The 114,241-nt window shown below is 65.3% G+C and carries 99 protein-coding genes, 3 tRNA genes and 1 pseudogene (1 of these 103 cut by a window edge); 48 read left to right on the top strand and 55 right to left on the bottom strand.

The features are described from left to right. The 3 genes from aceE to lpdA form a co-directional block, all read left to right on the top strand. Positions 1-1,898, top strand: the 3' portion of a protein-coding gene (gene aceE, locus V7778_RS14030; RefSeq protein ID WP_335556191.1) for a pyruvate dehydrogenase (acetyl-transferring), homodimeric type. 799 nt of this gene lie to the left of the window's left edge; only the last 1,898 of its 2,697 coding nucleotides appear in the window; the start codon falls outside the window, past its left edge; it ends in the stop codon at positions 1,896-1,898. Positions 1,899-2,040: 142 nt separating this feature from the next. After that, on the top strand, positions 2,041-3,366 hold the full coding sequence (gene aceF / locus V7778_RS14025; RefSeq protein ID WP_335556189.1) for a dihydrolipoyllysine-residue acetyltransferase: 1,326 nt from the start codon (positions 2,041-2,043) through the stop codon (positions 3,364-3,366). Between the two features lie 13 nt (positions 3,367-3,379). Continuing rightward, positions 3,380-5,224 (top strand): dihydrolipoyl dehydrogenase, encoded by a 1,845-nt coding sequence (gene lpdA, locus V7778_RS14020; protein ID WP_335556188.1) that lies wholly within the window; start codon positions 3,380-3,382, stop codon positions 5,222-5,224. A 204-nt stretch (positions 5,225-5,428) separates the two neighbouring features. On the opposite strand, the gene V7778_RS14015 is transcribed toward lpdA, so the two are convergent. The 4 genes from V7778_RS14015 to V7778_RS14000 are packed head-to-tail and all read right to left on the bottom strand — an operon-like array spanning position 5,429 to position 9,249. Next, entirely contained in the window at positions 5,429-6,151 is a 723-nt protein-coding gene (locus V7778_RS14015) for a LytR/AlgR family response regulator transcription factor (RefSeq protein WP_335556221.1), read from the bottom strand. Positions 6,152-6,171: 20 nt separating this feature from the next. Continuing rightward, positions 6,172-7,335 (bottom strand): sensor histidine kinase, encoded by a 1,164-nt coding sequence (locus V7778_RS14010; RefSeq protein ID WP_335556186.1) that lies wholly within the window; start codon positions 7,333-7,335, stop codon positions 6,172-6,174. Then, entirely contained in the window at positions 7,332-8,825 is a 1,494-nt protein-coding gene (locus V7778_RS14005; protein WP_335556185.1) for a carotenoid oxygenase family protein, read from the bottom strand. The genes V7778_RS14010 and V7778_RS14005 overlap by 4 nt, the downstream gene beginning before the upstream one ends. A gap of 7 nt (positions 8,826-8,832) precedes the next feature. After that, on the bottom strand, positions 8,833-9,249 hold the full coding sequence (locus V7778_RS14000; RefSeq protein ID WP_335556183.1) for a DUF2141 domain-containing protein: 417 nt from the start codon (positions 9,247-9,249) through the stop codon (positions 8,833-8,835). A gap of 221 nt (positions 9,250-9,470) precedes the next feature. On the opposite strand from V7778_RS14000, the gene V7778_RS13995 reads away from it, so the two are divergent. Continuing rightward, positions 9,471-9,791, top strand: a complete 321-nt coding sequence (locus tag V7778_RS13995) for a hypothetical protein (RefSeq protein WP_335556182.1) — start codon at positions 9,471-9,473, stop codon at positions 9,789-9,791. Positions 9,792-9,885: 94 nt separating this feature from the next. On the opposite strand, the gene V7778_RS13990 is transcribed toward V7778_RS13995, so the two are convergent. Both V7778_RS13990 and V7778_RS13985 read right to left on the bottom strand, forming a co-directional pair. Then, a complete protein-coding gene (locus tag V7778_RS13990) occupies positions 9,886-10,071 on the bottom strand; it encodes a hypothetical protein (protein WP_335556180.1) in 186 nt (61 codons plus the stop codon). Positions 10,072-10,193: 122 nt separating this feature from the next. Then, positions 10,194-10,850, bottom strand: a complete 657-nt coding sequence (locus V7778_RS13985; RefSeq protein WP_335556178.1) for a TetR/AcrR family transcriptional regulator — start codon at positions 10,848-10,850, stop codon at positions 10,194-10,196. Between the two features lie 112 nt (positions 10,851-10,962). Here V7778_RS13985 and V7778_RS13980 point away from each other — a divergent pair, with 112 nt between their 5' ends. The 9 genes from V7778_RS13980 (at position 10,963) to V7778_RS13940 (ending at position 21,877) form a co-directional block, all read left to right on the top strand. Further along, entirely contained in the window at positions 10,963-12,126 is a 1,164-nt protein-coding gene (locus tag V7778_RS13980) for an HlyD family secretion protein (RefSeq protein WP_335556176.1), read from the top strand. A 10-nt stretch (positions 12,127-12,136) separates the two neighbouring features. Beyond that, positions 12,137-13,747 (top strand): DHA2 family efflux MFS transporter permease subunit, encoded by a 1,611-nt coding sequence (locus V7778_RS13975; protein WP_335556174.1) that lies wholly within the window; start codon positions 12,137-12,139, stop codon positions 13,745-13,747. 17 nt (positions 13,748-13,764) lie between these two features. Further along, the gene (locus V7778_RS13970; protein WP_335556173.1) at positions 13,765-15,198 is read left to right on the top strand and encodes an efflux transporter outer membrane subunit; all 1,434 of its coding nucleotides are present in this window, start codon (positions 13,765-13,767) and stop codon (positions 15,196-15,198) included. A gap of 170 nt (positions 15,199-15,368) precedes the next feature. Continuing rightward, complete coding sequence (locus tag V7778_RS13965; protein ID WP_335556171.1) at positions 15,369-17,090, top strand: dipeptidyl-peptidase 3 family protein; 1,722 nt, start codon at positions 15,369-15,371, stop codon at positions 17,088-17,090. Between the two features lie 222 nt (positions 17,091-17,312). Continuing rightward, positions 17,313-18,302 (top strand): methyl-accepting chemotaxis protein, encoded by a 990-nt coding sequence (locus tag V7778_RS13960; RefSeq protein WP_335556170.1) that lies wholly within the window; start codon positions 17,313-17,315, stop codon positions 18,300-18,302. A gap of 167 nt (positions 18,303-18,469) precedes the next feature. Continuing rightward, complete coding sequence (locus tag V7778_RS13955) at positions 18,470-19,162, top strand: NUDIX hydrolase (RefSeq protein ID WP_335556168.1); 693 nt, start codon at positions 18,470-18,472, stop codon at positions 19,160-19,162. 183 nt (positions 19,163-19,345) lie between these two features. After that, a complete protein-coding gene (locus V7778_RS13950; protein WP_335556166.1) occupies positions 19,346-19,735 on the top strand; it encodes a cell envelope biogenesis protein TolA in 390 nt (129 codons plus the stop codon). 144 nt (positions 19,736-19,879) lie between these two features. Beyond that, positions 19,880-20,773, top strand: a complete 894-nt coding sequence (locus tag V7778_RS13945) for a BON domain-containing protein (RefSeq protein WP_335556165.1) — start codon at positions 19,880-19,882, stop codon at positions 20,771-20,773. A gap of 264 nt (positions 20,774-21,037) precedes the next feature. After that, complete coding sequence (locus V7778_RS13940; RefSeq protein WP_335556163.1) at positions 21,038-21,877, top strand: HDOD domain-containing protein; 840 nt, start codon at positions 21,038-21,040, stop codon at positions 21,875-21,877. A 14-nt stretch (positions 21,878-21,891) separates the two neighbouring features. Here the strand turns inward: V7778_RS13940 and V7778_RS13935 are convergent, their stop codons facing one another. The 14 genes from V7778_RS13935 to V7778_RS13870 all read right to left on the bottom strand — a co-directional run bounded on the left by V7778_RS13935 (position 21,892) and on the right by V7778_RS13870 (position 38,217). Continuing rightward, positions 21,892-23,100, bottom strand: coding sequence for an MFS transporter (locus V7778_RS13935; RefSeq protein ID WP_335556161.1), 1,209 nt, complete (start codon positions 23,098-23,100; stop codon positions 21,892-21,894). A gap of 107 nt (positions 23,101-23,207) precedes the next feature. Continuing rightward, positions 23,208-23,825, bottom strand: coding sequence for an IMPACT family protein (locus V7778_RS13930; RefSeq protein ID WP_335556220.1), 618 nt, complete (start codon positions 23,823-23,825; stop codon positions 23,208-23,210). 58 nt (positions 23,826-23,883) lie between these two features. Next, a tRNA-Lys gene (locus tag V7778_RS13925) sits at positions 23,884-23,959 on the bottom strand. 92 nt (positions 23,960-24,051) lie between these two features. After that, entirely contained in the window at positions 24,052-24,567 is a 516-nt protein-coding gene (locus V7778_RS13920; protein WP_335556159.1) for a hypothetical protein, read from the bottom strand. A gap of 38 nt (positions 24,568-24,605) precedes the next feature. Next, complete coding sequence (locus V7778_RS13915) at positions 24,606-25,040, bottom strand: CHAP domain-containing protein (RefSeq protein ID WP_335556157.1); 435 nt, start codon at positions 25,038-25,040, stop codon at positions 24,606-24,608. A gap of 510 nt (positions 25,041-25,550) precedes the next feature. Next, on the bottom strand, positions 25,551-25,802 hold the full coding sequence (locus tag V7778_RS13910; RefSeq protein ID WP_335556155.1) for an Imm74 family immunity protein: 252 nt from the start codon (positions 25,800-25,802) through the stop codon (positions 25,551-25,553). A gap of 155 nt (positions 25,803-25,957) precedes the next feature. Continuing rightward, positions 25,958-26,236 (bottom strand): PAAR domain-containing protein, encoded by a 279-nt coding sequence (locus tag V7778_RS25165; RefSeq protein WP_442920725.1) that lies wholly within the window; start codon positions 26,234-26,236, stop codon positions 25,958-25,960. Between the two features lie 317 nt (positions 26,237-26,553). Further along, positions 26,554-28,758 (bottom strand): glycohydrolase toxin TNT-related protein, encoded by a 2,205-nt coding sequence (locus V7778_RS13905; RefSeq protein WP_335556153.1) that lies wholly within the window; start codon positions 28,756-28,758, stop codon positions 26,554-26,556. Positions 28,759-28,991: 233 nt separating this feature from the next. Further along, positions 28,992-31,478, bottom strand: coding sequence for a DUF6531 domain-containing protein (locus tag V7778_RS13895; protein WP_442920724.1), 2,487 nt, complete (start codon positions 31,476-31,478; stop codon positions 28,992-28,994). A 17-nt stretch (positions 31,479-31,495) separates the two neighbouring features. Further along, positions 31,496-34,447 carry a type VI secretion system Vgr family protein gene (locus tag V7778_RS13890; protein ID WP_335556151.1) on the bottom strand — a complete coding sequence of 984 codons (2,952 nt, stop codon included), beginning with the start codon at positions 34,445-34,447 and terminating at the stop codon, positions 31,496-31,498. Positions 34,448-34,844: 397 nt separating this feature from the next. Beyond that, positions 34,845-34,920, bottom strand: a tRNA-Lys gene (locus V7778_RS13885). 60 nt (positions 34,921-34,980) lie between these two features. Next, positions 34,981-36,774 (bottom strand): GspE/PulE family protein, encoded by a 1,794-nt coding sequence (locus V7778_RS13880; RefSeq protein WP_335556150.1) that lies wholly within the window; start codon positions 36,772-36,774, stop codon positions 34,981-34,983. An 18-nt stretch (positions 36,775-36,792) separates the two neighbouring features. Beyond that, entirely contained in the window at positions 36,793-37,575 is a 783-nt protein-coding gene (locus V7778_RS13875) for a spermidine synthase (RefSeq protein ID WP_335556148.1), read from the bottom strand. Positions 37,576-37,674: 99 nt separating this feature from the next. Further along, on the bottom strand, positions 37,675-38,217 hold the full coding sequence (locus V7778_RS13870; protein ID WP_335556146.1) for a glycine zipper 2TM domain-containing protein: 543 nt from the start codon (positions 38,215-38,217) through the stop codon (positions 37,675-37,677). 380 nt (positions 38,218-38,597) lie between these two features. Here V7778_RS13870 and V7778_RS13865 point away from each other — a divergent pair, with 380 nt between their 5' ends. From V7778_RS13865 to V7778_RS13845, 5 genes are all read left to right on the top strand, one after another. Next, the gene (locus V7778_RS13865) at positions 38,598-39,008 is read left to right on the top strand and encodes a barstar family protein (RefSeq protein ID WP_335556215.1); all 411 of its coding nucleotides are present in this window, start codon (positions 38,598-38,600) and stop codon (positions 39,006-39,008) included. A gap of 81 nt (positions 39,009-39,089) precedes the next feature. Next, on the top strand, positions 39,090-39,722 hold the full coding sequence (gene purN / locus V7778_RS13860; RefSeq protein ID WP_335556144.1) for a phosphoribosylglycinamide formyltransferase: 633 nt from the start codon (positions 39,090-39,092) through the stop codon (positions 39,720-39,722). Positions 39,723-39,735: 13 nt separating this feature from the next. Further along, the gene (locus V7778_RS13855) at positions 39,736-41,046 is read left to right on the top strand and encodes an RsmB/NOP family class I SAM-dependent RNA methyltransferase (protein ID WP_335556142.1); all 1,311 of its coding nucleotides are present in this window, start codon (positions 39,736-39,738) and stop codon (positions 41,044-41,046) included. Between the two features lie 8 nt (positions 41,047-41,054). Continuing rightward, entirely contained in the window at positions 41,055-42,377 is a 1,323-nt protein-coding gene (locus V7778_RS13850; protein ID WP_335556140.1) for a mechanosensitive ion channel family protein, read from the top strand. Between the two features lie 103 nt (positions 42,378-42,480). Continuing rightward, on the top strand, positions 42,481-43,692 hold the full coding sequence (locus V7778_RS13845) for a DesA family fatty acid desaturase (RefSeq protein ID WP_335556138.1): 1,212 nt from the start codon (positions 42,481-42,483) through the stop codon (positions 43,690-43,692). Positions 43,693-43,807: 115 nt separating this feature from the next. On the opposite strand, the gene V7778_RS13840 is transcribed toward V7778_RS13845, so the two are convergent. From V7778_RS13840 to radC, 5 genes are all read right to left on the bottom strand, one after another. Beyond that, a complete protein-coding gene (locus V7778_RS13840) occupies positions 43,808-44,533 on the bottom strand; it encodes a hypothetical protein (RefSeq protein WP_335556137.1) in 726 nt (241 codons plus the stop codon). Positions 44,534-44,606: 73 nt separating this feature from the next. Beyond that, the gene (locus tag V7778_RS13835; RefSeq protein ID WP_335556134.1) at positions 44,607-46,190 is read right to left on the bottom strand and encodes a DUF418 domain-containing protein; all 1,584 of its coding nucleotides are present in this window, start codon (positions 46,188-46,190) and stop codon (positions 44,607-44,609) included. Positions 46,191-46,268: 78 nt separating this feature from the next. Then, positions 46,269-46,436: a 50S ribosomal protein L33 gene (gene rpmG, locus V7778_RS13830; protein ID WP_005665735.1), complete on the bottom strand. Its 168-nt coding sequence runs from the start codon at positions 46,434-46,436 to the stop codon at positions 46,269-46,271. A 13-nt stretch (positions 46,437-46,449) separates the two neighbouring features. Next, on the bottom strand, positions 46,450-46,686 hold the full coding sequence (gene rpmB / locus V7778_RS13825) for a 50S ribosomal protein L28 (RefSeq protein WP_026354825.1): 237 nt from the start codon (positions 46,684-46,686) through the stop codon (positions 46,450-46,452). A gap of 613 nt (positions 46,687-47,299) precedes the next feature. Further along, positions 47,300-47,971 carry a RadC family protein gene (gene radC / locus V7778_RS13820; RefSeq protein WP_335556099.1) on the bottom strand — a complete coding sequence of 224 codons (672 nt, stop codon included), beginning with the start codon at positions 47,969-47,971 and terminating at the stop codon, positions 47,300-47,302. 114 nt (positions 47,972-48,085) lie between these two features. Here radC and V7778_RS13815 point away from each other — a divergent pair, with 114 nt between their 5' ends. The 6 genes from V7778_RS13815 (at position 48,086) to V7778_RS13790 (ending at position 53,315) form a co-directional block, all read left to right on the top strand. Beyond that, entirely contained in the window at positions 48,086-48,538 is a 453-nt protein-coding gene (locus V7778_RS13815) for an FKBP-type peptidyl-prolyl cis-trans isomerase (RefSeq protein WP_335556097.1), read from the top strand. 3 nt (positions 48,539-48,541) lie between these two features. Further along, positions 48,542-49,489: a 4-hydroxy-3-methylbut-2-enyl diphosphate reductase gene (gene ispH / locus V7778_RS13810; RefSeq protein WP_335556096.1), complete on the top strand. Its 948-nt coding sequence runs from the start codon at positions 48,542-48,544 to the stop codon at positions 49,487-49,489. A gap of 165 nt (positions 49,490-49,654) precedes the next feature. Then, positions 49,655-50,584, top strand: a complete 930-nt coding sequence (locus tag V7778_RS13805) for a branched-chain amino acid ABC transporter permease (protein WP_335556094.1) — start codon at positions 49,655-49,657, stop codon at positions 50,582-50,584. A gap of 15 nt (positions 50,585-50,599) precedes the next feature. After that, positions 50,600-51,811 (top strand): ABC transporter permease subunit, encoded by a 1,212-nt coding sequence (locus V7778_RS13800; protein ID WP_335556092.1) that lies wholly within the window; start codon positions 50,600-50,602, stop codon positions 51,809-51,811. A gap of 11 nt (positions 51,812-51,822) precedes the next feature. Beyond that, entirely contained in the window at positions 51,823-52,596 is a 774-nt protein-coding gene (locus V7778_RS13795) for an ABC transporter ATP-binding protein (protein WP_335556090.1), read from the top strand. Next, positions 52,593-53,315 carry an ABC transporter ATP-binding protein gene (locus V7778_RS13790; protein WP_335556088.1) on the top strand — a complete coding sequence of 241 codons (723 nt, stop codon included), beginning with the start codon at positions 52,593-52,595 and terminating at the stop codon, positions 53,313-53,315. Before V7778_RS13795 ends, V7778_RS13790 begins: the two co-directional genes overlap by 4 nt. A gap of 270 nt (positions 53,316-53,585) precedes the next feature. Here the strand turns inward: V7778_RS13790 and phaP are convergent, their stop codons facing one another. Next, the gene (phaP, locus tag V7778_RS13785; protein ID WP_335556086.1) at positions 53,586-54,161 is read right to left on the bottom strand and encodes a TIGR01841 family phasin; all 576 of its coding nucleotides are present in this window, start codon (positions 54,159-54,161) and stop codon (positions 53,586-53,588) included. A gap of 375 nt (positions 54,162-54,536) precedes the next feature. Here phaP and V7778_RS13780 point away from each other — a divergent pair, with 375 nt between their 5' ends. The 3 genes from V7778_RS13780 to V7778_RS13770 all read left to right on the top strand — a co-directional run bounded on the left by V7778_RS13780 (position 54,537) and on the right by V7778_RS13770 (position 57,443). Further along, on the top strand, positions 54,537-55,427 hold the full coding sequence (locus V7778_RS13780) for a DMT family transporter (RefSeq protein WP_335556085.1): 891 nt from the start codon (positions 54,537-54,539) through the stop codon (positions 55,425-55,427). Between the two features lie 29 nt (positions 55,428-55,456). After that, positions 55,457-56,152: a nitroreductase gene (locus tag V7778_RS13775; RefSeq protein ID WP_335556083.1), complete on the top strand. Its 696-nt coding sequence runs from the start codon at positions 55,457-55,459 to the stop codon at positions 56,150-56,152. Positions 56,153-56,294: 142 nt separating this feature from the next. After that, positions 56,295-57,443: a serine hydrolase gene (locus V7778_RS13770; protein WP_335556081.1), complete on the top strand. Its 1,149-nt coding sequence runs from the start codon at positions 56,295-56,297 to the stop codon at positions 57,441-57,443. Between the two features lie 7 nt (positions 57,444-57,450). Here V7778_RS13770 and V7778_RS13765 read toward each other — a convergent pair whose 3' ends face one another. Beyond that, positions 57,451-58,236: an IclR family transcriptional regulator gene (locus tag V7778_RS13765; protein WP_335556079.1), complete on the bottom strand. Its 786-nt coding sequence runs from the start codon at positions 58,234-58,236 to the stop codon at positions 57,451-57,453. Between the two features lie 152 nt (positions 58,237-58,388). Between V7778_RS13765 and V7778_RS13760 the strand changes: the two genes are divergently transcribed. The 7 genes from V7778_RS13760 (at position 58,389) to V7778_RS13730 (ending at position 64,328) form a co-directional block, all read left to right on the top strand. Beyond that, positions 58,389-58,775: a diacylglycerol kinase gene (locus tag V7778_RS13760; protein ID WP_335556077.1), complete on the top strand. Its 387-nt coding sequence runs from the start codon at positions 58,389-58,391 to the stop codon at positions 58,773-58,775. Between the two features lie 52 nt (positions 58,776-58,827). After that, the gene (locus tag V7778_RS13755) at positions 58,828-59,466 is read left to right on the top strand and encodes a peroxiredoxin (RefSeq protein ID WP_211519470.1); all 639 of its coding nucleotides are present in this window, start codon (positions 58,828-58,830) and stop codon (positions 59,464-59,466) included. Positions 59,467-59,657: 191 nt separating this feature from the next. Then, the gene (locus tag V7778_RS13750) at positions 59,658-60,431 is read left to right on the top strand and encodes a sulfite exporter TauE/SafE family protein (RefSeq protein WP_335556073.1); all 774 of its coding nucleotides are present in this window, start codon (positions 59,658-59,660) and stop codon (positions 60,429-60,431) included. Between the two features lie 111 nt (positions 60,432-60,542). Further along, the gene (gene cysT, locus V7778_RS13745) at positions 60,543-61,415 is read left to right on the top strand and encodes a sulfate ABC transporter permease subunit CysT (protein WP_335556071.1); all 873 of its coding nucleotides are present in this window, start codon (positions 60,543-60,545) and stop codon (positions 61,413-61,415) included. Beyond that, positions 61,412-62,332, top strand: coding sequence for a sulfate ABC transporter permease subunit CysW (gene cysW, locus V7778_RS13740; RefSeq protein WP_335556068.1), 921 nt, complete (start codon positions 61,412-61,414; stop codon positions 62,330-62,332). The genes cysT and cysW overlap by 4 nt, the downstream gene beginning before the upstream one ends. After that, the gene (locus V7778_RS13735) at positions 62,329-63,402 is read left to right on the top strand and encodes a sulfate/molybdate ABC transporter ATP-binding protein (protein WP_335556067.1); all 1,074 of its coding nucleotides are present in this window, start codon (positions 62,329-62,331) and stop codon (positions 63,400-63,402) included. Before cysW ends, V7778_RS13735 begins: the two co-directional genes overlap by 4 nt. Then, entirely contained in the window at positions 63,399-64,328 is a 930-nt protein-coding gene (locus V7778_RS13730; protein ID WP_335556064.1) for a CysB family HTH-type transcriptional regulator, read from the top strand. The genes V7778_RS13735 and V7778_RS13730 overlap by 4 nt, the downstream gene beginning before the upstream one ends. Before the next feature lie 156 nt (positions 64,329-64,484). Here V7778_RS13730 and V7778_RS13725 read toward each other — a convergent pair whose 3' ends face one another. The 5 genes from V7778_RS13725 to V7778_RS13705 form a co-directional block, all read right to left on the bottom strand. Beyond that, complete coding sequence (locus V7778_RS13725; protein WP_335556062.1) at positions 64,485-65,531, bottom strand: aldo/keto reductase; 1,047 nt, start codon at positions 65,529-65,531, stop codon at positions 64,485-64,487. Between the two features lie 2 nt (positions 65,532-65,533). Further along, positions 65,534-66,580, bottom strand: a complete 1,047-nt coding sequence (locus V7778_RS13720; protein ID WP_335556061.1) for a quinone-dependent dihydroorotate dehydrogenase — start codon at positions 66,578-66,580, stop codon at positions 65,534-65,536. A gap of 83 nt (positions 66,581-66,663) precedes the next feature. After that, a complete protein-coding gene (locus V7778_RS13715; protein WP_335556059.1) occupies positions 66,664-67,392 on the bottom strand; it encodes an arginyltransferase in 729 nt (242 codons plus the stop codon). 61 nt (positions 67,393-67,453) lie between these two features. Continuing rightward, on the bottom strand, positions 67,454-68,176 hold the full coding sequence (gene aat, locus V7778_RS13710; RefSeq protein ID WP_335556057.1) for a leucyl/phenylalanyl-tRNA--protein transferase: 723 nt from the start codon (positions 68,174-68,176) through the stop codon (positions 67,454-67,456). A gap of 15 nt (positions 68,177-68,191) precedes the next feature. Next, the gene (locus V7778_RS13705) at positions 68,192-68,773 is read right to left on the bottom strand and encodes an NUDIX hydrolase (RefSeq protein WP_335556055.1); all 582 of its coding nucleotides are present in this window, start codon (positions 68,771-68,773) and stop codon (positions 68,192-68,194) included. 184 nt (positions 68,774-68,957) lie between these two features. Here V7778_RS13705 and V7778_RS13700 point away from each other — a divergent pair. Continuing rightward, positions 68,958-69,034 (top strand) — tRNA-Met (locus V7778_RS13700). Positions 69,035-69,261: 227 nt separating this feature from the next. Next, positions 69,262-69,675, top strand: coding sequence for a T6SS immunity protein Tdi1 domain-containing protein (locus tag V7778_RS13695; RefSeq protein ID WP_335556054.1), 414 nt, complete (start codon positions 69,262-69,264; stop codon positions 69,673-69,675). A 3-nt stretch (positions 69,676-69,678) separates the two neighbouring features. On the opposite strand, the gene V7778_RS13690 is transcribed toward V7778_RS13695, so the two are convergent. The 17 genes from V7778_RS13690 to V7778_RS13610 form a co-directional block, all read right to left on the bottom strand. Then, entirely contained in the window at positions 69,679-70,566 is an 888-nt protein-coding gene (locus tag V7778_RS13690) for a DNA-3-methyladenine glycosylase family protein (protein ID WP_335556052.1), read from the bottom strand. Then, on the bottom strand, positions 70,563-71,471 hold the full coding sequence (locus V7778_RS13685; protein WP_335556051.1) for a DMT family transporter: 909 nt from the start codon (positions 71,469-71,471) through the stop codon (positions 70,563-70,565). Before V7778_RS13685 ends, V7778_RS13690 begins: the two co-directional genes overlap by 4 nt. Positions 71,472-71,556: 85 nt before the next feature. Beyond that, a complete protein-coding gene (locus tag V7778_RS13680; RefSeq protein WP_335556050.1) occupies positions 71,557-72,570 on the bottom strand; it encodes an XdhC family protein in 1,014 nt (337 codons plus the stop codon). Positions 72,571-72,793: 223 nt separating this feature from the next. Next, on the bottom strand, positions 72,794-73,891 hold the full coding sequence (locus V7778_RS13675; RefSeq protein ID WP_335556048.1) for a M48 family metallopeptidase: 1,098 nt from the start codon (positions 73,889-73,891) through the stop codon (positions 72,794-72,796). A gap of 21 nt (positions 73,892-73,912) precedes the next feature. Next, positions 73,913-74,362 (bottom strand): dUTP diphosphatase, encoded by a 450-nt coding sequence (gene dut, locus V7778_RS13670; RefSeq protein WP_335556046.1) that lies wholly within the window; start codon positions 74,360-74,362, stop codon positions 73,913-73,915. Between the two features lie 24 nt (positions 74,363-74,386). Continuing rightward, entirely contained in the window at positions 74,387-75,607 is a 1,221-nt protein-coding gene (gene coaBC, locus V7778_RS13665) for a bifunctional phosphopantothenoylcysteine decarboxylase/phosphopantothenate--cysteine ligase CoaBC (protein WP_335556213.1), read from the bottom strand. Between the two features lie 22 nt (positions 75,608-75,629). Further along, positions 75,630-76,172: a signal peptidase II gene (gene lspA, locus V7778_RS13660; protein ID WP_335556044.1), complete on the bottom strand. Its 543-nt coding sequence runs from the start codon at positions 76,170-76,172 to the stop codon at positions 75,630-75,632. Between the two features lie 61 nt (positions 76,173-76,233). Continuing rightward, a complete protein-coding gene (gene ileS / locus V7778_RS13655) occupies positions 76,234-79,125 on the bottom strand; it encodes an isoleucine--tRNA ligase (RefSeq protein WP_335556042.1) in 2,892 nt (963 codons plus the stop codon). Between the two features lie 85 nt (positions 79,126-79,210). After that, positions 79,211-80,182 (bottom strand): bifunctional riboflavin kinase/FAD synthetase, encoded by a 972-nt coding sequence (locus tag V7778_RS13650; protein ID WP_335556040.1) that lies wholly within the window; start codon positions 80,180-80,182, stop codon positions 79,211-79,213. Between the two features lie 276 nt (positions 80,183-80,458). Next, the gene (locus V7778_RS13645; RefSeq protein WP_335556038.1) at positions 80,459-81,685 is read right to left on the bottom strand and encodes a tetratricopeptide repeat protein; all 1,227 of its coding nucleotides are present in this window, start codon (positions 81,683-81,685) and stop codon (positions 80,459-80,461) included. A 68-nt stretch (positions 81,686-81,753) separates the two neighbouring features. Further along, positions 81,754-82,185, bottom strand: coding sequence for an ExbD/TolR family protein (locus V7778_RS13640; protein WP_335556036.1), 432 nt, complete (start codon positions 82,183-82,185; stop codon positions 81,754-81,756). 96 nt (positions 82,186-82,281) lie between these two features. Beyond that, the gene (locus V7778_RS13635; protein WP_335556034.1) at positions 82,282-82,710 is read right to left on the bottom strand and encodes an ExbD/TolR family protein; all 429 of its coding nucleotides are present in this window, start codon (positions 82,708-82,710) and stop codon (positions 82,282-82,284) included. A gap of 3 nt (positions 82,711-82,713) precedes the next feature. Beyond that, positions 82,714-83,652, bottom strand: coding sequence for a MotA/TolQ/ExbB proton channel family protein (locus tag V7778_RS13630; protein ID WP_335556032.1), 939 nt, complete (start codon positions 83,650-83,652; stop codon positions 82,714-82,716). A gap of 83 nt (positions 83,653-83,735) precedes the next feature. Continuing rightward, positions 83,736-84,395 (bottom strand): energy transducer TonB, encoded by a 660-nt coding sequence (locus V7778_RS13625; protein WP_335556030.1) that lies wholly within the window; start codon positions 84,393-84,395, stop codon positions 83,736-83,738. Positions 84,396-85,662: 1,267 nt separating this feature from the next. After that, the gene (locus V7778_RS13620) at positions 85,663-87,186 is read right to left on the bottom strand and encodes a SpoVR family protein (RefSeq protein ID WP_335556028.1); all 1,524 of its coding nucleotides are present in this window, start codon (positions 87,184-87,186) and stop codon (positions 85,663-85,665) included. A 12-nt stretch (positions 87,187-87,198) separates the two neighbouring features. Then, positions 87,199-88,470, bottom strand: a complete 1,272-nt coding sequence (locus V7778_RS13615) for a YeaH/YhbH family protein (protein ID WP_335556026.1) — start codon at positions 88,468-88,470, stop codon at positions 87,199-87,201. A gap of 219 nt (positions 88,471-88,689) precedes the next feature. Next, on the bottom strand, positions 88,690-90,612 hold the full coding sequence (locus V7778_RS13610) for a PrkA family serine protein kinase (RefSeq protein ID WP_335556024.1): 1,923 nt from the start codon (positions 90,610-90,612) through the stop codon (positions 88,690-88,692). A 621-nt stretch (positions 90,613-91,233) separates the two neighbouring features. Here V7778_RS13610 and V7778_RS13605 point away from each other — a divergent pair. The 5 genes from V7778_RS13605 (at position 91,234) to V7778_RS13585 (ending at position 97,485) form a co-directional block, all read left to right on the top strand. Then, entirely contained in the window at positions 91,234-92,241 is a 1,008-nt protein-coding gene (locus V7778_RS13605; RefSeq protein WP_335556022.1) for an adenosine deaminase, read from the top strand. 9 nt (positions 92,242-92,250) lie between these two features. Beyond that, on the top strand, positions 92,251-94,791 hold the full coding sequence (locus tag V7778_RS13600; protein WP_335556021.1) for an ABC transporter permease: 2,541 nt from the start codon (positions 92,251-92,253) through the stop codon (positions 94,789-94,791). Between the two features lie 60 nt (positions 94,792-94,851). Beyond that, positions 94,852-95,241: a group II truncated hemoglobin gene (locus V7778_RS13595; RefSeq protein ID WP_335556019.1), complete on the top strand. Its 390-nt coding sequence runs from the start codon at positions 94,852-94,854 to the stop codon at positions 95,239-95,241. A 5-nt stretch (positions 95,242-95,246) separates the two neighbouring features. Beyond that, on the top strand, positions 95,247-96,563 hold the full coding sequence (locus V7778_RS13590) for a DNA recombination protein RmuC (RefSeq protein WP_335556017.1): 1,317 nt from the start codon (positions 95,247-95,249) through the stop codon (positions 96,561-96,563). Positions 96,564-96,825: 262 nt separating this feature from the next. Beyond that, entirely contained in the window at positions 96,826-97,485 is a 660-nt protein-coding gene (locus tag V7778_RS13585) for a PEP-CTERM sorting domain-containing protein (RefSeq protein ID WP_335556016.1), read from the top strand. Between the two features lie 11 nt (positions 97,486-97,496). Here the strand turns inward: V7778_RS13585 and moeA are convergent, their stop codons facing one another. From moeA to V7778_RS13565, 4 genes are all read right to left on the bottom strand, one after another. Continuing rightward, the gene (gene moeA / locus V7778_RS13580; protein WP_335556014.1) at positions 97,497-99,371 is read right to left on the bottom strand and encodes a molybdopterin molybdotransferase MoeA; all 1,875 of its coding nucleotides are present in this window, start codon (positions 99,369-99,371) and stop codon (positions 97,497-97,499) included. 13 nt (positions 99,372-99,384) lie between these two features. Then, positions 99,385-100,494: a GTP 3',8-cyclase MoaA gene (gene moaA / locus V7778_RS13575; protein WP_335556011.1), complete on the bottom strand. Its 1,110-nt coding sequence runs from the start codon at positions 100,492-100,494 to the stop codon at positions 99,385-99,387. Continuing rightward, positions 100,487-101,800 carry a chromate efflux transporter gene (gene chrA / locus V7778_RS13570; protein ID WP_335556009.1) on the bottom strand — a complete coding sequence of 438 codons (1,314 nt, stop codon included), beginning with the start codon at positions 101,798-101,800 and terminating at the stop codon, positions 100,487-100,489. The genes moaA and chrA overlap by 8 nt, the downstream gene beginning before the upstream one ends. Positions 101,801-102,029: 229 nt before the next feature. Further along, positions 102,030-105,125, bottom strand: coding sequence for an Rne/Rng family ribonuclease (locus V7778_RS13565; protein WP_335556007.1), 3,096 nt, complete (start codon positions 105,123-105,125; stop codon positions 102,030-102,032). A gap of 939 nt (positions 105,126-106,064) precedes the next feature. Between V7778_RS13565 and V7778_RS13560 the strand changes: the two genes are divergently transcribed. The 4 genes from V7778_RS13560 to V7778_RS13545 all read left to right on the top strand — a co-directional run bounded on the left by V7778_RS13560 (position 106,065) and on the right by V7778_RS13545 (position 109,192). Next, the gene (locus tag V7778_RS13560; protein ID WP_335556006.1) at positions 106,065-107,048 is read left to right on the top strand and encodes an RluA family pseudouridine synthase; all 984 of its coding nucleotides are present in this window, start codon (positions 106,065-106,067) and stop codon (positions 107,046-107,048) included. Between the two features lie 67 nt (positions 107,049-107,115). Further along, the gene (locus tag V7778_RS13555) at positions 107,116-107,775 is read left to right on the top strand and encodes an HAD-IIIA family hydrolase (RefSeq protein ID WP_335556004.1); all 660 of its coding nucleotides are present in this window, start codon (positions 107,116-107,118) and stop codon (positions 107,773-107,775) included. Positions 107,776-107,777: 2 nt separating this feature from the next. After that, entirely contained in the window at positions 107,778-108,149 is a 372-nt protein-coding gene (locus tag V7778_RS13550) for a Rieske (2Fe-2S) protein (RefSeq protein WP_335556211.1), read from the top strand. A 41-nt stretch (positions 108,150-108,190) separates the two neighbouring features. Then, positions 108,191-109,192, top strand: coding sequence for a S49 family peptidase (locus V7778_RS13545; protein ID WP_335556002.1), 1,002 nt, complete (start codon positions 108,191-108,193; stop codon positions 109,190-109,192). A gap of 421 nt (positions 109,193-109,613) precedes the next feature. Here V7778_RS13545 and V7778_RS13540 read toward each other — a convergent pair whose 3' ends face one another. After that, positions 109,614-109,952, bottom strand: coding sequence for a hypothetical protein (locus V7778_RS13540; protein WP_335556000.1), 339 nt, complete (start codon positions 109,950-109,952; stop codon positions 109,614-109,616). A 238-nt stretch (positions 109,953-110,190) separates the two neighbouring features. Here V7778_RS13540 and V7778_RS13535 point away from each other — a divergent pair, with 238 nt between their 5' ends. The 3 genes from V7778_RS13535 (at position 110,191) to V7778_RS13525 (ending at position 113,189) form a co-directional block, all read left to right on the top strand. Further along, entirely contained in the window at positions 110,191-110,907 is a 717-nt protein-coding gene (locus V7778_RS13535) for a pseudouridine synthase (protein WP_335555998.1), read from the top strand. A gap of 139 nt (positions 110,908-111,046) precedes the next feature. Further along, the gene (locus V7778_RS13530) at positions 111,047-112,162 is read left to right on the top strand and encodes a phospholipase A (protein ID WP_335555996.1); all 1,116 of its coding nucleotides are present in this window, start codon (positions 111,047-111,049) and stop codon (positions 112,160-112,162) included. A 40-nt stretch (positions 112,163-112,202) separates the two neighbouring features. Then, positions 112,203-113,189 carry a fumarylacetoacetate hydrolase family protein gene (locus V7778_RS13525; protein WP_335555994.1) on the top strand — a complete coding sequence of 329 codons (987 nt, stop codon included), beginning with the start codon at positions 112,203-112,205 and terminating at the stop codon, positions 113,187-113,189. A gap of 443 nt (positions 113,190-113,632) precedes the next feature. On the opposite strand, the pseudogene V7778_RS13520 reads toward V7778_RS13525, so the two are convergent. Continuing rightward, positions 113,633-114,241, bottom strand: a pseudogene (locus V7778_RS13520) (hypothetical protein); the annotation flags it as partial.

The raw sequence follows: 114,241 nt of genomic DNA, 5'->3' as shown, positions 1-114,241 counted from the left end.
ACCTGCAGCGTCTGGACGGCCCGGTGCGCGGCAACGGCAAGATCATCCAGGAACTCGAAGCCGACTTCCGCGGCGCCGGCTGGAACGTGGTCAAGGTCATCTGGGGCTCGCAATGGGACGCCCTGCTGTCGCAGGACAAGGACGGCATCCTGCAGCGCGTGATGATGGAAACCGTCGACGGCGAATACCAGAACTACAAGGCCAAGGATGGCGCCTACGTGCGCAAGCACTTCTTCGGCAAGCATCCGAAGCTGCTCGAGATGGTCGCCAACATGAGCGACGACGACATCTGGCGCCTGACCCGCGGCGGCCACGACCCGCACAAGATCTATGCCGCGTTCAAGAACGCGCAGGAGAACAAGGGTTCGCCGACCGTGCTGCTGGTGAAGACCGTCAAGGGCTTCGGCATGGGCAAGTCGGGCGAGGCGCGCAACACCGCGCACCAGACCAAGAAGCTGGACGACGAGGCGATCCGCGAAATGCGCGACCGCTTCAACATTCCTATCCCGGACGACAAGCTGGCCGAGATCCCCTTCTTCAAGCCGTCCGACGACGCGCCTGAAATGAAATACCTGCACGAGCGCCGCAAGGCCCTCGGCGGCTACCTGCCGCAGCGCCGCGCCAAGGCCGACGAAGCCCTGGTGGTGCCGAAGCTGGAAACCTTCAAGTCCGTGCTCGAGCCGACCGCGGAAGGCCGCGAGATCTCGACCACCCAGTCCTACGTGCGCGTCATCACCAGCCTGCTGAAGGACCCGAGCATCGGCCAGCGCATCGTGCCGATCCTGGTCGACGAATCGCGTACCTTCGGCATGGAAGGCCTGTTCCGCCAGATCGGCATCTTCAACCAGCAGGGCCAGCTCTACGAGCCGGTCGACCGCGACCAGGTGATGTACTACCGCGAAGACAAGGCCGGCCAGATCCTGCAAGAGGGTATCAACGAAGCGGGCGGCATGAGCTCGTGGATCGCCGCGGCGACCTCGTACTCGTCGAACAACCGCACCATGATCCCGTTCTACACCTTCTATTCGATGTTCGGCATGCAGCGCGTCGGCGACCTGGTGTGGCTGGCGGGCGACATCCGCGCCCGCGGCTTCCTGATGGGCGGCACCGCCGGCCGCACCACCCTGAACGGCGAAGGCCTGCAGCACGAGGATGGCCACAGCCACATCATCGCGGCCACGGTCCCGAACTGCCTGCCCTACGATCCGACCTTCGGTCACGAAGTCGCGGTGATCATCCAGGACGGCCTGCGCCGCATGGTGGAAGAACAGGAAGACGTGTTCTACTACATCACCATCATGAACGAGAACTACCAGCATCCGGGCCTGAAAGCCGGCCAGGAAGAGGGCATCCTGAAGGGCATGTACCTGCTCCAGGAAGGCGAACAGCAGGCGCAGAACCGCGTGCAGCTGATCGGCTGCGGCACCATCCTGCGCGAGTCGATCTTCGCGGCCGAGCTGCTGAAGAACGACTGGGGCGTGGCTGCGGACGTGTGGTCGGCGCCGTCGCTCACCCTGCTGGCCCGCGATGGCCAGGACGCCGAGCGCTGGAACATGGTCAACCCCGATGCCGAGCAGCGCGTGCCTTACGTGACCTCGCTGATGCAGAACACCACCGGCCCGATCGTCGCGACCACCGACTACATGCGCATGTTCGCCGAGCAGATCCGCGCCTTCATGCCGAAGGACCGCAGCTACAAGGTGCTGGGCACCGACGGCTTCGGCCGCTCGGATTCGCGCGTCAAGCTGCGCGAGTTCTTCGAGGTGAACCGCTACTACATCACCGTGGCGTCGCTGCGCGCGCTGGCCGATGAGGGCAAGATCGAGCGCTCGCTCGTGGCGCAGGCGATTGCCAAGTACGGTATCGATCCGAACAAGCCGAATCCTGTGACCCAGTAAATGCTCCGTCGTCCCCGCGCAGGCGGGGACCCAAGTTTGCGTGCGTAGCTACAGCTTACGTTCTGGCTATGCTAAGAAACTTGGGTCCCCGCCTTCGCGGGGATGACGTGTGGCGCACTCAAATAAGAACGGAGCTAACACTATGAGCATTGTGGAAGTCAAAGTCCCCGACATCGGCGACTTCAAGGAAGTCGAAGTGATCGAGCTGATGGTCAAGCCGGGCGACACCATCAAGGTCGACCAGTCGCTGGTCACCGTCGAATCGGACAAGGCCAGCATGGAGATCCCGTCCAGCCATGCCGGCGTGGTCAAGGAAATCAAGGTCAAGGTCGGCGACAAGGTGGCCGAAGGTTCGCTCGTGCTGATGCTGGAAGCCAGCGGCGGCGCGCCTGCCGTCGCCGCACCTGCCGCCGCACCTGCCACAGCATCTGCGCCGGCCGCGGCGCCTGCCGCCCAGGCTCCGGCCGCTGCGGCGCCTGCAGCCGCTCCCGCTCCTGCCGCGGCGCAGGCCATAGCACCTTCGCAAGGCGTCACCGGCAACAAGGCGCACGCCTCGCCGTCGATCCGCAAGTTCGCCCGCGAACTGGGCGTGGACCTGGCGCGCGTGCCGGGCAGCGGTCCGAAAGGCCGCATCACCCAGCAGGACGTGCAGAACTTCGTCAAGGGCGTGATGGCTGCCGGCCCGACCGCCGCGGCCCCGGCCAAGACCGGTGGCGGCGGAGGCATGGACGTGCTGCCGTGGCCGTCGCTCGACTTCTCGAAGTTCGGCCCGACCGAGACCGTGGCCCTGCCGCGCATCAAGAAAATCTCGGGTCCGAACCTGCACCGCAACTGGGTCATGATCCCGCACGTCACCCACTTCGACGAAGCGGACGTGACCGACCTGGAACAGTTCCGCGTCGACTCCAACGCCGCGCTGGCCAAGCAGAAGTCCGCCGTCAAGCTGACCATGCTGGCCTTCGTGATCAAGGCGTCGGTCGCCGCGCTGAAGAAGTTCCCGCAATTTAATTCGTCGCTGTCGGAAGACGGCGCCAGCCTGATCGTCAAGCAGTACTTCAACATCGGCTTCGCGGCCGACACCCCGAACGGCCTGGTGGTCCCGGTCGTGAAGGATGCCGACAAGAAGACGATCTCGCAGATCGCCGTCGAGATGGGCGAGCTGTCCGCGCAGGCGCGCGACGGCAAGCTTTCGCCGGCCGCGATGCAGGGTGCGACCTTCACCATCTCGTCGCTGGGTGGTATCGGCGGCACCGCGTTCACGCCGATCATCAACGCGCCGGAAGTGGCCATCCTGGGCCTGTCCAAGTCGGCGATGAAGCCGGTATGGGACGGCTCGAGCTTCCAGCCACGCCTGATGCTGCCGCTGTCGCTGTCCTACGACCACCGCGTGATCGACGGCGCCGGCGCCGCACGCTTCGCCGCGTACCTGGCCGAGGTGCTGGCCGACCTGCGCAAGACCCTTCTGTGATTGGAGCGCGTTCATGAGCACTGTTGAAGTAAAAGTCCCGAACATCGGCGACTTCAAGGATGTGGAAGTGATCGAGCTGCTGGTCAAGGCGGGCGACACCATCAAGGTCGACCAGTCGCTGATCACCGTCGAGTCCGACAAGGCCAGCATGGAGATCCCGTCGACCCATGCGGGCGTGGTGAAGGAACTCAAGGTCAAGGTCGGCGACAAGGTCAACGAAGGCTCGATGCTGCTGGTGCTGGATGAATCCGGCGCCGGCGCCGGCGCTGGTGCACCTGCACCTGCGCCGGCCGCTGCCGCGCCTGCGGCCGCTCCGGCCCAGGCATCGGCACAAACCCCGGCCAACAAGCCGGCCGATTCGTACGCCCCGGCCCACCCGACGCCGTCCGCACCCGCGGCCCCGGTGCCGGGCGCCGCCAGCTACAGCGGCCCGGTCGATATCGAGTGCGAGATGATGGTGCTGGGCGCCGGCCCGGGCGGCTATTCGGCCGCCTTCCGCGCCGCCGACCTCGGCATGAACACCGTGCTGATCGAGCGCTACGCGACCCTGGGCGGCGTCTGCCTGAACGTGGGCTGCATCCCCTCGAAGGCGCTGCTGCATGTGGCCCACGTGATCGACGAGACCGCCCACATGGGCGACGTCGGCGTCACCTTCGCCAAGCCGGAAGTCGACATCGACAAGCTGCGCGGCTTCAAGGACGGCGTGGTCAAGAAGATGACGGGCGGCCTGAATTTCATGGCCAAGTCGCGCAAGGTCAATGTGGTGCAGGGCGTGGGCCAGTTCCTGAGCCCGAACCACGTCGAAGTGAGCACGCCCGACGGCGGGAAGAAGGTCATCAAGTTCCAGAAGGGCATCATCGCCGCCGGTTCGGCCGTGGTGAAGCTGCCTTTCGTGCCGGAAGACCCGCGCATCGTCGATTCGACCGGCGCGCTGGAGCTGCGCCAGGTGCCCAAGCGCATGCTGGTCATCGGCGGCGGCATCATCGGCCTGGAGATGGCGACCGTGTACTCCACGCTCGGCGCGCGCATCGACGTGGTCGAGATGATGGACGGCCTGATGCAGGGCGCGGACCGCGACGCGGTGCGTGTCTGGCAGAAGCACAACGCCCACCGCTTCGACAACATCATGCTGAAGACCAAGACCGTCGGCGTGGAAGCGCTGCCGGAAGGGATCAAGGTCACGTTTGAAGCGGCGGAAGCCGGCGCCACCGCGCCCGAGCCGCAGCTCTACGACCTGGTGCTGGTGGCCGTGGGCCGCAGCCCGAACGGCAAGAAGGTCGGCGCCGACAAGGCCGGCGTGGCGGTGAGCGACCGCGGCTTCATCCCGGTCGACAGCCAGATGCGCACCAACGTGCCGCACATCTTCGCGATCGGCGACCTGGTCGGCCAGCCGATGCTGGCCCACAAGGCGGTGCACGAGGCGCACGTGGCGGCGGAAGCGGCCCACGGCGAGAAGGCGCACTTCGATGTCAAGGTGATCCCGTCGGTGGCCTACACCGATCCGGAAGTGGCCTGGGTCGGCATCACCGAGGAAGAAGCCAAGGCCAAGGGCATCAAGGTCGAGAAGGGCCACTTCCCGTGGTCCGCCAGCGGCCGCGCCGTGGCCAACGGCCGCGACGAAGGCTTCACCAAGCTGCTGTTCGACGCCGACACCCACCGCATCATCGGCGGCACCATCGTCGGCACCAGCGCGGGCGACATGATCGGCGAAGTGGCGCTGGCGATCGAGATGGGCGCGGATGGCGTGGATATCGGCAAGACCATCCACCCGCACCCGACCCTGGGCGAGTCGATCGGCATGGCGGCGGAGGCGTACGAAGGTACGTGTACGGATCTGCCGCCGCCGCGCAAGCGTTGATGGTTTTCTGAGCGTGTAGAAACGGGACCTCTTGGGTCCCGTTTTTTTATGTGTTGTTGGCTGCGTGCCAACTTGGGTCCCCGCCTTCGCGGGGATGACGGGCGTAAGTAGGTGGTGCAATCAAGCCTTACCCTTGGCGCTTGAACGTCATCCCCGCGAAGGCGGGGACCCAATTCCGCAGCGCAGTGAGAACACCAACGCCAGCTACATCTGCCTGAACAACTCCACATAATTCCTGCTCACCACCAGCTCCTCCTTCCGCCCCTTGAGCCTGACCAGCATCCTCCCGCGAAAATCCGTCCTGGTCCCCGCCACATGCTTGGCCGCCACGATCACCCCGCGGTGGATCTGCCAGAACTGCTGCGCATCCAGCTGCTCCCTCAGCTTGCTGAGCGGCGTACGGATCAGGCTTTCTCCATCCGCCAGGAACACGCTGGTGTACTTGTCGTTGCTCTGGAAGTAGATCACCTCGTCGATGGCGATGAGGCGCGTTTCCTGCCCCTGCGCCGCGCGGATCCACTGCAAGGGCGCCGGCGCGGGCGCCGCCACCCCGAGCTGCCGCAGCAGCGCCTGCAGCGCGTCCGCCGCCAGGGCGGGCGCCGGCAAGGTCTGCTTGAGCCGCTCGACGGTGCGCGCCAGGCGTTCCAGCCCGATCGGCTTGAGCAGGTAGTCGAAGGCGGCATGCTCGAAGGCCTGCAAGGTGTAGTGATCGTAGGCCGTGGTGAACACCACGCGCGGCGGCTTCGCTCCCTCGCACAGCCGCGCCGCCAGTTCGATCCCGGTCAAGCCCGGCATCTGGATGTCGAGGAACACCACGTCCGGCGCCAGTTCGTCGATCAGCGCCAGCGCCTGTACGCCGTTGGCGGCGCGCGTGACGCGCAGTTCCGGCCAGGCGATGGCCAGCTGGGAGGCGAGATAGTCGAGCAGATGCGGTTCGTCGTCTGCAATCAGGGCGCGGGGATGGTCGATGGCGGCACCGTGGAAAGAGGAAGCAGCAGGCGCGCGGTGACGCCGCCGGCCGGGTTTTCGAGAAGCTGGAGCTGGCCGGCCAGCTGGCGCAGCCGTTCGCGCAGGTTGGCCAGGCCGACCCCGCCGCCGGGACGCGGTGTGGCCGTGCGCAAGCCCTGGCCGCTGTCGCAGACTTCGACGCACAGCATGGCGCCGTCCAGGCGCGCCCGCAGCACGATCTCGCCACCCTCCAGCTTGGGCTCGATGCCGTGCATGATCGCGTTCTCCACCAGGGGCTGCAGCAGCATCGGCGTCATCGGCAGGGCGCGCAGCCCGGCATCGAGCTCGATGCGCCAGCGCAGGCGCCCGCCCAGGCGCACGCCCAGCACGTCGAGGTAGGCGCCCGCCAGGTCGAGCTCGCTGCCCAGGGTCGCGTGCTCGGCGCGGCTGGCGGCCAGGCCGGCGCGCAGGTAGTCGATGAAGCGTTCCAGCATGCGGCGCGCGGTGGCCGGCTGGCTGTCGATCAGGCTGACCACATTGGCCAGCGTGTTGTACAGGAAGTGCGGTTCGATCTGGGCCTGCAGCGCGCGCAGGCGCGCCTCGGCGATCAGCCGGCCCGCGGCGGCGATCTGTTCCTGCTGGCGCGCATTGTCGGCCGCACGCCGCAGGCGCCGCTCGCCGGCGGCCAGCACCATGACCATCAAGACCGCCGTCATCAGGGCGAAGGCCAGCAGGAAGGTGAGGGTGGCGCTGTACTGGAAAAAGCGCAGCGGGCTCTTGCCGACGACCAGCGCATTGCCGAAGGGGATGCCGATCACGCTGGCCAGGGCGATCGCCAGCACCTGGGCGGCGCGGAAGCGCCACGGCTTCCCGCGCGGGAAATAGCGTTCCAGCAGCTCCAGCATGGCGTGGATCATGAAGCCGATCAGGTTGCTGATCACGAGGGTGGCGAACAGCAGCCGCGCGAAGGACATGCCCGACCTGCCCATCAGTTTTTGCAGGATGGTCAGCCCCAGCGCGAGCAGGCTGCTCCAGATTGCCGTGTAGAGCAGGTTGCGCAAGAGCGAGGAAGGCCAGCGCCGGAACAGCGGAATCAGTTCCAGGGGATGGTGGCCGCGCTCGCGGGCAGGACTGTCGGCAACGGATTCGTGGGAAGTGATCATGCGGACACGAAATTACCATGAAAGCAGTGTGGTGTGCGATAGGGCAGCCTTGCCAGCGCGACCGGACCCTCCTTGATGCGCGCCGCATCGAAGACCGTCATCACGCTGGCGCCGGCGCGCAGGTCTTGCGCCACGCCGACCAGGTAGCCGTCGGTCTCGCTGCGCGCATGGCGGCGGGCCACCAGCACATGTTCCTCCACCTGCCAGCCGTCGCCGAAGCAGTAGCTATCCAGCTTGCCGCTGTCGGTGTCGATCAGGTGAACGGTGTCGAGCCGGTCGTGGGCATTGCGCGCGTCGCTGCCCAGCAGGGCCAGGCGCCGGTGGCGGCTGCCCACCACCTGCGGCATCACGCGCGGAAACTCGCTCGGGCCGAGCAGGCGGCTGGTGCGCGCCTGGCCCGCCGCGTAGTCGAGGCAGACCTGCACGGCCTGGCTGCGCGTAGGCGAGGGCGGGCGGCGTTCGCCGGCCATCAGGCCGCCGAGTTCCTTCAGGATGTCGCCCTCGTGCAGCACCACGTCGAAGCGGGTGCAGGCGCCGTCCTCCCAGGCGTTTCCGAAGTGGAACACCATCGCGGGCGGCAGCTCGAACACCCGGCGCACGGCCAGCGACGCCTTGTCGACCACGAGCACGCGCAGCGGCCGCGCCGACGGGCCGTCGCCGGCCCAGGCATGGCGTTCGGCGAAACTCATGCTGGCGCCCGGCTGGAGGTCGTAGGGCGGGATCAAAAAGATCAGATGCTTCGCGCTCACCGCGAAGTCGTGCACCATGGCTTGCTGCGGCACCGGGATGACGGCGGTGCGCAGGACTTCGCCGCCGGCGCCGATCTGGTAGAGGGCGATGCGCTCGGCGCCCGGCATTGCGCCGAAGTTCCACATGCCGCCCTGCGGATCGATCTTCGGATGGGCCGAGAAAGGCATCGCGCGCAGGTCCTCGCGCCAGGTGGTGATGCCGCGCGTGGCGAGCGTGTCCGGGTCGATCTCGATGGCCGACCCGCCTTCCCACAGCGCGTACAGGCGGCCGCCGAAGGGCAGGAGATTGGTGTTGGCGGCGTTCAGGCTGTCGTTGTCGCGAAAACCGCGCCGCATCACGTGGGTGCCGAAAGAGGGATACAGGAATTGGCCGGCTCGCGATTCGTCCAGGAAGCGGGGCGTCTCCACGAAGCGCCCCTGGTGCTGCACCTTGCCCTCCCGGATGCGCCAGCGCTGGACGAAGCCGTCGCCGTCGAACCAGTGGTGGTGGCGTTCGCCGCCGAGCTCGAAGCGGCCCGGGCCGTTGCGGTAGAAGCTGCCCTGGAGGTCGGCGGGCAGGCGCCCGCTGAGGCGCGCCTCGCCGGCCTGGCTGCCGGCGACACCGGCATAGACGGCCAGCGACGGGTCGCGCACCAGGGCGGCATGGAAACGGCGGTAGGTGTCCTGGTCGGCGCGGGCGCCGCCGGCCAGGGCAAGGAGTCCCGCGCCCAGGCCGGCATCGAGGAAGCGGCGGCGGTCCATGCCGGCCTCAGCGCAGGCTGACGGTGGCGCTGGCGCCGCCGGCGGCGACCGCGAACCGGGTCTGCTCGAAGGAGGGCGGGCCCATGTGGCCGAACGCGTTGTTGCTGAACGCGTGCTGTTCGGACGGGATGCCCATCAGGTTGCGGTCCATCTTGCCGTTGCCGTTGGCGTCGTGGAACAGGGCGAAACCGTAGTCTCCCGCCGGCAGGTCCTTGATCAGCACGTTCACCGCGCCGGTACTGGCCGGCACCCGCGCCACCTTGGCCGGACGCTTGAGGAAGCTTTCGGCGGAATCGTAGACGGCCACCATGATGCTGCCCTCGGAGGATTTGACGTCGTCGACGCGGATCGCGAGGTCGCCCGCGTGGGCGGCGGCGCAGGAAAGGACGAGGGCGAGGCAGCTTGCGTTGCGGAACAGTTTCATGGTGGTCTCCAGTCGGTTGGGATGGAGACACTGTAGCGGGCGGCCTGGCCGCCGATGCGGGCTTGCGACGGGAGGCCGCCCTGGCGGCGCGAGTTGCGTGCCGGCGGCGCGAAATGCGGCGGCCGAAGCGTGCGCCGGTTGCCGCCGGCTGGCGACACGCTATCATGGGGGCGTGAGGCGGCAATTCCTTGCCGCGGTCGCGTCTGGCTCAGGAGGCTGACATGGACGAACACGGCAATGACTACATCGGCACGGTCTTCGTGCTGCCCGAAACGCGCTGCTTCGAACTCAAGACCACGATCCGCGGAGAACCCGTGACCGTGACCGGGACCATTTCGCAGCACCTGGCGGCGAAATTCGACGACCAGGGACGGGATGGCATCGACCCGCGCCAGGTGGCGCTGGCCCCGCGCCGGGTGGAGGTGGTGACCCGCGAGATCCACGAACGGCACCGCGCATCGCGCACGGTGCACTGCCTGACGCGGGTGTACGACCTGGAAGACCTGGGCGCGGCGAAACCGGTGCCGGTGGCCACGGTGTAAGGCGGGTGGCCGGCATGTCTGGCCGCGCACCTGGCACCTGGGCAAAAAAAAACCGCCCGGCAAACCGGACGGCCTTTTTGCGGCCTGCAGCTGATTAACCGAAACTGACGAAGCGCTGCGGAATATCGATCGTCCCCGCCTGCGCCGCGGCGGCGTAGGCACGCATTTCGGCAACGACCGCTTCGAGCTGTTCGTTGCCGGGGTTCTCCATGAAGCACTTCATGCGTTCTTGCAGCGACGCCTGCTGGTCACGCCATTCGTAACGGGACGACTTGCTCATACTGCCTCCTCGCGGTGTGCCGCTGTTGTGTTCTTGGTATCCATGACACCCTCCTGGTAAAGGCTTTCAGGCTCTCACGGAAGGCAGAGACGGGTCGGTGCGATGACGCACAGAGTCTTGCCTCAAGGATGCTTGAGGACACTGCGGTAGAACAGTTCCATGCGCTGCGTCAGGAGGCGCTGGGCTTCCTCGCCGCACGGCTCCTGGCCCGGGAACAGGAAGCGCCCGAGGGGATCGCCATTGATGCAGGAGATCAGGTAAGGCGCCAGCTGGTCGAAGGGCAGGTCCTCGCGCAGCTGGGCGCGCACGTCCGCGCGGGCGAAGAAACGGTCCAGCATCTCGCGGGTCATGCGCGGCCCCGCCTCGTAGAACGTGTCCGCCAGCTCCGGGTTGCTGCCCGACTCGGCAATGACCACCCGCTGCAGGGCCACGGCGTCGGACTCGCACAGCAGCGCATAGAACACGCGCGCGAAATCGTCCAGGATGGCGCGCAGCGGACGGGTGTCCTCTTCCATGCTGCCGGCAGGGAAGAAGCGCTCGCGGCGCGCCACCAGGGCAGCCTTGAGCAGGCCCGCCTTGCCGCCGAACTTCACATAGATGGTGCGCACCGCCACGCGCGCCTCGCGCGCGATCGCTTCCAGGCTGACCTTGGTATAGCCATGCTTGAGGAACAGGCCGCCTGCTACATGGATCAGTTCCTGGGTGCGCGCCTCGACTTCGGACGCCTTGGGGCGGCCGGCCGACTTGACGCAGGAAGGGGGAGGCAGGGATTTGTTCATGGTTCAAACTTTAGAGCAAACTCAAATGAAATGCAACCGTTTCATTTCTTGACTTTGCCGGGATCTTGGCAAATAATGCGCCTAACCCATTTCATTTCTTCGGAGTACTCCCATGGCAGAAGCGCACACCCCGGCCGAGCACAAGCCCGCCGCCGCCCCTCAGGCTGGCGCCCCCATCCAGGGCGCCGCCCCAGGCAAGACGCCGCCCAACAAGCGCGTGCTGGCCGTGGTCGGACTGATCGCGCTGGCCGCCCTCGGCGCGGGCGGGCGCATGTGGTACAAGAGCCATCATTACGTGGAGACCGAGAATGCCTACGTCACCGGGCGCGTGCACCCGGTGTCGGCGCGCGTGGCCGGCGTGGTCACCCGCGTGCTGGTCGACGATAACCAGATGGTCAAGGCGGGCGACGTGATCGCCGAGCTGGACCCGGCCGACCATGCCGTGCGCGTCGAGCAGATCGAAGCCCAGATCGCCAGCGTGGAGCAGCAGATCGAACAGGCCGGCGCCCAGGTGGCCCAGGTGCGCGCCCAGGCCGCCGCCGCCGGCGCCCAGGTGAGGCAGGCCGAGGCCCAGCTGGTGCGCGCCCGCCAGGACGCCGAGCGCTTCGGCCAGCTGTACAACGAGACCATGAAGGCGGTCTCGAAGGCCGAGGTCGACGCCTCCAGCGCGGCCCGCGCCGGGGCCGTGGCCGATGTGGCGGCGCGGCGCGAGAGCGCCAGCGCGGCCCAGGCCCAGGTGGCTGCGGCCGACGCCGCGCGCGAGGTGCTCAGGGCCCAGGTCAAGGTGCTGCAGGCCCAGCTCAAGGACGCCCGCCTGCAGCTGGCCTACAACCGCATCGTGGCGCCGGTGGCGGGCCGCATCGGCAAGCGCAGCATCGAAGTCGGCGCGCGCGTGCAGCCGGGCCAGCAGCTGCTGGCGGTGGTCGAAGACAAGGTGTGGGTGGTCGCCAACTTCAAGGAAACCCAGCTCGCCAGGCTGGAGCCGGGCCAGCAGGTGCACCTGGAAGTCGACGCCCTGCCGGGCAAGGACCTGATGGGCCGCGTGGACAGCTTCTCGCCGGCCTCGGGCAATCAGTTCGCGCTGCTGCCGGCCGATAACGCGACCGGCAATTTCACCAAGATCGTACAGCGCGTGCCGGTCAAGATCACGCTCGATCCGCAGGACGTGAAGAAGTACGCCGGTCGCCTGGTGCCTGGCATGTCGGTGGTGGCCGAGGTTGTGCTCGACCAGAAGGCCGCTCCTGTCGCGACCCAGACCGCCTCCGCGGCGCACTAAAGGTAGCCCCATGAGCTCCCTGAGCAAGCCCGCCCTCGCGGGCGCTCCCGCCACGCCCTATTCGCCGCCGCTGGGCGCGCGCGTCGACGCGCGCACCTGGGTCGCGGTCGCCGCCGGCATGCTGGGCGCCTTCATGGCGGTGCTCGACATCCAGATCACCAACTCCTCGCTGCGCGACATCCTCGGCACCTTGTCGGCCACGCAGGAAGAGGGCTCCTGGATCTCCACCGCCTACCTGTGCGCCGAGATCGTCGTGATTCCGATGACCGCACTGCTGACGCGCGCCTTCGGCCTGCGCAACTACATGGTGGGCACCACCGCCTTGTTCCTGCTGTTCTCGACCTTGTGCGGCGCGGCCTGGAACCTCGAGAGCATGATCGTGTTCCGCATGCTGCAGGGCTTCACCGGCGGCGCCCTGATCCCGATGGCGATGACTCTCGTGATCACGCGCCTGCCCGCCAACAAGCGCGCGGCCGGCATGGCGATCTTTGGCCTGACCGCCACCCTGGCGCCGGCCATGGGGCCGACCCTGGGCGGCTATTTGTCCGAGCTGTACGGCTGGCCCTCGATCTTTTACATCAACTGGGTGCCGGGCGTGCTGCTGATCGCCGGCATCATGTATGGCCTGGACAAGGAAAAAGCCAGTCTCAAGACCCTGGTCAACGCCGACTGGCTCGGCATCGGCCTGATGGCGATGGGCCTGGCCTGCCTGACCATCTTCCTGGAAGAAGGCAACTCGAAGGACTGGTTCGAGTCGCAGTTCATCGTGGTCTTCGCCGCGCTGTCCCTGACCGGTATCCTGGGCTGGGTGGTGGTGAGCTTCTCGCGCCCCGATCCCTTCGTGAACCTGGCCCTGTACGGCCAGCGCAACTTCCTGGTCGCGACCATGCTGTCGGCGGTGACCGGCATGGGTTTATATGGGTCTTCGTTCCTGCTGCCGCTCTACCTCGGCCAGATCGCCGGCTATACCCCGATGCAGATCGGCGAGGTGATCGCCTGGGTCGGCCTGCCGCAGCTGTTCGTGATGCCCTTCGCGGCCGCGCTGTCGTCCAAGGTGGACAACCGCATCCTGTGCTCCTTCGGCCTGCTGCTGTTCGGCGGCTCCTGCCTGATGAACGCCTTCATGGATGCGAGCACCGGCTACGACCAGCTGATGCTGACCCAGGTCGTGCGCGCCATCGGCCAGCCCTTCGTGATGCTGACCCTGTCGAACTTCGCGATGTCGGGCCTGCCCCCGCGCGACATGCCTTCGGCCTCGAGCCTGTTCAACATGACCCGCAACCTGGGCGGCTCGATCGGCATCGCGCTGCTGGCCACCTCGCTGACCAACCGCGAGCACTTCCACTCGGCGCGCCTGGGCGAAGCCGTGTCGCACTATGCGCCGGCCACCCAGCAGCGCCTGGAGCAGCTGACCCAGGGCTTCATCGCCAACGGCGTGGACCCGGCCACGGCCGCGAACCAGGCGCTCGCCGTCATCGACCGCATCGTGCGGCGCGAATCCTATGTGATGGCCTATAACGACGGCTTCCTGATCATCGGCCTGGTGCTGATCGGCTGCATCGCGGCGATCTGGATGGCCGACAAGGTCAAGTCGCCGGGCGGCGCCTCGGGTGCACATTGAATACGAAAGCAGAGAACATGAAGAAGCCATTCGCACTGACCATGATCGCCGCCGCGCTGGCGCTCGCAGGCTGCACCACCGTCGGCCCCGACTTCCAGGCGCCGGCGGCGCCGGCTGACACGTCCTTCCGCCACGCGGCGGCCTCCGGCGACACTGCGCGCCTGCCCGCCGGCTGGTGGACCGTGTTCGTCGACCCTATGCTCGACAGCCTGGAACAGCGCGCCCTGCGCGACAATCCCGGCGTGCAGGCCGCGGCCCAGCGCCTGCTGCAGGCCCAGGCCCAGCTGGGCGTGGTGCGCGCCGGCCAGCTGCCGAGCGTCGCGGTCGGCGCCGGCGTGTCGAACTCGCGTACCTCGAGCGAGACTTCGCAGGGCATCGCCCTGGGCCGCCGCTCGATCGAGGGCAACAACTTCAACGTCGGCGCCTCGCTATCCTACGAGCTGGACCTGTGGGGCCGCGTGCGCCGCGTGGTCGAGGCGGCCGATGCGCAGGCGCTCGCCGCCCAGGATGACCGTGACGGCGTGATCCTGCTGCTCTCGAGCCAGGTCGCCAGCGCCTACTGGCAGCTGCGCGGCCTGGACGCCGAACTGGCGATCCTGCGCGGCGCGCTCGACACCCGCCGCGAGGCGCAGGAACTGGTCGAGGCGCGCTTCAAGGCCGGCCTGTCGAACGAACTGGATGTCTCGCGCGCGCGCATCGAGCGCGCCAATGCCGAAGCCGACCTGCATGAGGTGCAGCGCCAGCGCAACCTGGTCGAACATGCGCTGGCGACCCTGGTCGGCGCCTCGCCGAGCGCTCCCCTGATGGCGGCATCGAGCGGCGCGCTGCCGCAGCCTCCCGCCATTCCGGTCGGCCTGCCGGCCAGCCTGGTGGGCCAGCGTCCCGACCTGGCGGCCAGCGTGGCCCAGCTGCGCGCCGCGAACGCCCAGGTGGGCGTGGCCGAAGGCGCGTTCTACCCTTCGCTGTCGCTGACCGGCAACTTCGGTTTCGCCTCCGAGCACCTGCGCGACCTGGCCAGCGGCGGCGCGCGCCAGTTCTCGATCGGCCCGCTGGCGCTGTCGCTGCCGGTGTTCGACGCGGGCCGCAACCGCTCGAACCTGGCGCTGTCGAAGGCGCGCTACGAGGAAGCGGTGGCCAACCACCAGGGAAGGCTCCTGACGGCGCTGCGCGAGGTCGAGGATGCGCTGTCGGATGTGGAGCAGCGCCAGAAGCAGGGCGAGGTGCAGGCGCAGTCGCAGCAGGCGGCCAGCCGCGCGCTGCTGGTGGCGCAGGCACGCTACGAGCGCGGCGTGTCGGCCTACCTGGACGTGACCGATGCCCAGCGCAGCGCGCTGGCGGCCGACCGGGCGGCGGCGCAGATCCGCACCCAGCGCCTGCTGGCCACCGTGGCCGTGGCGCGCGCCATCGGCGGCGGGTGGGAGCAGGGGCCGGCGCTGGCCACGGTGCGCTGAACGCGTCGGCGGCAGGGCCGCCACCCCTACGGAGGGTCGGCGGGGGGAATCGGTCCAGTGGACTGATTCCCGCCGACGCGCTCGACGAGCGCATGCATACCCGATAATCCCTCCTCCCCCATCCCGGCGGTTTACAATGGTCCGGTTGCCACAACAACCATAACGAGACCATGAAACATCTCCTCGCACCACTCATGCTCGCCGCAGCCGTCGGCGCCGCCTTCAACGCCAGCGCCCAACAGGCGCCCACGCCGGCCACCGCGCAACAGCTGCAGGCCATGAGCAAGCGCTTCGCCCCGGCCGAACTGAAGGCCGACGTGTCCAAGCTGTCGAAAGGCGACCGCGTCGCCATCGCCAAGCTGATCGAAGCCGCCAGGATCGTCGACACCCTCCAGCTGCGCCAGCGCTGGGCCGGCAACGAGGCCCTGCACGCCGCACTGCGCAAGGACAGCAGCGCCCTCGGCCGCGCGCGCCTGGACGCCTTTTGGCTGAACAAGGGCCCGTGGTCCGGCCTGGACGACAACCGCTCCTTCATGCCGGCCGAATACGCGGGCATCAAGATCCCGGCCAAGAAGCCGGAGGGCGCCAACTTCTATCCGGAAGGCGCTTCCAAGGCCGCTCTGGAAAGCTGGATGAACGGTTTGCCGGCCGCCGACAAGGAACAGGCCCAGTGGTTCTTCACCGTGATCCGCACCGACAAGGAAGGCAAGTTCCGCACCGTGAAGTATTCGGACGAATACCGTCCGGAGCTGGAACAGCTGGCCAAGCTGCTGCGCGAAGCCGCCGCCGCTACCGACAACGCCTCGCTCAAGAAATTCCTGGGCCTGCGCGCCGACGCCTTCCTCTCGAACGATTACCTGGCCTCGGATTTCGCCTGGATGGACCTGGATTCGCCGGTCGACGTCACCATCGGGCCCTACGAGACCTATAACGACGAACTGTTCGGCTACAAGGCCGCCTTCGAAGCCTATGTCAGCATCCGCGACGAGGAGGAGACGGCCAAGCTGAACTTCTTCGGCAAGCACCTGCAGGAGCTGGAAGACAACCTGCCGGTCGACAAGCAGTACCGCAACCCGAAGGTGGGCGCCATCGCGCCGATGGTGGTGGTGAACGAGGTCTATGGCGCCGGCGACGGCAACATGGGCGTGCAGACCGCCGCCTACAACCTGCCCAACGACGAGCGCGTGATCCGCGAGCGCGGTTCCAAGCGCGTCATGCTCAAGAACGTCCAGCAGGCCAAGTTCAAGTCGACCCTGACCCCGATCAGCAAGCAGGTGCTGCGCGCCCAGGACCAGAAGGACCTCGACTTCGATTCCTTCTTCACCCACATCCTGGCGCACGAGATCATGCACGGCCTGGGACCGCACCACACGAAAAAGGACGGCAAGGAATCGACCCCGCGCCAGGACCTGAAGGACACCTACTCGACCATCGAGGAGGCCAAGGCCGACATCACCGGCCTGTGGGCGCTGGGCTACATGATGGACAAGGGCCTGCTGAAGGACACCCTGGGCCAGGGCGAGGCGGCCGAGCGCAAGATGTACAACACCTTCCTCGCCTCAAGCTTCCGCACCCTGCACTTCGGCCTGACTTCCTCGCACGCGCGCGGCATGGCGATCCAGATGAACTACCTGCTGGACAAGGGCGCCTTCGTCGCCCATCCGGACGGCACGTTCTCGGTCGATTTCAAGAAGATCAAGGGCGCCGTGGCCGACCTGGACCGCGAATTCCTCACCATCGAAGCCACCGGCGACTATGCGCGCGCGAAGGCGATGATGGAGAAGTACGTCGTGATCCGTCCTGAAGTGCGCAAGGCGCTCGACAAGCTCAAGGCGGTGCCGAACGACATCCGCCCGGCCTTCGTGACCGCCGTCGGCCTGACCGGGAAGTAAGCCCACAGGACCCGTGTACGCCGCGTGGTGTGGCGCGGCGTACACAAACGACAAGGCGATTGGCGTCCTTACAACGCTTACATCGTTAAAGTCGGTAAAAACGGAGGGGCTGCCCAAAAATGAAACGACGGCCATGCTATATTCGTTTCCGTTGCTTTACGGAAATCGACGTACGCCTGTCCAAGCCTTCGCTTGTGCATGCCGTCGGCGATAGCGAACTCCATGATTCCCAAGAACCCGACCCTCGGCGTCCGGCTGGCCTTCAGCTACGGTGCGGTCTTCCTGTTGCTCATCCTTCTGACCGCGCTGGCCATGCTGCGCGTGGGCCAGATCAAGAGCGTCCTCGACCAGATCGACGACAACAAGATCAAGCTGCGCTATGCGAGCGAACTGCGCGCCAGCGTGCATGACCGCGCCACCGCGCTGCGCGACGTCGTGCTGTCGGCCGACGCCGCCGCGGCCACCGCGCCGATCAGCCTGATCAGGAGCCTCGAGGACAGTTATGCCCGCTCGGCCGAGCCGCTCGCGACCCTGTTCCAGGAACTGCCTGGCGTCCTGCCGGAAGAAAAGGAGGCGCTGGCCGCGATCCTGTCCCAGGAATCCCGCGCCCGGCCCCTGATCGGCCGGGTGATCGAACTGCATGCGGCCGGCCAGGTGGAAGAAGCGCGCGCGCTGCTGGCGCAGCAGGCGGCGCCGGCCCTGGTGGACTGGTCCGCGACCGTCAAGCGCTTCATCGACCTCGAGGAAAAGCTCAACGACGAAATGGCGGGCGATGCGCGCCGTACCGGCGAAGGCTTCTTCGGCTGGATCGCCCAGCTGTGCGCACTCGCCATCGGCGCCGCGGCCCTCGCCGCCTGGTACCTGGCGCGTGGCCTGCGCCAGGCGGGCCAGCCCGACGGCGCCGCGGTGGCGACCGCGCCGGATGCGAGCCGTGACGGCAAGGGCGCCGCGCTCCAGGTGCGGCCCGCGTTCGAACCGGCGCCGGAAGCCGCCGACCAGATCGCCGGCCTGATCGGCACGATCGACGCCATCGCCTTCCAGAGCCATATCCTGGCGCTGAACACGGCGGTCGAGGCGGCGCGGGCGGGCGAAGAGGGCAGGGAGTGCGCGGTCGAGGCAAGCGAGGCCCATGCGCTGGCCCTGCGGTCGGCCTCGGCGGCGCGCGACATCCGGGCGCTGATCGGCAGTCCGGCCGAGCGCGTCGGCGCCTGAGCGCGACCGCCTACAACGCAAGGGCTGCCGCGGCAGCCCTTTTTTCATGCGCCGCCGGCGCCTGTTATTGCCGTTTTGAACATCCCGAAATATTTTCTTCAAAGTAGGGCTTGATCCAGGGCTAGAATTGCCGATAGGAACTTCATCAATCCTGGGAGCAATCCACCATGTTCAAGCCTCTGCTGCTCGCCGCCATCACCCTGGCCGCCACCCTCCCGCTCCACGCCGCCGAACTGACCGCGCAGGAAAAGCGCTGGTTGCACGCCGCCGCGCCGGTGCTGAACTATTCCCAGCAGCTGAAACTGCCCGTCGACATCATCGTCCAGCCCCAGGCCCGTCCCGGCGACGTGCCCCTGGCCATGGGCTTCGACAAGGGCCGTTGCAAGCTGGTGTTCTCGATGCGCGGCAATCCGGATGCGGAGAGCGTCCTGAAGGATGTGCCCGAAGCCGATCAGGACCGCCTGATCGAGGCCATGGCGGCCCATGAACTGGCGCATTGCTGGCGCTATGCCCAGGGCGCCTGGCATGCGCTGCCGGCAGGCTTCGTCGAGGTCGGCGACGAGACGGCGCAGGACGCCGCATTGCTGGCGGCCTCGCGGGCCATGCGCGAAACCCGGCGCGAGGAAGGCTTCGCCGACCTGGTGGCGCTGGCCTGGGTCCAGCGCAGCCATCCGCAAGACTATGCGCGCGTGCACGGCTGGCTGGCCAAGGTGCGCGGCAATGTGGCGGTGCCGCGCAGCGGCCACGATACCCGTGTCTGGGTCAAGCTGGCGGAAAACGGTGCGCAGTTCAGCTCGGCCGCCACCCCCTTCGAGGCCGCCAGCCTGGTGTGGCGCGAGGGTTTGCTGCACGACGAATAAGCGTCGGGCTACCCGATCAGGATGAACCCCGGCACAGTGTGCCGGGGTTCTTTCGTTTTGGGGCCGGCCGTTCCTGTCTGGCGGCAGCCGCGTTTTCCGGCCAGTGTTCGCCGTCGCACAGAGGCGCCTTTGGTGGAGACGTTTAATGGACGTGCTACCACCACCACACGAAAGGGGTCCACCATGAAAACCATCATCGCTTCCCTGGTCGCGGTCGCCGCCGCCGGCTTCGCCGCCGTACCGGCCATCGCCGCCGATACCGCGGCCTATGACAAGGCGGTCGACCAGGCCAAGACCACCTACCGCGCTGCCAGCAAGAAGTGCGAGGCGCTGAAAGGCAACCAGCGCGACGTGTGTCGCGAAGAAGCCAAGCTCCAGCGTGCCCGCGCCGAGTTCGAGGCCGCTTCCGCGCACAAGACGGATCACGTGAAGGCGGCGCGGCGCGGCGTGATCAATGCCGAGCACGAAGTGGCCGAGGAGAAATGCGAAGTGCTTCGCGGCGAAGCCCAGGACGATTGCGAAGACAAGGCCGACGACGTGCGCGACAAGGCGCTGGCCGCGATCGCCAACTGAGCGCCGGAGATGCGTGCGCAGCGGACGCATACGGACGCATACGGCCGCGATTCGGCTGCCAGCGTTCGTTGTCGCACAGATGGTCTCTGTACCGGAAGCGTTTAATGGACGCTATCACAACAACCGAATGTAAGGGACCCAAACATGAAAACCCTCATCGCTTCCCTGATTGCGACCGCTGTTGGAGCCGGCTTCGCCATCGCGCCGGCATCGGCCGCCGACACCAAGGCCTATGACCAGGCCGCCAACAAGGCCCAGGCCGACTACCGCACCGCCAGCGCCAAGTGCGACTCGCTCACCGGCAACCAGCGCGACGTTTGCCGCGAAGATGCCAAGCTCAAGCGTGCACGCGCCGAGCTCGATGCTGCCGATAAGCACGACAAGGACCGCATGAATGCCGCCCGCCGCAACGTGATCCAGGCCGAACACGAGCTGGCCGAAGAGAAATGCGAAGTGCTCAAGGGTGAGGCCCAGGACGATTGCGAAGACAAGGCCGACGACGTGCGCGACAAGGCGCTGGCCGCCCTTGGCGACCGCGACATGAGCGCGGTCGGCGCCAGCGGCGCCGCCGGCCAGACCGCGACCGGCGACCGCGACGCTTCCAAGGCCGCCATGCTGGAACGCTGCGAAAAAATGACCGGCGACGACAAGACCGCCTGCATGGTCGACAACAAGGGCAATATGACCACCGGCGTGGCCGCCGGCGCCGGTGCCACCATGGCCGAGCGTACCCGCGAAGCCATGTCGAACGTCAAGGAAAAGGCTTCGAACGCTGTCGAGAAGACCAAGCAGATGGCGTCGAACGCCGGCGACCGCACCGCCAAGAACACCTCGGACGCCGCCATCACGAGCAAGGTCAAGGCCAGCCTGGTCGCCGAGCCTGACCTGAGCGGCATGAAGATCGACGTCGACACCGAGAAGGGCGTTGTCATGCTGAGCGGCTTCGTCGAATCGAAGGCCGAGGCCGACAAGGCCGTGCGCGTGGCCAAGGGTGTGGAAGGCGTGACCAAGGTCAAGAGCACCATCAAGGTCAAGTAAACGGGGCGCCGCCGGCGCTTTCCCGCGGGCCCGCATGCTCCCATGCGGGCTTTGTCATTCTGGCAGGCTGTGGATGGCCCGCCACATCATGGCGGGACAAGCGGGAAAGGCGGCGGATCGGTCGCGAAAGTTAGAACGTCTCACAAAACCTTCAGAGCAAGGCGCGGCGACGAAGACAGTACACCTGTACGGCAAGGAGCCGCAACGCGGCTCTGGAGGTTTTGTGAGGCGTTCCTGGTCACACAGCAAGGTATAATTCGGCGCGTGAACAAACTCGAAGCTTTCGGATACATCGCGGCACAGGCAGTGCGCGGTGAGATCACCTTCCCGACCAGCGTCAATGCGGTGCTGCGTCTGCAACTCGCCCTCGACGACCCCGATTGCCATGTGGAAGAGGCGATCCGCCTCGTGCTGTCCGAACCGCAACTGGCTGCGCGCACGGTCGCCATGGCGAATACGGCTGCGTTCGGCGGCAACAGCGGCGTGCCTGTGACCAATGTGCGCGCGGCCGTGACCCGTATCGGCTACCGACGCCTGCAAGCCCTGGTGGTCGGCCTGGTGGTGCGCCAGTTCGGCAGCCGCATCAAGGACCCGGGCCTGCGCGCCAAGGCCGAGCAGCTGTGGGAGCACTCTGCCCACGTCGCCGCGCTGGCCTATGCGCTGGCGCGCCGTGTCACCTATGTCAATCCCGACACCGCCATGTTCGCCGGCATCGTGCACGAAGTCGGCGGGTTCTACCTGCTGTCGCGCGCCGACGAATTTCCCGGCTTGCTCGACGACGACGTCGAGAACTGGGGCGAGCTGTGCGAGGACGTGGTCAGCGCCGAGGTGATGAAGAAGCTCAATATCCCTACCGTCGTGGCCGAGGCCATCGCCGACATGCGCGGTGGCTGGCTCAACATGCCGCCCGGCAGCCTGCTCGACACCTTGCTGCTGGCCAACCAGTATGCGCCCGTGGGTTCGCCTCTCGGCAACAAGCCGCAGCCGCTGCCGGCCCATGCCGAAAGCGCGATCGACTTCGTGCTCGACGAAGACACCCTGCGCCAGATCCAGGACGAAGCCGCCGAGATGGCCCAGGCCATGGGCGACGCGGTCCTGGTCTGACTCCCTGACCCCGCCTATTCGCAGTTGACGATGCCGGTTTGCGCGGCAGGCGCCCGCGCCGCCTTGGCGCGCCCGCGCCCGCGCTGCTGCGCCAGCATCAGCAAGGACAGGCCGACACCGGCCAGGGCCAGGGCCGCCGCCACCCATTGCGGCGCCGTGTAGGCATAGCCCAGGGTCAGCGGAATGCCGCCCAGGAAGGCGCCGGTGGCGTTGCCGATATTGAAGCCCGACTGGCCCAGCGAGGAACCGAGCATTTCGGCTTCGCGGGAATGGTCGATCAACAGCATCTGGATCGGCGGGCCGAGCGCCAGCGCATTGGCGCCGGTGGCGAAGGCCAGCACCAGCATCGCCGGCTGCGAATCGGCCAGCAAGCCATTGCACAGCAGCAGGGCCGTCATCGACACCAGCAGGATCAGGATCGCCGGCAGCGGATGGAAGCGGTCGGCCAGGCGGCCGCCCACCAGCACCCCGGCCGTCATGCCGACGCCTACCACGGTCATGACCATCGGGATCGTGGCGGGGCGGAACAGGGTGACCTCAGTCAGCAGTGGCGTGATGTAGCTGAACCAGGCGAAGAAGCCGCCGGTGCCGATCGCCGTGATGCCCAGCGCCAGCCACAGGCCGCCGCTGCGGAAGATGCGCAGGTCCTGCACGAAGCCGGCGCTCGGCCTGGCCTCGATGTGGGGCACCAGCTTGCGCAGGCTCAGCACGGTGGCGCAGCCGATCGCGGCCACGATCAGGAACACCAGGCGCCAGTCGACGGCGTGGCCGATCCAGGTGCCGATCGGCACCCCGATCACATTGGCCAGGGTCAGGCCCGCGAACATGGTGGCCATGGCCGCCGCCACCTTGCCCTCGTCGGCCAGGCGGCTCGCGACCACCGCGCCGACGCCGAAGAAGGCGCCGTGCGGCAGGCCGGCCAGGAAGCGCGACAGCATCATCACGTGGTAGTTCGGCGCGAAGGCCGACATGGCGTTGAACACGGTGAACATCAGCATGAACCAGACCAGCACGCTGCGCGGCGGGTGCCTGGCGAACAGGCTCACCAGGGTAGGGGCCCCGACCACCACGCCCAGCGCATAGGCGGTGATCAGGTGGCCGGCCTGCGGAATGGTGATGGCCAGGCCGCCGGCGATGTCGGGCAGGATGCCCATCATGACGAATTCCGTCATGCCGATGCCGAAGCCGCCCAGGGCGAGCGGGAGGAGACTTTTCTTGATCACGGGTGTCGTTCTTGGTGGGGGAGGTGAATGTTAGCGTTATCTATCACTATACCGGCTGGGTTCGGCCGCGTCCGCTTTCGAGTCGTGATGACGGGTATAGGCGCCGCTTATTCGCCACCGCCCGCGGCATCGGCGCCGACTTCGCGCGGCCAGCCGATGCGGCCGTGGCCGGCGTCGTCGAGGCGGGTGCGCAGGGCCGCGGCGGCGCTGGCGGGCAGGCTGAAGGCGAAGGCGACTTCATCGCCGTGGCTGACCTCGTCCAGGCTGGCGCCGGCCGCCTCGAGCTCGCGCCTCACCAGGCCCTCGAAGGCGTAGGGCGCCGTGCAGCGCAGGCTGGCCAGCTTGACGATCGGGACTTTCTGCGCCTGCAGCAGGGCCTGGGCCACGCTGTCGGTATAGGCGCGCACCAGGCCACCGGCGCCGAGCTTGACGCCGCCGAAGTAGCGCACCACGGTGGCCAGCACCCCTTCGAGGTCCTGGTGGCGCAGCACGTCGAGCATGGGCCGGCCGGCGGTGCCGCTCGGCTCGCCGTCGTCGACCGCGGCCGACTGCCCGCCCGCCAGCAGCGCCCAGCACACATGGGCGGCGCCCGGGTGGTCGGCACGGAGCGCGGCCACGACCTGCTGCGCGCCGGCGCGGTCGGCCATCGGCTGCACGCAGGCAAGGAAGCGGCTTTTCTTGATGATCAGTTCGTGCTGGACAGCGCTGGCGATGGTCTGGGCCATGGAATGCGAACGTGGAAATGACAACGCCAGCCCGAAGGCTGGCGTTGTCATGTATCTTTGGTAGGCCGTGCGGGGCTCGAACCTGCGACCAACGGATTAAAAGTCCGCTGCTCTACCAACTGAGCTAACGACCCGAAGAAGCCAATATTATAGCCGCACTTGCGCAAATGTCCAAGTGCTTCCCATCATTGTTGCAAATCAGCCAGTCCTCAGCCGTGCTCCGGGCTCAGGTTTCCACCTGGCTGTCTTCGGCCTGGACCTCGCGCATGGCGTGAGGTTCGAGTTTCTCGGCCTCCACGTTCATCCGGATGAACATGCCCCAGGCAATCAGGATCGCAGCAGCCGCCACGCCGATCGCGGCCGCGTGCGGCAGGTACTCCGGCTTGCTGTGCACGAACTGGAACACACCGATCAGGCACTCGATCGACAGCGACACCACGACCACGATCAGGAAGCGCGACAGGAAGCGGCGCACGCGGGTCGGGGCGCTGATGTTCACCGAGCGCTGGATTTCTTCTTCCAGCACCGTCTGGCCCAGCTCGAGCGCGGCGACGGCGATGGTGAGCAGGCCGATGCATTCCAGCACCAGCACGAAACGGTCGCGCACACTGGTGCCCGCGACGGGATTCAGCGCCCCCCAGGTTTCGATGGCTGCCAGTACGATCAGACCGATGCCGCAGATGAAGAACAGGGCCACGATCAGGAGGTAACCGACGAGGAAGGCTTTCTGGATCAGCTTCACGCTTGTCCCGGATTAGTAGAGTTGCAATAACTCTAGCACTAACCGGGATTCGGCCGCGTTCGCGCTTCGTCCTCCGCGCAGGGTGGCGCCGGGTAGCGGTAGACCGCAACCACGGGGCGCCGCTTGCGGTAGCCGGGACCTGCCCAGAAGTCGCGCTGGACGAAGTCCGAGATCCAGTGGGAACCATCGTAGCCCGCGACGTGGCCGTGGCCGCAGGGCTGGCAGGGCTCCATCACCATGATGTCGCCCTTGAGGAAGGCGAAGCGGTCCGGGTTCGGCACCTCAAGGCGCGCGTAGCCGAGGGCGAGCAGGGCTGGGCCGTAGAGTTTTCCCGAGGGCGGGTAGGGCGGCCGCAGCTCGGCGCCGGCCGCCTGCAAGGCCTTGCGCACGAATTCGCCGCAGCGTCCGAGGCCCCTGCCGGGAAGGGCCTGCCGGCGTAGGTGGTGCGCGAATTTTTCCAGGTCGATACACATCGCCGCCTCCATGCTGCTGACGATGGGTTCATTCTCGATGGATGACGATGCCGCGAACTGATGCCCGTCAGTTTGGCGCTCATCGCCGCACGAGCCCGGGAGAGCAGGCAAGCTTGATTGGCGCCGGCCAGTAATGCAGTCTGGCGGCAAAACAAAAAAGGCGTCGCGATCACTCGTAACGCCTTCATTGCTGCAACTAATTCTGGTCGGCCGTGCTGGGCTCGAACCAGCGACCAACGGATTAAAATAAAAGTCGCCGCGTCGAGATGTGCATTCTTTATTAATCAATGACTTGCAACGCTTGTTAAATGTGACAACCAGTCATGCCAAAGGGGAGAGGTGGTAGCTTATCAGGAGTCTCCCCTGCTCATTTCCGATGCGCTGCCAACAGTAGAGAAAGTACCGCAGTGCCACTGCAGTCCATGTATCAGATGGTTTTGCGTTCGCAGGTACCTGATTGAACTCGTCTTTAGCCTCATGCATTATGAATTCTAAGCGCGATGCGTACTGCTATTCGAACTCGACAATCGATCCGCGATCATGAAAATGTTTCCGAATTGCGCCGATGACTTCCTGCTTCTCAGCCTCAGTCAAAGCAACGTCCGGCGGCATCTCCCAGGTATTCAATGTGTTCAAATAGATGACGTAACTCGGTTCGGTTGGCGTCGAGGCAATGAGCGCCTCACCTAGAACATGTACAAGTTTGTCTTCACTCTTCAACCGTATGTCTCCCCGTGAGACATGAACGACTTCAAAATTCATATATCACCTCTTAAAAATGGTCTTCGAGTTTCCGTATTTCGGGTCAATAATATCGATTAGCCAACTGCGGGGCTTTTCATGAGCGCGCTTTCTCATTTTGGAAGCGCAAGCATTTGCCGACATAAGTCGCGTAGTTTTTGTCGCTGGATACCCCGTCAGGCCGTAGCAAAGTTTGGCACCGTCGCCACCAGCGTGGCGCCGCAAGTAGTCAGGCAACCCTCATACGCGATCGTCACGCCGTCAATGGTGTGGCCGGCGTTGCCGACGGCGATCTTGCAGTGCTTATGGCCCTTCTTCAGGCAGGTACAGGGGGCGCCCACTAGTGACAGCGGGATGTCGTCTACGGTGAATGCAGCGCGCCGCTGGCGCGCATCCTGCTGCCGTGGTTCGTGGGGTCGCCTACTCGGATGACTCGTTTGCTCATGAAGCCCTATGTGCTTCTTCGCTGGCCCAGCGGGTTGTAGCTGAACCGGGTCGAACTCTTTACGGTGATGGGTGTGATCCTGCGTTTGAATCAGTCTGCATGAGCGATCTGCAACACTCGAAGCAACCGCTCGTCCCTAGCCCCAGCCCTTCCGGCATCAACATCAACAGAGACATTTCCGCAGACGCAGTACTCATTGTCCGAAGGGTTCGACCGGAGAATGCTCCAGCAGTTAAGGCACTGGTAGAACGTCCGATCCGAGACTGGTAGCGGCGCTCCGATGACATGGTTTAAATCTACGATGCCCAACTTGTTCTTCGACATAATTTATCTCCGCGGTGGTCGGCAAGGATTTTGCATTTCGACTAGCTCTCCCGCATCCAGGTGCGATTGAACGCTTCCCGGAAGCTGATATTGAGTTCCATTCCCTGGCTGATTGAACCATGGTTCTGCTGGTCCGCCTCGAACGCCAGCAATAGGCTTCTTCACTTCATATACGTGGTATTCCGCGTTGAACGAGGCAGCTGGAAGTGCGCGGTCACCGAAGGGCGTTCCTGCGGGCGCAACAAAGCCACCTGTCGGCCGTCCAAAACGGTCGATCTGAGTACCGGGCGCCAGCGTAACCCTAGAGTCTTTCCCCGGCGCAAACCCATAGTTTGCAGGCCATCCTGGGTCTTTGGCAAACCGCCCTTGTGCGTCGCGGAATCGGCCATTGCGATCCTTGTCAACCGTAGCAGGGTTGGAAGGACATCTGCTTAGCCCGAGGGTGTCGAGCCAGCCAATAGGGTTCGGCGCGTACTGATGAAGATTCAACCCGCCGAGCAGGCCGATAGGGTCACGCGAAATGAACCTGCCGGAATGCGGGTCGTAGTAGCGATGCCGATTGTAATGAAGCCCCGTCTCTTCATCGGAATATTGTCCCTGAAACCGTATCGGATTCCGAATCCCCGCCTTGTACGCCGCTTCACTGATCGCTTCCTTCGCTTGTCCCCACGCCTTGTACTGCGCCGACCACGCGACCTTGCCCTCGCAATCCGTCAACTCCTGCGGCGTGCCCAGATGATCGCATTGATAGAAGGCGATCTCTTTTTTACCGAACGGCTCGGCTTCCTGCTTGTACTCACCGTTCCAGAGCGGATCAAGTGCAATATCGTATTTGCCGTCATTGCCCGCCATTAGCGCCTTGACATCGGTCGTACGGGGCAGTCGAAGCGCTTGGCTTCGCGTGGCCTGCACTAGCGGCACGAAGCCGCCGCGCTCGTACACATAGTGCACCGTCCGTTCACCCGTCGCATGCCCCCGCTGCACGCTGCTTTCGAATGCCAGCGTGTCGCCGTCCCAGCCGTACAGGGTCCGAGCCGTCTCCCGGACGGTAGTGCCATCGATCGCCCCACTGTGCTTGGCAATGCGCCGCCCCAACGGATCGTAGGCAAAGGTGGTGACGCCATGCCAGGTCATGGCACGGGTCATCCGGTTGAACGCATCCCATTCATATTCGGACCAAAGGCCGTTCTGGATATGTTCCACGACGTTGCCACGTTCGTCGTAGCGGTAGCTGACGCCGGCATATTGCTTGAGCAGGTTGTCCAACAGTTTGGGCAGCGGGACACGGCGGGTAATGGGCTCCTGCTGCGCGCTATCGGCTGCTTGGATGTTGCCGGCCGGGTCGAAGGCGAAGGTTTCATGACCCAATGCGCTGTTTGCCGACAGCAGCCGTCCGACCGGATCGTAGCGGTATTCAAGGCGACCGCGCCGGCTGTCTTCCAGGCTGCTCAGCTGGCCGGACGAGTCGTAGCGGTAGCGCCGCAGGATCGCGGCTTGCATGCCGACCTGGACGTCGGGACGGTAGGTGTTGGGGTAAGAATACCGGTCCTTCTGGCTGGTCTGCGCAGTGGCGCCGAGCTGCTGTTCGATCAGGCGCCCAAGCGGGTCGTACTTCATCGTTTGCAGCAGGCCGTTGGCCTGGGTGCGGCCGGTCTCCCGGTACAGCGCGTCGCGCTCGAAGGAGACGAGGTCCTGCCCGTCGAGCAGCAGGCCGTGCACATGGCCGGCGCCGTAGGTCAGCCAATCGATGCGGTGGCCATCGGGGCGCGTAGTGCCGGTGCGTTGGCTGAGTTCGTCGTAGTGGTGGTGCCAGACCGCGGTGCGCCTGTCGGGATGGAATGGGCCTTGGTAGTGCTGGTGCTCGCGCACCAGGTTGCCGGCGTCGTCGTAGAACCATTGCAGGCGGGCGTGTTCGTTCTTCGCTTCGGCCAGCTGGCCGTTGGCGTTGTAGGCGAAGGTTTCGATTTGCTCCGGCTGGCCCGGCGCTGCGGCCCGGCGTTGTACGAGCCGGCCCATGAGGTCGAAGTCGAGCCGTGTGGTCACGCCGGCTTCGACGGTTTCCGCCAACACGCCGCTGGCCTCGTCGTAGCGGTATTCGGTGGCCTTGCCGTCGAAGCCCTGTTCCTGCAGGAGGCGTCCGACGGGATCGTATTGGAAGCGGTAGACGCTGTCGTTCTCGTTTTCCAGGGCGGTCAGGCGGCCTAGCAAATCCCACTGGTAGTGCAGACTGTGTCCCAGCGCATTGGTGCGCTTTGCGATCAGTCCGGCCGCGGTGTAGCGGTAGGCGGTGGTGCGTTGCAGTGCGTCGATGTGCGCCAGCAGCCGGCCTTCGGCGTCGTGGCGAAACTGCTCCTGGCTGCCGTCAGGGTGGATGACGGTTTCGAGCTGGCCGGGATGATTGCCGCTGCCCTCGCTGTGCGCTTGCGCCAGCGTTTCGCTACTTAACGGCGTATAGCGGTAGCGGGTGACGTTGCCTGCGGCGTCGATGCTTTTGACCAGGCGCTTGCGGTCGTCGTACTCCCATCTGTTGCTGTGCCCGGAACAGTCGGTGTAGCTGGCGAGCTGGCCGTCCGGGGTATAGGCGAGTTTCTTGACGCCGCCCTTGGCATCGGTGACTTCGACCGGCCGGCCTTGTCGTACGCATATTCGGTCTTGTTGCCGAGCGGGTCGGTTTCCTCGACCAGGTGGCCCTGTGCATCGTAGTCGCGCCGCCAGGCACCGCCTTCGCCGTCGCGGATGCCGGTGACGCGGTGCTGGGCGTCATACTCGAAGTGGACCTGGCTGCCGTCGGCGCGCGTGTGGGTGAGCAGGTTGCCGTGCTCGTCGTAACGGTGATGCTCATTGCTGCCGTCGGCGTGGATATGGCGGACGACGTTCTTGGCGTCGTCGCGGAACAACCATTCCTCGCCCCCGTCCGGATACACGATGCGGTAGGTGTAGCCGGAGATGTCATAGTAGTAGCGGGTCTCGTGTCCAAGCGCATCAAGGACGTAGGTCAGGCGGATGTTCTTGTCCCACTCGAGCCGGGTGTCAAAGCTGCCGTCGTCGGCCCACTCGCGGATCGCCTTGGCATTGGCGCCACTGTCGATGCTGGTATCGTAGGCGAGGTTCATGCCGCGCCCGGTGCGATCGGTGTACCGGGTGACGAGGTGGCGGTGGTACTGGTACTGCCAGGTGGCGGCGTTGTCGTCCTGGGCCCGGACCAGGTCGCCGTGCTCGTCGTAGTCGTAGGCAGCGAGCTGGCGCAGGAGCTTGCCATCCTGGATTTCCCAGAGCGCGCGGATGCAGCCGGTATCAGGGTCGACCTGGGTGCCCGCGTGGGCAACGATGGTGTCGCCCTGCTTGCTGATGATGTCGCTGAGTACTTCCTCGCCGGCGTAAGGGCCATCGGCGACGACGTGGTCATAGCGCAGGCCGAGCGCGGCGCCGTCGCGGGCATGCAGCGCGATCAGCCGGAAATGCTCCTTGCCCAGCTCAAGCGCCTTCGCGCGCACGGTGTCGACCAGTTCGTAGGTTTCGCGCCAGGGGCTGGGCTCGCCCTCTGGCAGCGGCTTGCCGAAGTCGAGCGTGAGCAGGGTGGCGCTGACGCGGGTGAGCGTGATCTGCTCGACCGGGTCGTGATGACGCTGGCCGATGCCAAGGTACGGGAAGCGGTGGCTGCGGCCGTCGGCGGCGTGATAGAGCAGGGCGGCGGGCTTGCCTTTGCCCACGACGTCGATGCGGGTGCTGTACGGGGTGAGCCAGCGCGCCCCGAGATTGCCGCGGTCGTAGGCAATCAGCTGGCTGCGGTAGGTGCGGCTCCAGGCGATGGGGAGCGGCGCATCCAGCAAGAAGTCCAGGTGGGTGAAGGTTTCCGCGCCGGTGGCGAAGCTGATCGAGTGCGCGGTGCCGCCTTTCGCAGGACACAGCTTGCAGGCATTGGCGTCGCCCGTGGCCGGGCGTTGCCGGCTGGTGGCGCCCAGCTCGTGGCCGGGGTTGGTCTTCTTGTGGTCCGCGCCCTTGCTGGATGGGACCAATGCCGCGCCCCGCTTCTTGTGCTTGGTGACCGCGTCGCGCAACCGCGCCAGTATCCACCGGATGCTCATCTGCTTCTGTTCGTCGGCCAGGGCGGCGAGCTTGCCGCGAAACGCCGGCTTGAAGTCGGTCAGGTGCTGGATAATGCTATTCACGCCCGCTTCCGCGCTCTTCGGCAGGTGGCTGGCGGCCACGGCGACAACGTAGTTCGCGCTCATCTTGTACTGCCGGCCGAGAGCGCCAATCATACGGCGCCAGCTGCTCTGCGCCTTGGGGTCATGCAGCTTGTCCTCCACTTCCGCCAGGGAGGCCACCTTGAACAGCGGTTCCTGGCCGATGCAGCGCTTGAGGGTCTTGACAAGATCGTCGGCGATGCCGTCGGCAGTATTGGCGCAATCGTCCAGGATACCCGCCAGCTTGCCCATCGCGCTGTCGACAAAGGTATCGATCTCGCCGGCCAGCCTGGCGTTGAGGTGCACGACCAGCACCTCGACCAGCGCGCTGCCGAGATCCTGGGCGCCCGAGGCCAGCTTTTGCCGGACCAGGTGCAGTGCAGGCCGCAGGCTCATGCGTGCCGCGTTGCCTGCTCCCGGGGCCACGCCGATCAGGTTGATGCCAAGGCTCACCCATAGCAGGAAATCGACCTCTTTCTTGGCAACGTATTTTTGGGTTACCTGCACTATGTCCATGATGGCGTCGATGAGCGCCATGATGTTGCCAATCACCGGCAGGCTGCCGGCCACGGTGCTCAGGCGCTCCAGCGTGATGTAGTCGTCACTGATCTTGCGCAGCCATCTGTCGAAGGCGCCGGCGCCGGCGCCGACGTCCTGCTGGTCGATGCTGTCGAGCGGAGCGACTGCGACTTCCGGCGCGCGTTCGGCGGGCTTGGGTGGGACCTGCGTGGGTTCGGTCATGGTGGCTTATTATTTTTTTATATGACGGATTTTTTTGCGATCGAGGGCAATACTTCAGCGCCGCGCGGCAGCGCTCCGGGCAAACCGACGATCGACGCGATGGCGGCGGCAGGCTTGCCGGCACTTGACGCGCCGGCCGTTGCGCCGCCCGGTAGCTTGGTCGCGACCTTGGCCAGGGCCGCCTGCCCGGCGGCAGCCAGTAATGATTGCGCGCCGCCCTTGGGCAGAGACTGCACCGCACCTGCCGCTTGATCCGCGGTTTGCACAATCGCGCCGAGCGTGCCGGCTGCTTTATGGAGGCTGCCTGCCGCAGCATCTGCGCCAGTCCCGGGCAACGCCGTGGTCGGCCATTCGGTTCCCTGCCCGAAGTAGCTGTCTTCATCCCACGGGTCGCGCGGGTCCTTTCCGTAGCTGATCGTGGCCATCCCCATCGGCAGCCCGGCCACGCTGGCAAAGCCATCGGCGTCGAGCACGCCCTGGTGGACCCCGCCCTCGGCATCGACGACGGTGTATTCGCCTTGCCTGATCCCTTGCTTCTTTCCGCCTGCCGGATTCACGTACTGGTGATACAGGTCGAGCTGGCCCGGCGCCAGCTGCACGGGCTGCGGCAAACTCGGCGTGCCTTCGCTCTTGCCGGGTTCGAAGCTGTGGTGCGCCGCGTGTTGGACCCAGTTGCCGCTGGTGCCATGGACGATCCCCGATGCGTTCCAGCGGCTGAAGCTGGTCCCGCCGTTGATTACCACCTCTTCCTTTGCCGTGATCGTGATCCGGTTCGCGGTATGGGTAATGTTGAGCTTGGCCAGGATGTTGACGCTGTCCTTCAAGGCGGTGATGTCGATGTCGGCGCTGGCCGCCACCAGCTTCATGCCGGCCTTGTAGGCAAACATGCGCACCGCTTCCTTGACGCTGACGAGCAGGCTCTTGCCCGCGCTCAGGCTGGCATGGCCGCCGCTGCTCAGGGCGGTGTGCTCCACGCTCATCAGGTGGGTGGAACCTTGCGTGCTGGTTTCGATGCCGGCAGGGCTGGCCAAGGTCAGGTGGGGAGCCTGGAATTCCGGGAACTCGCCTTGCGCCGGCGTGCCCCCCTGGCCCTTGATGGCGTCGACCTGCGCCTTCAGCGCGGCGACCACCTGGTCCTGGTCGCCCGCGTGGTGCGCCTGCGCCTGTTGCGCTACCTGCGACAGGCTGTCGTGCAACTCCTGGCCCTGCGTCATGCGCGCCAGCGTCTCCGCCATATCGGTGATATGGGCGCGGGCGTTCGGCCGTCCTTCGGTGCTGAGCAGCAGGCCCTGCTGTGCGCGCACTGCGCCGTGGCCGTCTGTGCGCAGCTCGAAGCCCTGGCCACGCCCATCCTTGCGTCCGGCATTGTCCTCGATGCGGTTGATGTGGCCGAGGCTGAGCTGGCTGGCGAGATGGTCGCTCTTGAGCTGGGCCTGGATCTGCCCTTGCGTGTCATCCAGCACCAGATGGTTGCTGCGTCCGCCGGGCGTGTTCCCTCCCTCAGCAGTCAACTCCCGGCTTCTGAGCCCCATCAGCGCCCGCTGTTCGGGCAGCTTCCACGGCGGCATAAAACCCTGGTTGTACACGGACCCGGTCACGATCGGATGGTCGGGATTGCCGTCGAGCCATTGCACGATCACTTCCGATCCGACCCGCGGATGGCTGGCCAAGCCCTTCTCGCCGCCGGCCCAGTTGCTGCCGACCCGTACCCAGCAGCTACCGCTTTCGTCCCGGTCCCAGTGAAACTTGACCTGAATGCGCCCGTACTGGTCTACGTTCAGGCTGCCTTGGCCTTCCGAGCCGACCACGGTGGCGGTCTGCAGAGCCAGCAACTTGGTGTCTGTGCTGTTGAAGCCGCGACCTGGCCGCCAAGGCGCGGCCTTGCCCTGGCAGAGCAGACGGTTCTTGTACTCTGCCACCGCGTCTTTGCCTTGCAGGTAGTTGTCGCTGGCCTTGTGATGCACTTCCAGAATCAGGAATTCGCTATCCTCGCTTTGGCTGAAATGGTCAAGGAGCTTGAACCATCTGCCTGCAGCGACTTGCCTGTTGTTGCCCTGGGCTTCGTATAGCTTGCCACGGGCTTCGATCTCTTCCATGCGCAATTGCGCAAGCTGGTAGGCGCCGGACTGGTGCTTGAATCCGTAATGACCCTCGTAGCTGTGCACCTCCAGCTGCGGAATATCGCCTTGCTGGTTAACGGTGACCGTATCCGCATGTACGGGGTAGGGATTCTTGAAGTCGAAGCCGCTCACCGCCGCTTGTCCGGCCGCCCACTGGCGCAAGGGACTCCAGTGGTCGATCGCGTTTTCTTCGGCCGCGCCGCCAGCGCCATGGAAGCGGATGCTGGGCGACGGTCCGTCGATCGGCGAAGCGGTGCAAGTGTTATCGCAGACCATGAGCGTATGACCTTCGCCGCTGTGCTCGTACCAATAGCTGTATCCCGCCGCTTCCCAGCGCCGGCACAGGTAGTTGTGGTCGGTTTCGTCCCATTGCGTCGCCATTGTGAGCTGCGGCTGTTCGCCGGCGACTTCCCACTCCCAAATGGGCAGGCCGCCGTAGCCGGCGAAGATCGTCTCTGCTTGCTCGCGCAGGTTCTGTGCATGGAATAACCGGTTGTTCCGGCGCAGGCGCGTGTACGCCAGCCATGGCTTCAAGACGCCTTCGTAGAAGGCCACGCCGCCGTCCGTCTTGACCAGCTTGAACGAAGCGACATAACCGGTGAATGGACGCAGGCTGCCGTCGTCCTGTACCAGCGAGATGCACAGCAGCTTGCCGTGCATCTCCTCGAGCTCGATCCCGGCATCGTCGCTCAGCAGTTCCACCTTGAACTCAAAGTCGCGAGACAGGTATTCCTTGCCTTCGAAGCGGTTCACCATCAACTTGGCCTGCGGGCCATCGTTCCTTGGGAACGACAAGCGCAAGAGGCGGGTACTTTGGTGGGCATCCAGCAATGTTTGCAGGTCAGTCATCGTTCTTGCTCATCAGTTGAGCTAGGAGTTGTTGATTCGAGATGCTCGATGTAGCTATATAAGCGCGTCCGAACTTGCGACGAACTTCTTGACTGTAGTCATTAAATTAAGAGTAGCTAGTGACAAAACGCAAATTTTGGCGGAGTTGTACCGCGCGTCAGTTTCTAGACAATTTCCGGAACGACACGTTTTTGTATTGGAGGAGACGGGGACTGTTGGAAGTCGGCCGCGATGGTGCGGTGGTACGCAAACCTGGCGCCGGCGCACATGACGTGTTACACGGCGATAGTAGGGGGCGGGGGACAAGTACGGCGCAGCAGGCAGACGAGGGAGGCTGCCGCGAAAACAAAAAAGGCGTCACGATCACTCGTAACGCCTTCATTGCTGCAACAAATTTTGGTAGGCCGTGCGGGATTCGAACCTGCGACCAACGGATTAAAAGTCCGCTGCTCTACCAGCTGAGCTAACGACCCGAAAGAGGCAGCATTATAGCCGTTGATTCCGGTTTGCGCCAGGGCTAAGTGAACAATCGTTCACGACAGCGCCGAGGTCACCTTCAGCACCTCGTCCGCCGTGGTCACCCCTTCCACCACCTTCATCGCCCCGGCAATACGCAAGGGCTTCATCCCGTCCGCGATGCTCTGCCGGCGCAGCGCCTGCAGCTCGCCCGATTCCCGCACCAGCTTGCCGAAGCCTTCGCTGACGGTGAGCAGCTCGTAGATGCCGGTCCGACCGCGATAGCCCGTCTGCCGGCATTCCGGGCAGCCGATCGGCCGGTACACGGTGGCCGGCTTGGCGATGCCCCACGCGCCCGCGATGCTCTGCCACACCTCGTCGCTCAGCTCCCCGCCCGGCGCCTTGCAGGCAGGGCAGAGCGTGCGCACCAGGCGCTGGGCCATGACGCCGATCAGGGTCGCCTCCAGCAGGTAATCCGGCACACCGAGTTCCAGCAGGCGCACCACGGCCGCCGGCGCGTCGTTGGTGTGCAGGGTGGAGAACACCAGGTGGCCCGTCAGCGCGGCCTGGATGGCCATCTCGGCGGTCTCCAGGTCGCGGATCTCGCCGACCATGATGATGTCCGGATCCTGGCGCATCAGCGCCTTGACGCCGTCCGCAAACGACAGGTCGATCCCGGGCTGGATCTGCATCTGGTTGAACGAGGCTTCCACCATCTCGATCGGATCCTCGACGGTGCAGACATTGACCTCATTGGTCGCCAGCGCCTTCAAGGTCGTGTACAGGGTGGTGGTCTTGCCCGATCCGGTCGGTCCGGTCACGAGGATGATGCCGTGCGGCCGGCCGGTCAGCGCGTCCCAGCGGCGCGCATCCTCGGGCGGGAAACCCAGCTCCGGCAGGGTCTTGACCACGACGTCCGGATCGAAAATGCGCATCACGAGCTTTTCGCCGAAGGCGGTCGGCATGGTCGACAGGCGCAGCTCGACCTCTTGCCCGGCATTGGTGCGGGTCTTGATACGGCCGTCCTGCGGGCGGCGCTTCTCGATCACGTCCATGCGGCCGAGCAGCTTGATGCGCGCGGTCATGGCGATCATCACCACCGCCGGCACCTGGTAGACCTGGTGCAGCACGCCGTCGATGCGGAAACGGATCACGGCGAACTCGCGCTTGGGCTCCAGGTGGATGTCCGAGGCGCGCTGTTCGAAGGCGTAGCTCCACAGCCAGTCGACGATGTTGACGATGTGCTGGTCGTTGGCGTCGACCTGCTTGTTCGACTTGCCCAGTTCGACCAGCTGCTCGAAGTTGTTGCGCATGGCCAGGTCCTGGCCGGTGCTGCGGTTGGCGTCGCGGATCGACTTGGCCAGGCTGAAGAACTGCGAGATGTACTGGGCGATGTCGAGCGGGTTGGCCAGCACCAGCTCGATCTTGCGCCGTGCGACCTTGGCGATCTCCGCCTCCCACTCGGTCGCCGCCGGATCGGCGGTCGCCACCACCAGGGTGGTTGCCGTCATCTCCACCGGCAGGATGTTGAAGCGCGCCGCGTAGCTGGCCGACATCACGTCCGCCACCTTGGTGAAGTCGATCTTGAGCGGGTCGATGCGGATGAAGGGCAGGCCGACCTTGGCCGCGCACCATTCCGTCAGCACGTCCAAGGTCAGCAGCCGGTGCGGCGGCTGGTTCGACACCAGCTTGCACTGGGCCACCGCGCTCAAGGGATGCATCGAGCCGGCCGCATTCTTGAGGATGCCCTGGGCCTGGGCGAAGTATGCCTTGACGTTGTCCTTGCTGACGATGCCGTCGGCCAGCATCCAGGAAAAGATCGATTGCAGATCGAGCTTGCGCAGGCTGGGCGGCTTGTGGGCGGCGGTCATGGGCGATGGAAGGGAAGGTCAGTCGGCGGCCAGGATACCCTTGACCCAGGACTTGGCCGGCAGCTTGGTGGCGGCCACAATCTGGGCGGCGCGCGCGTTCAGCGCATCCTTGTCGATGGCGGGGCGGGTGTTGAAGCATAGCGCCACCACGTTCCCGTCGTGGACCTCGGGCAGGCAGATCACGTGCGCGAACGCGAACTTCATCGCCTTGATGTTCTTGGCGAAGCTCGGGTGGTCGCCGAACAGGTTGACGGTCATGATGCCTTGCGGCGCCAGGCATTGCGCGCAGGCCTGGTAGAACTCGGGGGTGTCGAGCACGGGGCCGCGCGCGGTGGCGTCGTACAGGTCGCATTGCAGCACGTCGAAGGCGCCATGGTTGGCGGGATCCTCGACGAAGTCGAGCGCATCCATCTGCAGCACCCGCAAGCGCTCGTCCTCGGCCGGCAGCTTGAACATCGAGGCGCAGATGCCGATCACGGACTCGTTCAGTTCGACGGCGGTGACGCTCGCTTCGGGAAACTGGCGGTAGCAGAACTTGGTCAGGGTCGCGGCGCCCAGGCCGAGCTGGGCGACCGCCTGCGGCGCGTCGATGAACAGCATCCAGGCCATCATCTGCTGCGCGTATTCGAGCTCGGGCCAGTCGGGCTTGCGGATGCGCATGGCGCCCTGCACCCATTCGGTGCCGAAGTGGAGATAACGGACACCGTCCTGTTCGGACAGCGTGACGGGCGCGAACTTGGGCTTGCGCGCGGGACGGCGCGAGGATTCGGCCTGTTCGATGGATTTGCGTTTGATGAGCATAGGGCAGCCTGATGGAATCGCCCTATTATCGGTGGACGGGTTCCCGCAGCGCAAGCTCGGGAACCCTTGTGATGAAGGCGGCAACATGCCGCCCCGACATCAATAGCGCTGGCTGTACTGCTCGTTGAGGCTGTCCAGCGGCTCGACCGAGACGCGCAGGCGCACGCGGTTGCCCGGGTCGCGGCTCATCAGGGTGGTATAGGTCTGGCCGCGGTATTCGTAGGTCACGTCGTAGCCGTTGGTGCGCGATTCGACTGCTTCCACGGTGCGGCACTGGCGCACCGCCTGTTCCTGCACGCCCGGCGCCACGTTGCGGCCGTTGTTCTCGACACGGTCGCCGACCATCGCACCGGCAATGGCGCCAGCCGCGGCGGCGGCGACCTTGCCGTTGCCGCTGCCGACCTGGCTGCCGAGCAGGGCGCCGGCGATGCCGCCGACGATCGAGCCGCCCTGGCCGCGGTCCTGCTGCTGGGTCGGCACCTGCACGTATTCGGTGCGGCATTCCTGGCGCGGGGTGCGGATCTGCTCGACGCGCGGCTGCACGCGCACCACGCGGCCGAAGTCCTCGAAGTCCGCCGCCTGCGCGAGCGGCAAGGTGGCCATCCCCAGGGCCGAAATGATCAGTTTGGCTTGGAAGTTCATGTTCTACCTCGTTATTGGTGAGCGATCTCGCGGAATGGATCGCCAGGACTTCATGGTAATCCCATCGCAGCAACACTGATCAATCCGCATGGCAACAAATTGTAACAGCGGCGCATTCGCGTCCAGTCTGGCGACAGAATGAAAACCGGCTTGGCGCTGTGGATTTTTGATGACATGCAGACATACCGATTTTTACAAATGGCCCTGCCGTGCGCACATTTGGGTTGCTTCCAATACCACAAAACGTTACCCTTACACAAATTAGGGATTTTTATTGGCGCGTGGAAACGACAGCGGGGGAGTAAGCAGCGGCGGCGCCAAACGTCGCAGGGAGTGACGCCTTGGCAAAACCAACCATACCAGGACAACTTGAGGAAAAGATGAGTTTGTTGATGAGAGTGGCGCCCAATCTTGTGCAGTCGATTCGCGCCTTCCGCGTCGCCGACCTGCAGCAGGAAGCAGGGCGACTGGGCCATCATTTCCTGTATGCGCATTGCGCCAATACGATGACCAAGCAGCAAGTCTGCGCGCGCATCGGCGAGAACTTCTATTTCCCCAAACCCTGCAGCAAGAATTTCGACGCACTGCGCAAGTGCCTGACCGAGACGGTGCACGAAGCCGGCCCCCAGCCCGGTTTCATCGTTGTACTCGAACAACTCCCTAGCGCACAAAAATTCGACAAGGAAGCGCGCGAGAACCTGCTCGATGTGTTCCGCGACGCCGCCGAGTTCTGGAGCGACAAGAAGGTGCCGTTCCGCGTCTTTTACTCCTTCGACCTCGGGGCTGCCTGAGTCCGCGAACTGGCCGCACACCGGCCGCCCAGGCCCCGCCGAATGCCGGTTGCTGCACTGCGATACGGTACAATGCCGGCTATGAAAAATATCGTGATCCTCATTTCCGGCCGCGGAAGCAACATGGAAGCGGTCGTGCGCGCGCTTGAGGCCGAGGGCTGGCCAGCCCGTATCGCAGCGGTGATCAGCAACAAGGCCGACGCCAAGGGCCTGGAATTCGCGCAGTCGCGCGGCATTCCCACCGCCGTGGTGCCGAGCAAGGAATTCGCCAGCCGCGCCGAGTTCGACGCGGCGCTGCAGGAAACCATCGACCGCTACGCGCCCGACCTGGTCGTGCTGGCGGGCTTCATGCGTATCCTGACCGCGCCCTTCGTGGAACACTACGCGGGCCGCATGCTGAACATCCACCCGTCGCTGCTGCCGTTGTTCCCGGGGCTGCACACGCACCAGCAGGCGCTCGATGCCGGCGTGCTCGAGCACGGCGCCACCGTGCACATCGTGACCGCCGAGCTCGACCACGGTCCGGCGATCGCACAGGCGCGCGTGCCGGTGCTGCCGGGCGATACGCCGGACGACCTGGCCGCCCGCGTGCTGGTCGAGGAACACAAACTTTACCCCTATGCCGTACGCCTGTTCGTCGAAGACCGCGTGGTCGTCGACGGCGACAGCGTCAGGCTGCTCGACCGCGCACCCGCGGCCGAGGCCACCAGTTAAATCAGGAAACACCATGAGATTGCCACCAGCGATCATCGGCAAGACCGAAGAAGTCTTGCGCGAGATCCTGCGCTTCACCGCGCCCGCCGACGTGACCCTGTCGCGCTTCTTCAAGGACAACCCGCGCTTCGGCGGCCGCGAGCGCGGCGTCATCGCCGAGGCCGTGTACGCGGTGCTGCGCAACAAGTCCTTCTATACCGACTTCGCCGGCTCGGGCAACACGCCCTCGATGCGCCGCCTGGCCCTGCTGGGCCTGAGCGAAACCGCCGGCCTCGACACCCTCGGCGGCCTGACCGAGGACGAGACCCATTTCCTCACCCGCGTCAAGGAAGTCGACCGCTCGCTGCTGCCGAAGCAGATGCAGGCCAACCTGCCGCAGTGGCTGTACGAGAAGCTGGTGGCCCAGTTCGGCGAGGACGAGGCGCTCGAGCTGGCCGCCGTGCTCAACACCCCGGCGCCGCTCGACCTGCGCGTGAATTCGCTCAAGGCCAACCGCGACGAAGTCATCGCCAAGCTGGCGGAAGCGCCGATCGCCGCCGAGCCCATGACTTACGCGCCGCTGGGCCTGCGCGTCTACAAGAAGCCGGCGCTGCAGAACCTGGAACTGTTCAAGCAGGGCGCGATCGAAGTGCAGGACGAAGGCAGCCAGGTGCTGGCCCAGATCCTGGGCGCGCGCCGCGGCGAGATGGTGGTGGACTTCTGCGCCGGCGCCGGCGGCAAGACCCTGGCAGTCGGCGCGCTGATGCGCAACACCGGCCGCCTGTATGCCTTCGACGTGTCGGAAAAACGCCTGTCCAAGCTCAAGCCGCGCATGGCGCGCAGTGGGCTGTCGAACGTGCATCCGGTGCTGATCGCGCACGAGCGCGACGCCAAGATCAAGCGCCTGGCCGGCAAGATCGACCGGGTGCTGGTCGATGCGCCGTGCTCGGGCCTGGGCACCCTGCGCCGCAACCCGGACGTGAAGTGGCGCCAGAAGCCGGACGCCATCGCCGAGATGCAGGAAAAGCAGGCTGCGATCCTGGACGGCGCCGCGCGCCTGCTGAAGAACGGCGGCCGCCTGGTGTACGCCACCTGCAGCCTGCTGAACGAAGAAAACGACGTGATCGTCGAGCAGTTCCTGGCGAGCCATCCGGACTTCGCGCTGGTGCCCATGAACCAGGTACTGGCCGAGCAGAAGATCCCGCTCGAGATGGACAACTACCTCAAGCTGCTGCCGCACAAGCACCAGACCGACGGCTTCTTCGCCGCCGTGATGGAGCGCAAGGCCAAGGCCGCACCCGTGGCGGAGGCTGAGGCCGACGCCGGCCCTGACGCCGCCGAGTAAGGGAAGGGATGCCGCTCTCGGACCTGCTGGCCGATCTGCTCGGCGACATCCGCCAGCCCGCCATCGTCTGGCAGGCCTTCGCCATCGTCCTGTGCGTGGGCGCCGGCTGGGGCCTGGCGCGGCTGATCCACCGTTCCTGGCTGCACGAGCGGGCGGAGCAGGGCGGTCTGCTGGGCCTGGGCGTGGCCAGCTTCGGCCGCGTGCTGCCGCCGCTGCTGGCCCTGGCCTTCCTGGGCATGGCCAAGCTGGTCATGGAGCGCTACCAGAGCGTGCACCTGCTGCGCGTCGCGCTGCCGCTGCTGACCTCGATGGCGGTGATCCGCACCGTCTTTTACCTGCTGCGGCGCGTGTTCGCGCGCCACGGTCCGCTGGGCGCGGCCCTGCAGACTTTCGAGAAGGTGTTCGCGCTGATCGTCTGGCTGGGCGTGGCCCTGCACCTGACGGGCGTGCTGCCCGACGTCATCCGCTTCCTGGAAAAGACCACGCTGCCGGTCGGTGCGCATAGCGTGAGCCTGGCCGAACTGCTGCAGGGTGCGGTCTCGATCGTGGTGCTGATGATGCTGGCGTTGTGGGCCGGCGCCGCGCTCGAAGAGCGCCTGATGGGCCTGGAACGCGTGCACAGCTCGCTGCGCGTGGCGATGGCGCGCATCAGCCGCGCCGTGCTGATCCTGGTCGCGGTGCTGTTCAGCCTGTCGCTGGCGGGCCTGGACCTGACCGTCCTGTCGGTGTTCGGCGGCGCGCTCGGCGTCGGCCTGGGTCTCGGCATGCAGCGCATCGCCAGCAACTACGTGTCCGGCTTCATCATCCTGCTGGAGCGCAGCCTGACCATCGGCGACCCGATCACCCTCGACAAGTATTCCGGCAAGGTCGCGCGCATCAATACCCGCTATACCGTGCTGCGCAGCACCGACGGCACCCAGACCCTGCTGCCGAACGAGATGCTGATCACCGGCGTGGTGCTGAATCAGTCGGTCACCAACCGTAACCAGCGCCTGGTGACCAAGCTGGTGGTGTCCTACGATTCGGACCTGACCGAGGTGATGGCGCTGCTGGAAGCCCAGCCGAAGGGCGTGGCGCGGGTGCTGGAAGAACCGGCGCCGAACGTGCTCCTGAACGCCTTCGTGGCCGACGGCTACGAGCTGGAAGTCGGTTTCTGGATCGCCGATCCGGAAAACGGCGGCGGCGGACCGATTTCCGAGGTTAACAAGAAGATTTACGCGCTGGTACGGGCTGGAACCATTAAACTTGGCCATCCGACCATGGATACCCGCCTGCTCGATGCGCATATCACATCGCTTGTGTCGCGTAGTCCTCAATCCGGCGCAAATTAAGCCGAGTTGCCCGTGCCGTGCGTCACTAGAAGCGCGTAAAATATGCGCGTTACGTGAACGCACGGCAAATTGCGCCTCGGACACGATTCCACATGGAGACTGAATGAATTTCTTTAGCGACATCCTGCAGAACGTGCTGGCCTTCCTGGACACCGGCTTGCTCGACTTTTCCGCATGGCAGCTCGTGGTGTACACCCTGGTCGTCACCCATATCACCATCGCGAGTGTGACGATCTACCTGCACCGCCACCAGGCGCACCGCGCCCTCGACCTGCATCCGATCCCGAGCCACTTCTTCCGCTTCTGGCTGTGGCTGACCACCGGCCAGGTGACCAAGGAATGGGCATCGATCCACCGCAAGCACCACGCCAAGTGCGACACCGAGGAAGATCCGCACAGCCCGCAGACCCGCGGCATCCGCAAGGTGCTGCTGGAAGGCGCCGAGCTGTATCGCATTGAAAGCAAGAACAAGGAAACCCTGGAGAAGTACGGCCACGGCACGCCTGACGACTGGATCGAGCGCCACGTGTACACCGGCCGCTCCGCCATGGGCGTGGCCGCACTGCTGGTGATCAACGTCGCCCTGTTCGGCGTGATCGGCCTGACCATCTGGGCTGTCCAGATGCTGTGGATCCCGATCACCGCCGCCGGCATCATCAATGGCCTGGGCCACTGGTGGGGTTACCGCAACTACGATTGCAACGATGCGGCCACCAACATCTTCCCCTTCGGCATCCTGATCGGCGGCGAAGAACTGCACAACAACCACCACACCTTCGCCACCTCGGCCAAGCTGTCGAGCAAGTGGTACGAGATCGACATGGGCTGGGGCTATATCCGCGCCCTGGAAATGCTGGGCCTGGCGAAAGTGAAGCGCGTCGCGCCGGAACCGAAGTTCGCCAAGAACAAGCAGGCGGCCGATCTCGACACGCTGCAGTCGGTGATCGCCAACCGCTACGACGTGATGGCCAAGTACGCCAAGTCGGTACGCCGTGCCTTCCGTGAAGAAATGGAACACCTCAAGCACAAGGCCGAGCTGGAAGCACGCTTCCTGAAGAGCTCGCGCAAGCTGCTGCAGCGCGAGCCGGCCAAGCTGGAGTCTTCGCAGCAACAGCAACTGATCGAGCTGTTCCAGCACAGCAAGGCGCTGGAAACCATGCACAACATGCGCGTGGAACTGGGCGCGATCTGGGAACGCTCGCACTCGACCCGCGACCAGCTGCTGCACCAGCTGCAGGACTGGTGCGCACGCGCCGAAGCCTCGGGCATCAAGGCGCTGCAGGAGTTCTCGATGCGCCTGCGCAGCTATGCCTGATTTGGTTCGCTAAGCATACGGACGGCTCCTTCGGGAGCCGTTTTTGTTTTGGTGCTACTGCATCGCTCGCTGTAGGGTGGGCGGGTTTCCCGCCCACCCTACGTGTGCGGCAACGTCAAATGAAGAGCACCTGCGCCCCCTCCGGCAACACCAGCCTTGCCCGCGCATCGAACGGCTCCTTCCCATCAAACCGCCGGCAATACACCGGCGCATTCACATGGTTACGCGTCGCCTCCGTGATCGGATAACTCGCCAGCAGCCGCTCGCCATCCACGACATCGACATGCGCCTGTGACGAAGGGCTGCACACCGACAGGCTCAGCTTGCGCGTCATCGCCCAGGTCAGCAGGCGGTGGTGCCAGGGCACTAGCGGATCGATGGCGCGGGGAATATCCTCGAGCAGGCTGCGCACCGCGCCAATGGTCCAGGCGTCGTCCGCCACGGTCGGCACCAGCACCAGGTTGACGCGCAGGTCGGAGGGCTTCTTGTTGATCGAAAAGCTGCCGTCCTGCGCCGCGATCTCGTCCTCGACCGGCACCAGGTACAGGCCATGCCTGTCCAGCTGGACAGGCAGCGAACGCCCGGCGCCGTCGAGCCAGATCGCCAGGTCGTCGGTGCGCACGCCCGGGTGTGCGGGACGCAACTGCACGCCCAGGGCGACCCGCCCGGCGAGGTGCTGCCGCACCGCTTTCGCCATCGGATAGAACAGGTCTTTATAAGGTACGAGGCGCTCGCGCGCCACCTTCACCTCGACGGTCTGGACTGTGGGTGCACCGGCGGCAGCCGCCGCGGCGCTAGCGCAGCACAGGGCGAACGCGAGGAATCGGTGGAGGAAAGCCATGCTCGACAAGGACTGGTTGGAACCGGGCTATCCTTACACGGCAAACAGGAAATTGCAATATATGCATCACTTTTCACTCATCCCGCGTAAGTTTCCGGCGTGGCAGCTTGAGGTAAGTGAGCGCTCGCCATAGCCACTCGACCGGACCATGGCTGAAGCGCGCCAGCCACCAGTGGCTGAACACGACCTGTACCGCGCACAGGGCCAGGGCCAGCGCGACCTGGGCGCCGCGTCCCATGCCCCACAGCCCGGCGCCATAGCCGTAGAACAGCAGCGACAGGACCAGGGTCTGGCCAAGGTAATGCGTGAGCGCCATGCGGCCAAAAGGGGCAAGGAAGGCGACGGCGGCGCGGGCGCGGCTGTGCAGCAGCAGGACCACCGCCGCCACGTAGCCGAGCGAGGCGGGCAGGGCGCCCAGCATCAGGAGGGCGTGGGCGAAATCGTAGCCCTTGTCGGCCACCCCGGAGGGACGTCCGGTGGCGATCAGGCCGCCTGCCAGGCCGAGCAGCAGGCCGAAGGGAATGCCGAAGGCGGCCAGGCGGCGGAACAGGGGAAGGTGTGCGTGTGCATTGGCGATCACTCCGGCGCGCACGAACCAGACGCCGACCAGGAACACCCCCACCAGCACCACGCCAAAGCCCATTTCGTCGCGCAGGCGTTCTCCCAGCTGGCGCGTGCGCATGGCAACGGCGTCACCGTAGCTGCCCTGGGTGAGGACCTGGCGCTCCTCCGCACTGCGGCGCACGCGTTCCCGGTGGCGCAGCCGGCGGGCCTCGGCCTCGCTGGCGGTTTCGCCATGCTCGCTGGTGGCACTCGCCGCCGACAGCGCCGCCGCCCCTGGCGCGACATAGCGCATGCCGCCATCCAGGGCGAGCAAGCCGAAGCAGACGACGAAGATCGCGGCGCCGGCCCGCAAGGGCCGGGCAGATGCCGGCTCGCCGTAGCGCCAGGCCAGCAGCCCGAGCGCAATCAGCAGCGCCGCCGCCAGCAGGACTTCGCGGATGCCTCCATCCCTGCCGCCCAGCGCCAGGATCAGGGCGGCCAGCAGCATCAGGATACCGGGCAGCAGCATCGCCGCCGGAAAGCGCCATCCGCCGGCGCCATCGCGCAGGTAGAGCGCGAGCAGGCCGGCGAAGACCAGCGGCGTGGCGAGCGCGCTCGCGAGACGCAGCTCCGGCACGGCGGACAGGGCGAAGCAGGCGAGGATGGCTGCCAGCAGCCACTTGCCGCGTGCGAACAGGGCCAGCAACAGCACCAGGGCGCCGATCGCATAGCTCAGAAGGATGTCGCCGCTCCACAGCAGGATGTGGTGCAGCAGGCCGAATACGGCCAGTGCGGCGATGCGGCGCAGGTAGGCGGGCAGGAAGGGGCGCCCGGCGGCCGTGGCGCGTTCCAGCATCAGGGCGAAGCCCATGCCGAACAGCAGCGAGAACAGGATCCAGAACTTGCCGGTGACCAGGTAATTGACGAGGAAGGCGGCCAGCCAGTCCAGTCCGGCGAGTCCGGGCGGGATGCCTTCGCCGGCTTCGACCACCGGGCGGTTGAAGAATTCGACGTTGACGACGCAGATCCCGGCCAGGGCGAAACCGCGCAGGACGTCGAGGACTTCAATGCGCTGCCGGGCGGGAAGGGGAGAGAGGGAAGGGCTTGCCATCATGACAGCTTAACGGCAGGGCGCCCCAAAACAAAAGAGCCGCCAGTGTGAACGGGCGGCTCTTTCCGAAAACGAGATCAATTACTTGATCTTGGTTTCCTTGTAGATCACGTGCTTACGTGCTTTCGGGTCGAATTTGGTGATTTCCATCTTCGCCGGCATCGTGCGCTTGTTCTTGGTGGTGGTGTAGAAGTGACCGGTACCTGCGGTCGATTCCAGCTTGATTTTGTCGCGGCCAGTTTTTGCCATGATAGCTCCCTAATTAAACTTTTTCGCCACGGGCACGCATGTCGGCCAGCACGGCGTCGATGCCGAGCTTGTCGATCACGCGCAGACCGGCATTGGACAGACGCAGGGAGACCCAGCGGTTTTCCGATTCCACGAAGATGCGGCGGTTCTGCAGGTTCGGCAGGAAGCGACGCTTGGTTTTGTTGTTAGCGTGGGAGACGTTGTTGCCAACCATCACTCCCTTGCCGGTAACTTGGCAGACACGTGCCATAGTGCACTCCTTAATAATGTTCCAGGATTGGAAAAACGAGAGTATAGCGCGAAAAGAGAAGACAAATCAATCACTTGCGAAAAACAAATGTGTCTTGCGATCGTGACCTCATTTAACAATTGTGGATGAGCTGGATAAGCTGCTGTTTACGCAGTGTAAAGCTGGCATCCGGATCTCGCCGTCGACCTTCATGCCGTCGTTCCGGCGCAGGCCCACTGCTGTCCGGGATAAGCGATACCGCTGCCTTTGCAGAGGGTTTGTAGCAGAATTAGCAATATTTGTGCTGCCAGGAGCAAATTTTAACCGTTAGCTCGTCATACGCGCCACCGGCGCCTACGAATTCCCGCGAAGGCGGGGAGCCCAAGTTCGTTGCAGGCTGTTAGCGTTTGTTGTGGCTACTCACGCAAACTTGGGTCCCCGCCTTCGCGGGGATGACGAGTTTCAGCTAGATGAAATTATCCCGGACAGCAGTGGGCGCAGGCCGGAACCCAGGCTCGTTGCGCTCCACAAACGTCAAACGCTACAGGAACACTACCGAACTCGGATTCCGGCCTTCGCCGGAATGACGGTCTCACGGGAGCCGGGGGCAATGCTGCATGCGCTATTCGCATACCTACAACTGCCCACTCTCCGCAAACGAATGCACCTGGCTCCCCGCCACCACGAAGTGGTCCAGCACCCGGATATCCACCAGCCCCAGCGCCTGCACCAGCGCGCCTGTCAGCCGCAGGTCGGCCTCGCTCGGATCCGCGACCCCCGAAGGATGGTTGTGCGCCAGGATCACCGCCGCGGCGTTGCGCCGCAGCGCCGCCTTGACCACCTCGCGCGGATACACGCTCGTGTGGGTCAAGGTTCCCCGAAACATTTCCTCGCTGTTAATCAGGCGATTCTTCACATCCAGGAACAGCACCACGAAGGATTCACGCGTCTGCAGCGCGAACTGGTTGCGCAAGTAATGCCGCACGGCGGAGGGCGAACACAGCGCCTCGCGCTCGAATTGTTCCGCCACGGCGCGCCGGGCCAGTTCGATGGCCGCCTGCAGCTGGGCATACTTGGCCGGTCCGAGCCCGTGCAGCTGCCCGAACTCGTTCGAATCCGCGTGCAGCAAGCGCTGCAGCGAGCCGAAATGGCCCAGCATGTCGCGCGCCAGCGCCACCGCGCTCTTGCCCGCCACCCCCACGCGCAGGAAGATGGCCAGCAGTTCCACGTCGCTCAATACGCCGGCGCCCGCACGCAGCAGCCGCTCGCGCGGGCGTTCCTGTTCGGGCCAGTCGCAAATTCCCATGTGTCTTCCTCGCCAAGAGTCGTCGCCAAAAAAGAAGGCAGCGGCGGCGTAAGCCCCGCGCCTGGCTTACAATAGCGGTTTGCCCGAACAGGGTTGCCTGCTACAACAAACAACATGTCCAACGTTTCTCCCGTCGTCAACGAATCGTCCTACCTGACCCTGCATTACCGTCTGGCCGTTGCCGGCGGCGCCGATATCGTCACCACCTTCAACGGCACGCCCGCCACCCTGATGCTGGGCCAGGGCCAGCTCGCGCCCTTCCTGGAGCAGCGCCTGCTCGGCCTGCCGGAAGGCACGCACCAGACCTTCGATCTGAGCGCGCTCGAGGCGTTCGGCGAGCGCAACCCGGAACTGATCCAGGCCGTCTCGAAAACCACCCTGGAACAGAATTCGGTGCCGGGCGCCGACTATGCGGTGGGCGAAGTGGTCGAGTTCAACGCGCCCAAGGGCGGCCGCTTCGCCGGCGTGCTGCTGGAAATGCGCGATACCTCGGCCGTGTTCGACTTCAACCATCCGCTCGCGGGCCAGCCCCTGCAATTCGAAGTGAAACTGATCTCGGTGCTCTGACATATGGAAAATGAAATCCTGCTAGCCCAGCCGCGCGGCTTCTGCGCCGGCGTGGACCGTGCGATCGAGATCGTCGAGCGCGCCCTGAAACAGTTCGGCGCGCCGATCTACGTGCGCCACGAGATCGTGCACAACGCCTACGTGGTCGAAGACCTGCGCAACAAGGGCGCGATCTTCATCGAGGAGCTGGACGATGTCCCGGCCGGCAACACCCTGGTGTTCTCGGCCCACGGCGTGTCGAAAGCGGTGCGCGCCGAAGCGGAAGCGCGCGGCCTGAGCATTTTTGACGCCACTTGCCCGCTGGTGACCAAGGTCCACGTCGAAGTGGCCAAGATGCGCAAGCAAGGCTGTGAGATCATCATGATCGGCCACGACGGCCACCCGGAAGTCGAAGGCACCATGGGCCAGGCCGAAGAAGGCATGCACCTGGTCGAGACCGTCGAGGACATCGAGCGGCTGCAGGTGCGCAACCCGGACCAGCTGGCCTACGTGTCCCAGACCACGCTGTCGGTCGACGACACCGCCGAGATCATCGCCGCGCTCAAGGCGCGCTTCCCGAACATCATCGAGCCGAAGAAGGGCGACATCTGCTACGCCACCACCAACCGCCAGGAAGCCGTCAAGTTCCTGGCGCCCCAGGTCGAAGTGGTGATCGTCGTGGGCAGCCCGAACAGCTCGAACTCGAACCGCCTGCGCGAAGTGGCCGAGAAGAAGGGCACCCCGGCCTACATGGTCGACAACGCAAGCAAGATCGAACCGGCCTGGATCGCCGGCAAGAAGCGCATCGGCGTGACCGCCGGCGCCTCGGCCCCGGAAGTGCTGGTGCAGGCCGTCATCGACCGTCTCAAGGAGCTGGGCGCGGCCAGCGTGCGCGCCCTGGAAGGCGTCGAAGAAAACGTTACGTTCCCGCTGCCGAAAGGCCTGGACGGGGTGCGCGCCGAGTCCATGTAGCTACCTTGTCGATCAGGCATCGGATAATTTCGGCATTTTCCGGTGCAAGTTTTCCAACAGCCAAGCTATGATGACGGCGTTCGGAAGACGATGACCCACCATGAGCGGCACTTCGAGGACACTTGAAGTGCCGTTTTTGTTAGATCGAAAAGAGGCAGCGAAACGATGGAGACTTTTGTCCAGCAAATACTGAACGGGCTCGTTCTGGGCAGTATGTACGCCCTGATCGCGCTCGGCTACACCATGGTGTACGGGGTGCTCAACCTGATCAACTTCGCCCACGGCGACGTGTTGATGATCGGCGCGATGGTCGGCCTGTCCATCCTGAAGCTGCTCGAGGCCTATGCCCCGGGCCTGCCCGGCTACCTGCAGCTGGCGGCCGCCATCCTGGGGGCGATTCCCGTCACCATGCTGGTCAACATCCTGATCGAGCGCGTCGCCTACCGCCGCCTGCGCAATGCGCCGCGCCTGGCGCCCTTGATCACGGCGATCGGTGTGTCCATCCTGCTCCAGACCTTCGCCATGATGATCTGGGGCCGCAGCCCGATTCCCTTCCCGCAGCTGCTCTCGTCCGAACCCATCGAGATTGGCGGCGCCCTGATCACGCACACCCAGGTGCTGCTGCTGGTGCTGGCCGCCTCGGCGATGGCCGGCCTGGTGCTGCTGGTCGAGCGCACCCGCATGGGGCGCGCGATGCGCGCCGTGGCCGAGAACCCGCGCGTGGCGGGCCTGATGGGCGTGGACTCGAACCGAGTGATCGTCGCCACCTTCGCCATCGGCGCCGCGCTGGCCGCGGTGGCCGGCGTGATGTGGGGCGCCAACTACGCCTCGATCACCTTCACCATGGGCGTCCTGCCCGGCATGAAGGCCTTCTGCGCGGCGGTGCTGGGCGGGATCGGCAACATCTACGGCGCCATGATCGGCGGCATCCTGCTGGGCATCATCGAAGCCCTGGGCGCCGGCTACATCGGCGACTTCACCGGCGGCTTCCTGGGCAGCCACTACCAGGACATCTTCGCCTTCGTGGTGCTGATCCTGGTGCTCACCCTGCGCCCGTCCGGCATCATGGGCGAACGCGTGGCCGACCGCGCCTGACGAGGAGACGACGACATGACACTGCTGACTTTCGACGTCCAGCACAAGCCGCGCCAGGCCTACACCAGCATGGCGATCGTGCTGGCCCTGATGCTGGTGTTCCCCTTCATCGCCTCCCTGTACGGCAATTCCTGGGTGCGCATCATCGACATCGCGCTGCTCTACATCATGCTGGCGCTGGGCCTGAACATCGTGGTCGGCTTCGCCGGCCTGCTGGACCTGGGCTACATCGCCTTCTTCGCGGTGGGCGCCTACCTGGTCGGCCTGTTCGCATCGCCCCAGTTCGCGGCCTTGCTCGAATCGATGGTCTATTATTCGCCGGCGCTGGGCGAGGCCTTGATCGCCTTCTTCGGCCCCGAGATCCAGCAGAACGGCATCCACCTGTCGGTGTGGGCGATCGTGCCGCTGGCGGCCCTGGTCGCGGCCCTGTTCGGCGCGCTGCTGGGCGCGCCGACGCTCAAGCTGCGCGGCGACTACCTGGCCATCGTGACCCTGGGCTTCGGCGAGATCATCCGCATCTTCATGAACAACCTGAACGACCCGATCAACTTCACCAACGGGCCGCAGGGCATCAACATGATCGACCCGATCCGCATCTATGGCGTGTCGCTGGCGGGCGAGGCGGGTTCCGGCGCGATGGTCGAGGTGTTCGGCATGGCCATGCCTTCGGTGAACGCCTACTACTTCCTGTTCCTGGCGCTGTGCATCGCCACCATCTTCATCACCACCCGTCTGCAGCATTCGCGCCTGGGCCGCGCCTGGGTGGCGATCCGCGAGGACGAGATCGCGGCCAAGGCCATGGGCATCAATACCCGCAACGTCAAGCTGCTGGCCTTCGCCATGGGCGCGTCCTTCGGCGGCGTGGCCGGCGCCATGTTCGGCGCCTTCCAGGGCTTCGTGTCGCCCGAGTCCTTTTCGCTGACCGAATCGATCGCCGTGCTGGCGATGGTGGTGCTGGGTGGGATCGGCCATATTCCGGGTGTGGTGCTGGGCGGCGTGCTGCTCGCGGCCCTGCCGGAAGTGCTGCGCCACGTGGTGGAGCCGGCCCAGCAGGCCATGTTCGGCACCGTGCTGATCGAAGCGGAAGTGCTGCGCCAGCTGCTCTACGGCCTGGCGCTGGTCCTGATCATGCTGGTGCGCCCGGCCGGCCTGTGGCCGTCGCCGAACAAGGAAGAGCGTCCAAACGCCGCCCTGGCGCGCGAGGACCAGGAAGCCGCCAAGGCCTGAAGGACAAGACAATGAGCGAACAGCTTCTTTTGAACATCTCCGGCGTCAACAAGCGCTTCGGCGGCCTGCAGGCCCTGACCGACGTCGGCATCCGCATCATGCGCGGCCAGATCGTGGGCCTGATCGGCCCGAACGGGGCCGGCAAGACCACCTTCTTCAACGTCATCACCGGCCTGTACCAGCCGGACTCGGGCAGCTTCGAGCTGGCCGGCAAGCCGTATTCGCCTTCCGCGCCGCACGAAGTGGCCAAGGCGGGCATCGCGCGCACCTTCCAGAACATCCGCCTGTTCGGCGAGATGAGCGCGCTCGAGAACGTGATGGTGGGCCGCCACGTGCGCACCCGCCAGGGCGTGTTCGGCGCCATCTTCCGCCACAAGGCGGCGCGCGAGGAGGAAGCGGCGATCCGCGCCCGGGCCCAGGAGCTGCTGGACTTCGTCGGCATCGGCGCCTTTGCCCACCGCACGGCGAAATTCCTGTCCTATGGCGACCAGCGCCGCCTGGAAATCGCGCGCGCGCTGGCCACCGATCCGCAGCTGCTGGCGCTGGACGAGCCGGCGGCCGGCATGAACGCGACCGAGAAGCTGGCCCTGCGCGAGCTCCTGGTGAAGATCAAGTCCGATGGCCGCACCGTGCTCCTGATCGAGCACGACGTGAAGCTGATGATGGGACTGTGCGACCGCATCACGGTGCTGGAGTACGGCAAGCAGATCGCGGAAGGGCTGCCGGCCGAGATCCAGAAGAACGAGGCCGTGATCAAGGCCTACCTGGGAGGCGCGCACGCATGAGCGAGAACATCCTGAAGATCAGCGGCCTGAAGGTCGCGTACGGCGGCATCAAGGCGGTCAAGGGCGTGGACCTGGAAGTGAACCGCGGCGAGCTGGTGACCCTGATCGGCGCCAACGGCGCGGGCAAGACCACCACCTTGAAGGCGATTACCGGCACGCTCCCGCCGTGCAAGGTGGAAGGAACGATTTCCTACCTGGGCCAGCCCCTCAAGGGCAGGTCCTCGTTCCGCCTGGTGCAGGAGAAGCTGTCCATGGTGCCGGAAGGGCGGGGCGTGTTCACCCGCATGACGATCCACGAGAACCTCCTGATGGGCGCCTACACGCGCGACGACAAGGCGGGAATCGAGGCGGACATCGAGAAGTGGTACGCGGTGTTCCCGCGCCTGAAGGAGCGCGCGGCGCAGCTGGCCGGCACCCTGTCGGGCGGCGAGCAGCAGATGCTGGCGATGGCGCGCGCGCTGATGTGCCACCCGACCCTGCTGCTGCTGGACGAACCCTCGATGGGGCTGTCGCCGATCATGGTGGAGAAGATTTTCGAGGTGATCCGCGACGTCTCGTCGCAGGGGATCACGATCCTGCTGGTGGAGCAGAACGCCAAGCTGGCGCTGCAGGCGGCGCACCGGGGATATGTGATGGAGTCGGGGGCGGTGACGATGACGGGGAATGCGCAGGACATGCTGCACGATCCGCGGGTGCAGGCGGCGTATTTGGGGGAGTAGGTCAGCCGGCGTGGCCGAAGCCGCCGATGCTTGTTCCGCCATCACTCTCGTTAACGTCATCCCCGCGCAGGCGGGGACCCAAGTCCGTCGCATACTGCCTGCGTTTGATGTTCGTGGCAATGCATGCAAACTTGGGTCCCCGCCTTCGCGGGGATGACGTTAAAAGGGGCGCCAGGTATTCGATGGGCGGACTTCGGAGAAGCCGCCCAAAAAACAAAAAGCCGGACCGCTCACGCGCTCCGGCTTTTCACTTACTTGACTAAAACCAGCTTAGGCCGCTGCAGCCGCGGTCGCGGCGTTGGTAGCCTTGCGAGCAGTTGCCGAAAACTGGTTCACCGCTGCGTTCAGGTTGGCCTCCACGGCTTCGACTGCCTGCTTGGTGGTCTTGCTGATCTGCTCGTAACCGGCGTTGGCGTTGCTGATCGCGGTCTTGACGGCGGCAACGAAGCTTTCCGAACCGGCCGGGGCGTTCTTGCTCACTTCGTCGACCAGCGAGATCACCTTGCGGTTGGCTTCGACGATCTGGCTTTCGGCGGCCTTCGAGAACTCGGCGCCGGTGCCGGTGGCGATCGAGGCCAGCTGGCGGCTGTACGACAGGGCCTTTTCAGCGGCCGGCTGTGCCTGCGACGCGGTCAGGGCGAAGAATTCTTGCGGGTCCTTGGCGCCCAGCAGCTGGCGGGCCACGGCCGACGACTCTTCCAGGGTGGCGCGCGCTGCGTTGATGTTCAGGTCGGCCAGCTTCTCCATGCTTTCGAAGGTCTTCGAAGTCAGCGACGACAGCAGGGCGAATTGCGATTCCAGGCTAACTTTGGTGGCGTTCGAGAACTGCTCAGGGATTGCAAACATGTGACTCTCCAAAATGAATACGTTTCTTAAAGAAAAGGATATTGCTAAAGGTGAGACAAGTTCCTGCTTAAACTAGCTAAACTCGCTGGCTGAAACTCTTTTTTGTGCACCGCAACAGACCCGATTGTCGGCCACTTCTTTTGACGCGTCAAGCAGTTTTGATGCGATGCACCATCCAGCGTTCATAAATTTCTTGAATGAATTAATTGCAAGAAATAAGCCTTGAGATAGCGCAAAGGAACTGCAGAAAAACCCGCGTTATTACACCGGCAATGCGTCATTTATCGCCCCGGAAACGTCGTCCAGGTGGCCGTGCTAGACTAGCCGCTTGTGTTTTCTTCAATCCGCCGTGGCAACGGCGCGACAGCCCCGGCCATGCAGACCCGCGCGACGCCAGCCAGCAGCTCCTGGCTTTCTCCGATCCCCCTGTTTTTCGTGTTCTTGTGGAGCACCGGATTCGTCGTCGCCAAGCTCGGCCTGCCCTATGCGCCGCCGTTGACCTTCCTGATCGTGCGCTGCCTCGGCGTGCTGGCCGTGCTGCTGCCGGTCGTGCTGTTGTTCCGCGCGCCGTGGCCGCGCGGCCAGGTGCTGCATGTGGCGGTGGCCGGCATCCTGCTGCAGGCCGGCTACCTCGGCGGCGTATGGGCGGCCATCAAGCTCGGCATGCCGGCCGGGCTGACTGCCCTGATCGTCGGCATGCAGCCCATCCTCACCGCAGCGGCCGCGCCCCTGATCGGCGAGCGCGTGCTGCCGCGTCAATGGCTGGGCCTGCTGCTCGGCCTGGGCGGCGTGGCGCTGGTGGTCTACGCCAAGATCAATATGACAGGCTTGAGCGCCGCCGGCATCGCGCTGTGCGTGTTCGCGCTGCTGTCGATCACGGCCGGCACCATGTATCAGAAACGCTGGTGCCCGCGCTTCGACCTGCGCACCGGCACCGTGATCCAGTTCGCGGCCACCGTGGCGGTGCTGGCGCCGCTGGCGGTCTGGCTCGAAGGGCTCGACCCGGCGTTTTCCAGCGTGTCCTGGACCCGTGAATTCGTGATCGCCTGGCTGTGGTCGGTGTTCGCGCTGTCGATCGGCGCGATCTTCCTCTTGTTTACCCTGATCAGCCGCAGCGCGGCCACCGAGGTGACCAGCCTGCTCTACCTGACCCCGCCCACCACGGCCCTGATGGCCTGGCTGCTGTTCGGCGAATCCTTCACCTTGCTCGGCCTGGCCGGCATGGTGGTCGCCGTCACGGGCGTCGCTTTCGTCGTCAAGAAATAATTGCCCATCATTTACTCAATGGAGACCCCATGATTTCCAGCCCAGGCCAAGAAGCCGTCGATGCCGCCATCACCTCGCGCCGTTCGATCCGCGCCTTCCTCGACAAGCCGGTCGAGCGCGCAGACATCGAACGCATCCTGGAGGTGGCGGCGCGCGCGCCGTCGGGCACGAATACCCAGCCGTGGAAAGTTTATGTGCTGACGGGGCAGGCGCGCCGCCGCCTGTCCGATGCGATCCTGGCGGTCAACGCCGATCCGCAGCAGGCGCGCGAGCATACAGAGGAATACGCCTACTACCCGCGCGAATGGGTCTCGCCGTATATCGACCGCCGCCGCAAGGTCGGCTGGGACCTGTACAGCCTGCTCGGCCTGACGCGCGAGAACAAGGCCGGCATGGCGGCCCAGCACGCGCGCAACTATGCTTTCTTCGACGCGCCGGTGGGCCTGATCTTCACCATCGACCGCGTCATGGAGCAGGGCTCCTGGCTGGATTACGGCATGTTCCTGCAAAGCATCATGGTGGCGGCCCGTGCACGCGGCCTCGATACCTGCCCACAGGCGGCCTTTACGCAGTACCATCGGGTTATCGCAGACCAGCTGTCGCTGCCGGAAAACGAGATGGTGGTGTGCGGCATGGCGCTGGGCTGGGCCGACATGGCCAAGGTCGAAAACAGCCTGGTGACGGAACGCGAGCCGGTTGGCGGGTTCACGACTTTCATGGAGTAAGCTGCTGTATTAATAACAAACGCAGCATAATCGTTGTTTTTGTGAATTGTTGCCGTGCGGAATGTGAAATCTCCTTGCGATCAAACGCTGTTCGGCTAAACTTTGGTTCGTACCTCATCCGTTCGCATCGAAGGGTTTTCCGATGTTAAAAATTGCTTTAGCTGCCGTTGTTTCCCTGATGTTCGCCTTCCAGCCGGTGCAAGCGGCCGGGGCGGGCGCGGGCGCTGGAGCAGGGGCCGACAAGACCCAGGTCGCCAAGAAGAAAAAGAAAACCAGGACCGTGCGCAAGACCGTGCGCGCCAAGAAGCGCCAGGACCTGGCCAAGACCATCGCCGCCGACAACCGCCAGCGCATGGTGCGCCGTGTCGCCATGGTGCGCGGCAAGCGTGTGGTGACCTACCAGTCGGTGCGCCGCGCCGCGCCATCCTATGATCCGCGCAGCCTCGGCGACATTGCCGGGCTGAGCCGTACCCCCGATCCGCTGTCCCTGCGTTCCAACGTCGCCTTCGTGCTCGACCAGAACAGCTCGGAAGTCCTGTTCGAGAAGAACGCCAGCGTGGCGCTACCGATCGCCTCGATCACCAAGCTGATGACCGGCCTGGTCGTGGTCCAGGCCAACCAGGACCTCGACGAAGTGCTGCGTATCACCGACGCCGACGTCGACCGCCACAAGTACAGCAGCTCGCGCCTGCCGGTCGGTGCGCGCATGACGCGCCGCGAACTGCTGCACATCGCCCTGATGAGCTCCGAGAACCGCGCCGCCTCCGCGCTGGGCCGCAATTATCCGGGCGGGATCGAGGCCTTTGTCGCGGCCATGAACGCCAAGGCGCGCGAGCTGGGCATGAACGACACCCATTATGTCGATGCCAGCGGCCTGTCGAGCCGCAACGTCTCGAGCGCACGCGACCTGGCCAAGCTGGTCGCCAGCGCGCACCAGGAACCGATCCTGCGCGAATACTCGACTACCAAGGATTCGGTGGTCAAGGCCAGCGGACGGCCGATGCGCTATGCGAACACGAATTACCTGGTGGCGCTGCCCGACTGGAACATCGGCATCCAGAAGACCGGTTTCATCAACGAAGCGGGGCGCTGCCTGGTGATGCAGGCCATGATCCAGGGGCGCAATGTGATCATGGTGTTCCTGGATTCGAAAGGAAAGATGTCGCGCACCGCGGACGCGGGACGCATGCGGCGCTGGCTCGAGGCGGTCACGCCGGATGGGCTGGGCGGTGGCGCACCGCCGGCGCCGGCGGTCACGACGGCCGCCGCGCCGGTCGAATTGCCGAATTGACGTAGGTTTAAACAGCCGGCGCCGGCCGATACCCCAAGGTCGACGAAATGCTCGCCGCCGTCTGCACCAGGTCCTCAAGCCAATCTTCCTGCAGGCGGTCGGCCGGCGCCGAGATCGACAACCCGGCCACCAGCTTGCCGCTGTCGTCGTGGATGCCGGCCGCCATGCAGCGCACCCCCAGTTCCAGCTCCTCGTTGTCGCGCGCATAGCCGCGCGAGCGCACCAGGCTCAGCTCGCGCTCGAGGCGCGCCAGCTCGGTGATCGAATTCTTGGTATGGCCCGCCAGCCCGGTGCGGGTGGCGTAGGCGCGGATCGCCTTGACGTCGTCCACCGACAGGAACAGCTTGCCCGTCGAGGTCAGGTGCAGCGGACCGCGGCCGCCGATGGCGCGCACCACCTGCATGCCGGAACGCTCAGAAAACGCGCGGTCGATGTAGACGATCTCGTCGCCCTGGCGCACCGACAGGTTCACCGTCTGCTGCGTCTTGCGGTGCAGGGCGCGCATCGCGTCGAGCGCCGCTTCGCGCACCGACAGGCGGCTCTTGACCACGTTCCCCAGTTCCAGCAGCCGCATGCCGAGCCGGTAGGTGCCCGGCTCCACGCGGTCGACGAAACGCGTCACGACCATGTCGTTCAGGATCCGGTGCGCGGTCGAGGGGTGCAGGCCCGAGACCTTCGACAACTCCTTCAGGCTCACCGGGTCCGTGTAGCTCGCCAGCGCGTCGAGCAAGGCCATCATGCGTTCGATCACCTGGATCGAGGTCTTGGCTGGTTCTGGGGTTTCCATTTTCATGATGTGGTTGGTGCAGTGCAGTATCGTGCCTTCTTTATACCATGATGTGAAAAGCTCATGCAAACACATGGGTTAGTGTGCGCCGTCGGTTTTTCACAAAACCGGCGCGGCGGCGCATAATGGCATTCCTGCATGATTAACTTTCAAACACGATGGAACACCCGATCAGCGAATTCAAGACCAAGCGCGGCCTGGACCGCCTCCTCGCCGCCTGCCGCAACACCTGGGACGGCTTCGCCTGGGCCTGGCGCAGCGAGGCGGCCTTCCGCCAGGAGATCGTGGTCATCGCCATCGCGACGGTCGTGGCGCTGGTGCTGCCGGTATCCGGTTTCCAGAAGTTGGTGCTGGTCGGCGTGCTGGCCATCGTGCTGGTCGTCGAACTGATCAACTCGGCCATCGAAGCGATCGTCGACCGCATCTCGCTCGAGCGCCATCCGCTGTCGAAGGTGGCCAAGGACATGGGCAGCGCCGCGGTCTTCCTGACCCTGCTGCTGGCCGTGGCGACCTGGGCCGTCGTGTTGTACAACCGTTTTTACTGACCGGCGGGCAGGTGCCCCCGGTAATTTTTGTGTCCCAACTAGGAGATAAAACATGACGTTACGCCTCGGCGATACCGCCCCGGATTTCGAGCAGGACTCCAGCATCGGCAAGATCCGCTTCCACGAGTGGGCAGGCGATTCCTGGGTGGTGCTGTTCTCGCACCCGGCCGATTTCACCCCGGTCTGCACGACCGAGCTGGGCCTGACCGCCAAGCTCAAGCCGGAATTCGACAAGCGCAATGTCAAGGCGATCGCGCTGTCGGTCGACCCGGCCGAGCAGCACAAGGAGTGGATCAAGGACATCGAAGACACCCAGAAGACCGTGGTCGGCTTCCCGATCGTGGCCGACGCCGACCGCAAGGTCTCCGAGCTCTACGACATGATCCACCCGGAACAGTCGGCCACCGCCACCGTGCGCTCGCTGTTCGTGATCGATCCGAACAAGAAGATCCGCCTGACCATCACCTACCCGATGAGCACCGGCCGCAACTTCGACGAAGTGCTGCGCGTGATCGACGCCCTGCAGCTGACCGACGGCTACACCGTGGCCACCCCGGGCAACTGGAAAGACGGCGATCCGGTCATCATCCCGCTGACCGTGCAGGATCCGGAAGTACTGAAGCAGAAGTATCCGAAGGGCTTCGAGGCGCCGCGTCCTTATCTACGCCTGACGCCGCAGCCGAACAAGTAAGCACAGCCACCTCGTCGTCCCCGCCTTCGCGGGGACGACGTTCGTTTACAGCTATTCGCCTACTCGGCCGTTGCAGAACGACAACGCCCCGAGCTCATCCGCACGAATATCTCCGCATAAGCAAATAAGGAAGCTGTCGTTTGTGAAACTGTCGAGTCGACTTACCCTGTGTGCCAAATTGGGAGCACAGCATGTCGATGACTTACATTGTGGCGGGTTTCGCGGTAGGGCTGCTGGTCGGGATGACCGGGGTAGGGGGCGGTTCGCTCATGACTCCCTTGCTGACCCTGCTGTTCGGCGTCTCGCCTTCCGTTGCCGTGGGCACCGACCTGGCCTTCGCCTCGATCACCAAGGGCGCCGGCACCATCACCCACCGTTTCAACCGCACCGTCCAGTGGCCCATCGTCGGCCGCCTGTGCCTGGGCGCGCTGCCCGCAGCACTGCTCACCACGCTCGCGCTGCGCGAGTTCGGCGCGCTGGACAAGGAAATCGGCCTCGTCATCCGTTATTCGATCGCCGGCTCGGTGCTGCTGACCGTGGTCGCGCTGCTTTTCCGCGGAAAGCTGCTGGCCTGGATCAATGCCCACCCCGACCGCCAGCTGCATGGCCGTCCACTGGCCGCCGCCACCATCATTTCGGGCGCGGTGCTGGGCGTCCTGGTTACCGTGTCCTCGATCGGCGCCGGCGCCATCGGCGCGACCCTGCTGGTCTTCCTCTACCCGAAACTCACGCCGGCCGAAGTGGCGGGCACCGACATCGCCTATGCGGTGCCGCTGACGGCCATCGCGGCCGCCGGCCACTGGTGGCTGGGTTCGATCGACTGGATGCTGCTGCTGACCCTGCTCGTGGGCTCCGTACCCGGCATTACCCTGGGCGCCATGGCATCGCGCGCCGTCCCAGAGCGTTTCCTGCGCGCCTTGCTGGCGACGACCCTGACCGGCGTGGCGGCGAAACTGATGTTCTGACCAAAGCCAAATAGGGAAAGTGTCTATGCAAATGAGGAAAGTTTCGTTTGCTTTATGAGTCACCGATGAGATTATTGTAGCCCGTTAGAAGAATTTGTAATAAGGGCTTCCATGACTTCCCTCGCACAGTCGAGACCGGCGTTGCGGCAAAGCGCCAAGCGCTCACCAGGCCGGGTGATCCCCGGTTTCGGCATCTCGCTCGGCTTCACGATCTTTTACCTTGCGCTGATCGTCCTGATCCCGCTCTCGGCGGTCTTCCTGAAGACCTTCACCATGAGCTGGGAGGCCTTCTGGGCCGCGGTCACCTCGGAACGCGTGATGGCGTCCTACCGGCTGAGCTTCGGCGCCTCGCTGATCGCCGCCCTCATCAACGTCGTCTTCGGCGGCATCGTCGCCTGGGTGCTGGTGCGCTACCAGTTCCCCGGCAAGCGCTTCATCGACGCCCTGGTCGACCTGCCGTTCGCGCTGCCCACCGCGGTCGCCGGCATCACGCTCACCGCCCTGTACTCGCACAACGGCTGGATCGGCCAATACCTGGCCGGCCTGGGCATCAAGGTTGCGTTCACGCCGCTGGGCGTGGTCCTGGCCCTGACCTTCATCGGCCTGCCTTTCGTGGTGCGCACGGTGCAGCCGGTGCTCGAGGAAGCCGAGCGCGAGCTCGAGGAAGCCGCCGCCAGCCTGGGCGCCTCACCCCTGCAGACCTTCATCCGTGTAGTGCTGCCCTCGATCGTGCCGGCGCTGCTGACCGGTTTCGCGCTGGCCTTCGCCCGCGCCACCGGCGAATACGGTTCGGTGATCTTCATCGCCGGCAACCTGCCGATGGTGTCCGAGATCACGCCGCTGTTCATCATCACCAAGCTGGAGCAGTACGACTATGCGGGCGCCACCGCGATCGCGGTCGTCATGCTCGTCATCTCCTTCATCCTGCTGCTGACGATCAACCTGCTGCAGGCCTGGACACGCAAACGGGCGGGCAAGAAATGAGCGCGGTCCTCGACAAGCTGGCGCCTGCGCCTTCCAAGCCCGCGGCCGCCAAGCGCCCGGCCACCAATGTATTCGAGCCGAACTGGGTGCGCTACACCCTGATCGGCGTCGCACTGGCCTTCCTGACCCTGTTCCTGTTCGTGCCGCTGGTGGCGGTGTTCACCGAAGCACTCAAGCGCGGCTGGGAAACCTATGTCGAATCGATCAAGGACCCGGATGCGCTGTCGGCCATCAAGCTGACCCTGATCGCGGCCGGCATCTCGGTGCCGCTCAACCTGGTGTTCGGCGTCGCCGCCGCCTGGGCCATCGCCAAGTTCGAATTCCGCGGCAAGAGCGTCCTGCTGACCCTGATCGACCTGCCGTTCTCGGTCTCGCCCGTGATCGCAGGCCTGATCTACGTGCTGCTGTTCGGCGCCGAGGGCTGGTTCGGCGCCTGGCTGGTGGAGCACGACATCAAGATCCTGTTCGCGGTGCCCGGCATCGTGCTGGCCACGGTCTTCATCACCTTCCCGTTCGTTGCGCGCGAGCTGATTCCGCTGATGCAGCAGCAGGGCACCGAGGAAGAAGAAGCCGCGCTGGTATTGGGCGCGTCCGGCTGGCAGACCTTCGCCAAGGTCACGCTCCCGAACATCAAGTGGGGCCTGCTGTACGGCGTGATCCTGTGTAACGCCCGCGCCATGGGCGAATTCGGCGCGGTGTCGGTGGTCTCGGGCCACATCCGCGGCGAGACCAACACCATGCCGCTGCAGGTCGAAATCCTCTACAACGAATACAACTTCACGGCCGCCTTCGCGATCGCATCCTTGCTGGCGCTGCTGGCGCTGGTGACCCTGGCGGTGAAGAGCCTGATCGAATGGCGCCTGTACCAGGTGAAGAAGGCCGCCGCCGACGAACGCAACACGGAGCACGCAGCATGACCATCGAAGTCCAACACATCCACAAGCAGTTCGGCCAGTTCACGGCGCTGGACGACGTCTCGCTCAAGTTCCCGGACGGCGAGCTGACCGCGCTCCTGGGACCGTCGGGTTGCGGCAAGACCACCTTGCTGCGCGTGATCGCGGGCCTGGAGCATCCGGATTCGGGCGCCGTATTGCTCGACGGTCAGGACGCATCAACCCACCACGTGCGCGAGCGCCAGGTCGGCTTCGTGTTCCAGCACTACGCGCTGTTCAAGCACATGACCGTGTTCGAGAACGTCGCCTTCGGCCTGCGTGTCAAGCCGCGCAAGGAGCGCCCGAGCGAGCAGCAGATCCGCGACAAGGTGAAGCAGCTCTTGGAGCTGGTGCAGCTGGACTGGATCGCCGACCGCTATCCGCCGCAACTGTCGGGCGGCCAGCGCCAGCGCATCGCCCTGGCGCGCGCGCTGGCCGTGGAGCCGCGCGTGCTGCTGCTGGACGAACCTTTCGGCGCGCTCGACGCCAAGGTGCGCAAGGAACTGCGCCGCTGGCTGCGCCGCCTGCACGACGACCTGCACGTGACCTCGATCTTCGTGACCCACGACCAGGAGGAAGCGCTGGAAGTGGCCGACCAGGTGGTCCTGATGAACAAGGGCCGCGTCGAGCAGCAGGGCGCACCGGGCGAGGTCTACAACAATCCGGCTTCGCCCTTCGTCTACGGCTTCCTGGGCAACGTCAACCTGTTCCACGGCCGCGTGCACGAAGGCGTGCTGGCCTCGGGCGACGTCAGCTTCCAAGCGCCGCAGCACAGCGGCGTGCGTGACGGCGCCGGCATCGGCTATGTGCGTCCGCATGACCTGGACGTGGAACGCTATACGCCGGGCGCCGAAGGCGTGGTGACCAAGCTGCGCCGTGCCCACGCGATCGGCCCGCTGGCCCAGCTCGACCTGGAGCGCGCCGACAACGCGCAATTGATCGAGGCCGTCATCCCGAACGAGCGCTTTGCGCATCTCGGTTTGAAGGAAGGCGAGACCGTGGTCGTGCGCCCGCGCCGCATCGACGTGTTCGTGGACCAGGGAGAGGGCATATGAATTTCCAGCAGCTGCGTTCCGTACGCGAAGCGGCGCGCCGCGACTTCAACCTGACCGAGGTGGCGAACGCCTTGTTCACCTCCCAGCCCGGCGTGTCGCGCCAGATCCGCGAACTGGAAGAAGAACTGGGCGTCGAGATTTTCGAGCGCAACGGCAAGCGCCTGACCGGCCTCACGCCGCCGGGCAAGGGCATCCTGCGCATCGTCGAAAAGCTCCTGGTGGAAGCCGAGAATTTGCAGCAGGCCAGCCGCGAGTACGCGGCCCAGGACAGCGGCACGCTCACCGTGGCCGTCACCCACACCCAGGCGCGCTATGCGCTGCCGCAGGTGGTGCAGTCCTTCCGCAACGCCTTCCCCGGCGTACGCATCGCGCTGCAGCAGAGCGCGCCCGAGCACATCGCGGAATGGGTCTTGTCGGGCAAGGCCGACATCGGGATCGCGACCGAGGGCTTGTCGGTGTTCCCTGACCTGGTGTCCTTCCCCTGCTACCGCTGGAGCCACCTGGTGGTGGCGCCGGAAGGGCATCCGATCTTTTCCGGTTCGCAGCCGCTGCGCCTCGAGGACCTGGCCGACTATCCCTTGATTACCTATGACGTGGGCTTCACGGGCCGCAGCCATATCGATGCGGCCTTCGTCGAGGCGGGACTGGCGCCGGACATCGTGCTGACCGCGATGGATTCGGACGTCATCAAGCAGTATGTGTCGCTGGGACTGGGCGTGGGGATCGTGGCCTCGATGGCTTTCGACCATGGCCGCGACAAGGGGCTGCGGGCGATCGAGTCTTCGCACCTGTTCGCACAGAACGTGACACGCCTGGCGGTGCGGCGCGGGTCCTACTTGCGGGCGTATGCGTATCACTTCATCGAGCGGTTTGCCCAGGGGTATACGCGGGCGGATATCGAGAAGGCCTTGCAGACGGCGGAGTGACTGTGGGCTAGTGGCTGCGCAACTGAACTTGGGTCCCCGCCTTCGCGGGGATGACGTGCGGAGAGCAGTGGTGCAAGGAGACCTTAGCCACCTGCTTCAAAACGTCATCCCCGCGAAGGCGGGGACCCAAGTTTGCATGCAGACCGCTAACGCAAATCACTGGCCGGGATTGGTAAACCGCCCATGAATCTCATCGATCGCCGCCACGACATCGGATGACAGCGTGACTTCGAGCGCACCGATGTTCTCCTCCAGCTGCCCCAGCGACGTCGCCCCGATAATGGTCGACCCCACGAACCAGCGCGAATAACACCAGGCCAGCGCCAGCTGCGCCGGGCTCAATCCATTCTCGCGCGCCAGCCTGGCGTATTCCGCACACGCCGCCAGCACGGAAGGCCGCAGGTAGCGCGGACTCCAGCTCTTCGGAAAAATATTCAAGCGCCCGGGCGCCTTCGGATTGTCGAGGTACTTGGCCGTCAGCTGCCCGAAGGCCAGCGGGCTATAGGCCAGCAACGTCACATCGGTGCGGAAACACGCCTCGTCCATCAAACTGGTCTCGAACGAGCGCGCCGTCAGGTTGTATAAATTCTGGATTGTCGCGATCCGCGGCAAGCCCTTCATCTCGGCCAGCTTGACGAACTCGCACACGCCCCAGGCGCTCTCGTTCGATACACCGATGTGCCGGATCTTGCCCTCGTCGATGAGTTCGCCCAGCGCCATCAGGGTCTCTTCGGCCGGCACCGCGGCGCGCTCGGCCTGCGGATCGAACCGGCTGGCGCCGAAGATCGGGACATTCCGGCTCGGCCAGTGCAGCTGGTAGAGGTCGATGTAATCGGTCTGCAGGCGCTGCAGGCTGCTTTCGACCGCGGCGCGGATATTGGCGCGGTCGAGGTTGTGCGAGGGGTCGCGGATCCAGTGCACGCTGGGATTCGGCCCGGCCACCTTGGTGGCCAGCACCAGGTCCGCGCGGCGGCCGGTCTTTTTCAGCCAGCTGCCGATGAAGCGCTCGGTCGAGCCTTGCGTCTCGGCGCGCGGCATCACCGGATACATCTCGGCGGTGTCGATGAAATTCACGCCGCGCTCGAAGGCGTAGTCGAGCTGGCTGTGCGCATCGGCTTCGCTGTTCTGCTCGCCGAAGGTCATGGTGCCGAGGCAGACCGCCGACACCGACAAGTCCGTCCGTCCCAGCCGCGCACGCCGCATCCTCAGGCTCCCTGTTTGCGCAGGGCCTCGGCGCAGTCGCGCACCAGCCCCGGTCCTGCGTAGATCAGGCCGCTGTACAGCTGGACCAGCTTGGCGCCGGCCGCGATCTTGGCGCGCGCATCCGCGCCGCGCATGATGCCGCCCACGCCGATGATCGGGATGTCGTCGCGCAGCTCGGTCTTGAGCGCGCGCACCACGATGGTCGACTGCTCGAACACCGGCGCGCCGGACAGGCCGCCGGCTTCCTGCGCATGCTTCATGCCTTCGACATCGCGGCGGTTGAGCGTGGTGTTGGTGGCGATCACGCCGTCGATCTTGTGGCGCAGCAGGGCGCCCGCGATGTCGCGGATCTGGTCGCCATCCACGTCCGGCGCGATCTTCAGCGCCACCGGCACGTAATGGCCGTATTCGTCGGCCAGGCGCGATTGTTCCTGCTTGAGCTGGGAGAGCAGGGCGTCCAGTTCGGACGCGCCCTGCAGCTGGCGCAGGTTCTTGGTGTTGGGCGAAGAGATATTGACCGTCACATAGCTCGCGAAGGGGTAGACCTTGCGCAGGCAGTGCAGGTAGTCCTCGGCCGCGCGCTCGATCGGGGTGTCGGCGTTCTTGCCGATGTTCAGGCCGAGTACGCCCTGGCGCTCCTGGTAGAAGCGCGAGGCCTGGACATTGGCGACAAAGGCGTCCACGCCGCCGTTGTTGAAGCCCATGCGGTTGATGATGCCGCGCGCCTTCGGCAGGCGGAACATGCGCGGCTTCGGGTTGCCCATCTGGCCGCGCGGCGTCACGGTGCCGATCTCGATCGAGCCGAAGCCGAGCGCGGCCAGGCCGTCGATGTAGGCGCCGTCCTTGTCCAGGCCGGCAGCGAGGCCGACCGGGTTCGGGAAGGTGATCCCCATGACGGTGCGCGGGTCGGGCTTGGGCTTGCGCACGATGCCGGTCAGGCCCAGCTTGGCCGCGCGGCGCAGGGCCGGCAGGGTCAGGTTGTGGGCCGCCTCGGGATCGAGGGAGAACAGCAGGGGACGGGCGAGGGCGTACAGGAGTTTGTCGGACATGGGGTGCTCGAAGTGATAATCCCCGCCATTCTACCGCGCCGACCCGTTCAGGATCGGCCCGCGGCCCTCCGGGCCTGGCGAACTCAGCGTTCCAGCACGCTCCAGGCGCCGTTGATACGGGCCTCCAGGGGGCGGAAATTGATCTTGTAGGCCATCTTCGGGCTTTGCTCGATCCAATAGCCGAGGTAGACGTAGCCCAGGCCGAGCTCGCGCGCCTGGTTCACCTGCCACATCACGTTGTAGGTGCCGTAGGAGGCGCCCTCGACGTCCGGGTCGAAGAAGGTATAGACCGAGGACAGGCCGTCGGACAGCACATCGATGATCGAGACCATGCGCAGGGTGCCGTTCGGCTCGCGGAATTCCACCAGGCGGGTGTTGACCCGGCTCTGCAGCAGAAACTGGGCGTACTGGTCGCGGCTGTCCTGGTCCATGCCGCCGCCCACGTGGCGCGTGGTCTGGTAGCGCAGGTAGAGGGCGTAGTGTTCGTCGGAGAAGGCGAGGTTGGCCACCATCGCCACCAGCTCGCCATGGCGTTTCCAGGCGCGGCGCTGGGTGCGGTTTGGCGTGAAATCCTCGCACTTGACGCGCACCGGGATGCAGGCCTGGCAGCCGTCGCAATACGGCCGGTAGGTGAAGATGCCGCTGCGGCGGAAGCCGTTCTTCACCAGCTCGGAGTACACGTCGGCATTGATGAGATGCGAGGGGGTGGCCACCTGGGACCTGGCCTGGCGGGAGTCGAGATAGCTGCACGGATAGGGCGCCGTGGTATAGAACTGCAGCGTGGCGAAGGGCAGGTCATTTAAGTGCGTCATGCAAAAAGCTCTCGAGACGACGTGGTGAACCTATTTTAGCGAAATCGCGGTGCGCACACTGTTAGCCAGTCAACGGTGCCGCCACCTTCCATTGTGTGATCGCCGGCTCGCGGATCGCCGCCCTCAGGTGCTCCAGGAACTGGCTGCGCGGGATCGGCGCCGCGCCCAGCGAGGCCAGGTGGCCGGTCTCCTGCTGGCAGTCGATCATGCGCACGCCCTGCTGGCGCAGGAAGGCGACCAGGTAAGCGAGCGCTACCTTCGAGGCGTCCGAGACGCGCGCGAACATCGATTCGCCGTAGAACATGCGGCCGATGCAGACGCCATAGGCGCCACCCACCAGTTCGCCATTCAGCCAGACTTCCGACGAGTGCGCATAGCCCAGCCGGTGCAGGCCGGTGTAACCGTCGACGATGTCTTCCGAAATCCAGGTGCCGGGGCCGTCGCGCCGCGGCGCCGCGCAGGCGCGCATCACGTCCTCGAAGGCGCTGTCGAAACGGACATCCCAGCTTCCGCCCTCGAGGCGGCTGCGCTCGACCTTGCGCAGTGTCTTCTTGAGGCTGTCACTGATCTTGAAGTCGCCGGTGAGCAGGACCATGCGCGGATCGGTACTCCACCACAGGATGGGCTGGCCTTCGGAGAACCAGGGGAAAATGCCATTCTGGTATGCAAGGAGCAGGCGCTGAGGCGAGAGGTCGCCGCCGGCCGCGAGCAGGCCGGGCGCGTCCACGGTCAATGCCTCGGACACGTCGGGAAACGGCGTATCGCTCTCGAGCCAGGGAATCATGCGGACCTCGCCTGCTCAGTCGGGCGCGCGGGGAGCGAGCATGGGGCGCACGATGTCCCGGCTGTGAAAACCGTAGCTGCCGCCCTCGCGCACCTTGACGCGGTCGGCGAAGAACAGTTCCAGGGTGCTGCGGATGGTGGGGAAGGCCAGTTCGTCCCAGGGAATCTCGTCCTCGGTGAACAGCCGCACATCCAGGCTCTCGATGCCCGGCGCGAAGTCGAGGTCGCGCAGGCGGGCCAGGTAGAACAGGTGCACCTGGTGGACATGGGCCACGTTCAGCAGGGTGAACAGACTGCCGAGTTCGACGTTTGCGCCGGCTTCCTCCTCGGTCTCGCGCACGGCGGCCTGCTCGGTGGTCTCTTCGTTTTCCATGAAGCCGGCCGGCAGGGTCCAGTAGCCGTAGCGCGGTTCGATGGCGCGGCGGCACAGCAGCACCTGCAGCTTGCCGTCCTGTTCCCAGACGGGGAGCGAGCCGATGACCAGCTTGGGATTGTGATAATGGACGGTGTGGCAGTGCGTGCAGACGTAGCGCGGCCGGTTGTCGCCTTCAGGGATGGCCAGCGCGACAGGATGGGCGCACTCGGAGCAGAATTTCATAGGTCATCGGCAAATTGGTATTGCCCTTTACTTTACACTGATTGCAGTGCTCATGTGGTCCGGCAAGGGCCTTGCCGGAGGCCTGCGGGGCTTATGCATGAGCCATACCATGCTGCAATCGCACAGTCAGGCGGGATTGAATTTGCCTAAAAGGCGGAAGCTGCGTATAATACGAACCATCAGACGCGGGGTGGAGCAGTCTGGCAGCTCGTCGGGCTCATAACCCGAAGGTCACAGGTTCAAATCCTGTCCCCGCAACCAGATTCCAAAAGCCGCTGATCCGCAAGGGTCAGCGGCTTTTTCCATTGGCCTCTGTCGTCGTAGGGTTGGCCGGGGCGCGCAGCCGGCTTCGCCGCCGACCCTACGGTTAGCTCTCCCTTATCGATGCAGCTCAAACCCGCTGCGTTCGCCTGCAATCTCCCCGCACCTGCCCGGTCCAACGGGCAAAGGCTGGCGCCACGCCGGCCGCATGCAAGGGACAAGCACTCATGATCGATGTCGACGATATCAACGATGCCTGGGGCTGGGTCGGTCTGAACGCCGTCGAAGTCCTGGGGGCCAACGCCTTCGGCAACCTCATCCTCCGCGACGAGGACGGCCATTACTGGCGCCTGCGCCCGCAAGATCTGTGCTGCGAACCGGTGGCCAGCAGCCGGGCCGACTTCGATGCGCTCTCCTATAACCAGGATTTCCTCAACGATTGGTACATGCCGGAAGTCGTGCGCCTGGCCGAGGCGGCGCTTGGCCCGCTCCCTGACGGGCGCAAGTACTGCCTCAGGATTCCCAGCGCGCTCGGCGGGCACTACGGGCGCGACAACCTGGCCACGGTGCCGCTGGCCGAGCTGATTCGTTTCTCAGGAGAAGGAGCCCAGCAATTCGAGGGCTTGCCGCGCTGGAACTGAAACCTAGCCTGGCTGCTCGCTCAGGCTGGCCCACAGGTAGGCCGCGGCCATGGTCCGGTGCGGCTTGTAGCGTTCCAGCAGGCGTTCGGCCTCGGCAATGTCGGGCCGCGTGTCGCCGCCCATCAGCTTGTGGAAGGCGGTGCGCACCGCGACGTCGCCGTGCAGCGAGCAATCGGGGTAGCCGTAGCCGCGCAGCAGGGCGTAATTGACGGTCCAGGGGCCGATGCCCTTGACGGCCAGCAGCTCGCGGCTGACCTCCTGCGGATCGCGCTCGCGGGCCAGCGACAGGACGCCGTCGGCCACCAGTTGGGCCAGGCGCAGCACCGTCTCGGCCTTGGCGCGCGAGAATTTGCGGCCCGTGAGGTCCTCGAGCTGCAGGCGGGCCACGTCCGGCGCTTCCGGATAGCACCACAGGCCGCTGGAATGCGGGCGGCCGGCGACCTGGATCAGGGTGCGGCGCAAGGCAATGGCGAAACTGAGATTGATCTGCTGGCCGATGATGGCCCAGGTCAGGGCCTCGAACACGGTGGCCGACTGCACGATGCGCAGGCCGGGCTGGCGCGCCACGAGCGGGCCGAGCACCGGATCGGCGTGCGCGGCATCGGCAAAGGCGGCCGGGTCGATGCGCAGGCCCAGCATGTTGAGCAGGGCGTCGTGCAGGGCTTGCCGCTGGGCGGCGCCCGGCTCGCCGTCGGCGGCGATGCGGCACCGGGCGGCGCGCGGCGTGAAGGCGACTTCGATGAGTACCGGTATGCCACCCAGCAGGATGCCCTTGCGCAGGCCCTCGCTGGTGATGTGCTCGGCTACGCCTTCGGTATCGCGGCCGTGAAAGGCGAGCACGTCCTGCACCCGGTAGCCGGCGGGCAGGGGAAAGACCAGTTCGGTGATCATTTACTTTGCACAGTGGCCGGTGCACGCAGGAAAGACGGCTTGAAGCCGGTCACGAGTGCGGTCCCCAGCAGCACGACGGCCGAGCCGGCCAGCGTATGCCAGCCCACCACCTCGTGCAGGAAGATCGCGCCCCACAGGATGCCGAACACCGGGTTCAGGAAGGTCACGGTCAGGGCCGAGGTGGTGCCGACTTCCTCGATCAGCTTGAAGTAGAGGATGTAGGCGATGCCGCTGCACAGTACGCCGAGCGCGAGCACGGCGGCCATGATGCCGACAGTCGGTTCGCCGGGCGAGGGGAACAGCGGAATCACGGGCAGCACCAGCAGCGCGGCGGCCCACATCGAGCCATGGGCATTGGCGAAGGGCGGCACCGCCCTGGCCGATTTCGCGTACTGGCTGGCGACGCTGTAGCTGAGCGAGGCGACCAGGGCCGCGCCGACCGCCATGCCGGCGCCGGGCAGGTCCGACACATGGTCGAAACCGACCAGCAGGGCCACGCCGATGGTGCCCAGCACCAGGCCCAGGGCGGCGCGCGGACTGACCGGCTGGCGCGCCCACACGAAGGCGACCAGTGCGCCCCACATCGGCGCGGTGGCGTTCAGCACCGACAGCACCGAGGCCGACAGGGTGCGCGCGGCGAACGCGAACAGCACGAAGGGCAGGGCGGAGTTGAACAGGCCCAGGATCAGGTAGTGCTTCCAGTGCTCGCGCAGGTTCAGCGGGGCGGTGGAGGGGCGCTTGCGCAGCACCCACGCCACGCCCGCCAGGAACAGGGCCGCGAAGGCGACCCGGTATTCGATCAGCACGGCGGGGCCGAGCACCGGCGCGGCGATGCGCATGAAGAGGAAGGAGCCGCCCCAGATGGCGGCCAGCGCGACCAGGCGCAGCATGTTGGCAGTGTTCATGGCGTTCGGTTCAAAGACGGGTGATGGTGATGGCGCGGTCCTGCTTGCGCCATCCGTTTCTTGCTATTGAATCTTGCTATGGAATTCAGGCCGCGCGGGCGCAGGCCTCGGCGCCGGGCGCCTCCACCGCGGCAGCATGCGGCACCAGCATGGCAGCCGGCACCGCGTTCTTCACGGCGGTGAGTTCGGCCAGGATCGAAATCGCGATCTCGGCCGGGGTCTTGCTGCCGATATAAAGGCCGATCGGGCCGTGCAGGCGCGCCAGCTGTTCATCCGTCAGGTCGAACAGCTTGAGGCGCTCGCGCCGCTTGCTGTTGTTCAGGCGCGAGCCGATCGCGCCCACGTAGAAGGCCTCGGATTTCAGGGCCTCCATCAGCGCCAGGTCGTCCAGCTTGGGATCGTGGGTCAGCGCCACCACCGCGCTGCGCGCATCGAGCCTGGCCTGGATGACCAGGTCGTCGGGCATGGCGTGCACCAGTTCCACGCCGGACAGGTTCCAGCCGCTGCGGTATTCCTCGCGCGGGTCGCACACCGTGACGCGGTAGTCCATGCCGGCCGCCACCTGGGCCAGGAAGCGCGACAAGGGACCTGCGCCGATGATGTACAGGCGCCAGCGCGGGCCGTGGACCGTGTGCAGCACGCCGTCCTCGATGCGTTGCACGGCACCGGCAGCCGCGCGGCGCAGGCACACGGCGCCGGTCTGCACGTCGACGCTGCGCTCGACCAGCTCGCCCTGGCCCAGACGCTCGAGCAGTTCCGCGATGCGGCTGTCATGCGACAGCGGTTCGATCGCCAGTTCGATGGTGCCGCCGCAGGGCAGGCCGAAGCGGTGCGCCTCGTCGGCGCTGATGCCGTAGCTGACGACCCTGGGCCGGGTCAGTTCGATCCCCTTGTCGCGCACCGCCGCGATCAGGTCATCCTCGATGCAGCCGCCCGAGACCGAGCCCACCACCTGGCCGTCCTCGCAGACCGCCAGCGTGGCGCCGATCGGGCGCGGGCTGGAACCCCAGGTCTTGATCACCGTGACCAGCTGGCAGCGCCGGCCGGCATCCAGCCAGGCGGCGGAAGTCTTCAGCACTTCGAGGTCGATACTGTCCATGGGGGCGCTGTGGAGAGGTGGATGGACAATGATACAAAAAAACCGGGAGGTGTGTTGGAAGGGCCAGCGTGGGTGGTGCGCGTAAGAACTTGGGTCCCCGCCTGCGCGGGGATGACCTCGATTCAAGGCGGGTCGAAGCGCACGTTCGCAACTTCGGCCACGCCCTCAAGAACGTCATCCCCGCGCAGGCGGGGACCCAGGTTTGTCAGCGCAGAGTTTGCGCCTACGGCACCAGCGGCTTGTTCCCCGACCGCTTCGTCCTGATCTCCGCCAGCGCCTTGTCCATCGCCGCCACCCGCGCCGCCATGCCCGGATGGTTCGCCGTATAGCCATTCAGCACCGAGGCCGGATAGGTCGCCGTCAGCCGCTTCCAGAACCCCGACGCGCCTTCGATGCGGTAGTCCGCGCGCGCCAGCAGGTACATGGCCAGGCGGTCGGCTTGCGCATCGCTCTCGGCCGGCATGGCCTTGATGCCGCCGCTGCCGATCAGCATCGAGGTATCGGGCGTGACACGGATCAGGTTGTCGATGATGCTGCTGATGGTTGCGGCGTTGCGCTGCGTGGCCGCGTGGCCCAGCATGTTGTGCGCCATGGTGCGCGCCACCACGTAGGCCAGCTCGTCGTCGTTCTGGGTGAAGTTCATCATGCCGCGCGTGACCATCACGCGCCCGCCGTCCGCATAGGCGTTGACGTTGTCGGCGTTGCCCAGCTCGATGGCGAAGGCGCAGGCGCGCGTCACAGGGATGCTGAGATCCCTGGTGCCGCCGTTGCGTTCGATGGTGAGGGGCAGGGTGGCCTGCTTGGCCATGATCGGGCCGAACACCGCGCCTGCCTGCGACAGCGCCTGCGGTCCTTCGGGCAGGGGCTTGCCGCCCGCGGCCACCAGGCCGTCGCCCTGGCGCAGGCCGGCCTTGGCGGCGCCGCTGCCGGCCAGCACATTGGTCACTTGCAGGCGCTCGCCCATGCCGAACACCACGTGCGCGGCCTCGTTGTAGAAGCCGGGGTAGGAGTGGCGGTTCTTGGCGGTGAAGCCGAGCAGGTTGCGGGCGTGCTTGGTGCACAGCTCCGCGTTGTCGATCAGGAGGGGAGCCGCGACCCGGTACAGGCGGTCCTGCAGGGTGGCCATCTTGTTGAGGGTGTCGGCCGCGGCAGCCATCTGCGGGGTCAGCTCGGGCTTGGCCGGCTGGGCGCCGGCGAAGATGCCGGGCTGGGCGCCCGGGACCGTCGGTCCCGGCGTGGAGCAGGCCGACAGGAGTGCGGCGGTGGCGACGACCAGCGCGAGCGGACGTAGATGCGTGGGCAGGCGTTGGATGCGGATCATGGTCCTCCTTAATGCATGTTGTTATTGTTTACCGGTGCTGCCGAATCCTCCGGCGCCCCGTTCGCTCGATGCGAACTCCTCCACCACGTTGAAGCCAACCTGCAGCACAGGCACGATGATCAGCTGCGCCAGGCGATCCATCGGCTGCAGCGTAAACACGGCCTGGCCGCGGTTCCAGGTCGAGACCATCAGCTGGCCCTGGTAATCGGAGTCGATCAAGCCTACCAGATTGCCGAGAACGATGCCGTTCTTATGGCCGAGCCCGCTGCGCGGCAGGATCATGGCCGCATAGCCCGGATCGCCGATGTGGATCGCGAGGCCGGTCGGCACCAGCACCGTCTGTCCCGGCTCGATGGTGAGCGGAGCGTCGATGCAGGCGCGCAGGTCCAGGCCCGCGCTGCCGGGGGTGCCGTAGGCCGGCAGGAAGTCCTTCATGCGCGGGTCGAGGATCTTGAGGTCGATGTTCTTCATGCGTGGTAGTTCGTCTTCTTGTGATCAGGTCAACAGGGAGCGGCGTTCGAGCCGCTTGGCGATCTCGGACACCAGCTGGCGCGCGAGCGTGAGCTTGTCCGCGCGCGGCAGCACCGTGTGGCCGCCCTCGTCGAACAGGATGATGGTGTTGTCGTCCTGGCCGAAGGTCTGGGGGCCAATATTACCGACCAGGAGGGGAATGCCTTTGCGCTCGCGCTTGGCGGCGCCGAATTCCATCAGGTTTTCCGATTCGGCCGCGAAGCCGACGCAATAGGGCCAGCCGGACAGGCTGGTGGTCGAGGCCACCGAGGCCAGGATGTCGGCGTTCTGCACGAACTCGAGCTGGGGCGCGCCCCCGCCTTCCTGCTTTTTCAGCTTCTGGCCGCTGGCGTTCGCCACCCGCCAGTCGGCCACCGCGGCCACGCCGATGAACACGTGCTGGCCTTCGATGCCGGCCATGACGGCATCGTGCATCTGCTGGGCGGTCAGCACGTCGATGCGGCGCACGCCGTGCGGCGTGGGCAGCGAGGTCGGGCCGGACACCAGGGTCACGTCGGCGCCCGCTTCGTGCGCCGCGCGCGCCACCGCATAGCCCATCTTGCCGGACGAGAGATTGGTGATGCCGCGCACCGGATCGATCGGCTCGAAGGTGGGCCCGGCCGTGATCAGGACGCGGCGCCCAAGCAGGAGCTTGTGCTGGAAGGAGGCGATCAGTTCGTCGACCAGCTCCTCGGGCTCGAGCATGCGGCCGTAGCCGGTTTCGCCGCAGGCCTGGGAGCCGGCGGCCGGGCCCAGGATGTGGATGCCGTCCTCGCGCAGCTGCGCCACGTTGCGCATGGTCGCCGGGTTCTCCCACATCTCGACGTTCATGGCCGGGGCCACCAGCAAGGGCACATGGCGCGGGCGCGCCACGCACAGGGTCGACAGCAGATCGTCGCAGGCGCCGTGGGCCAGCTTGCGGATGAAATCGGCGGAGCAGGGCGAAACCAATACCGCGTCGGCGCCGCGGGTCAGGTCGATGTGGGCCATGTTGTTGGCCACGCGCGGGTCCCACTGGTCGGTGTAGACCGTGTGGCCGGACAGGGCCTGCATGGTGACCGCGCCGATGAAGTGCAGGGCCGCTTCCGTCATCACCACTTGCACGCTGGCGCCCTGCTTGACCAGGGCGCGGCACAGTTCCGCGGATTTATAGCAGGCGACGCCGCCGGTCAGGCCGAGGACGATCTTCTTGCCCTTGAGGTCCATGTTCATGCCTCCTCCGGGTGGATCAGGATTTGTTCACGCGGCGCAGCTCATCGAGGATGAACAGGATGGCGCCCACGGAGATGCCGATGTCGGCGATGTTAAAGGCCGGGAAGTGGCCGAAGCCCTTCCAGTAGAAATCGAGGAAGTCGATCACATGGCCATAGGCCAGGCGGTCGATCACGTTGCCGATCGCGCCGCCCATGATCAGCGCCAGCGAGAAGCAGAACAGGCGCTGGCCCGGATGGCGCTTGAGCAGGTACAGGATGTAGGCGACGGCCGCGACCGCGATGCCGGTGAACAGGTAGCGCTGCCAGCCGCCGGCGTCGCCCAGGAAGCTGAAGGCCGCGCCCGGATTGTAGACCTTGATCAGGTTGAAGAAGCCGGTCACCGGCACCGTCTCGCCGTAGAAGAAGGTGCGCTCGACGGTGATCTTGGTGATCTGGTCGAACAGGACCAGGATCAGGGCCAGGCCGAGCCAGGGCAGCATGGCGCCGCCGCTGGCGCTGCTGGATTTGGGCGCCGCCTTCATCACGCCGGAAATTGCAGGTTTCTTTTTGGTTGCCATGGTAGAGGTATCAAGACCGCCATGCCGGCGAAGCGGCATGGCGGGGGGCCCTAAGGAAGTCTTAGGCGAAACGGCGCGGCTCGCCGCTGCCGAACAGGTTGCTCACGCAGCGGCCGCACAGGCCCGCGTGCGCGTGGTCGTGGCCGACGTCGCGGCGGTAGTGCCAGCAGCGCTCGCACTTTTCCGCTTCCGACGGGGTCACGGTGACGGTTTCCTCGGCTTCGTTCGCCGCTTCGCTCACGCTGGCCTGCGAGGTGATGAAGACGAACTTCAGCTCGTCGTCGAGGCTCGCCAGGGCCCGGTACTTATCGCCCGCGGCCTTGACTGCCAGCTCGGCCTGCAGCGAGGAGCCGATGGCGCCCGACGCGCGCACTTCCTCGAGCTGCTTGGTGACGCTGGTGCGCACTTCGCGCAGCAGGGCGTACTTGGCCAGCAGGGTGTCGCCATCCGCCAGTTCCGGGAAGGTCCACAGGGTCTGGGTGAAGATGGTCTCGCCACTCTCCGCGTAGGCCTGCTCGCCCGCGAACACGGCCCAGGCTTCCTCGGCGGTGAAGGACAGGATCGGCGCCATCAGGCGCAGCAGGCTGTGCGCGATGTGCCACAGCGCGGTCTGGGCCGAGCGGCGCGCGTGCGAATTCACGCCGGTGGTGTACAGGCGGTCCTTGAGGATGTCGAGGTAGAAGCCGCCCAGGTCTTCCGAGCAGTAGTTCTGCAGGCGGGCGACCACCGGGTGGAACTCGTAGCGCTCGAAGCTGGCGGCGACGTCCTGCTGCAGCTGGGCCATCGCGGCGATCGCGTAGCGGTCGATTTCCAGCAGCTCGGCCACCGGCACGGCGTCCTTGGCGTGGTCGAAGTCCGAGGTGTTCGCCAGCAGGAAGCGCAGGGTGTTGCGGATGCGGCGGTAGGATTCGGTCACGCGCTTGAGGATCTCCTCGCCGATCGACAGCTCGCCGGTGTAGTCGGTCGAGGCCACCCACAGGCGCAGGATATCGGCGCCCAGGGTGTCCGAGATCTTCTGCGGCGCCAGCGTGTTGCCGAGCGACTTGGACATCTTCTTGCCCTGCTCGTCGACGGTGAAGCCGTGGGTCAGCAGCGCCTTGTACGGCGGGCGGCCGTTCAGCATCGAGGAGGTCAGCAGCGAGGAGTGGAACCAGCCGCGGTGCTGGTCCGATCCTTCCAGGTACAGGTCGGCCGGGAAGCTTGACTGCTCCTTGTGCGAGCCGCGCAGCACGGTCTGGTGGGTCGAGCCGGAGTCGAACCACACGTCGAGCGTGTCCTTGTTCTTCTCGTAGCTGGCCGCGTCCTCGCCCAGCAGGGTCGCCGGGTCGAGCTTCTGCCAGGCGTCGATGCCTTCTTTCTCGATCAGCTGGGCCACCTGCTCGAGCAGCTCAGGGGTGCGCGGGTGCAGCTCGCCGGTCTCCTTGTGGATGAAGAAGGCCATCGGCACGCCCCACTGGCGCTGGCGCGACAGGGTCCAGTCCGGACGGTTGGCGATCATGCCGTGCAGGCGCGCCTGGCCCCAGTCGGGGAAGAATTTGGTCTCCGCGATGCCGGCCAGCGCGGTTTCGCGCAGGGTGGCGCCGCCGTCCTTCGGGGTGATGTCCATGCCGGCGAACCACTGGCTGGTGGCGCGGTAGACGATCGGGGTCTTGTGGCGCCAGCAGTGCATGTAGCTGTGGTCGAACATCTTCAGTTCGAACAGGGCGCCCGCGCCGCGCAGGGCGTCGCAGATCGGCTTGGAAGCTTCCCAGATGCTCATGCCGCCGAACAGGGGCAGGGTCGAGGCGAAGCGGCCGTCGCCCATCACGGGTTTCAGGATCTCGTCGTCCTTCATGCCATGCGATTTGCAGGACTGGAAGTCTTCCAGGCCGTAGGCCGGCGCCGAGTGGACCACGCCGGTGCCGCTGTCGGTGGTCACGTAGTCGGCCAGGTAGACCGGCGAAGTGCGGTCGTAGAAGGCGTCCTGGGCGTGCAGCGGGTGCTTGAAGCGCAGGCCGCCCAGCTTGTCGCCCAGGGTGGTGGCGATGATCTTGTATTCCAGCTTGTAGCGCTGCATCACGGATTCGACCAGGTCGGCGGCCAGGATCAGCAGCAGCGGGGCGCCGTCGCGCTCCGCCTGGACCAGTGCGTAGGTCACTTCCGGGTTGACGTTCAGGGCCTGGTTCGAGGGAATGGTCCACGGGGTGGTGGTCCAGATCACGATGAAACCGCTATCTGGTGCCTGGGTCGGCAGCGAAGGCAGGCCGAAGGCTTGCGCCACTTTTTCTGGTTCCGCGAACGGGAAGCCGACGTCGATCGCCGGGTCGCGCTTGTCCTGGTACTCGACTTCCGCCTCGGCCAGGGCCGAGCCGCAGTCGAAGCACCAGTTCACGGGTTTCAGGCCGCGGTAGACATAGCCTTTTTCCAGCAGGGTGCCGAGGGCGCGCAGCTCGTCGGCTTCATTTCCATAGGCCATGGTCATGTATGGATTGTCCCATTCGCCCAGCACGCCCAGGCGGATGAAGCCGGCGCGCTGGCGGTCGATCTGCTCGAGCGCGTAGGCGCGGGCTTTCTGCAGCACGTCGGCGGTCGGCAGGTTCTTGCCGAACTGCTTTTCGATCTGGATCTCGATCGGCATGCCGTGGCAGTCCCAGCCCGGCACATAGGGCGCGTCGAAGCCGGCGATGGTGCGCGACTTGACGACCATGTCCTTCAGGATCTTGTTGACGGCGTGGCCCAGGTGGATATCGCCGTTGGCGTACGGGGGACCGTCGTGCAGGATGAACTTCGGCCGTCCGGCGGCCGCCTTGCGCACGCGTTCGTAGATCTTCTTGTCCTGCCACTGCTTGACCCAGCCCGGTTCGCGCTTGGCGAGGTCGCCGCGCATCGGGAAAGGGGTGTCGGTCATATTGACCGGGTATTTGCTTTCAGGCTTCTTGGCGCTTTTCGGCGGGTTCTGTTTGGAGTCGGACATAAGGTTCTTCTAATAAGAAATTGGTTCGATGCAGAGTACTAGGCGCAGGCAGGGGAAAACCCGGCCGCGGACGCGGGCGGGCGCGTCAAATTCGGTCGGTCGCGGTGAGGGCGCCGTTGCGGTGAGCGAAGAAGGCGCGCGCCTGGGCCGCGTCGCGGTCGATCGCCGCGGTGAGGGTGGCCAGGTCGATGTATTTTTCCTCGTCGCGCAGCTTGGCCAGGAATTCGACGCGCACCAGCTTGCCGTAGCAGGACTGGGCGAAGTCGAACAGGTGCACTTCGAGCAGCATGCGGCCGGCGTCTTCGACGGTGGGGCGCACGCCCAGGCTGGCGACGGCCGGCAGCGGCTGCGCCGCCAGGCCGTGGACCTGGACCACGAAGATGCCCGCCAGGGCGGGGCGGTGCACCACGCGCAGGTTCAGGGTCGGGAAGCCGAGGGTGCGGCCCAGCTTCTGGCCGTGGATCACATGGCCCGACATGGTGTAGGGATGGCCGAGCAGCTCGCCGGTGCGGACGAAGTCGCCTTCGGCCAGGGCGGCGCGCACGGCCGAGGACGAGATGCGCTGGGCGCCGTGCATCACGGTCGGCAGGGTCTCGACCTGGAAGCCGAAGCGCTTTCCGGCCTCCTGCAGCATGCCGATGTTGCCGGCACGGCGCGCGCCAAAGCAGAAGTCGTCACCCACCATCAGCCACTTGACGTGCAGGCCGTCGACCAGCACGCGTTCGATGAAGTCCTCGGGGGCGATCGAGGCGAAGTGTTCGTTGAAGTGCTCGACGATGACGCGGTCGATGCCGGCCTTGGCCAGGTCGTCCAGCTTGTCGCGCAGGTTGGCGATGCGCGCCGGCGCCTTGGACAGGTCGCCGCTGCGCTGGGCGAAGTATTCGCGCGGGTGGGGCTCGAAGGTCATGACGGCCGCTTCCAGGCCGAGCGAGGCGCTGGCGCTGCGGACGTGCGACAGCAATGCCTGGTGGCCACGGTGGACACCGTCAAAGTTGCCGATCGTGAGCGCGCAGGGCGCGCGCGCCCTGTCGTTGGGAAGTCCGCGGAATACCTTCATCAATTGGTCCAGTTGCACGCGCCGGCGGGTGATGGCGCACGGCACGAAAATACTGATTATACGGTAACTAGGATGTTGCACAGCAGCGAGACCTGATGCAAGGAGAAGGAAGATCCTTGTCTGCCAGCAAAATCGCGGGCCAGCCACGGTATCGTAGGGTTGGCGGCGGAGCCGGCTGTGCGCCCCGGCGAACCCTACGGTGCAGCGAATCGCTCGCCTCTCGCGGCGAAAAAAAAGCGCCGCCCGAAGGCGGCGCTTTCACGATCGCGAAACGAATCAGGCGATCGGACGATTGATCGCCATGATCCAGTAGCGGGCCAGGTCGGCGGTGCCATCCTTGCCGCCCACGGTCTTGAGCGTGCTGATGGCTTGCGACTTCTTGCCGGCCGCGGCATAGGCTTCGCCCAGGCGCAGTTTGGCTTCGTCGGCACGGCGCAGGCCGCCGGCCTTGATCGCGGCTTCCATCATTTTCAGGCCCTTGTCGGCCTGGCCTGCCTGCACCAGCGCGTAACCCAGGCCCACGAGCGCGTCGTTGTCCTTGGCGGCGGTGTATTCGGCTTCCAGGGCGGCGACGTTCTGATTCTGCTCAGCCAGGCTCTTCTCGGCCAGGTCCTTCAGGCGCTGGTGACGGCCCGCATCCGGACCGGTGCCCAGGGCGCCGGCCTTGTAGCCCTTGTCGATGACCTTCAGCGCTTCGGCCGGGGCTTTCGCCTGCAGCACCAGCTGGGCCATTTCCATGAACTCGCTCGGCTTCTTCATCAGGTTGTTGGCCAGCTTCAGACGGTAGACGTCGACCGACAGGCGGCCCGAGAAGCCCGGCTTGCCCTGCACGCGGTTCAGCAGGTCGTTCCAGTACTGGGCCTTCGGATAACTGGCTGCCAGTTTCTCGATGGTGTTGACGTAGCCGTTCTTGTCGTTCTTCTTCAGCTGGATGTTCGCCAGCATGCCGAGTTGGTCTTCGCTCAGGCGGCCGCTGGCTTCAGCCTTGCGCAGTTCCGTTTCCAGGGCGGCGACGTTGCCCTGCTTGTAATAGTTCTGCAGCAGGTAGGCGCGCAGCTTGGGGTCGTCGCCTTTCTTCAGCAGGTTCAGGATGGTGGCGTTTGCCTTGTTCAGGTCGCCGGCGCGCATGTAGATGCCGACCAGGCCTTCCGAGAACTGCGAGCGTTCACCTGCGCTCAGCTTGCCCGAGTCGAGCAGTTTTTCGAACGAATTGGCGGCGGTGTCCCAGTCGCCGGCCGACGATGCCGCGGATGCACGCACGCGCTCGATCAGGAAGCGCTCGTCATCGCTCTTCGCGGCCTTGTCCGCTTCGCGCAGGGTTGCCAGTGCGCCTTTGGCGTTGCCTTGCTTGATTTGCGTTTGTGCCTGCTGCAGCGGTTTGCCGACTTCCGGACGCAGCGAGACAGCGGCGTGCACAGGGGCCAGGCCGACGACGGGGACAGCCGCGGTGAAACCAAGGGCGGCCAGCGCGAGGCCAAGGTGTGCGAGACGGAATTTAATCATCTGAAAACATCCTTCTTCAAAATGGACACGGCAGGGAAACCCTGCCGTGTTGGTCAAACATGAAACGGTTACTGGAACTGCTCGTTACCGACCATGCCGATCTTGGTGACGCCGAGGCGCTGGGCGGTTGCCATGACACCGGCCACCACCTTGTACTCTACCAGCTTGTTCGGACGCAGGTGCACTTCCGGCTGGTTGGCCATTGCAGCGACGCCGTTCATCTTGGCTTCCAGCGCCGCACGATTCGGGATGACTTCACCGTCCCAGAGGATGGTGCCGTCGAAGTCCACGTCGATCGTGACCACAACCGGTTTCACGTCGGACGGCGGCGGGGTGCCGACCGGCATGTTCAGATTGACCGAGTGGTTTTGTTTCGGAATCGTGATAATCATCATAATGATGAGAACGAGCAGGACGTCGATCAGCGGCGTCATGTTCATTTCCATCATCGGTTCCGGATCGGCTCCTTTTGCGGAGCCCGAACCTACGTTCATACCCATGATGTTTCCTTTTCAAATGTTGGGGTAACGGACACGGTGCCGGAAAACGCCAAGGGAATGGTCCCTCGGGTTTGTCCGGCACCGCGGACAGGACTATCAGCCCTTGTCAGGCGGTTCAATCACGAAACCGACCTTCGCAATCCCAGCACGCTGTGCCGTGTAAATCACCCGGCCGATCGATTCGTAGCGGGACTCCTGGTCGCCACGAACTTTCACAGCAGGCTGCGGCTGCTTCACCGACTGCTCCGCGAGGAACTTGAACAGCTCGTCCGTGTTCGCGATGCGCGTCTGGTTGTAGTACATCTCGCCATCTTTATTGATGGTGATATTGACGTCTTCCGGCTTGGTCTTGGTGACCTGGTTCGATTCTGCAGGCAGGGAAACCTTCTGCAGATTCAGCACCACCGGGCTGGTGATCAGGAAGATGATCAGAAGAACCAACATGATGTCGACAAGCGGCGTCGTGTTGATTTCTGACATCACGGCATCTTCATCTCCGCTATCGGAGCCGACACTCATCGACATGATTTAGCCAGCCTTTTTAGCGCCTGCGGCGGCGTTCGAGGTCGACATGGCGCCCGAGATCAGGACCGAGTGCACGTCGGCGCTGAACGAACGGACATCTTCCATGACCGACTTGTTACGACGCACCAGCCAGTTGTAGCCCAGAACGGCCGGAACCGCCACGAACAGACCGAAGGCGGTCATGATCAGTGCTTCACCCACCGGACCTGCAACCTTGTCGATCGACGCGTTACCCGACATACCGATGGCGGTCAGCGCGTTGTAGATGCCCCAGACGGTACCGAACAGACCGATGAACGGCGAGGTCGAACCGACGGTTGCCAGGAACGACAGGCCGTCTTGCAGACGCGACTGGACGCGGTCCACGGCGCGCTGGATCTGCATGGTCACCCAGGTCGACAGGTCGATCTGCTCGAGCAGGGCGCCGTCGTGGTGCTGGGTTGCCTTGGTGCCGGTTTCAGCGATGAAGCGGAACGGCGAGCCTTCTTTCAGCGAAGCCGAGCCAGCTGCGATCGACGGTGCTTTCCAGAACTTGGCCGAGACTTCCTTCGACTGGCGCATGATCTTCTGCTGGTCGATCAGCTTGGTGATGATGATGTACCACGAACCGATCGACATCAGCGACAGGATGATGATGGTGCCCTTGTTGACGAAGTCGCCTTCTTCCCACATGGCGCCGATGCCGTACGGGTTGTGGACTTCTTCGGTCGATGCTGCCGGAGCAGCTGCGTCGCCCGCCGGAGCAGCGGCGGCGTCAGCTGCCGGTGCTGCTGCGTCGGCTGCCGGTGCTGCTGCGTCAGCGGCCGGAGCGGCGGCTGCGTCAGCCGCTGCCGGAGCTGCCGGTGCGTCAGCGAAGGCCGGTGCGGACACCAGGGCCGATGCTGCCGTTACCGAGAACAGGACAGCCGCCAGGATAGCGGACAAACGGGTATTCTTAAACATGCTTCCTCCAAAATATTAAATAGACAGTTCGCTGAACTAATGACAACGAAAATCAAAAGATGAGACGGTGATCTGCCTCGGTTTTATTCCAGCGTCCAGACGTACTGCACCGCTGTCCACGCCTGTTCCGGCTTGCCATCAACCATGGCTGGCTTGAATCGGCATTTGCTCAGAGCCGACTGTGCGGCCCGGTCCAAGTCACGGAAGCCACTCGACTTCGCCAGCTTGGAATCCATCACACGACCATCGACGCCGATCAGGAACTGAAGGGTCGTGGTACCGGTTTCTTCGTTACGCTGCGACGAACGCGGATATTCCGGACGCGCGCAAGTGTTAAAGTCGGCCACGGCTTCGGTGCGGCTCGGGCCGCGCGCCGGCGCCGGCGGAGCCGGAGGAGCTGGCGGTGCCGGCGGAGCCAGCGAGGTGGTCGGCGGCGGCGTATTGGTGGCCGTGGTGATCGCGTTGGCCGGCGGCGGCGGGGTATTGACCTGCACTTCGACCGGCGGGATGAACGGAGGCGGCGGGGCCTTCATTTCCGGCGGCGGCGGCGGCGGCGGGGTTTCCGGCGGCGGCGGCGGCTTCACTTCTTCAATCAGCTTGGTCTCGACGGCTTCCGTCACCTTGCTCACGATTCGGGTACCGAGGCCATTCACGATGGCCCAGGCAACCAGCACGTGCAGCAGGAGAACGATAATGAAGCCGGTCATGTTCCGCCCGGGGCTCTTCTCATGCGTAAAATTCATGCCATATTTCTCCAATACCAACTCTTTTTTGTTGCTACCAAACCCACTAAACACGACATAAAGCTAGGAGCCGCATCCGGGACATCGAGGAATTATACCTACGAATTCTTTTTTGCACATACATTTTTACATCACCAAAAGGGTGCCTAACTGCCTGTAAATGCAGGCAAACAAGCTCATCTATACAAGCCAGATGTGGGGTGTCGTGCGGTGAAGGACGCAGAAGAGATTTGTGATTTTATGTAGCAATTCTCCTTATGGTGTAGAAGATCCGGCCAACTTGCGCTATTTGCCAAATTTCTCACGCAAAATCACCGGGTTGGCAAATTTCATATACCGTAACACTGGTCTTTTTGCAAACTATAGCCAGTTTTACGGAACTTGTGCGTACAGTTGAACCTCGAGGGTTCGGCGGCCGTCTTCCCAGAGAGTATAAATAAAAGTGATAGCAGATATACCGGTTGACATCAGTGAGTCTGATGTCGGACCAGCACGCTGCATTGACAAAAATGAAAGGAATGCGCCAAAAAGGGGAGAAGTGAACCTTGCGGTGCACGCGTGATGTGCACGGGCGTGTGTCCAACTTGTTCTTGCGAGGGTGTTGAGGTGATTTTTGCTATTGGGTGGAAGAAAGAATGACGTGGTAGTGGTGAAATTCGTCCATTCCGGACCTTCTGGTAGCGCTAAAGACCAGGGGTGGAGAAGTAGGTCCGCGTGCTCCGGGATCCGCAGCGGAAAAACGGATGCCAAGAGAACGTGCTCGTCGAGGGAATGGCTGGGCGCGCTTTTCGGTGCCGGAAATGCGGTCTCTACTAATATAGGAGTGCAAGGCTCGGCTGGACCGGCAGGACGGATGTGGCCGGTCCCTGGACTCGGGCATCCAGACCGCGGGCGCTTCAAGCGCGGCTGGCTCGGGGCGCCCGGGGTCTGGACAGGTGACCGTCATCCTGCCGGTCGAATCGAGGCGCAGCTTGGATGCGGGCGGACGCGTGGACGGCAGCGCCGGCTGCGCGCCCCGGTCGCCCTACGGCCGGCCGCCGGGCGAGCTGCCCGGGCGGGCTGGCGGCAGAGCGGTCTACGCTACGTGCGTTGGCCGGGCGGGCGATCGTTGGACGCGTCGGCGGCAGGGCCGCCAATCCTACGTGTATTGGCCGGGGCGCCGGTGTTGGCCGCATGGACGGCGGAGCCGGCTGCACGCGTCAACGAAAAACCGGCGGCATGTGCCGCCGGCCGGGTGAGGCGATAGAGGCGCCCAGTGCCGCGCTGCTCAGCGGCCGCGCTTCTCGCGGCGGCACTCGAGGAAGCTGACCACGTGGCCGCTCGGGTCCACGGTTTCCAGTTTCACATCGAAGCCCCACAGGCGGGCGACGTGCTTGAGCACTTCCTGGGCCTGCTGGTTCAGCGGACGCCGGTTGAACTGCGTGTGGCGCAGGGTCAGGGCGCGGTCGTCGCGCGTATTGACTTGCCAGACCTGGATGTTCGGCTCGCGGCTGCCCAGGTTGTACTGCTCGGCCAGCTTCTGGCGCACGTAGCGGTAGCCCTGCTCGTCGTGGATCGCCGAGATCGTCAGCTTGTCGCTGCGGTCGTCGTCGAGCACGGCGAAGAAGTGGAACTCGCGGATCAGCTTGGGCGACAGGTACTGGGCAATAAAGCTTTCGTCCTTGAAGTTGCGCATCGCAAAGTCGAGGGTCTTGATCCAGTCGCTGCCGGCGATGTCCGGGAACCAGGCGCGGTCCTCGTCGGTCGGGTCTTCGCAGATGCGCCGGATGTCGGTCATCATGGCGAAACCCAGGGCGTAGGGATTGATGCCGCTGTAATACGGACTGGTGGCCGGCGGCTGGTAGACCACGTTCGTATGGCTTTGCAGGAATTCCAGCATGAAGCCGTCGCCGACGATCCCTTCCTTGTGCAGGTCTTGCAGGATGGTGTAGTGCCAGAAGGTGGCCCAGCCCTCGTTCATCACCTGGGTCTGGCGCTGCGGATAGAAGTACTGCGAGATCTTGCGCGTGATCCGCACCAGCTCGCGCTGCCAGGGTTCGAGCAGGGGCGCGTACTTCTCGATGAAGTAGAGCAGGTTTTCCTCGGGCTCGGGCGGGAAGCGGATCGGCGCGGCATCCGCGATCTGCTCTTCGCGCCGCGGCAGGGTGCGCCACAAGGCGTTGATCTGCGACTGTGCGTATTCCTCGCGCTCCTTCTGGCGCGCCATTTCCTGGGCCACCGAGAGCTTGGCCGGACGCTTGTAGCGGTCCACCCCATAATTCTGCAACGCATGGCAGGAATCGAGCAATTCCTCGACCGCGTCGATGCCGTAGCGCTGCTCGCACTCGGCGATGTAGTTCTTGGCGAACACCATGTAGTCGACGATGGCGTCGGCATCGGTCCAGGTGCGGAACAGGTAATTGCCCTTGAAGAAGGAATTGTGGCCATAGGCCGCGTGGGCGATCACCAGGGCCTGCATGGTCAGGCTGTTTTCCTCCATCAGGTAGGCGATGCAGGGATTCGAGTTGATGACGATCTCGTAGGCCAGGCCCATCTGGCCGCGGCGGTAGCTCTTCTCGGTGGAGAGGAAATGCTTGCCGAAGGACCAGTGGTTGTACGACACCGGCATGCCCACCGAGGTATAGGCATCCATCATCTGCTCGGCGGTGATGATCTCGAGCTGGTTGGGGTAGGTGTCCAGGCCGTAGCGCTTGGCCACCCGTTTGATTTCCTCGTGCGCCTGCTCGATCAGGTCGAAGGTCCACTCCGACTGTTCGGGCAGGGCGCGCGGGTTGGTGCGGTCATCTGGCATGTGGGCCTCCCTCTACTTGGCCTGTTTCTTGAACAGTTCCCGGAATACCGGGTAGATGTCGGCCGGTGTCACGATCTTCTGCATCGCGAAGTTGCGGTGCTGGGCTGCCACTTCGCAATACTGTTCCCACAGGTTCTGGGGCGGACCGTCGGTGATCTCGACATAGGTGTAGTACTGCACCCGCGGCATGATGCCGCTGCCCAGCAGCTGCTTGCACAGCACCGAGTCGTTGTCCCAGTTGTCGCCGTCCGAGGCCTGGGCCACGTAGGCATTCCAGTCGGCGCTGCCGTAGCGCTCCGCCAGCACTTTCTGCAGCAGGTGCAGGGCCGAGGACACCACCGTGCCGCCCGACTCGCGCGAATGGAAGAATTCGTTCTCGTCGACCTCGGCAGCGGCCGTATGGTGGCGGATGAAGACCACTTCGATCTTCTCGTACACGCGCTTGAGGAAGAGGTAGAGCAGGATGAAGAAGCGCTTGGCGGTGTCCTTGCGGGTCTCGTCCATCGAACCGGACACGTCCATGATGCAGAACATCACGGCCTGGGTGCTGGGCTTGGGCACCTTGATGCGGTTCGAGTAGCGCAGGTCGAAGGGGTCGATGAAGGGGATCGCGTTCAGCCGGATGCGCAGGTGGTGGATGCGGTCCTTGAGCTCGACCACCATCTCGTCGTCCGAGGGCGCGCCCGCGTCGAGCAGGGCCTGCAGTTCTTCCTCGCCTTCCTTGAGCTGGCGCTTGGCCGGACCGCCGACGGCGATGCGGCGCCCGAGCGCGCCGCGCAGGGAGCGCAGCACGTGGATGTTCGACGGCGTGCCGGACACGTTGTAGCCGGCGCGCTGGTTCTTGTATTCGATGGTCTGGCTCAGCTGCGTCTTGACCATGTTCGGCAGCTCGAGATCCTCGAAGAAGTAATTCATGAATTCTTCGCGCGACAGTTCGAAGATGAAGTCGTCTTCGGTGGTCTGGTCGCTGTTCCCGGCCCGTCCCCGCCCGGAACCGCCGCCACCGCCGCGCGGGCGGTTGAACTGGTCGCCTTTCTGGTACTCGGTATTGCCCGGGTTGACCGTTTCCCAGACGCCACCGTGAGCGTGGCCAAAATGAGGTTCGTTCACGTCCTTGACGGGAATGGAGACCTTCTCGCCGTTCTCGATGTCGGTGATCGAGCGGCCCTTGATCGCGCGGCCCACCGCGTCCTTGATCTGCGCCTTGTAGCGGCGCAGGAAGCGTTCGCGGTTGACCGCTGACTTGTTCTTGCCTTGCAAGCGACGGTCGATGAGGTAAGTCAAAACAGGCCTCCTGCTGAAAGTGCGCGGGACCGACAGCGCCCCGGCGCGGGGCCGCCGCATCTGCGGCACCCTTATCTTAATACGCTGCGCAATCGGGCGTGCACGGCACGCGCGGAATCAGCTCCGCCACCGCGCTGCATGCAACATCCCGCTGGTCGAACCGCCGCCCGGGCACGGCTGGCGGCCTGCGGCCAGCGTGCTCGGAGGGCGGCCACCGCCTTACGAGGACTTACGGACGCGCAGGTACCATTCGCACAGGAGCCGCACCTGTTTCGGCGTATAGCCTTTCTCGACCATGCGGGCCACGAAGTCGGCATGCTTGTTCGCATCCTCGGCGCTCGCTTTCGCATTGAACGAAATCACAGGCAGAAGTTCCTCGGTATTCGAGAACATCTTTTTCTCGATCACGCTACGGAACTTCTCGTAGCTGGTCCATGCCGGGTTCTTGCCGGCATTGGTGGCGCGGGCACGCAGGCTGAAGTTGACGATTTCGTTTCGGAAATCCTTCGGATTCGAGATGCCGGCCGGCTTCTCGATCTTCTCCAGTTCGGCGTTCAGCGATTCGCGGTCGAAGCTCTCGCCGGTGTCCGGGTCGCGGAACTCCTGGTCCTGGATCCAGAAGTCGGCGAAAGTAACGTAGCGGTCGAAGATGTTCTGGCCGTACTCGGAATAGCTTTCCAGGTAGGCCGTCTGGATCTCCTTGCCGATGAAATCGACATAGCGCTGGGCCAGGTGCTCCTTGATATAGGAGAGGTAGCGCTGTTCGGTCTCCGGCGGGAACTGCTCGCGTTCGATCTGCTGTTCGAGCACATAGAGCAGGTGCACCGGATTGGCCGCCACTTCGGTATTGTCGAAGTTGAAGACCTTGGACAGGATCTTGAAGGCGAAGCGGGTCGACAGGCCGTTCATGCCTTCGTCCACGCCGGCGTAGTCGACGTATTCATGCAGCGACTTGGCCTTGGGATCGGTGTCCTTCAGGTTTTCGCCGTCATACACCAGCATCTTGGAATAGATGCTGGAGTTCTCCGGATCCTTCAGGCGCGACAGCACGGCGAACTGGGCCATCATGCGCAGGGTGCCGGGCGCGCAGGGCGCCTTGTCGAGCGAGGAGTGGCGCAGCAGCTTGTCGTAGATCTTGACCTCGTCCGACACGCGCAGGCAATAGGGCACCTTGACGATGTAGATACGGTCGAGGAAGGCCTCGTTGTTGCGGTTGTTGCGGAAGGTCTTCCATTCGGACTCGTTCGAGTGCGCCAGCACGATGCCTTCGAAGGGGATCGCGCCGAAGCCCTCGGTGCCCTTGTAGTTGCCTTCCTGGGTGGCGGTCAGCAGCGGGTGCAGGACCTTGATCGGGGCCTTGAACATCTCGACGAATTCCATCAGGCCTTGGTTGGCCAGGCACAGGCCGCCGGAGTAGCTGTAGGCGTCCGGGTCGTCCTGGGCGAAGTCCTCGAGCTTGCGGATGTCGACCTTGCCGACGAGGGAAGAGATGTCCTGGTTGTTCTCGTCGCCCGGCTCGGTCTTGGAGATCGCGATCTGCTTCAGGATCGACGGGTAGCGCTTGACGACGCGGAACTTGTTGATGTCGCCGCCGAACTCGTGCAGGCGCTTGACGGCCCAGGGGCTGGGAATGGTGCGCAGGCAGCGGCGCGGGATGCCGTAGTCTTCCTCGAGGATGGTGCCGTCCTCTTCCTCGTTGAACAGGCCCAGGGGCGATTCGTTCACGGGCGAGCCCTTGATCGCGTAGAAGGGCACGTGCTCCATCAGGCTCTTGAGCTTTTCGGCGATCGACGACTTGCCGCCGCCGACCGGGCCCAGCAGGTACAGGATCTGCTTGCGCTCTTCCAGGCCCTGGGCGGCGTGGCGGAAATAGGAAACGACCTGTTCGATCACTTCCTCCATGCCGTAGAACTCGCGGAAGGCGGGGTAGATCTTGATGACTTTGTTGGCGAAGATGCGCGACAGGCGCGGATCGAGGCGGGTATCGACCAGGGTCGGTTCGCCGATCGCCGCAAGCATGCGCTCGGGGGCGCTGGCATAGGTCAGCGGATCCTTCTTGCACAGTTGCAGGTACTCCGTCATGGAGTACTCCTCTTCCCGGGTGCGCTCGTAGCGGGCTGCGTAGTTGTCAAAGATGCTCATTTGTGTGTCCTTTAATGTGCTAACAACGATCACTGTCATGGCAACCCGTCATCGAAGGCTGCCTCAGGCCCCGGTTTCTTTTCTGGCGTACTCCTTGTCGGTCGCACCATGCGCGGAGCCGGGATCGCCGGCGCCGTTTTCCTGGCGCGATTTATTGTTGTCCCGGCTTGGTCCTGAGCGGTCCTGTCCGGTTCTCCCGCAGGTTGGAGAGCGTCTTTTTTTGCGTTTGTGAAATTTATTATGTGCCTATTAGTTCCCGAAGTCAAAGCAGTGTTTCGTGGTCTGGTGTGGCTGATTCAAGTGCTTGATTCATTAGGCAAAATTGCCGTTTTTGCAGCGTTGCGGCAGCGCGTTTCGCAGCCTGTCGGGACGCCGCGCCAGAGCGGTGGGAAAGGCGGATCGGCCGCGTTTCCATGCTCCGCTTTATCGTCATTTTCTTCCTTACATTGTGAGCCGATATTGCACGATCTGCTCAACATGTGGCGCACGCGAATCAGGCGTGCAAGGCCCCATTCTTCACTCTGGCGAAGGGGGTCGGCGCGCATGCGTTACACTTGTCGGCCGGGTTTGCCACACTGTCTACCCGACTACTCATGAATTGTTAGATTGCCGGAGAAAACCATGCTCGACGAACGTCTGCGTACGCTCCTGACGGGAATGCCCAAGGCGGAACTGCACATCCATATCGAAGGATCGCTCGAGCCCGAACTGATCTTTGCGCTCGCGCAAAGGAACGGCGTGGAGCTGGCCTATCCCTCGGTCGACGCGTTGCGCCAGGCCTACGATTTCAGCGACCTGCAATCTTTCCTCGACATCTATTACGCGGGCGCCAGCGTGCTGCTCAAGGAAGAGGATTTCTACGACATGACCGCCGCCTACCTGGCGCGCGCCCATGCCGATAACGTGCGCCATGCCGAGATCTTCTTCGACCCGCAAACCCACACCGCGCGCGGCTTGCCTTTCGAGACCGTGATCAACGGCATCTGGCGCGCCTGCCAGGACAGCCCGATCAGCGCCAGCCTGATCATGTGTTTCCTGCGCCACCTGTCGGAGGACGAAGCCATCGCCACCCTCGAGGAAGCGCTGCCGTTCCGCGACAAGCTCGTGGGCGTGGGCCTGGACTCTTCCGAAGTCGGCCATCCGCCGGAAAAGTTCGCGCGCGTGTTCGAGCGCGCGCGCCAGCTCGGCCTGCACCTGGTGGCCCACGCGGGCGAGGAGGGGCCGCCGAGCTACATCGAGAGCGCCCTCGACGTGCTGAACGTCGAGCGCATCGACCATGGCGTGCGCTGTCTCGAAAGCCCGGAACTGGTGGCGCGCCTGGCGCGCGAACAGATGGCGCTGACCGTGTGCCCGCTGTCGAACATCAAGCTGCGCGTGTTCGACGTGATGGACACGCACAACCTGCGCCGCCTGCTCGACGCCGGCCTGGCCGCCACCGTCAATTCGGACGACCCGGCCTATTTCGGCGGCTACATCAATCAGAACTTCCTGGCCGCCTTCGAGGCGCTGCCCCTGGATGAAAGCCACGCGCGCCAGCTGGCGCGCAACAGCTTCGCGGCCTCCTTCGTCGAGCCGGAGCGCAAGCGCGCCTGGCTGGCCGAAGTCGACGCCTACTTCGCCAACGCTTAAGGTCCGCCCATGTTCACCCAGGCACTTCGCATGACCGCGCGCGACTGGCGCGCCGGAGAGCTGCGCTTTCTCCTCGTGGCGCTGATCGTCGCCGTTTCCGCGCTGTCGTCGGTCGGTTTCTTCATCGACCGCCTGCGCACCGGCTTGAACCGCGACGCCCACCAGATGCTGGGCGCCGACCTGCTGGTCAACGCCGACAACCCGGTGTTGCCGGCGTGGCGCGAGGAAGCCGTGCGGCGCGGCCTGCTGCTGGCCGATACCGTCAGTTTCCCCAGCATGGCGCAGGCGGGCGAGGGCGAGGACTCGCGCGCCCAGCTGGCCTCGATCAAGGCCGTTTCAACAGGCTATCCGCTGCGCGGGCAGCTGAGCATCACCACCAATCCGGACGAGGCCGGCGCCGCCATGGGCCGCAAGACCCGCGCCACGCCGCAGCCCGGCACGGTTTGGGTCGACGCCAACCTGCTGCCGGCGCTGCAGGCGAAGGTCGGCGACACCATCCAGCTCGGCGAAAGCCGCCTGCGCATCGCCCAGCTGATCGCCGCGGAACCCGACAAGGGCGCCAACTTCGTCAACTTCGCGCCGCGCGTCATGATGGCGATCGAGGACCTGAAGGCCACCGGCCTGGTCGACGATTTCGCACGCGTGACCTTCCGCATGCAGGTCGCCGCCGCCTCGGCCAACGACGTGGCGCCGGTGCGCGACTACGAGCGCTGGCTACGCGCGCGGATCAAGGACGGCAACATCAGGGGCGTGCGCATCGAGACCCTGGAAAACGGCCGGCCCGAGATGAACGCCACGCTCGACCGCGCCGACCGCTTCCTGTCGCTGGTCGGCCTGCTGTCGGCGATGCTGGCGGCGGTCGCCGTGGCGATGGCGGCGCGCCGCTTCATGCAGCGCCACCTGGACGCCTGCGCCATGCTGCGCTGCCTGGGCATGACCCAGAACCAGGTCGGCGCCATGTACCTGCTTGAGTTCGCCCTGGTCGGCCTGGCGGGCAGCCTGGCCGGTGTGCTGGTGGGCTTCGGCGCCCACTTCGTGCTGCTCCAGCTGCTGGGCAGCATGATCCCGACCGAGCTGCCGCCGGTCTCCTTCCTGCCGGCGCTGCAGGGCGTCGCCACCGGCATGCTGCTCCTGGTCGGCTTCGCGCTGCCGCCGGTCCTGCAGCTGCGTAACGTGCCGCACAACCGCGTGATCCGGCGCGAGCAGGCCGCCCCCCGGCCGGCCGCGCTGGCCACCTATGGCCTGGGCGTGGGCGTGTTCCTGGCGCTGCTGCTGTGGCAGGCGGGCGATCCGATGCTGGCGCTGATGACGGCGGGCGGCTTCATCGGCGCCTTCGGCGTGTTCGCGCTGGTGGGCTGGCTCGGCTTGCAGCTGCTGCGCCGCCTGCGCGGCAGCATCCGGCACCAGGGCTGGCGCTTCGCCGTCACCTCGCTGCAGCGCCGCCCCGGCGCCACCGTGGTGCAGGTGGTGTCGCTGGCGCTGGGCCTGATGGCGCTGCTGCTCCTGACCGTGGTGCGCGGCGACCTGATCGACGCCTGGCGGGTGGCGACGCCGAGCGACGCGCCAAACCGCTTCATCATCAATATCCTGCCCGAGCAGAAGACCGGCGTGGAGCAGCAGCTGCGCGCGGCCGGCGTCGGGGAACCGGTGCTGTATCCGATGATCCGCGGGCGCCTGACCGCCATCAACGGCAAGCCGGTCACACGCGACACCTACCAGGAAGACCGCGCGCGCGGCCTGGCCAACCGCGAATTCAACCTGTCCACGATGCGGGCCGCGCCGCAAGGGAACGAGATCGTCGAAGGCAGCTGGTACAAGGACGCGCCCGGCGTGGCCGAGGCCTCGGTGGAGCAGGGCATCGCCAAGACCCTGGGCCTCAAGCTCGGCGACGTGATGCGCTTCGACATGGGCGGCCTGCCGGTGGACGCGAAGATCACCAGCCTGCGCAAGCTGGAATGGGGTTCGATGCGGGCCAACTTCTTCGTCATCATCAACCCAAGCGCGATGGCGAACGCTCCCACCACCTACATGACGGCCTTCCACCTCAAGCAGGAAGGCGCCGTGGGCAGCCGCGTGGCGAACAATCTCACGCGCGCCTATCCGAACCTGACCGTGATCGACGTCTCCGGCATCATCCGCCAGCTGCAGGAAGTGCTGGACCAGGTGGTGACGGCGGTGGAATTCCTGTTCCTGTTCACCCTGGCGTCCGGTGTGCTGGTGCTGTACGCGGCCCTGATGGGATCGCAGTCCGAGCGCACCCGCGAGGCCGGCCTGCTGCGCGCGCTGGGCGCCACCAGGCAGCAGCTGGCCCAGGCCCAGCGCATCGAGTTCCTGCTGGTGGGCGGCCTGGCCGGCCTGCTGGCCGCGAGCGGCGCGGCGGCGCTCGGCTGGGTGCTGGCGACTTACCAGTTCAAGTTCCCCTGGGTGTTCGAACCGGGCGTGTGGCTGGCCGGGCTGGTGGTGGGCGCGCTGTGCGCCATCGTCGGCGGCTGGCTGGGATTGCGCGGCGTGCTGCGCCATCCGCCGCTGCAGACCCTTCGGGAAGCTTGAGCGCAACACTTCCGGCTTCGCCGCGGCCACGGGCCGCGGCGGCTGCGCTATGATGGCGGCATGTCTGAACCGCACACCCTGTACGAAGTCATCGGCGGCGCCGAGCCCCTGCGCGAACTGGTCGACCGCTTTTACGACCTGATGCAACTGGAGCCGGAATTCGCCGGCATCCACGCGATGCACCCCCAACCCAACGACAGCTCGCGCGAGAAGCTGTTCATGTTCCTGTCCGGCTGGATGGGCGGGCCCGACCTGTTCATCGAACGCTACGGCCACCCGCGCCTGCGCGCGCGCCACCTGCCGTTCGCGATCGGCACCAAGGAGCGCGACCAGTGGCTGCGCGCCATGGCCCTGGCGATGGAAGACCTGGGCTGGGACGACGAACTGCGCCTGCGCCTGATGCAGTCCTTCTACCAGACCGCCGACTGGATGCGGAACAAGGCCGACTGAGCACCATGACGATTGCTGAATTGCTGCTCCTGCTGGGCGTCGCCATCGTGGCCGGCCTGCAAGTCATGCTGCTGCTGCGCGCGCGCGGCGGAGATGACAGCCGCCACTTCGAACGGGTCGAGCGCGAAATTCGTCTCGAACTGCAAGTGAGCGCCCAGGGCACGCGCCAGGAACTGGCCTCGCACCTGGGCCAGTACCACGCCGCCACCGTCCAGCAGCTCGACAGCATGCGCCAGCAGATGCAGCTGCACTCGTCGAGCGGCCGCGAGGAACAGGCGCGCGCGCTCAAGCGCTTCGCCGACACCATGCAGCAGACCCTGGCGAACCTGACCGAATCGAACGCCCAGCGCATGCTGGAGGTGCGCGGCACGCTGGAGAGCAAGATCCGCGACCTGCAGAGCGACAACGCCAAGCGCCTGGAAGAGATGCGCCAGACCGTCGACGAGAAGCTGCACGCCACGCTCGAGACGCGCCTGACCGAATCCTTCCGCCAGGTGTCGGACCGGCTGGAAAAGGTCCACCAGGGCCTGGGCGAAATGCAGCAGCTGGCGATCGGCGTGGGCGACCTCAAGCGGGTGCTCACCAACGTCAAGACCCGCGGCACCTGGGGCGAGGTGCAGCTCGAGATGCTGCTCGAGCAGGTGCTGACGGTGGACCAGTACGCGAAGAACGTCGAGACGGTGGCGGGATCGAACGCGCGCGTCGAGTTCGCGATCAAGCTGCCGGGCGTGGTCGACGGCGGCCCGCCGCTATGGCTGCCGATCGACGCCAAGTTCCCGAAGGAGCAGTACGAGCGCCTGCTGGAAGCGGCCGAATGTGCGGACCATGACGGCGTCACCCGCGCCGGCGCGGAACTGGAACGTGCGGTGCGCGGCGAGGCCAAGACCATTTGCGAAAAATACGTGTCGCCGCCGCAGACGACCGATTTCGCGATCCTGTTCCTGCCGACCGAAGGCCTGTATGCGGAAGTGATGCGCCGGCCAGGGCTGGCAGATGACCTGCAGCGCAGCCTGCGGGTGACCATCGCCGGTCCGTCGACCCTGAGCGCGCTGCTCAACAGCCTGCAGATGGGCTTCCGTACCCTGGCGCTGGAGAAGCGCTCGTCGGAGGTGTGGCAGGTGCTGGGGGCGGTCAAGACCGAGTTCACCAAATTCGGTGACGTGCTGGCGACGACCAAGGCGACCCTGGAAAAGGCGGCCCGCAACATCGAAACCGCCGAAGTGCGCAGCCGCCAGATGGCGCGCAAGCTGAAGTCCGTCGAAGCGCTGCCGAACGAGGCGGCGCAGCTGATGCTGGGCGATCCTGCCTCCCTCGACGACTGAATCGAAGGGCGCCCGAGGCGGCGCTCCTCCTCCATTTTTGCGCTACTCATCTATTCCTAAAAGGAGAGAGGAGTAGGCATTTCGTGCTCTCATACGTCAAAAATACCAAACATTCTTTTTGAATTTTGTAATGTTGCGAAATACATATCATTACAAAATTTTCTGTTCGAACATTTGACAATTGCTCTGCTGGAAAAGCAGTATGGCTTGCCCTTGAGGCAAGTGTAAGTACTCGTATAAACCCATGAGCAAGGAGAATTCCATGAACAAGGTATGTGCGGCAGTCCTGTTGTCTTGCGCTTCGACCCTGGCCCTGGCCGGGCCGTCCAGCAGCACCGTCACGTTCTCGAAAGGCTACGAAGGATGGGTGGGGCCGAGCGGCACCGCCGGGGCCTCGTACATCAGCTCGACGCCCGGCAACAAGTACGGTCCGGCGCTCTATACCGTGCATCCGGAGACTTTCGGCCTGGAGTGGGTGAACCGGGACAACCCGGCCTTCGTGGGCAATTTCGGATCGGTGCAATCGGTCACGATCGGGATCGACATCAACGTGAACTCGATCCGCTTCCGTGGAAGGGAAGTCGAGCGCGAGCTGGTGGTCGAACTGCGCGACTACGACAATCCGTATAACGGCATGCCCTATACCGCGGTGTGGTACAAGCTCGGCACCATCAGCAACAAGGGAACCTGGAAGCACTTCCAGGTGACGATCCCGGATACGCGCGCCGCCACCATGCCGGCCGGCTGGGGAGGCCTCGGCTCGGGCGAGGTGTCGCTGCCGCCGGGCCGCAGCTTCGCCGACGTGCTGGCCGGCGTCGACGAGATCGCGTTCACGACCTTCGTGCCCGGTTACCTCTACGGATTCACCAACTACGATCTCGTGGTCGACAACCTGTCGATCGTGACGAGCGGCAGCCGCTGAGGCCGGCCTCCTTAGACCAGGCCTTCGAACGGGAGGATGTCGACCATGTCGCCCGCGGCGACATTCCCCTGTTCGTCGTGCAGCACTACCATGCAGTTCGCCTCCGACATCGAGCGCAGGATGCCCGAGCCCTGCGAGCCGGTGATGCGCACCTCCGGCATGCCGTCGGCGCCGGGTGCGACGATGCCGCGCTGGTATTCGGTGCGCCCAGGCTTCTTGCGGACCGCTCCGATCGAACGCGCCTTCAGCAGCGGCAGCGGCGCTTCGGCGCCCATCATGCGCAGCAGCGCCTCGCGCGCGAAGAAGTAGAAGGACACCATCACCGCCACCGGATTGCCCGGCAGCCCGAACAGGAAGGCGCTGCGTCCGTTCGAGGTGACGCGTCCGAAGGCCAGCGGCCGCCCGGGCCGCATGCCGATCTTCCAGAAGGTGACGTCGCCGAGGCGCGCCATGACCTGCTTGGTGTAGTCCGCGGCGCCCACCGACACGCCGCCCGAGGTGACGATGGCGTCCGCGTTCTCGCAGGCGCCGCGCAGGGCTTCCTCGAGCGCCTCGGGGTTGTCGCGCACGATGCCCATGTCGATGATGTCGCAGCCCAGCCGCTGCAGCATGCCGTAGATCGTGTAGCGGTTGCTGTCGTAGACGCAGCCTTGTTCCAGACCTTCGCCGATCGAACGCAGCTCGTCGCCGGTCGAGAAGAAAGCCACGCGCAGGCGGCGCTGCACCGGCACCTCGGCCATGCCGAGCGAGGCGACCAGGCCCAGGTCGGCCGGCCGCAGGATGCGACCCGCCTTCAGGGCAGGGCTGCCCAGTTTCAGGTCCTCGCCCGCGAAGCGCCGGTTGTCGCCGGGCTGGATGACGCCGGCGCGCAAGGTGATCGCGTCTTCACTTTCGTGCTCGAGGAATTCCTGCGGCAGCACGCTGTCGCAGCCCTCGGGCATGACGCCGCCCGTCATGATGCGCACGCATTCGCCAGGCCTTGGCACGAGGCCGGAAGGCTTGCCCGCGTAGGCGACACCGATCACGCGCAGGGTGGCCAGTCCGTCCGCAGGCAGGTCGCCGCCTCGCAGCGCGTAGCCGTCCATGGCCGAGTTGTCATGCGCCGGCACGTTGATCGGCGAGACCAGGTCGCGCGCCAGCACGCGTCCGAGGGCCGCGCGCAGGGCGACCATTTCCACGGAACGCACCGGCTGCACGAACTCGCGGATGATGCGCTGCGCCCCGCGCACGCTCAGGGCCTCGGGATCGTAGCCGTCGATGCAGCTCGCCACCTTCGCCAGCGTCGGCGGAAGGCTGTCGTCCAAGGCCTGCAGCTCCTCGAGCGTGTTGATGTTGCGGAAGGCGCCGGCATCCTCGAACAGGACCTCGACCGATGTCAGCTCCTTGTACCAGCCATCGACCCGCCGGCCGCCCTCGGCAAGATAGCTGGAGAGCACCGGCAGCCGGCTGGTCCTGACGAGGCAGAACACCGGATGCGGCTGGGTGCGCATGCCGGGCTCGCGGGTGGCGGCGAAGGCGACGTCGGCGCCGTGTTCGTCCAGGGCCGCGAACAGGCGCTCGGCCAGGTCCGCCGGCAGGAAAGGCGAATCGCAGGGCGCTGTCAGCAGGTAGGGCGTGCCGCAATGGCGCAAACCCGCTTCCAGCCCGGCCAGCGGCCCGGCGAAGCCGGGCGTCTCGTCGGCCCAGACGGGCACGCCGAGCGCGGCGTAGGTGCCGAGGTTACGGTTGGCGTTGATGGCCACGCCGCCGACCTGCGGCGCGAGGCGCGCGAGCACCTGCGCCACCATCGTCGTGCCTTGAAAGGCCTGCAGGCCCTTGTCCACGTTGCCCATGCGCGAGCCGCGCCCGCCGGCCAAAATCAGGCCGCTGATGTCGTTCTTGTTCATGCTGGTGTCGATCTCATCCGCCGATATACGACATTTCAACCTTGCGTGCGCCCGTTGCCAATCCGCTGGTGTCCACGGTGCGCAGTTCCGAATAGCGGTCGGCGCGCACTTTCCACAGCTGGGCGATGGCGCCGGCGATCTCGGGGTCCGAGCGGCCGTCGCGCAGCAGGGCGCGCAGGTCGTGGCCGCGGGTGGCGAACAGGCAGGTATAGAGTTTGCCTTCGGTCGACAGGCGCAGGCGCGTGCAGTCGCGGCAGAAGGCCTGGGTGACGCTGGAGATGACGCCGATCTCGCCGCCGCCGTCCAGGTAGCGCCAGCGCGCGGCGGTCTCGCCGCTGTAGTTCGGGCCGACGGGGGCGAGCGGCAGCTCGGCGGCGATGCGGCGCACGACTTCCGCCGAGGGAATCACCTCGGCCATGTTCCAGCCGTTCGAGGCGCCCACGTCCATGTATTCGATGAAGCGCAGGATATAAGGCGAACCCTTGAAGTGGCGCGCCATCGGCAGGATCTCGCCGTCATTGGTGCCGCCCTTGACCACCATGTTGATCTTGATCGGTCCCAGTCCGGCATCGTGCGCGGCGTCGATGCCGTGCAGGACGTCGGCCACCGAGAAGTCGACGTCGTTCATGCGCTTGAACATGGCGTCGTCGAGCGCGTCGAGCGAGACCGTCACGCGGTCCAGGCCCGCATCCTTCAGCGCGCGCGCCTTGCGCGCCAGCAGCGAGCCGTTGGTGGTGAGCGTGAGGTCGAGCGGGCGGCCCGAAGGCGTCGGGATCGCGCGCAGCATGGCGACCAGGCGCTCCAGGTCCTTGCGCAGCAACGGCTCGCCGCCGGTCAGGCGCAACTTCTCGACGCCGTGCGCCACGAACAGCCGCGCCACCCGCGCGATTTCCTCGAACGAGAGCAGGGCGCCATGCGGGAGATAGGCGTAGTCCTTGTCGAACACCTCTTTCGGCATGCAGTAGACGCAGCGGAAATTGCAGCGGTCGGTGACGGAGATGCGCAGGTCGTGCAGGGGCCGCCCGAGCGCGTCCAGCAGCAGTCCGCTGGGCGCTTCAGGCGCGCCGGGAACCGCCAGCGCTTGCGAGCGCAGGTCGTTGATCAGGACGATTTTTTCAGCCATGCCAATACGATAGCACGAGCCCCGCCAGTGCACAGGCGGCAATCAGTTTGATCGGTCCGAGCTTGAAGCGCAGCAGCGCCACGCTGGCGGCCGCGCCGATGGCGATCGCCGCCGGCTGGGCGCGCCCGTCGGCGAAGAACACGTGCTGGCCGAAGAACACGGCAAGGCTGGCGATGACCCCGACCACGGCGGCCGAGATGGCGGTGAGCGGCGCGCTCCAGTGCAGCTTGCCGCGTCCCGACTCGACCAGCGGGCCGCCTGCCAGGATGAAGACAAAGGAAGGCAGGAAAGTGAACAGGGTGGCGACCAGGGCGCCCGCGATGCCGCCCAGGGCGAGGGTGTCCGGGCCGCACAGCGCATGGGTCCAGCCGCCGACGAAGCCGACGAAGGCGACGATCATGATCAAGGGGCCGGGCGTGGTTTCGCCCAGGGCCAGGCCGTCGATCATCTGGTGCGCGCTCAGCCAGCCGTAGTGGTCGACCGCGCCCTGGACCACGTAGGGCAGCACGGCATAGGCGCCGCCAAAGCTCATCAAGGCGGCCTTGCCGAAAAACCATCCCATGTGGGCCAGCGTGCCGTCCGGGCCGGACAGCAGCGCCAGCGCCAGCCAGGCTCCAAGGGCGAGCAGGCAGCCGACTGCGCTAGTCAGGAGCAGGCGGCGCATGCTGAAGGTCGCATGCTCCGGCGTGGGGGTGTGGTCGTCGATCAAGGCGGGGCCGGCAGGCTTGTGCCCGGCCTGGTGCGCGCCGCCCGGCTGGAAGTAATGCGGCCACAGGCGGGCGCCCAGGACGCCGGCGAGGGCGGCGCCGAGCACGATCGCGGGGAAGGGCGCGTCGAAGACGGCGATCGCGAGGAAGGCGGCGAAGGCGATCGCGGCCAGCAGCCCGTTGCGCAGGGTGCGAGCGCCGATGCGCCAGGCGGCGGCGATCACGATGGCGACCACGGCCGGCTTGATGCCGCCCATGATGCCGGCGATCACGGCCAGATGGCCGAAAGCGAGGTAGATCCAGGACAGGGCGGTCAGGAGCACCAGCGAGGGCAGGATGAACAGCAGTCCGGCCGCGATGCCGCCCGGCGTGCGGTGCAGCAGCCAGCCGATGTAGATGGCCAGCTGGGTGGCTTCGGGGCCGGGCAGCAGCATGCAGTAGTTGAGGGCGTGCAGGAAGCGCTGCTCGGAGATCCAGCGCCGGCGTTCCACCAGTTCGCTGTGCATCAGGGCGATCTGGCCCGCGGGACCGCCGAAGCTGATGAAGCCGAGCTTGAGCCAGTAGAGCAGGGCGGTGCGGAAGGGGATGGGTGGGGGCATCCGGGTATTTTATGGTGTTGGTGTTTCGGTAAGGTGACTGGCTGCGGAGCGAAACTTGGGTCCCCGCCTTCGCGGGGATGACGTTCAAACGTACGCAGCGCAAGGTCACGGTTGTGGCCCGCACCCTAAACACGTCATCCCCGCGCAGGCGGGGACCCAAGTTTGCATGCAAACCACCAGCGTCAACAAAAAAGGGAAGCCGAAGCTTCCCTTTTACGCTACGCCAGGATTACTGGCGCGTATCCACCTGGATCAGCGGCTCATCCACCGGCGGCGGCAGCGGCTTGCGCACGCGGCGTGGGCGCACCGGTTCCGGGGCCTGGGCGGCGGCTTCCTGGGCTGCGCGCAGTTTTTCCGGATCGGTCGACGCCAGCTGCAGGCCGGCGTTCGACAGCAGCTCGTTCAGGTCCGCAGGCGCTGCGGCAGGAGCCGGAGCCGAAACAGGAGCCGGAGCCGGAGCAGGAGCCGGAGCAGGAGCAGGAGCAGGAGCAGACACCGGCGCTGGCGCCGGCTCGACCGCCACCGCGGCGACCGGCTCGGCCACCGGAGCGGCTTCCACGACAGGCGCAGGGGCCGGTGCGGGTGCAGCTTCGGCGGCAGGCGCCGGTGCAGCGGCTGCCTGCTCGGCGGCGGCAGCGGCGCGGGCCGCGGCCATCGATGCCGAGGTCGGGAACATGTGCTGCGGCGCTGCGGCCGATGCTTCCACCGGACCCGGAGCCGGAGTTGCGGCAGGCGCGGGTGCGGCTTCAGCTTTCGGCTGGGCGGCGGCAGCGACCGACGCGGCGGTCGGGAACGGCCACGGGCCCGGCTCGCCCTGCTTGGCGGGCTGCCTGGCTTCGGCGGCCACCTTGGCCGCTTCCACGTCCGCTACCGGGGTGAATGCCGGCGCGTCTTGCGCGCCGTCGAGGTTCTCGGCGCCTTCTGCCTGGTCGCGGTCGCGGCGGTTACGGTTGCGGCCACCACGGCGGCGACGGCGGCGCGGCTCGTCGCCGCCTTCGCCATCGAGTTCCTCGCCATCCGGACCGGGACCGGCCACGGCTACTTTCACGGCGTGCTCCAGCACGTCGCCGTGCGGGGTGGAGGTCGACAGTTCGGTTTCCGCGACGGCCAGCGGCTGCTTCAGTTCCTCGACCTTGGCTTCGGTGGCCGGCGCGGCCAGGCGTTCCCCGCGGTCGCTGCGCTCACGCGGCTGGCGCGGTGCGCGTTCCGGGCGTTCGCCACGTTCCTTGCGCTCGCCGCGTTCGGCACGCTCAGGACGCTCGGCGCCTTCGGCACGCGGTGCTGCGCCGTCCAGCTGCTCACGCGGTTCGCGCGGCTGGCGTTCCTTGCGTTCCTTGCGCGGCGGACGGGCATCGGCTTCCGGCGCCTTGGCGGCGTCTTCGCCCGGCGCGCCCTTGGCAACGATGTCACGTGCTTCGCGCGGCTCGCGCTCGTCACGCTCGCGGCCCTGCTTGCCACCGGTGCGGCCGTTGCGCGAACGCTGGCCACGGTTGCCGCGGTCGCCGCCGCGTTCGGCGGGCGCCGGTGCGGCGGGTTTCTCGGTCGGCAGCGGCGCCGGGGCCGGGGTCGGGGCGGCAGGCGCACCGAAGAAGAAGTTGCGCAGGCGCGCGAAGAAGCCTTGCTCGGCCGGCGCGGCGACCGGAGTGAGCACCGGGCTCGGCGCGGCTTCCACCGGCTTGGCCGGCTTGGCGGCTTCGCTGCGGTCCACCATCGGGGCCGGCTGGGCCGGGGTGATGGTCTTGACCACGGCTTCCTGGCGCGGCTTCTGCTCTTCCTTCTGGCGCTTGGCGTAGGCCATGTCGGTGTCGGCCGACTCGGCCATGGTGTAGCTGGCGGCGGCGTCTTCCAGGCGCGGATCGTCGTGCTTGATGCGCTCGAGTTTGTAGTGCGGGGTATCCAGGTGCTTGTTCGGGATCAGGATCACCGTGATGCGGTGGCGGTTCTCGATCTTGAGCACTTCGCCGCGTTTTTCGTTCAGCAGGAAAGCGGCGACATCGACCGGCACTTGCACGTGGATCGCGGCCGAGTTTTCCTTCATCGCTTCTTCCTGGATGATGCGCAGCACCTGCAGGGCGGACGATTCGGTATCGCGGATGTGGCCGGTGCCCGAGCAGCGCGGGCAGGTCACGTGGGAGCCTTCCGACAGGGACGGACGCAGGCGCTGGCGCGACAGTTCCATCAGGCCGAAGCGCGAGATCTTGCCCATCTGGACGCGCGCACGGTCATGGTGCAGGGCATCCTTGAGGCGCTGTTCCACTTCGCGCTGGTTCTTGGCCACTTCCATGTCGATGAAGTCGATCACGATCAGGCCGCCCAGGTCGCGCAGGCGCAGCTGGCGGGCCACTTCGTCGGCCGCTTCGCAGTTGGTGTTGAAGGCGGTGGTCTCGATGTCCGAGCCGCGGGTGGCGCGGGCCGAGTTGACGTCGATCGAGACCAGGGCTTCGGTGTGGTCGATCACGATCGCGCCGCCCGACGGCAGCGGCACGGTGCGCGCGTAGGCGGTTTCGATCTGGTGTTCGATCTGGAAACGCGAGAACAGCGGCACGTCGTCGCTGTAGCGCTTCACGCGGTGCGCCATGTCGGGCATCACGTGGCTCATGAACTGCTGGGCCTGTTCGTAGATCTCGTCGGTGTCGATCAGGACTTCGCCGATGTCCGGCTGGAAGTAGTCGCGGATGGCGCGGATGACGAGCGAGGATTCCTGATAGATCAGGAAGGCGCCCGCGGCCGACTTGCCGGCGCCTTCGATCGCGCGCCACAGCTGCATCAGGTAGTTCAGGTCCCACTGCAGTTCTTCGACGTTGCGGCCGATGCCGGCGGTGCGGGCGATGACCGACATGCCTTGCGGCAGGTCGAGCTTGTCCATGGTCTCGCGCAGTTCCTGGCGCTCTTCGCCTTCGACCCGGCGCGAGACGCCGCCGCCGCGCGGATTGTTCGGCATCAGGACCAGGTAGCGGCCGGCCAGCGAGATGAAGGAGGTCAGGGCCGCGCCCTTGTTGCCGCGCTCTTCCTTCTCGACCTGGACCATGATTTCCTGGCCTTCGCGCAGCGCTTCCTTGATGGTGCAATTGCGGACGTCGACGCCGTCACGGAAATAAGTGCGGGCAACTTCTTTGAAGGGGAGGAAGCCGTGGCGGTCTTCGCCGTAGCTGACGAAGCAAGCTTCGAGGGAGGGTTCGATGCGGGTGATGACACCCTTGTAGATATTCGACTTGCGCTGTTCGCGTCCGGCCGTTTCGATATCGATGTCGATCAGTTTCTGGCCATCGACGATCGCTACGCGCAGCTCCTCTTGCTGCGTAGCGTTAAACAACATACGTTTCATTTTTATAAACTCCGCGACCCGTGGGCCGTGCCAATGCCGTCCTTGCGGACGGCGAAGTACAGGGAATACGCGAAGAAGGGAGCGTTGGAGGGAGTAATGCCCGGGGCGTGCGGCGCGGCGACGCGATGCGTCGCTGCCCGCAACAGGGCGCGAATGGAGCCGAACGTCATTGCCTTCGCACGCCGCAACCTCGACCAGGACGCCTGCCATCCCTTCGGGATTGGCACGACGCCGGGAGGGCGGTGCGCAACAACCAGCCAAACCTTAGCCAGCACACAAACCAAGACTTCGACAGCCAGGCGATGACCGGGCCAAGAATAACCTGTCGCGCGTTGCCACTGTTGGCCTGCGATGCGCGCCGCACTGTCTGCGGCGCCGCGTCCCGGCCAATCGGTGGCCGCCCGCTAGGGTTGTTCCAGCTTTTTCAAATCAATCAGCCTTGACTCAAGCCTTCAGCATGAGGCTTACATCGGGTCGGGCGAAAACGACAAGCGTTATCGACGCCATCAACCGGCGAGCCGCCACGGGAGGCTTGCCGGTACTTATCCTTAACAATCCAAACAATCCAATCCTGCACCCAGACGCGCAACCCGATTACAACTGCAGGTGCAACCCTGGTCCGCCTTTTGGGTGTGCGTACACTATTCGGAACCCGCGCCTAACCTGCTGCGCGTTGCACTGTCGGCCTGCGATGCTCGCCGTACTCCTCGTACGGTGAGCATCACCCCCTTGGGGGCTCGGCCAACATTGCTGCCGCTCGCGACGGTTATCCGCGAATTCCTCTTTTTCCACCGAATTTGCACATTGGCGGGGCCGGTGGAACGCGCCCCTGTGTAAAATATCGTTTTATTTCTTACACCAGCAGAGGTTTGACCGCCGCCTGTCGATTATATATTCAAAATGAAGGACTTAGAGAGAATTTCTGGGAAGACAGACAGAATGGCGTTACAGAACGATGTTGTTCCCCCTTCATCACAGCCGGCGCTCCAGGCCCAATTCGTGACGATTTCGGAAGAAGAAGCCGGTCAGCGAATTGACAATTATTTGTTGCGAGTTTGTAAAGGCGTACCCAAGAGCCATATCTACCGCATCCTGCGCTCGGGCGAAGTCCGGGTCAACAAGGGGCGCATCGACCAGATGTACCGCCTGGACGCAGGCGACGTGGTGCGCATTCCGCCGATCCGCCTGGCCGAGAAGGCCAGCAGCCAGGTTGCGCCAGGGGCGGAATTCGCGATCGTGTTCGAAGATACCCACCTGCTCGTCATCGACAAGCCGGCCGGCATCGCCGTGCACGGCGGCTCGGGCGTGTCGTATGGCGTGATCGAGCAGTTGCGCGCCGCGCGTTCAGATGCCAAGTTCCTGGAACTGGTGCACCGCCTCGACCGCGAAACCTCGGGCCTGCTCCTGATCGCCAAGAAGCGCAGCGCCCTGACCAACCTGCACATGCAGATGCGGGACGGCCTGACCGACAAGCGCTACCTGACCGCCGTGTTCGGCGACTGGACCAACAAGCGCCAGCACGTCAAGTTGCCGCTGCATAAGTTTACGACGCCGGATGGCGAGCGCCGCGTGGTGGTGCAGGCGGGCGGGCAGGAAGCGCACACGGTGTTCAACCTGAAGCGCAAGTGGCAGGACTTCGCCCTGCTCGAAGCCGAGCTCAAGACCGGCCGCACGCACCAGATCCGCGTGCACCTGGCGTCCTCGGGATTTCCGATCCTGGGTGACGAGAAGTACGGCGACTTCGCGCTCAACAAGCGGCTGCAGAAGGCGGACGCGGAGCGGGGTGCGCTGCGCCGCATGTTCCTGCACGCCTGGCAGATCACCTTCACCCACCCGGACACCGGCAAGCCGCTCAGCCTGCGCGCGCCGCTTCCGGCGGAGTGCGAGCGATTCTTGGTAAGCTTGGGGCAAGCACTCGCATGAGCTGCCCAGCCGGGCAGCCCGCGACCACCCATTTCACAGGACCGGCGGCCAAGGGCCGCCGTTAAACATGGCAAGAAAACAATTTGATCTGATCGTCTTCGACTGGGACGGCACGCTGATGGACAGCACGGCGACCATCGTCAAGTGCATCCAGTCGGCCGCGCGCGATCTGGGCTTGCCGGTGCCCAGCGACGCCTCGGCCGCCCACGTGATCGGCCTTGGCCTGTCGGAAGCGATGCAGGCCGTGATGCCGAACATCGACCCCGCGCTGACTCCGCGCATGGTCGAGCGCTACCGTTACCATTTCCTCACCAAGGACCATGAACTGGTGTTGTTCGAGGGTGTACGCGACATGTTGAGCGAACTTGGCAACGAAGGCTACTTCCTGGCCGTGGCCACCGGCAAGAGCCGGGTGGGCCTGAACCGCGCCCTCAACGCGGCCGGCCTGCTGTCGACCTTCGACGCCACCCGTTGCGCGGATGAGACATTTTCCAAGCCGCATCCTGCGATGCTGCAAGAGCTGACCAGGGAGCTGGGGCAGGACTTGCGCCGTACCGTTATGATCGGCGACACCACGCATGACCTCATGATGGCGAACAATGCGGGCGCGGCCGGTATCGCAGTCGAGTTCGGCGCGCATCCGGTCCAGCAGTTGCAGGCTTGCAAGCCGCTGTTCTCGGCGCGCTCGATTCCCGAACTGCATGCCTGGCTGCTCGAGAACGCATGACGATGAGCACGGAAGCGGGCCTGTTCGTGTGCGATGCGGACGTGTTGCTTGATGGGGGCAGGGGTGTGCGCTTCCCGGTGCAGGTCTATGGACAGCCCGCGACCGGCTTCGTGGTGCGCTTCGACGGTAAACCATTTGCCTATTTGAACCGTTGTGCCCATGTGCCCATTGAGCTCGACTGGACAGAAGGCGTATTCTTCGAAAGCAGCGGCCTGTACCTGATGTGCGCGACCCATGGCGCCGTGTACGAGCCCGAAAGCGGTCGCTGTGCCGGCGGACCCTGCCGTGGCGGCCGGCTGCTGCCGATCGCCGTGGTCGAGCATGATGGAAAGATTTTCTGGCAGCCGGATCATCAGATCCAGGCGCCCGTGTAAACTAAACGATTTGCGGCGAACTTCAGACAACGACAGCGTTTATGACCGACCACACCAGCAACGACCACCCGGGCGACAGCCGCCTTGCCGCCAACCCGACGGTAGGCAACTGGGAGCGCGAGACGCTCGAAAAGCTGGTGTTCGCCACGGTGCAGGAGCGCCGCGCGGCGCGCCGCTGGGGCATCTTCTTCAAGCTCAGCTTCCTGATCGTGGCGCTGCTGGGCCTGTGGGCCTACTACGACTTCAACTTCGGCACCACGGGCGACGAAAACCTGGGTCGCCACACCGCGCTGATCGAAATTAACGGCGAAATCGAAGCGGAAGGCAGCGGCGCGGCCGATACCGTGATTCCTTCGCTGAACAAGGCCTTCTCGGACTCCGGCTCGGCGGCGGTGGTGCTGCGCATCGACAGCCCCGGCGGCAGCCCGGTACAGGCCGGCATCATCGTCGACGAGATCCAGCGCCTCAAGCGCGGCTATCCGGACAAGCCGCTGTACGTGGTGGTGGACGAGATCTGCGCCTCGGGCGGTTATTACATCGCCTCGGCGGCCGACCGCATCTACGTCAACAAGGCCTCGATCGTCGGCTCGGTCGGCGTGCTGATGGACAGCTTCGGCTTTACCGGTACCATGGACAAGCTGGGCGTCGAGCGGCGCCTGATGACGGCCGGCGAGAACAAGGGCTTCCTCGACCCGTTCAGCCCCCAGTCCGACACGCACAAGGCGCACGCCCAGGCCATGCTCAACGAGATCCACCAGCAATTCATCTCGGTGGTGCGCGCCGGGCGCGGCAAGCGCCTGAAGGAAACCCCGGATACCTTCTCCGGCCTGTACTGGACCGGCGCCAAGGCGGTCGAGATGGGCCTGGCGGACGGCTTCGGCACCGTGGACACGGTGGCGCGCGACATCGTCAAGGCCGAGGACATCGTCGACTACACGGCCCACGAAGGCCTGCCGGAGCGGGTGCTCAAGAAGTTCGGCGCTGCGGTCGGCGAAAACGCGGTCAAGGCCGCAACGCGGGGCGCGCTTCCGAAGCTGCACTAAGAACTGATCCCAGCAGGCAAGAGTCGCTCCTGGCGCGCCTGGCAAGCGCAGCGCATCGCTCGCCGTTGTGTGGCCAGCCACGCTGCCTCCTCGCGCCTTGCCTGCACTTCCCATGCATCGCCATGCGCTTCCTCCCACCTGCTTTCCTCCCACCTGCTGGGACAGGTTCTAATCGTCGTTGCGTCGAGCATACTGCGCCGAGATTTTTGCTTGCATCCGGTGGCAAAAAGACTATAGTGAGTGTGTAGCTGCTGCCGCGACGGAAGATACCTAAACCAGCCTGTTCGTTATCGACCGATACGCACGAGCACTACCCGCTGCACCTGCCGTGCAGTTTCGAGAGAATTCAATTCCTCATGGTTGTGATTCCCCCTCGGGATTGGAACGACGGCTTCGGCCGTCGTTTCCATTTATATGCATGTCATGTGCAGGTCCCCAGGTGCTGGGTATCGCCGTCGAGGCTGGGACGGGCCGGCTCCAGGGGCGGAGGCAGGGCGTCGGCATGCAAGGCATCGTCATGCTGGGCAAAGCCGCCGCGGTCGAGCCATGCCTGGTAGTCGCGCACGGCGCGCGCATGCCAGGCGCCGCGCAGGGGCGGATCGCCTTCGTGCAGATGCGGCACCTCGCCGCCGTAGCGCCAGCGCGCCAGCGCCAGGCGGGTGGGGAAGAGCGCGGCATGGCTGGATGCCAGACGCTGCCGGGCCAGGTGGGCGTCGGCTGCGGAAAGCTTTCCATGTCCTGTGTCGAGATCATCGTTCACGGTGCTTGTCCTCTGGTTACAGATTGCTTTCCTATATGCCGAGTAAATATTCCGGCGGACGATTAGGGAAATTCCTAACGCTTTGAAGTCTATCAACCGCATTCTTTGGCGGCTTGAGGCTTATCAAATGTGCGTTTGGATGCAATGTTTGCCCTTGCGGGAGAGTGTACGGGTGTGCGGATTGGGGAACTCCCAGGCGGCTTCCGCGCCTTCTGCCCTTCTGTTAAAGTCTCGCCCCATGAGTAAACTCTCCCTAGACCGCATCCTGCAATCCCAGGGTTTCGGTACCCGCAAATACTGCCGCGCCTTGATCGAGGACGGCGACGTCGCCGTCAATGGCGAGATCCAGGACAATTTCAAATCCACCTTCGACACCCAGGACCTGGTCCTGACCGTGTTCGACGAGGAATGGCGCTATCGCGAGCGCGTCTATCTCGCCCTCTACAAGCCGGCCAACTACGAGTGCTCGCGCAAGCCGAGCCATCACCCGGGCGTGCTCACCTTGCTGCCGGAACAGTTCACCTGGCGCGAAGTGCAACCGGTCGGCCGGCTCGACCACGACACCACCGGCCTGCTGCTGATGTCGGACGACGGCCCCTTCATCCATGCCCAGTCCTCGCCCAAGCGCCACGTGCCCAAGGTCTACCAGGCCACCACCGCCGAGCCGGTGACGGACAGCCTGGTCGAACAGATGCTGGCCGGCGTCCAGTTGCACGACGAACCGGCGCCGCTGAAGGCGGTGTCCTGCATTCCGCGGGGCGAGCACCTGCTCGAGATCGTGCTGGAGCAGGGCAAGTACCACCAGGTCAAGCGCATGCTGGCCGCCGCCGGCAATCATTGCGGCGCGCTGCACCGTTCCCAGATCGGAGGCCTGAGCCTGGAAGCGCTCGGCCTGCGCGAAGGCGAGTGGTGCTTCCTGGAGCAAGCCCAGCTCGACCTGCTCGTGCCCGCCTGAGTATCCCGGCCATCCAGCCTGCAGCCGTGCGTGCACGGCTGCAACACGTGCGACATCGATAAGCAATTTCCGCGACACTCGTGGGGATGGCGGCCCGGAAAGGGCCGCTGCGCACTAGCCTTATCGAAAAGTAGACTCCATGCACGTTCATCGCCCCAAGATTTCCCTTCTTTCCTTCCTGTTCGCAAGTTCCGCCCTGGCCCAGGGCCAGCCCGGATCGCTTCCCCAGTCCATGGCGGACTGCACGCCCTTGCTCGACAGCGCCCAGCGCCTGGCATGCTTCGACCGCCTGGCCGCGAGCCAGGCGGCGCCGGCCGCCGCCAGCGCCGCCGCTTCGGCCCAGGCGGCAGCAGCCGCCGCATCGAGCGCCTCCGCACCAACCAATTCGGCCTACGACGCGCCGCGCACGGCCGAGGTCGACGTCGCCGCCTCGGTCGACCCGACGGTGGAAGCCGCCAATGGCTATACCATGAGCGCCCACTGGGAGCTGGATGCGCGGGACAAGCGCGGCACCTTCGCCTTTCGGCCGCACAACCCGAACTACCTGATCGCTACCCGCACCTACCGGCCCAACGACCGGCCCTACCTGCCGTTCCGCGAGGCGGCCGGCATCGAGAGCGGCCTGTCGAAGGGCGAGCTGGAATTCCAGCTAGGGTTCAAGATGAAGGCGGTCGAGACCCTGTTCGACAAGCCGGTCGATGTCTGGTTCGGCTATACCCAGAACAGTTTCTGGCAGGCCGGCAACCACAAGGCCTCGAGCCCCTTCCGCGAGACCAATTACTCGCCCGAGCTGATGGTGGTGACGCCGCTGAATGTCGGCGTCCTGGGCACCAACCTGCGTTTCCTGAACCTGGGCTTCGTGCACCAGTCGAACGGCCAATCCTCGACCCTGTCGCGCAGCTGGAACCGCTTCTATGCCCAGGTGGGCCTGGAGCGCGGTCCGCTGTCGGTCACCGCCAAGGTCTGGAAGCGCGTGAACGAATCGCTGGAAGAAGACAACAACCCGGACATCATCGACTACCTGGGCCGCGCCGAGCTGGCCGGTTCCTGGCGCCTGCACGGCGGCCACGAGCTGACGGCCCTGCTGCGCCATAACTTCCACACGCATAAAGGCTCGACCCAGCTGGGCTGGGCCTTCCCGGTGGCGGGGCCGCTGAAGGGCTACCTGCACTGGTTCTCGGGCTATGGCCAGAGCATGATCGACTACAACTACTTCCAGCGCAGCGTCGGCGCCGGCGTGGTGGTCAAGTACTGAGCGGGGCCGTAGAATGGCGCTCCCGCCACCAGGAGCGCCCATGAAACTTGCCACCCTTAACGACGGCACCCGCGACGGCCAGCTGGCCGTGGTGTCGCGCGACCTCAAGACCGCCCACATCGCCGACGGCATCGCGCCGACCCTGCAGGCCGCGCTCGACGACTGGGGCTTCATCGCCCCGCAGCTCGACGAGCTGTACCGCCAGCTGAACGAGGGCAGGGCGCGCCGGCCCTTCGATGTCGATCCCGCGCGCTGCATGGCGCCGCTGCCGCGCGCTTACCAGTGGGCCGACGGCTCGGCCTACGTCAACCACGTCGAGCTGGTGCGCCGCGCGCGCGGCGCCGAGATGCCGGCTTCGTTCTGGGAAGATCCCCTGATGTACCAGGGCGGCAGCGACGACTTCCTGGGACCGCGGGACGATATCGTGCTGGCGCACGAGGAGTGGGGCATCGACTTCGAGGCCGAGGTCGCGGTGGTCACCGGCGACGTGCCGATGGGCGCGACGCCGGACGAGGCGCACGGCCAGATCCGCCTGCTGATGCTGGCGAACGATGTCTCGCTGCGCAACCTGATCCCCGAGGAATTGGCCAAGGGCTTCGGCTTCCTGCAGTCGAAACCCGCCACCAGCTTCGCGCCGCTGGCCGTGACCCCCGACGAGCTGGGCGAGGCCTGGCGCGGCGGCAAGGTCCACCTGCCGCTGCGCTCGAGCTGGAACGGCCACCTGGTGGGACAGCCGGATGCGGGCGTGGACATGGTCTTCAATTTCCCCCAGCTGGTCGCCCACCTGGCCAAGAGCCGCAACGTACGCGCCGGCAGCATCGTCGGTTCGGGGACGGTGTCGAACAAGGATGCGTCGCGGGGGTATTCGTGCATTGCGGAGCAACGCTGCCTGGAGATGATCGCGCACGGGGAGGCGGTGACGCCGTTCATGCGCTTCGGGGATACGATCCGGATCGAGATGCTGGACGAGAAGGGGAAGTCGGTGTTCGGGGCGATCGAGCAGGTGGTGAAGCGGCTGGAGAGGTGAGTGCGGGCTTTGGTGGTTTGCTGAGTGCCTTGGATCCTGGCCTCCGCCCACTGCTGTCCGGGATAATTTCACCTAGCTTGAAAATCGTCGTACGCCCCACTGGCGCCTGCGACTTCCGGCGAAGTGAACTGAACCCAAGTCCGTTGCTGGCCGTTAGCGTTCGTTGCGGCCACTCATGCAAGCTTAGGTTCCGGCCGAGGGGACGCCGAGTCCCGGAACGACGAGCTAGTGGCTGAAAGTAGCCCTGGTGTAATTTACATTGCTGGTATTGCAAACAAAAACCTGCTAATGCAGAGATAGCGATTATCCCGGACAGCAGTGGGCCTCCGCCGGGATGACGTGCTTACGTAAAGGGCCGAAGCCGCTGCAGCTTATATCCTCCGCACCTTAAAACAACGTCATCCCGGCGAAGGCCGGGATCCAAGTTCCCATGCAAACCCCGATCACCGAACCGGCGTAGTCGCCCAAAACGCATCCCCCGCTGAATCCCCATCCAGCCGCACTTCCACCGGCCGCGTCATCCTCCTCACCGCATCCGCCTTCACCAGCCGTCCATCCGCCTCGTGCAGCCGGTACCACAGGAACGCGACCCCCGACAGCGCCAGCCGCTGCCCGGTAAACAAGTTGTCCCGGACCACGCTCATCCCTTCCAGCCGCAGGTCCACGTCCAGCACCAGCGCGCCCTGGCTGCGTTCGGCCTGGCCGAGATAGCGCGCCGCCACGAACAGCGGGCTCTTGTCGCTCGCTTCACCCACCTTCAAGGAATCGATGAAGGCGTCGACCGCCTTCAGCTGGGCGCGGGCGGCGTCCTCCATCGCGTTCAGTTCCAGCTTGAGCCCGCCCTTCGCGCCGGCGGCCAGCCGCTCCAGGCTGTCCGCGTGCTGGGCCAGCGTGGCGCGGTGGCCGCCCAGGGCGCGCACCCGTCCCAGCAGGCGCTCGTGGCGTGACCAGTCGAGCTCGCCCAGGTAGCCGCCGCCCAGGCCGCCGAGGCGCGCCGGGCAGCTGCGCGCCATCGCGCTGGCGAACAGGGCGCGCGCGCCCTCGCCGTAGCC

The sequence above is a fragment of the Massilia sp. DD77 genome, from assembly GCF_036961685.1.
Lineage (GTDB): Bacteria > Pseudomonadota > Gammaproteobacteria > Burkholderiales > Burkholderiaceae_D > Telluria.
This window is presented reverse-complemented; position numbering and strand designations above follow the sequence as displayed.

What these genes read in the sequence shown, in the direction of transcription:
- aceF (WP_335556189.1), top strand. Translation starts at nt 2,041, where the DNA reads ATGAGCATTGTGGAAGTCAAAGTCCCCGACATCGGCGACTTCAAGGAA.
- lpdA (WP_335556188.1), top strand. Translation starts at nt 3,380, where the DNA reads ATGAGCACTGTTGAAGTAAAAGTCCCGAACATCGGCGACTTCAAGGAT.
- V7778_RS14010 (WP_335556186.1), bottom strand. Translation starts at nt 7,335, where the DNA reads ATGATCACTTCCCACGAATCCGTTGCCGACAGTCCTGCCCGCGAGCGC.
- V7778_RS14005 (WP_335556185.1), bottom strand. Translation starts at nt 8,825, where the DNA reads ATGGACCGCCGCCGCTTCCTCGATGCCGGCCTGGGCGCGGGACTCCTT.
- V7778_RS14000 (WP_335556183.1), bottom strand. Translation starts at nt 9,249, where the DNA reads ATGAAACTGTTCCGCAACGCAAGCTGCCTCGCCCTCGTCCTTTCCTGC.
- V7778_RS13995 (WP_335556182.1), top strand. Translation starts at nt 9,471, where the DNA reads ATGGACGAACACGGCAATGACTACATCGGCACGGTCTTCGTGCTGCCC.
- V7778_RS13990 (WP_335556180.1), bottom strand. Translation starts at nt 10,071, where the DNA reads ATGAGCAAGTCGTCCCGTTACGAATGGCGTGACCAGCAGGCGTCGCTG.
- V7778_RS13985 (WP_335556178.1), bottom strand. Translation starts at nt 10,850, where the DNA reads ATGAACAAATCCCTGCCTCCCCCTTCCTGCGTCAAGTCGGCCGGCCGC.
- V7778_RS13980 (WP_335556176.1), top strand. Translation starts at nt 10,963, where the DNA reads ATGGCAGAAGCGCACACCCCGGCCGAGCACAAGCCCGCCGCCGCCCCT.
- V7778_RS13975 (WP_335556174.1), top strand. Translation starts at nt 12,137, where the DNA reads ATGAGCTCCCTGAGCAAGCCCGCCCTCGCGGGCGCTCCCGCCACGCCC.
- V7778_RS13970 (WP_335556173.1), top strand. Translation starts at nt 13,765, where the DNA reads ATGAAGAAGCCATTCGCACTGACCATGATCGCCGCCGCGCTGGCGCTC.
- V7778_RS13965 (WP_335556171.1), top strand. Translation starts at nt 15,369, where the DNA reads ATGAAACATCTCCTCGCACCACTCATGCTCGCCGCAGCCGTCGGCGCC.
- V7778_RS13960 (WP_335556170.1), top strand. Translation starts at nt 17,313, where the DNA reads ATGATTCCCAAGAACCCGACCCTCGGCGTCCGGCTGGCCTTCAGCTAC.
- V7778_RS13955 (WP_335556168.1), top strand. Translation starts at nt 18,470, where the DNA reads ATGTTCAAGCCTCTGCTGCTCGCCGCCATCACCCTGGCCGCCACCCTC.
- V7778_RS13950 (WP_335556166.1), top strand. Translation starts at nt 19,346, where the DNA reads ATGAAAACCATCATCGCTTCCCTGGTCGCGGTCGCCGCCGCCGGCTTC.
- V7778_RS13945 (WP_335556165.1), top strand. Translation starts at nt 19,880, where the DNA reads ATGAAAACCCTCATCGCTTCCCTGATTGCGACCGCTGTTGGAGCCGGC.
- V7778_RS13930 (WP_335556220.1), bottom strand. Translation starts at nt 23,825, where the DNA reads ATGGCCCAGACCATCGCCAGCGCTGTCCAGCACGAACTGATCATCAAG.
- V7778_RS13915 (WP_335556157.1), bottom strand. Translation starts at nt 25,040, where the DNA reads ATGTGTATCGACCTGGAAAAATTCGCGCACCACCTACGCCGGCAGGCC.
- V7778_RS13910 (WP_335556155.1), bottom strand. Translation starts at nt 25,802, where the DNA reads ATGAATTTTGAAGTCGTTCATGTCTCACGGGGAGACATACGGTTGAAG.
- V7778_RS13895 (WP_442920724.1), bottom strand. Translation starts at nt 31,478, where the DNA reads ATGACCGAACCCACGCAGGTCCCACCCAAGCCCGCCGAACGCGCGCCG.
- V7778_RS13890 (WP_335556151.1), bottom strand. Translation starts at nt 34,447, where the DNA reads ATGACTGACCTGCAAACATTGCTGGATGCCCACCAAAGTACCCGCCTC.
- V7778_RS13880 (WP_335556150.1), bottom strand. Translation starts at nt 36,774, where the DNA reads ATGACCGCCGCCCACAAGCCGCCCAGCCTGCGCAAGCTCGATCTGCAA.
- V7778_RS13875 (WP_335556148.1), bottom strand. Translation starts at nt 37,575, where the DNA reads ATGCTCATCAAACGCAAATCCATCGAACAGGCCGAATCCTCGCGCCGT.
- V7778_RS13870 (WP_335556146.1), bottom strand. Translation starts at nt 38,217, where the DNA reads ATGAACTTCCAAGCCAAACTGATCATTTCGGCCCTGGGGATGGCCACC.
- V7778_RS13865 (WP_335556215.1), top strand. Translation starts at nt 38,598, where the DNA reads ATGAGTTTGTTGATGAGAGTGGCGCCCAATCTTGTGCAGTCGATTCGC.
- purN (WP_335556144.1), top strand. Translation starts at nt 39,090, where the DNA reads ATGAAAAATATCGTGATCCTCATTTCCGGCCGCGGAAGCAACATGGAA.
- V7778_RS13855 (WP_335556142.1), top strand. Translation starts at nt 39,736, where the DNA reads ATGAGATTGCCACCAGCGATCATCGGCAAGACCGAAGAAGTCTTGCGC.
- V7778_RS13850 (WP_335556140.1), top strand. Translation starts at nt 41,055, where the DNA reads ATGCCGCTCTCGGACCTGCTGGCCGATCTGCTCGGCGACATCCGCCAG.
- V7778_RS13845 (WP_335556138.1), top strand. Translation starts at nt 42,481, where the DNA reads ATGAATTTCTTTAGCGACATCCTGCAGAACGTGCTGGCCTTCCTGGAC.
- V7778_RS13840 (WP_335556137.1), bottom strand. Translation starts at nt 44,533, where the DNA reads ATGGCTTTCCTCCACCGATTCCTCGCGTTCGCCCTGTGCTGCGCTAGC.
- V7778_RS13835 (WP_335556134.1), bottom strand. Translation starts at nt 46,190, where the DNA reads ATGATGGCAAGCCCTTCCCTCTCTCCCCTTCCCGCCCGGCAGCGCATT.
- rpmG (WP_005665735.1), bottom strand. Translation starts at nt 46,436, where the DNA reads ATGGCAAAAACTGGCCGCGACAAAATCAAGCTGGAATCGACCGCAGGT.
- rpmB (WP_026354825.1), bottom strand. Translation starts at nt 46,686, where the DNA reads ATGGCACGTGTCTGCCAAGTTACCGGCAAGGGAGTGATGGTTGGCAAC.
- radC (WP_335556099.1), bottom strand. Translation starts at nt 47,971, where the DNA reads ATGGGAATTTGCGACTGGCCCGAACAGGAACGCCCGCGCGAGCGGCTG.
- V7778_RS13815 (WP_335556097.1), top strand. Translation starts at nt 48,086, where the DNA reads ATGTCCAACGTTTCTCCCGTCGTCAACGAATCGTCCTACCTGACCCTG.
- ispH (WP_335556096.1), top strand. Translation starts at nt 48,542, where the DNA reads ATGGAAAATGAAATCCTGCTAGCCCAGCCGCGCGGCTTCTGCGCCGGC.
- V7778_RS13805 (WP_335556094.1), top strand. Translation starts at nt 49,655, where the DNA reads ATGGAGACTTTTGTCCAGCAAATACTGAACGGGCTCGTTCTGGGCAGT.
- V7778_RS13800 (WP_335556092.1), top strand. Translation starts at nt 50,600, where the DNA reads ATGACACTGCTGACTTTCGACGTCCAGCACAAGCCGCGCCAGGCCTAC.
- V7778_RS13795 (WP_335556090.1), top strand. Translation starts at nt 51,823, where the DNA reads ATGAGCGAACAGCTTCTTTTGAACATCTCCGGCGTCAACAAGCGCTTC.
- V7778_RS13790 (WP_335556088.1), top strand. Translation starts at nt 52,593, where the DNA reads ATGAGCGAGAACATCCTGAAGATCAGCGGCCTGAAGGTCGCGTACGGC.
- phaP (WP_335556086.1), bottom strand. Translation starts at nt 54,161, where the DNA reads ATGTTTGCAATCCCTGAGCAGTTCTCGAACGCCACCAAAGTTAGCCTG.
- V7778_RS13780 (WP_335556085.1), top strand. Translation starts at nt 54,537, where the DNA reads ATGCAGACCCGCGCGACGCCAGCCAGCAGCTCCTGGCTTTCTCCGATC.
- V7778_RS13775 (WP_335556083.1), top strand. Translation starts at nt 55,457, where the DNA reads ATGATTTCCAGCCCAGGCCAAGAAGCCGTCGATGCCGCCATCACCTCG.
- V7778_RS13770 (WP_335556081.1), top strand. Translation starts at nt 56,295, where the DNA reads ATGTTAAAAATTGCTTTAGCTGCCGTTGTTTCCCTGATGTTCGCCTTC.
- V7778_RS13765 (WP_335556079.1), bottom strand. Translation starts at nt 58,236, where the DNA reads ATGAAAATGGAAACCCCAGAACCAGCCAAGACCTCGATCCAGGTGATC.
- V7778_RS13760 (WP_335556077.1), top strand. Translation starts at nt 58,389, where the DNA reads ATGGAACACCCGATCAGCGAATTCAAGACCAAGCGCGGCCTGGACCGC.
- V7778_RS13755 (WP_211519470.1), top strand. Translation starts at nt 58,828, where the DNA reads ATGACGTTACGCCTCGGCGATACCGCCCCGGATTTCGAGCAGGACTCC.
- V7778_RS13750 (WP_335556073.1), top strand. Translation starts at nt 59,658, where the DNA reads ATGTCGATGACTTACATTGTGGCGGGTTTCGCGGTAGGGCTGCTGGTC.
- cysT (WP_335556071.1), top strand. Translation starts at nt 60,543, where the DNA reads ATGACTTCCCTCGCACAGTCGAGACCGGCGTTGCGGCAAAGCGCCAAG.
- cysW (WP_335556068.1), top strand. Translation starts at nt 61,412, where the DNA reads ATGAGCGCGGTCCTCGACAAGCTGGCGCCTGCGCCTTCCAAGCCCGCG.
- V7778_RS13735 (WP_335556067.1), top strand. Translation starts at nt 62,329, where the DNA reads ATGACCATCGAAGTCCAACACATCCACAAGCAGTTCGGCCAGTTCACG.
- V7778_RS13730 (WP_335556064.1), top strand. Translation starts at nt 63,399, where the DNA reads ATGAATTTCCAGCAGCTGCGTTCCGTACGCGAAGCGGCGCGCCGCGAC.
- V7778_RS13725 (WP_335556062.1), bottom strand. Translation starts at nt 65,531, where the DNA reads ATGCGGCGTGCGCGGCTGGGACGGACGGACTTGTCGGTGTCGGCGGTC.
- V7778_RS13720 (WP_335556061.1), bottom strand. Translation starts at nt 66,580, where the DNA reads ATGTCCGACAAACTCCTGTACGCCCTCGCCCGTCCCCTGCTGTTCTCC.
- V7778_RS13715 (WP_335556059.1), bottom strand. Translation starts at nt 67,392, where the DNA reads ATGACGCACTTAAATGACCTGCCCTTCGCCACGCTGCAGTTCTATACC.
- aat (WP_335556057.1), bottom strand. Translation starts at nt 68,176, where the DNA reads ATGATTCCCTGGCTCGAGAGCGATACGCCGTTTCCCGACGTGTCCGAG.
- V7778_RS13705 (WP_335556055.1), bottom strand. Translation starts at nt 68,773, where the DNA reads ATGAAATTCTGCTCCGAGTGCGCCCATCCTGTCGCGCTGGCCATCCCT.
- V7778_RS13695 (WP_335556054.1), top strand. Translation starts at nt 69,262, where the DNA reads ATGATCGATGTCGACGATATCAACGATGCCTGGGGCTGGGTCGGTCTG.
- V7778_RS13690 (WP_335556052.1), bottom strand. Translation starts at nt 70,566, where the DNA reads ATGATCACCGAACTGGTCTTTCCCCTGCCCGCCGGCTACCGGGTGCAG.
- V7778_RS13685 (WP_335556051.1), bottom strand. Translation starts at nt 71,471, where the DNA reads ATGAACACTGCCAACATGCTGCGCCTGGTCGCGCTGGCCGCCATCTGG.
- V7778_RS13680 (WP_335556050.1), bottom strand. Translation starts at nt 72,570, where the DNA reads ATGGACAGTATCGACCTCGAAGTGCTGAAGACTTCCGCCGCCTGGCTG.
- V7778_RS13675 (WP_335556048.1), bottom strand. Translation starts at nt 73,891, where the DNA reads ATGATCCGCATCCAACGCCTGCCCACGCATCTACGTCCGCTCGCGCTG.
- dut (WP_335556046.1), bottom strand. Translation starts at nt 74,362, where the DNA reads ATGAAGAACATCGACCTCAAGATCCTCGACCCGCGCATGAAGGACTTC.
- coaBC (WP_335556213.1), bottom strand. Translation starts at nt 75,607, where the DNA reads ATGGACCTCAAGGGCAAGAAGATCGTCCTCGGCCTGACCGGCGGCGTC.
- lspA (WP_335556044.1), bottom strand. Translation starts at nt 76,172, where the DNA reads ATGGCAACCAAAAAGAAACCTGCAATTTCCGGCGTGATGAAGGCGGCG.
- ileS (WP_335556042.1), bottom strand. Translation starts at nt 79,125, where the DNA reads ATGTCCGACTCCAAACAGAACCCGCCGAAAAGCGCCAAGAAGCCTGAA.
- V7778_RS13650 (WP_335556040.1), bottom strand. Translation starts at nt 80,182, where the DNA reads ATGAAGGTATTCCGCGGACTTCCCAACGACAGGGCGCGCGCGCCCTGC.
- V7778_RS13645 (WP_335556038.1), bottom strand. Translation starts at nt 81,685, where the DNA reads ATGATTAAATTCCGTCTCGCACACCTTGGCCTCGCGCTGGCCGCCCTT.
- V7778_RS13640 (WP_335556036.1), bottom strand. Translation starts at nt 82,185, where the DNA reads ATGGGTATGAACGTAGGTTCGGGCTCCGCAAAAGGAGCCGATCCGGAA.
- V7778_RS13635 (WP_335556034.1), bottom strand. Translation starts at nt 82,710, where the DNA reads ATGTCGATGAGTGTCGGCTCCGATAGCGGAGATGAAGATGCCGTGATG.
- V7778_RS13630 (WP_335556032.1), bottom strand. Translation starts at nt 83,652, where the DNA reads ATGTTTAAGAATACCCGTTTGTCCGCTATCCTGGCGGCTGTCCTGTTC.
- V7778_RS13625 (WP_335556030.1), bottom strand. Translation starts at nt 84,395, where the DNA reads ATGAATTTTACGCATGAGAAGAGCCCCGGGCGGAACATGACCGGCTTC.
- V7778_RS13620 (WP_335556028.1), bottom strand. Translation starts at nt 87,186, where the DNA reads ATGCCAGATGACCGCACCAACCCGCGCGCCCTGCCCGAACAGTCGGAG.
- V7778_RS13610 (WP_335556024.1), bottom strand. Translation starts at nt 90,612, where the DNA reads ATGAGCATCTTTGACAACTACGCAGCCCGCTACGAGCGCACCCGGGAA.
- V7778_RS13605 (WP_335556022.1), top strand. Translation starts at nt 91,234, where the DNA reads ATGCTCGACGAACGTCTGCGTACGCTCCTGACGGGAATGCCCAAGGCG.
- V7778_RS13600 (WP_335556021.1), top strand. Translation starts at nt 92,251, where the DNA reads ATGTTCACCCAGGCACTTCGCATGACCGCGCGCGACTGGCGCGCCGGA.
- V7778_RS13595 (WP_335556019.1), top strand. Translation starts at nt 94,852, where the DNA reads ATGTCTGAACCGCACACCCTGTACGAAGTCATCGGCGGCGCCGAGCCC.
- V7778_RS13590 (WP_335556017.1), top strand. Translation starts at nt 95,247, where the DNA reads ATGACGATTGCTGAATTGCTGCTCCTGCTGGGCGTCGCCATCGTGGCC.
- V7778_RS13585 (WP_335556016.1), top strand. Translation starts at nt 96,826, where the DNA reads ATGAACAAGGTATGTGCGGCAGTCCTGTTGTCTTGCGCTTCGACCCTG.
- moeA (WP_335556014.1), bottom strand. Translation starts at nt 99,371, where the DNA reads ATGAACAAGAACGACATCAGCGGCCTGATTTTGGCCGGCGGGCGCGGC.
- moaA (WP_335556011.1), bottom strand. Translation starts at nt 100,494, where the DNA reads ATGGCTGAAAAAATCGTCCTGATCAACGACCTGCGCTCGCAAGCGCTG.
- chrA (WP_335556009.1), bottom strand. Translation starts at nt 101,800, where the DNA reads ATGCCCCCACCCATCCCCTTCCGCACCGCCCTGCTCTACTGGCTCAAG.
- V7778_RS13565 (WP_335556007.1), bottom strand. Translation starts at nt 105,125, where the DNA reads ATGAAACGTATGTTGTTTAACGCTACGCAGCAAGAGGAGCTGCGCGTA.
- V7778_RS13560 (WP_335556006.1), top strand. Translation starts at nt 106,065, where the DNA reads ATGGCGTTACAGAACGATGTTGTTCCCCCTTCATCACAGCCGGCGCTC.
- V7778_RS13555 (WP_335556004.1), top strand. Translation starts at nt 107,116, where the DNA reads ATGGCAAGAAAACAATTTGATCTGATCGTCTTCGACTGGGACGGCACG.
- V7778_RS13550 (WP_335556211.1), top strand. Translation starts at nt 107,778, where the DNA reads ATGAGCACGGAAGCGGGCCTGTTCGTGTGCGATGCGGACGTGTTGCTT.
- V7778_RS13545 (WP_335556002.1), top strand. Translation starts at nt 108,191, where the DNA reads ATGACCGACCACACCAGCAACGACCACCCGGGCGACAGCCGCCTTGCC.
- V7778_RS13535 (WP_335555998.1), top strand. Translation starts at nt 110,191, where the DNA reads ATGAGTAAACTCTCCCTAGACCGCATCCTGCAATCCCAGGGTTTCGGT.
- V7778_RS13530 (WP_335555996.1), top strand. Translation starts at nt 111,047, where the DNA reads ATGCACGTTCATCGCCCCAAGATTTCCCTTCTTTCCTTCCTGTTCGCA.
- V7778_RS13525 (WP_335555994.1), top strand. Translation starts at nt 112,203, where the DNA reads ATGAAACTTGCCACCCTTAACGACGGCACCCGCGACGGCCAGCTGGCC.